118 protein-coding genes, 2 tRNA genes and 1 other RNA gene (2 of these 121 running past the window's edge) are annotated in these 109,029 nt (G+C 69.6%); 56 read left to right on the top strand and 65 right to left on the bottom strand.

Features of this window, described 5'->3' with window-relative positions:
• A protein-coding gene (locus ASC61_RS04995; RefSeq protein WP_056210091.1) for an acyltransferase family protein crosses the window boundary here: on the top strand, window positions 1–653 show its 3' end. It extends 1,444 nt beyond the left edge of the window; only the last 653 of its 2,097 coding nucleotides appear in the window; its start codon lies beyond the left edge, outside the window; the stop codon is at window positions 651–653.
• 4 nt (window positions 654–657) lie between these two features.
• Here ASC61_RS04995 and ASC61_RS05000 read toward each other — a convergent pair whose 3' ends face one another.
• Window positions 658–1,476, bottom strand: a complete 819-nt coding sequence (locus ASC61_RS05000; RefSeq protein WP_162243646.1) for a class I SAM-dependent methyltransferase — start codon at window positions 1,474–1,476, stop codon at window positions 658–660.
• A gap of 93 nt (window positions 1,477–1,569) precedes the next feature.
• Here ASC61_RS05000 and ASC61_RS05005 point away from each other — a divergent pair, with 93 nt between their 5' ends.
• From ASC61_RS05005 to ASC61_RS05020, 4 genes are read left to right on the top strand one after another with little or no spacing between them, the layout of a single operon-like run.
• Window positions 1,570–2,394 carry an SGNH/GDSL hydrolase family protein gene (locus tag ASC61_RS05005; RefSeq protein WP_162243647.1) on the top strand — a complete coding sequence of 275 codons (825 nt, stop codon included), beginning with the start codon at window positions 1,570–1,572 and terminating at the stop codon, window positions 2,392–2,394.
• Window positions 2,391–3,563, top strand: coding sequence for a glycosyltransferase family 4 protein (locus ASC61_RS05010; RefSeq protein WP_056210095.1), 1,173 nt, complete (start codon window positions 2,391–2,393; stop codon window positions 3,561–3,563). The genes ASC61_RS05005 and ASC61_RS05010 overlap by 4 nt, the downstream gene beginning before the upstream one ends.
• Window positions 3,560–4,381 (top strand): class I SAM-dependent methyltransferase, encoded by an 822-nt coding sequence (locus tag ASC61_RS05015; protein WP_056210097.1) that lies wholly within the window; start codon window positions 3,560–3,562, stop codon window positions 4,379–4,381. Before ASC61_RS05010 ends, ASC61_RS05015 begins: the two co-directional genes overlap by 4 nt.
• Window positions 4,378–5,655, top strand: coding sequence for a hypothetical protein (locus ASC61_RS05020; protein ID WP_056210099.1), 1,278 nt, complete (start codon window positions 4,378–4,380; stop codon window positions 5,653–5,655). The genes ASC61_RS05015 and ASC61_RS05020 overlap by 4 nt, the downstream gene beginning before the upstream one ends.
• On the opposite strand, the gene ASC61_RS05025 is transcribed toward ASC61_RS05020, so the two are convergent.
• Together ASC61_RS05025 and ASC61_RS05030 are read right to left on the bottom strand one after the other, a co-directional pair.
• Entirely contained in the window at window positions 5,634–6,365 is a 732-nt protein-coding gene (locus tag ASC61_RS05025; protein ID WP_056210101.1) for a class I SAM-dependent methyltransferase, read from the bottom strand. The two genes, ASC61_RS05020 and ASC61_RS05025, sit on opposite strands and share 22 nt — an antisense overlap.
• Window positions 6,362–7,129, bottom strand: a complete 768-nt coding sequence (locus ASC61_RS05030; RefSeq protein WP_056210102.1) for a TylF/MycF/NovP-related O-methyltransferase — start codon at window positions 7,127–7,129, stop codon at window positions 6,362–6,364. Before ASC61_RS05030 ends, ASC61_RS05025 begins: the two co-directional genes overlap by 4 nt.
• A gap of 147 nt (window positions 7,130–7,276) precedes the next feature.
• On the opposite strand from ASC61_RS05030, the gene ASC61_RS05035 reads away from it, so the two are divergent.
• The gene (locus ASC61_RS05035) at window positions 7,277–8,146 is read left to right on the top strand and encodes an SGNH/GDSL hydrolase family protein (RefSeq protein ID WP_082530471.1); all 870 of its coding nucleotides are present in this window, start codon (window positions 7,277–7,279) and stop codon (window positions 8,144–8,146) included.
• Here the strand turns inward: ASC61_RS05035 and ASC61_RS05040 are convergent.
• Complete coding sequence (locus ASC61_RS05040; RefSeq protein WP_056210107.1) at window positions 8,129–8,845, bottom strand: hypothetical protein; 717 nt, start codon at window positions 8,843–8,845, stop codon at window positions 8,129–8,131. The genes ASC61_RS05035 and ASC61_RS05040 overlap by 18 nt on opposite strands.
• Before the next feature lie 49 nt (window positions 8,846–8,894).
• Here ASC61_RS05040 and ASC61_RS05045 point away from each other — a divergent pair, with 49 nt between their 5' ends.
• From ASC61_RS05045 to ASC61_RS05050, 3 genes are all read left to right on the top strand, one after another.
• Window positions 8,895–9,575: a class I SAM-dependent methyltransferase gene (locus ASC61_RS05045; protein WP_056210109.1), complete on the top strand. Its 681-nt coding sequence runs from the start codon at window positions 8,895–8,897 to the stop codon at window positions 9,573–9,575.
• A gap of 71 nt (window positions 9,576–9,646) precedes the next feature.
• Entirely contained in the window at window positions 9,647–9,811 is a 165-nt protein-coding gene (locus ASC61_RS19650; protein WP_157439385.1) for a hypothetical protein, read from the top strand.
• A 34-nt stretch (window positions 9,812–9,845) separates the two neighbouring features.
• Window positions 9,846–11,303 (top strand): GuaB1 family IMP dehydrogenase-related protein, encoded by a 1,458-nt coding sequence (locus ASC61_RS05050; RefSeq protein ID WP_056210111.1) that lies wholly within the window; start codon window positions 9,846–9,848, stop codon window positions 11,301–11,303.
• Between the two features lie 102 nt (window positions 11,304–11,405).
• On the opposite strand, the gene ASC61_RS05055 is transcribed toward ASC61_RS05050, so the two are convergent.
• Window positions 11,406–11,984, bottom strand: a complete 579-nt coding sequence (locus tag ASC61_RS05055) for a TetR/AcrR family transcriptional regulator C-terminal domain-containing protein (RefSeq protein ID WP_056210113.1) — start codon at window positions 11,982–11,984, stop codon at window positions 11,406–11,408.
• A 95-nt stretch (window positions 11,985–12,079) separates the two neighbouring features.
• On the opposite strand from ASC61_RS05055, the gene ASC61_RS05060 reads away from it, so the two are divergent.
• Genes ASC61_RS05060 through ASC61_RS05070 form a run of 3 tightly spaced genes read left to right on the top strand, consistent with a single transcriptional unit; the run spans window position 12,080 to window position 13,989 of the window.
• Window positions 12,080–12,670, top strand: coding sequence for a biotin transporter BioY (locus ASC61_RS05060; RefSeq protein WP_056210115.1), 591 nt, complete (start codon window positions 12,080–12,082; stop codon window positions 12,668–12,670).
• Window positions 12,671–12,679: 9 nt separating this feature from the next.
• Window positions 12,680–13,378 (top strand): energy-coupling factor ABC transporter ATP-binding protein, encoded by a 699-nt coding sequence (locus tag ASC61_RS05065; protein ID WP_056210118.1) that lies wholly within the window; start codon window positions 12,680–12,682, stop codon window positions 13,376–13,378.
• Window positions 13,375–13,989, top strand: coding sequence for an energy-coupling factor transporter transmembrane component T family protein (locus ASC61_RS05070; RefSeq protein WP_056210121.1), 615 nt, complete (start codon window positions 13,375–13,377; stop codon window positions 13,987–13,989). Before ASC61_RS05065 ends, ASC61_RS05070 begins: the two co-directional genes overlap by 4 nt.
• Here ASC61_RS05070 and bsaP read toward each other — a convergent pair.
• Window positions 13,986–14,165 (bottom strand): biotin synthase auxiliary protein BsaP, encoded by a 180-nt coding sequence (gene bsaP, locus ASC61_RS20445; protein WP_056210123.1) that lies wholly within the window; start codon window positions 14,163–14,165, stop codon window positions 13,986–13,988. The genes ASC61_RS05070 and bsaP overlap by 4 nt on opposite strands.
• Complete coding sequence (bioB, locus tag ASC61_RS05080) at window positions 14,165–15,160, bottom strand: biotin synthase BioB (RefSeq protein ID WP_056210125.1); 996 nt, start codon at window positions 15,158–15,160, stop codon at window positions 14,165–14,167. The genes bsaP and bioB overlap by 1 nt, the downstream gene beginning before the upstream one ends.
• A gap of 67 nt (window positions 15,161–15,227) precedes the next feature.
• On the opposite strand from bioB, the gene ASC61_RS05085 reads away from it, so the two are divergent.
• The 12 genes from ASC61_RS05085 to ASC61_RS05135 all read left to right on the top strand — a co-directional run bounded on the left by ASC61_RS05085 (window position 15,228) and on the right by ASC61_RS05135 (window position 27,037).
• Window positions 15,228–16,502 carry an adenosylmethionine--8-amino-7-oxononanoate transaminase gene (locus tag ASC61_RS05085; protein WP_056210127.1) on the top strand — a complete coding sequence of 425 codons (1,275 nt, stop codon included), beginning with the start codon at window positions 15,228–15,230 and terminating at the stop codon, window positions 16,500–16,502.
• Complete coding sequence (locus ASC61_RS05090) at window positions 16,499–17,614, top strand: 8-amino-7-oxononanoate synthase (RefSeq protein WP_056210129.1); 1,116 nt, start codon at window positions 16,499–16,501, stop codon at window positions 17,612–17,614. Before ASC61_RS05085 ends, ASC61_RS05090 begins: the two co-directional genes overlap by 4 nt.
• Window positions 17,611–18,285 carry a dethiobiotin synthase gene (bioD, locus tag ASC61_RS05095; RefSeq protein ID WP_056210131.1) on the top strand — a complete coding sequence of 225 codons (675 nt, stop codon included), beginning with the start codon at window positions 17,611–17,613 and terminating at the stop codon, window positions 18,283–18,285. Before ASC61_RS05090 ends, bioD begins: the two co-directional genes overlap by 4 nt.
• A 17-nt stretch (window positions 18,286–18,302) precedes the next feature.
• Window positions 18,303–19,427, top strand: a complete 1,125-nt coding sequence (locus ASC61_RS05100) for a sensor histidine kinase (protein ID WP_056210133.1) — start codon at window positions 18,303–18,305, stop codon at window positions 19,425–19,427.
• A gap of 46 nt (window positions 19,428–19,473) precedes the next feature.
• Entirely contained in the window at window positions 19,474–20,208 is a 735-nt protein-coding gene (locus ASC61_RS05105; RefSeq protein ID WP_056210135.1) for a LytR/AlgR family response regulator transcription factor, read from the top strand.
• Window positions 20,205–20,597 (top strand): hypothetical protein, encoded by a 393-nt coding sequence (locus tag ASC61_RS05110; protein ID WP_056210137.1) that lies wholly within the window; start codon window positions 20,205–20,207, stop codon window positions 20,595–20,597. The genes ASC61_RS05105 and ASC61_RS05110 overlap by 4 nt, the downstream gene beginning before the upstream one ends.
• Complete coding sequence (locus ASC61_RS05115; protein ID WP_056210139.1) at window positions 20,594–22,084, top strand: sodium/solute symporter; 1,491 nt, start codon at window positions 20,594–20,596, stop codon at window positions 22,082–22,084. Before ASC61_RS05110 ends, ASC61_RS05115 begins: the two co-directional genes overlap by 4 nt.
• A 179-nt stretch (window positions 22,085–22,263) precedes the next feature.
• Window positions 22,264–22,602 carry a DUF485 domain-containing protein gene (locus tag ASC61_RS05120; RefSeq protein ID WP_082530473.1) on the top strand — a complete coding sequence of 113 codons (339 nt, stop codon included), beginning with the start codon at window positions 22,264–22,266 and terminating at the stop codon, window positions 22,600–22,602.
• Complete coding sequence (locus ASC61_RS05125) at window positions 22,599–24,257, top strand: solute symporter family protein (RefSeq protein WP_056210143.1); 1,659 nt, start codon at window positions 22,599–22,601, stop codon at window positions 24,255–24,257. Before ASC61_RS05120 ends, ASC61_RS05125 begins: the two co-directional genes overlap by 4 nt.
• A gap of 144 nt (window positions 24,258–24,401) precedes the next feature.
• Window positions 24,402–26,360 (top strand): acetate--CoA ligase, encoded by a 1,959-nt coding sequence (gene acs, locus ASC61_RS05130; RefSeq protein WP_056210145.1) that lies wholly within the window; start codon window positions 24,402–24,404, stop codon window positions 26,358–26,360.
• Window positions 26,361–26,450: 90 nt separating this feature from the next.
• Complete coding sequence (locus tag ASC61_RS19655) at window positions 26,451–26,609, top strand: hypothetical protein (protein ID WP_157439386.1); 159 nt, start codon at window positions 26,451–26,453, stop codon at window positions 26,607–26,609.
• Window positions 26,610–26,647: 38 nt separating this feature from the next.
• Window positions 26,648–27,037 carry a phage holin family protein gene (locus tag ASC61_RS05135; RefSeq protein WP_056210146.1) on the top strand — a complete coding sequence of 130 codons (390 nt, stop codon included), beginning with the start codon at window positions 26,648–26,650 and terminating at the stop codon, window positions 27,035–27,037.
• Here ASC61_RS05135 and ASC61_RS05140 read toward each other — a convergent pair.
• Genes ASC61_RS05140 through nth form a run of 5 tightly spaced genes read right to left on the bottom strand, consistent with a single transcriptional unit; the run spans window position 27,034 to window position 31,002 of the window.
• Complete coding sequence (locus ASC61_RS05140; RefSeq protein WP_056210148.1) at window positions 27,034–27,858, bottom strand: hypothetical protein; 825 nt, start codon at window positions 27,856–27,858, stop codon at window positions 27,034–27,036. The two genes, ASC61_RS05135 and ASC61_RS05140, sit on opposite strands and share 4 nt — an antisense overlap.
• A complete protein-coding gene (locus tag ASC61_RS05145; protein ID WP_056210150.1) occupies window positions 27,858–29,030 on the bottom strand; it encodes a MarP family serine protease in 1,173 nt (390 codons plus the stop codon). Before ASC61_RS05145 ends, ASC61_RS05140 begins: the two co-directional genes overlap by 1 nt.
• A 3-nt stretch (window positions 29,031–29,033) precedes the next feature.
• Window positions 29,034–29,675 (bottom strand): NUDIX hydrolase, encoded by a 642-nt coding sequence (locus ASC61_RS05150; protein WP_056210152.1) that lies wholly within the window; start codon window positions 29,673–29,675, stop codon window positions 29,034–29,036.
• Window positions 29,672–30,286 carry a TlpA family protein disulfide reductase gene (locus ASC61_RS05155; protein WP_162243648.1) on the bottom strand — a complete coding sequence of 205 codons (615 nt, stop codon included), beginning with the start codon at window positions 30,284–30,286 and terminating at the stop codon, window positions 29,672–29,674. Before ASC61_RS05155 ends, ASC61_RS05150 begins: the two co-directional genes overlap by 4 nt.
• A complete protein-coding gene (nth, locus tag ASC61_RS05160) occupies window positions 30,283–31,002 on the bottom strand; it encodes an endonuclease III (RefSeq protein WP_235503489.1) in 720 nt (239 codons plus the stop codon). Before nth ends, ASC61_RS05155 begins: the two co-directional genes overlap by 4 nt.
• Window positions 31,003–31,182: 180 nt before the next feature.
• On the opposite strand from nth, the gene ASC61_RS05165 reads away from it, so the two are divergent.
• On the top strand, window positions 31,183–31,860 hold the full coding sequence (locus ASC61_RS05165) for a Crp/Fnr family transcriptional regulator (RefSeq protein WP_056210156.1): 678 nt from the start codon (window positions 31,183–31,185) through the stop codon (window positions 31,858–31,860).
• A gap of 73 nt (window positions 31,861–31,933) precedes the next feature.
• On the opposite strand, the gene ASC61_RS05170 is transcribed toward ASC61_RS05165, so the two are convergent.
• The 5 genes from ASC61_RS05170 to ASC61_RS19660 form a co-directional block, all read right to left on the bottom strand.
• Window positions 31,934–32,800 carry a DUF559 domain-containing protein gene (locus tag ASC61_RS05170; RefSeq protein WP_157439388.1) on the bottom strand — a complete coding sequence of 289 codons (867 nt, stop codon included), beginning with the start codon at window positions 32,798–32,800 and terminating at the stop codon, window positions 31,934–31,936.
• A gap of 182 nt (window positions 32,801–32,982) precedes the next feature.
• Entirely contained in the window at window positions 32,983–33,744 is a 762-nt protein-coding gene (locus ASC61_RS05175) for an MBL fold metallo-hydrolase (RefSeq protein ID WP_056210161.1), read from the bottom strand.
• A complete protein-coding gene (locus ASC61_RS05180) occupies window positions 33,744–34,559 on the bottom strand; it encodes an NUDIX hydrolase (RefSeq protein WP_157439389.1) in 816 nt (271 codons plus the stop codon). Before ASC61_RS05180 ends, ASC61_RS05175 begins: the two co-directional genes overlap by 1 nt.
• Window positions 34,560–34,563: 4 nt before the next feature.
• Entirely contained in the window at window positions 34,564–35,022 is a 459-nt protein-coding gene (locus ASC61_RS05185; protein WP_056210162.1) for a RidA family protein, read from the bottom strand.
• Window positions 35,019–35,174, bottom strand: a complete 156-nt coding sequence (locus tag ASC61_RS19660; protein WP_157412925.1) for a DUF4177 domain-containing protein — start codon at window positions 35,172–35,174, stop codon at window positions 35,019–35,021. Before ASC61_RS19660 ends, ASC61_RS05185 begins: the two co-directional genes overlap by 4 nt.
• 55 nt (window positions 35,175–35,229) lie before the next feature.
• Between ASC61_RS19660 and ASC61_RS05190 the strand changes: the two genes are divergently transcribed.
• Together ASC61_RS05190 and ASC61_RS05195 are read left to right on the top strand one after the other, a co-directional pair.
• On the top strand, window positions 35,230–36,189 hold the full coding sequence (locus ASC61_RS05190; protein ID WP_056210164.1) for an ArsA-related P-loop ATPase: 960 nt from the start codon (window positions 35,230–35,232) through the stop codon (window positions 36,187–36,189).
• Window positions 36,186–37,406: an ArsA family ATPase gene (locus tag ASC61_RS05195; RefSeq protein ID WP_082530476.1), complete on the top strand. Its 1,221-nt coding sequence runs from the start codon at window positions 36,186–36,188 to the stop codon at window positions 37,404–37,406. Before ASC61_RS05190 ends, ASC61_RS05195 begins: the two co-directional genes overlap by 4 nt.
• On the opposite strand, the gene ASC61_RS05200 is transcribed toward ASC61_RS05195, so the two are convergent.
• A complete protein-coding gene (locus tag ASC61_RS05200) occupies window positions 37,403–37,660 on the bottom strand; it encodes a WhiB family transcriptional regulator (protein WP_056210166.1) in 258 nt (85 codons plus the stop codon). The two genes, ASC61_RS05195 and ASC61_RS05200, sit on opposite strands and share 4 nt — an antisense overlap.
• 178 nt (window positions 37,661–37,838) lie before the next feature.
• On the opposite strand from ASC61_RS05200, the gene ASC61_RS05205 reads away from it, so the two are divergent.
• Window positions 37,839–40,061: a transglycosylase domain-containing protein gene (locus ASC61_RS05205; protein WP_056210168.1), complete on the top strand. Its 2,223-nt coding sequence runs from the start codon at window positions 37,839–37,841 to the stop codon at window positions 40,059–40,061.
• Window positions 40,062–40,064: 3 nt separating this feature from the next.
• On the opposite strand, the gene ASC61_RS05210 is transcribed toward ASC61_RS05205, so the two are convergent.
• Complete coding sequence (locus ASC61_RS05210) at window positions 40,065–40,526, bottom strand: GatB/YqeY domain-containing protein (protein WP_056210170.1); 462 nt, start codon at window positions 40,524–40,526, stop codon at window positions 40,065–40,067.
• Window positions 40,527–40,565: 39 nt separating this feature from the next.
• On the opposite strand from ASC61_RS05210, the gene ASC61_RS05215 reads away from it, so the two are divergent.
• The 4 genes from ASC61_RS05215 (at window position 40,566) to ASC61_RS05230 (ending at window position 44,567) form a co-directional block, all read left to right on the top strand.
• Window positions 40,566–41,471: a metallophosphoesterase gene (locus ASC61_RS05215; protein WP_056210172.1), complete on the top strand. Its 906-nt coding sequence runs from the start codon at window positions 40,566–40,568 to the stop codon at window positions 41,469–41,471.
• An 8-nt stretch (window positions 41,472–41,479) separates the two neighbouring features.
• A tRNA-Pro gene (locus ASC61_RS05220) sits at window positions 41,480–41,556 on the top strand.
• A 339-nt stretch (window positions 41,557–41,895) separates the two neighbouring features.
• Window positions 41,896–42,630: a hypothetical protein gene (locus ASC61_RS05225; RefSeq protein ID WP_056210173.1), complete on the top strand. Its 735-nt coding sequence runs from the start codon at window positions 41,896–41,898 to the stop codon at window positions 42,628–42,630.
• Window positions 42,627–44,567, top strand: a complete 1,941-nt coding sequence (locus ASC61_RS05230) for an acetoacetate--CoA ligase (RefSeq protein ID WP_056210175.1) — start codon at window positions 42,627–42,629, stop codon at window positions 44,565–44,567. The genes ASC61_RS05225 and ASC61_RS05230 overlap by 4 nt, the downstream gene beginning before the upstream one ends.
• Here ASC61_RS05230 and ASC61_RS05235 read toward each other — a convergent pair.
• From ASC61_RS05235 to ASC61_RS05260, 6 genes are all read right to left on the bottom strand, one after another.
• A complete protein-coding gene (locus tag ASC61_RS05235; RefSeq protein ID WP_056210177.1) occupies window positions 44,564–45,586 on the bottom strand; it encodes an aspartate-semialdehyde dehydrogenase in 1,023 nt (340 codons plus the stop codon). The genes ASC61_RS05230 and ASC61_RS05235 overlap by 4 nt on opposite strands.
• The gene (locus ASC61_RS05240; RefSeq protein ID WP_056210179.1) at window positions 45,583–46,863 is read right to left on the bottom strand and encodes an aspartate kinase; all 1,281 of its coding nucleotides are present in this window, start codon (window positions 46,861–46,863) and stop codon (window positions 45,583–45,585) included. The genes ASC61_RS05235 and ASC61_RS05240 overlap by 4 nt, the downstream gene beginning before the upstream one ends.
• A gap of 114 nt (window positions 46,864–46,977) precedes the next feature.
• Window positions 46,978–47,592 carry a recombination mediator RecR gene (gene recR, locus ASC61_RS05245; RefSeq protein ID WP_056210181.1) on the bottom strand — a complete coding sequence of 205 codons (615 nt, stop codon included), beginning with the start codon at window positions 47,590–47,592 and terminating at the stop codon, window positions 46,978–46,980.
• Between the two features lie 7 nt (window positions 47,593–47,599).
• Window positions 47,600–50,263 carry an aminodeoxychorismate synthase component I gene (locus ASC61_RS05250; RefSeq protein ID WP_082530477.1) on the bottom strand — a complete coding sequence of 888 codons (2,664 nt, stop codon included), beginning with the start codon at window positions 50,261–50,263 and terminating at the stop codon, window positions 47,600–47,602.
• Window positions 50,241–52,229, bottom strand: coding sequence for a DNA polymerase III subunit gamma and tau (locus ASC61_RS05255; RefSeq protein WP_235503490.1), 1,989 nt, complete (start codon window positions 52,227–52,229; stop codon window positions 50,241–50,243). Before ASC61_RS05255 ends, ASC61_RS05250 begins: the two co-directional genes overlap by 23 nt.
• A gap of 63 nt (window positions 52,230–52,292) precedes the next feature.
• Window positions 52,293–53,063, bottom strand: coding sequence for an ArsR/SmtB family transcription factor (locus ASC61_RS05260; protein WP_056210184.1), 771 nt, complete (start codon window positions 53,061–53,063; stop codon window positions 52,293–52,295).
• A 65-nt stretch (window positions 53,064–53,128) separates the two neighbouring features.
• Between ASC61_RS05260 and ASC61_RS05265 the strand changes: the two genes are divergently transcribed.
• Window positions 53,129–54,493, top strand: coding sequence for an MFS transporter (locus ASC61_RS05265; protein ID WP_056210187.1), 1,365 nt, complete (start codon window positions 53,129–53,131; stop codon window positions 54,491–54,493).
• Here ASC61_RS05265 and ASC61_RS05270 read toward each other — a convergent pair.
• Both ASC61_RS05270 and ASC61_RS05275 read right to left on the bottom strand, forming a co-directional pair.
• Complete coding sequence (locus ASC61_RS05270; protein ID WP_056210189.1) at window positions 54,474–54,860, bottom strand: VOC family protein; 387 nt, start codon at window positions 54,858–54,860, stop codon at window positions 54,474–54,476. The genes ASC61_RS05265 and ASC61_RS05270 overlap by 20 nt on opposite strands.
• Window positions 54,857–55,843 (bottom strand): alpha/beta hydrolase, encoded by a 987-nt coding sequence (locus ASC61_RS05275; RefSeq protein WP_056210191.1) that lies wholly within the window; start codon window positions 55,841–55,843, stop codon window positions 54,857–54,859. Before ASC61_RS05275 ends, ASC61_RS05270 begins: the two co-directional genes overlap by 4 nt.
• 41 nt (window positions 55,844–55,884) lie before the next feature.
• Here ASC61_RS05275 and ASC61_RS05280 point away from each other — a divergent pair, with 41 nt between their 5' ends.
• From ASC61_RS05280 to ASC61_RS05290, 3 genes are all read left to right on the top strand, one after another.
• Entirely contained in the window at window positions 55,885–57,228 is a 1,344-nt protein-coding gene (locus ASC61_RS05280) for a threonine/serine ThrE exporter family protein (RefSeq protein WP_056210194.1), read from the top strand.
• Window positions 57,229–57,292: 64 nt separating this feature from the next.
• The gene (locus ASC61_RS05285; RefSeq protein ID WP_056210196.1) at window positions 57,293–58,471 is read left to right on the top strand and encodes an acyl-CoA dehydrogenase family protein; all 1,179 of its coding nucleotides are present in this window, start codon (window positions 57,293–57,295) and stop codon (window positions 58,469–58,471) included.
• A gap of 1 nt (window position 58,472) precedes the next feature.
• Window positions 58,473–59,609, top strand: a complete 1,137-nt coding sequence (locus ASC61_RS05290; RefSeq protein WP_056210199.1) for an acyl-CoA dehydrogenase family protein — start codon at window positions 58,473–58,475, stop codon at window positions 59,607–59,609.
• A 136-nt stretch (window positions 59,610–59,745) separates the two neighbouring features.
• Here ASC61_RS05290 and ASC61_RS05295 read toward each other — a convergent pair whose 3' ends face one another.
• The gene (locus ASC61_RS05295; RefSeq protein ID WP_056210201.1) at window positions 59,746–60,411 is read right to left on the bottom strand and encodes a TetR/AcrR family transcriptional regulator; all 666 of its coding nucleotides are present in this window, start codon (window positions 60,409–60,411) and stop codon (window positions 59,746–59,748) included.
• A 65-nt stretch (window positions 60,412–60,476) separates the two neighbouring features.
• Between ASC61_RS05295 and ASC61_RS05300 the strand changes: the two genes are divergently transcribed.
• On the top strand, window positions 60,477–61,898 hold the full coding sequence (locus ASC61_RS05300) for an MFS transporter (protein WP_056210203.1): 1,422 nt from the start codon (window positions 60,477–60,479) through the stop codon (window positions 61,896–61,898).
• 60 nt (window positions 61,899–61,958) lie between these two features.
• Here the strand turns inward: ASC61_RS05300 and ffs are convergent.
• Window positions 61,959–62,055, bottom strand: an RNA gene (gene ffs / locus ASC61_RS19315) — signal recognition particle sRNA small type.
• 92 nt (window positions 62,056–62,147) lie between these two features.
• Here ffs and ASC61_RS05305 point away from each other — a divergent pair.
• From ASC61_RS05305 to ASC61_RS05325, 5 genes are all read left to right on the top strand, one after another.
• A tRNA-Ser gene (locus ASC61_RS05305) sits at window positions 62,148–62,232 on the top strand.
• A gap of 153 nt (window positions 62,233–62,385) precedes the next feature.
• Window positions 62,386–62,733 (top strand): YciI family protein, encoded by a 348-nt coding sequence (locus ASC61_RS05310; protein WP_056210205.1) that lies wholly within the window; start codon window positions 62,386–62,388, stop codon window positions 62,731–62,733.
• Between the two features lie 91 nt (window positions 62,734–62,824).
• Window positions 62,825–63,172 (top strand): YciI family protein, encoded by a 348-nt coding sequence (locus ASC61_RS05315; RefSeq protein WP_056210207.1) that lies wholly within the window; start codon window positions 62,825–62,827, stop codon window positions 63,170–63,172.
• Window positions 63,169–64,416, top strand: coding sequence for an RNA polymerase sigma factor (locus tag ASC61_RS05320; RefSeq protein WP_056210210.1), 1,248 nt, complete (start codon window positions 63,169–63,171; stop codon window positions 64,414–64,416). The genes ASC61_RS05315 and ASC61_RS05320 overlap by 4 nt, the downstream gene beginning before the upstream one ends.
• Before the next feature lie 100 nt (window positions 64,417–64,516).
• Window positions 64,517–64,945 (top strand): DUF6069 family protein, encoded by a 429-nt coding sequence (locus ASC61_RS05325; RefSeq protein WP_056210212.1) that lies wholly within the window; start codon window positions 64,517–64,519, stop codon window positions 64,943–64,945.
• A gap of 53 nt (window positions 64,946–64,998) precedes the next feature.
• Here ASC61_RS05325 and ASC61_RS05330 read toward each other — a convergent pair whose 3' ends face one another.
• Genes ASC61_RS05330 through ASC61_RS05340 form a run of 3 tightly spaced genes read right to left on the bottom strand, consistent with a single transcriptional unit; the run spans window position 64,999 to window position 67,543 of the window.
• Window positions 64,999–66,324: an FtsX-like permease family protein gene (locus ASC61_RS05330; RefSeq protein ID WP_056210214.1), complete on the bottom strand. Its 1,326-nt coding sequence runs from the start codon at window positions 66,322–66,324 to the stop codon at window positions 64,999–65,001.
• On the bottom strand, window positions 66,324–67,022 hold the full coding sequence (locus ASC61_RS05335; protein ID WP_056210216.1) for an ABC transporter ATP-binding protein: 699 nt from the start codon (window positions 67,020–67,022) through the stop codon (window positions 66,324–66,326). Before ASC61_RS05335 ends, ASC61_RS05330 begins: the two co-directional genes overlap by 1 nt.
• Complete coding sequence (locus ASC61_RS05340) at window positions 67,019–67,543, bottom strand: PadR family transcriptional regulator (RefSeq protein ID WP_056210218.1); 525 nt, start codon at window positions 67,541–67,543, stop codon at window positions 67,019–67,021. The genes ASC61_RS05335 and ASC61_RS05340 overlap by 4 nt, the downstream gene beginning before the upstream one ends.
• A gap of 93 nt (window positions 67,544–67,636) precedes the next feature.
• Between ASC61_RS05340 and ASC61_RS05345 the strand changes: the two genes are divergently transcribed.
• The gene (locus ASC61_RS05345; protein ID WP_056210220.1) at window positions 67,637–67,972 is read left to right on the top strand and encodes a helix-turn-helix domain-containing protein; all 336 of its coding nucleotides are present in this window, start codon (window positions 67,637–67,639) and stop codon (window positions 67,970–67,972) included.
• Here the strand turns inward: ASC61_RS05345 and ASC61_RS05350 are convergent.
• Complete coding sequence (locus ASC61_RS05350; RefSeq protein WP_056210222.1) at window positions 67,969–68,400, bottom strand: MarR family winged helix-turn-helix transcriptional regulator; 432 nt, start codon at window positions 68,398–68,400, stop codon at window positions 67,969–67,971. The two genes, ASC61_RS05345 and ASC61_RS05350, sit on opposite strands and share 4 nt — an antisense overlap.
• Window positions 68,401–68,467: 67 nt before the next feature.
• On the opposite strand from ASC61_RS05350, the gene ASC61_RS05355 reads away from it, so the two are divergent.
• On the top strand, window positions 68,468–68,911 hold the full coding sequence (locus tag ASC61_RS05355; RefSeq protein WP_056210224.1) for a hypothetical protein: 444 nt from the start codon (window positions 68,468–68,470) through the stop codon (window positions 68,909–68,911).
• Here the strand turns inward: ASC61_RS05355 and ASC61_RS05360 are convergent.
• The 4 genes from ASC61_RS05360 to ASC61_RS05375 form a co-directional block, all read right to left on the bottom strand.
• Window positions 68,908–69,510 carry a ClpP family protease gene (locus ASC61_RS05360; protein WP_056210225.1) on the bottom strand — a complete coding sequence of 201 codons (603 nt, stop codon included), beginning with the start codon at window positions 69,508–69,510 and terminating at the stop codon, window positions 68,908–68,910. The two genes, ASC61_RS05355 and ASC61_RS05360, sit on opposite strands and share 4 nt — an antisense overlap.
• Window positions 69,507–70,118: a ClpP family protease gene (locus ASC61_RS05365; protein WP_056210227.1), complete on the bottom strand. Its 612-nt coding sequence runs from the start codon at window positions 70,116–70,118 to the stop codon at window positions 69,507–69,509. The genes ASC61_RS05360 and ASC61_RS05365 overlap by 4 nt, the downstream gene beginning before the upstream one ends.
• Window positions 70,119–70,189: 71 nt before the next feature.
• Window positions 70,190–70,948 (bottom strand): 2-phosphosulfolactate phosphatase, encoded by a 759-nt coding sequence (locus ASC61_RS05370; RefSeq protein WP_056210229.1) that lies wholly within the window; start codon window positions 70,946–70,948, stop codon window positions 70,190–70,192.
• 13 nt (window positions 70,949–70,961) lie between these two features.
• A complete protein-coding gene (locus ASC61_RS05375; RefSeq protein ID WP_082530479.1) occupies window positions 70,962–71,765 on the bottom strand; it encodes a phosphatase PAP2 family protein in 804 nt (267 codons plus the stop codon).
• Window positions 71,766–71,984: 219 nt separating this feature from the next.
• Between ASC61_RS05375 and ASC61_RS05380 the strand changes: the two genes are divergently transcribed.
• Window positions 71,985–72,287: a type II toxin-antitoxin system VapB family antitoxin gene (locus ASC61_RS05380; RefSeq protein WP_056210233.1), complete on the top strand. Its 303-nt coding sequence runs from the start codon at window positions 71,985–71,987 to the stop codon at window positions 72,285–72,287.
• Window positions 72,284–72,799: a LytR C-terminal domain-containing protein gene (locus tag ASC61_RS05385; protein ID WP_056210235.1), complete on the top strand. Its 516-nt coding sequence runs from the start codon at window positions 72,284–72,286 to the stop codon at window positions 72,797–72,799. The genes ASC61_RS05380 and ASC61_RS05385 overlap by 4 nt, the downstream gene beginning before the upstream one ends.
• Before the next feature lie 2 nt (window positions 72,800–72,801).
• Here ASC61_RS05385 and ASC61_RS05390 read toward each other — a convergent pair whose 3' ends face one another.
• A complete protein-coding gene (locus ASC61_RS05390) occupies window positions 72,802–74,289 on the bottom strand; it encodes a potassium/proton antiporter (RefSeq protein ID WP_056210238.1) in 1,488 nt (495 codons plus the stop codon).
• 98 nt (window positions 74,290–74,387) lie between these two features.
• On the opposite strand from ASC61_RS05390, the gene ASC61_RS05395 reads away from it, so the two are divergent.
• A complete protein-coding gene (locus tag ASC61_RS05395) occupies window positions 74,388–75,107 on the top strand; it encodes an alpha/beta hydrolase family protein (protein ID WP_235503491.1) in 720 nt (239 codons plus the stop codon).
• Window positions 75,108–75,256: 149 nt separating this feature from the next.
• Here ASC61_RS05395 and ASC61_RS19320 read toward each other — a convergent pair whose 3' ends face one another.
• From ASC61_RS19320 to ASC61_RS05405, 3 genes are read right to left on the bottom strand one after another with little or no spacing between them, the layout of a single operon-like run.
• Window positions 75,257–75,430 (bottom strand): CsbD family protein, encoded by a 174-nt coding sequence (locus ASC61_RS19320; RefSeq protein ID WP_082530480.1) that lies wholly within the window; start codon window positions 75,428–75,430, stop codon window positions 75,257–75,259.
• A gap of 59 nt (window positions 75,431–75,489) precedes the next feature.
• The gene (locus ASC61_RS05400) at window positions 75,490–75,921 is read right to left on the bottom strand and encodes a hypothetical protein (RefSeq protein WP_056210240.1); all 432 of its coding nucleotides are present in this window, start codon (window positions 75,919–75,921) and stop codon (window positions 75,490–75,492) included.
• Between the two features lie 53 nt (window positions 75,922–75,974).
• A complete protein-coding gene (locus ASC61_RS05405; RefSeq protein ID WP_056210243.1) occupies window positions 75,975–77,105 on the bottom strand; it encodes a MalY/PatB family protein in 1,131 nt (376 codons plus the stop codon).
• Between the two features lie 121 nt (window positions 77,106–77,226).
• Between ASC61_RS05405 and ASC61_RS05410 the strand changes: the two genes are divergently transcribed.
• From ASC61_RS05410 to ASC61_RS05420, 3 genes are read left to right on the top strand one after another with little or no spacing between them, the layout of a single operon-like run.
• Entirely contained in the window at window positions 77,227–78,315 is a 1,089-nt protein-coding gene (locus ASC61_RS05410; protein WP_056210244.1) for a ferredoxin reductase, read from the top strand.
• 28 nt (window positions 78,316–78,343) lie between these two features.
• Entirely contained in the window at window positions 78,344–79,531 is a 1,188-nt protein-coding gene (locus tag ASC61_RS05415) for a fatty acid desaturase family protein (RefSeq protein WP_056210246.1), read from the top strand.
• A complete protein-coding gene (locus tag ASC61_RS05420) occupies window positions 79,528–79,947 on the top strand; it encodes a hypothetical protein (RefSeq protein WP_056210248.1) in 420 nt (139 codons plus the stop codon). Before ASC61_RS05415 ends, ASC61_RS05420 begins: the two co-directional genes overlap by 4 nt.
• Window positions 79,948–79,955: 8 nt before the next feature.
• Here the strand turns inward: ASC61_RS05420 and ASC61_RS05425 are convergent, their stop codons facing one another.
• The 3 genes from ASC61_RS05425 to ASC61_RS05435 all read right to left on the bottom strand — a co-directional run bounded on the left by ASC61_RS05425 (window position 79,956) and on the right by ASC61_RS05435 (window position 83,116).
• Window positions 79,956–80,819, bottom strand: coding sequence for an aldo/keto reductase (locus ASC61_RS05425; protein ID WP_056210250.1), 864 nt, complete (start codon window positions 80,817–80,819; stop codon window positions 79,956–79,958).
• Between the two features lie 40 nt (window positions 80,820–80,859).
• Entirely contained in the window at window positions 80,860–82,551 is a 1,692-nt protein-coding gene (locus ASC61_RS05430) for an AbfB domain-containing protein (protein WP_082530481.1), read from the bottom strand.
• Between the two features lie 127 nt (window positions 82,552–82,678).
• Window positions 82,679–83,116: a nitroreductase family deazaflavin-dependent oxidoreductase gene (locus ASC61_RS05435; protein WP_056210251.1), complete on the bottom strand. Its 438-nt coding sequence runs from the start codon at window positions 83,114–83,116 to the stop codon at window positions 82,679–82,681.
• 57 nt (window positions 83,117–83,173) lie between these two features.
• Here ASC61_RS05435 and ASC61_RS05440 point away from each other — a divergent pair, with 57 nt between their 5' ends.
• Window positions 83,174–84,151 (top strand): aldo/keto reductase, encoded by a 978-nt coding sequence (locus tag ASC61_RS05440; RefSeq protein WP_056210254.1) that lies wholly within the window; start codon window positions 83,174–83,176, stop codon window positions 84,149–84,151.
• 3 nt (window positions 84,152–84,154) lie between these two features.
• Here ASC61_RS05440 and ASC61_RS05445 read toward each other — a convergent pair whose 3' ends face one another.
• Complete coding sequence (locus tag ASC61_RS05445) at window positions 84,155–85,036, bottom strand: glycoside hydrolase family 16 protein (RefSeq protein WP_162243649.1); 882 nt, start codon at window positions 85,034–85,036, stop codon at window positions 84,155–84,157.
• A gap of 395 nt (window positions 85,037–85,431) precedes the next feature.
• Between ASC61_RS05445 and ASC61_RS05450 the strand changes: the two genes are divergently transcribed.
• A complete protein-coding gene (locus ASC61_RS05450) occupies window positions 85,432–85,686 on the top strand; it encodes a hypothetical protein (protein WP_056210257.1) in 255 nt (84 codons plus the stop codon).
• 22 nt (window positions 85,687–85,708) lie between these two features.
• Window positions 85,709–86,365 (top strand): class I SAM-dependent methyltransferase, encoded by a 657-nt coding sequence (locus ASC61_RS05455; RefSeq protein ID WP_235503492.1) that lies wholly within the window; start codon window positions 85,709–85,711, stop codon window positions 86,363–86,365.
• Here ASC61_RS05455 and ASC61_RS05460 read toward each other — a convergent pair.
• From ASC61_RS05460 to ASC61_RS05555, 20 genes are all read right to left on the bottom strand, one after another.
• Window positions 86,324–87,403: a prenyltransferase gene (locus ASC61_RS05460; protein ID WP_056210260.1), complete on the bottom strand. Its 1,080-nt coding sequence runs from the start codon at window positions 87,401–87,403 to the stop codon at window positions 86,324–86,326. The genes ASC61_RS05455 and ASC61_RS05460 overlap by 42 nt on opposite strands.
• Window positions 87,403–88,128 (bottom strand): class I SAM-dependent methyltransferase, encoded by a 726-nt coding sequence (locus ASC61_RS05465; RefSeq protein ID WP_200935396.1) that lies wholly within the window; start codon window positions 88,126–88,128, stop codon window positions 87,403–87,405. Before ASC61_RS05465 ends, ASC61_RS05460 begins: the two co-directional genes overlap by 1 nt.
• A complete protein-coding gene (locus ASC61_RS05470; protein ID WP_056210261.1) occupies window positions 88,115–89,380 on the bottom strand; it encodes a glycosyltransferase family 4 protein in 1,266 nt (421 codons plus the stop codon). The genes ASC61_RS05465 and ASC61_RS05470 overlap by 14 nt, the downstream gene beginning before the upstream one ends.
• Before the next feature lie 88 nt (window positions 89,381–89,468).
• Window positions 89,469–90,248 (bottom strand): SDR family oxidoreductase, encoded by a 780-nt coding sequence (locus ASC61_RS05475; RefSeq protein ID WP_056210264.1) that lies wholly within the window; start codon window positions 90,246–90,248, stop codon window positions 89,469–89,471.
• A gap of 28 nt (window positions 90,249–90,276) precedes the next feature.
• Complete coding sequence (locus tag ASC61_RS05480; RefSeq protein ID WP_056210266.1) at window positions 90,277–91,170, bottom strand: 3-oxoacyl-ACP reductase; 894 nt, start codon at window positions 91,168–91,170, stop codon at window positions 90,277–90,279.
• Window positions 91,167–91,367: a ferredoxin gene (locus ASC61_RS05485; RefSeq protein WP_056210268.1), complete on the bottom strand. Its 201-nt coding sequence runs from the start codon at window positions 91,365–91,367 to the stop codon at window positions 91,167–91,169. Before ASC61_RS05485 ends, ASC61_RS05480 begins: the two co-directional genes overlap by 4 nt.
• A 49-nt stretch (window positions 91,368–91,416) precedes the next feature.
• Window positions 91,417–92,208 (bottom strand): hypothetical protein, encoded by a 792-nt coding sequence (locus ASC61_RS05490; RefSeq protein ID WP_056210270.1) that lies wholly within the window; start codon window positions 92,206–92,208, stop codon window positions 91,417–91,419.
• A gap of 4 nt (window positions 92,209–92,212) precedes the next feature.
• On the bottom strand, window positions 92,213–92,704 hold the full coding sequence (locus ASC61_RS05495; RefSeq protein ID WP_157439391.1) for a hypothetical protein: 492 nt from the start codon (window positions 92,702–92,704) through the stop codon (window positions 92,213–92,215).
• 11 nt (window positions 92,705–92,715) lie between these two features.
• Window positions 92,716–93,849, bottom strand: coding sequence for an MCE family protein (locus ASC61_RS05500; protein ID WP_056210274.1), 1,134 nt, complete (start codon window positions 93,847–93,849; stop codon window positions 92,716–92,718).
• On the bottom strand, window positions 93,846–95,174 hold the full coding sequence (locus ASC61_RS05505) for an MCE family protein (RefSeq protein ID WP_082530483.1): 1,329 nt from the start codon (window positions 95,172–95,174) through the stop codon (window positions 93,846–93,848). The genes ASC61_RS05500 and ASC61_RS05505 overlap by 4 nt, the downstream gene beginning before the upstream one ends.
• Window positions 95,171–96,361 carry an MCE family protein gene (locus ASC61_RS05510; protein ID WP_162243650.1) on the bottom strand — a complete coding sequence of 397 codons (1,191 nt, stop codon included), beginning with the start codon at window positions 96,359–96,361 and terminating at the stop codon, window positions 95,171–95,173. The genes ASC61_RS05505 and ASC61_RS05510 overlap by 4 nt, the downstream gene beginning before the upstream one ends.
• 5 nt (window positions 96,362–96,366) lie before the next feature.
• Window positions 96,367–97,353, bottom strand: coding sequence for an MCE family protein (locus tag ASC61_RS05515; protein WP_056210280.1), 987 nt, complete (start codon window positions 97,351–97,353; stop codon window positions 96,367–96,369).
• Window positions 97,353–98,420, bottom strand: a complete 1,068-nt coding sequence (locus tag ASC61_RS05520; RefSeq protein ID WP_056210282.1) for an MCE family protein — start codon at window positions 98,418–98,420, stop codon at window positions 97,353–97,355. The genes ASC61_RS05515 and ASC61_RS05520 overlap by 1 nt, the downstream gene beginning before the upstream one ends.
• Window positions 98,417–99,559: an MCE family protein gene (locus ASC61_RS05525; RefSeq protein WP_056210284.1), complete on the bottom strand. Its 1,143-nt coding sequence runs from the start codon at window positions 99,557–99,559 to the stop codon at window positions 98,417–98,419. The genes ASC61_RS05520 and ASC61_RS05525 overlap by 4 nt, the downstream gene beginning before the upstream one ends.
• 3 nt (window positions 99,560–99,562) lie before the next feature.
• Entirely contained in the window at window positions 99,563–100,402 is an 840-nt protein-coding gene (locus ASC61_RS05530; protein ID WP_056210287.1) for an MlaE family ABC transporter permease, read from the bottom strand.
• Window positions 100,402–101,175 carry an MlaE family ABC transporter permease gene (locus tag ASC61_RS05535; protein WP_056210289.1) on the bottom strand — a complete coding sequence of 258 codons (774 nt, stop codon included), beginning with the start codon at window positions 101,173–101,175 and terminating at the stop codon, window positions 100,402–100,404. The genes ASC61_RS05530 and ASC61_RS05535 overlap by 1 nt, the downstream gene beginning before the upstream one ends.
• Window positions 101,166–102,770, bottom strand: a complete 1,605-nt coding sequence (locus ASC61_RS05540) for an FAD-binding protein (protein ID WP_082530485.1) — start codon at window positions 102,768–102,770, stop codon at window positions 101,166–101,168. The genes ASC61_RS05535 and ASC61_RS05540 overlap by 10 nt, the downstream gene beginning before the upstream one ends.
• Entirely contained in the window at window positions 102,767–103,837 is a 1,071-nt protein-coding gene (locus ASC61_RS05545; protein WP_056210291.1) for a ferredoxin--NADP reductase, read from the bottom strand. The genes ASC61_RS05540 and ASC61_RS05545 overlap by 4 nt, the downstream gene beginning before the upstream one ends.
• Window positions 103,830–104,165, bottom strand: a complete 336-nt coding sequence (locus tag ASC61_RS05550; RefSeq protein ID WP_056210293.1) for a hypothetical protein — start codon at window positions 104,163–104,165, stop codon at window positions 103,830–103,832. The genes ASC61_RS05545 and ASC61_RS05550 overlap by 8 nt, the downstream gene beginning before the upstream one ends.
• A complete protein-coding gene (locus ASC61_RS05555; RefSeq protein ID WP_056210295.1) occupies window positions 104,165–105,325 on the bottom strand; it encodes a Rieske 2Fe-2S domain-containing protein in 1,161 nt (386 codons plus the stop codon). The genes ASC61_RS05550 and ASC61_RS05555 overlap by 1 nt, the downstream gene beginning before the upstream one ends.
• Before the next feature lie 63 nt (window positions 105,326–105,388).
• On the opposite strand from ASC61_RS05555, the gene ASC61_RS05560 reads away from it, so the two are divergent.
• The 3 genes in view from ASC61_RS05560 to ASC61_RS05570 are tightly spaced (at most 8 nt apart) and all read left to right on the top strand, a layout consistent with a single transcriptional unit that may run on beyond the window.
• On the top strand, window positions 105,389–106,573 hold the full coding sequence (locus ASC61_RS05560) for an acyl-CoA dehydrogenase family protein (protein WP_056210297.1): 1,185 nt from the start codon (window positions 105,389–105,391) through the stop codon (window positions 106,571–106,573).
• 8 nt (window positions 106,574–106,581) lie between these two features.
• A complete protein-coding gene (locus tag ASC61_RS05565) occupies window positions 106,582–107,664 on the top strand; it encodes an acyl-CoA dehydrogenase family protein (RefSeq protein WP_056210299.1) in 1,083 nt (360 codons plus the stop codon).
• On the top strand, window positions 107,661–109,029 hold the 5' portion of the coding sequence (locus ASC61_RS05570) for an AMP-binding protein (protein WP_056210301.1). The gene runs 176 nt beyond the window's last position; the window shows 1,369 of its 1,545 coding nt (coding positions 1–1,369); its start codon is at window positions 107,661–107,663; the stop codon falls past the right edge of the window. Before ASC61_RS05565 ends, ASC61_RS05570 begins: the two co-directional genes overlap by 4 nt.

The following is a 109,029-nucleotide window of genomic DNA, read 5'->3' on the forward strand; positions in this document are numbered from 1 at the left end:
TGGGGCGGCCGCTGACGATCGCCACGGTGCAGGGTTGCCCGTTCACCGACATCCAGGGGGCCGAGGCCGGGTCGGAGATCGACAACTGCCACTCCCTCTACGAGTCCTCGCTCCGCTGGTTGCGCAAGCAGCCGCCCGCCACGGTCGTGATGGCGGCTGCCGGGGTGTGGGTCGACACCGACGGCATCAACGTGGCCACCCCGGACAAGTCCGTGGTGGGGACGTCGCCCAAGGTGAAGGGCGAGATCTGGCGCAAGGGCCTGATCCGCACGATCCGCGACGTCAAGGCCGCTGGGCACACCCCGGTCCAGGTCACGGCGATCCCCTTCTTCGCCACGGCGCTCGATCGTGCGTGGGGCCCGGAGACCTGCGACTTCTTCGGGACGTTGAAGGATCCCTCCAGCTGCGGCGAGTCCCGGTCGCGGGCGGCCTCCGATCGCATGCAGCGCTACGGCGTGGCGGCGCAGCACGACGCGGCAGTCGCCGAGGGAATCAACGAGATCGACGTACGGTCGGCCGTATGCGCACACGATGTGTGTGCCACGAACGACGGGGCCTTTCGGCTCTACCGGGACGGCCTGCACCTGACGATCGGCGAGAGCGTACGTCTGGCACCGCTGCTCGAACGAGGCGTGCTCGACGCCGGCAAGTGACGGTTCAGGGACGCTTCTGCACGAACACCATCAACGTCGCCGCCAACGGTGGCGGCGTGAGGTGGCCGAGCGTCGCCGCGGCACGCCACGCGGTGACGGAGTTGCCGAAGTAGGTCGGCTCGCTCGTGTGGCCGTACACCACGACGTTGTTGCGGGACGCCGGGAAGAGCCGGCGGAGCGCCCGCCGCGTGTTCATCGCGTACTGCGTCGGGAACACGTCCTCAGCGAGCCGTCCGGGCTGCAGGCGACGCAGGACTCGCGTGTGGAACGAGTTGGGCACCGCGCGGGCGCCCAGGCCGATGATGCCCCACTTGTTGGGCGTACGGGCGGCGAGCCAGCCCCCGGGCCGCAGCACGCGCATGATCTCGTCGGCCACGGCAGGTGCATCGGCCTTGGTGACGTGCTCGAACACGTAGTCGGCGATGACGACGTCGAACGACGCATCGGGGAAGGGCAGCTTCTCGCCCTGAGGGACGACGAGGGCCTCGTCCAGCGACGGGTTGTCGAGCACGGCCGGATCGATGTCGGTGCCGACGACGCGCGCCACCTTGCCCTTGAGGAGCCGCACCTCGCGGTGCGTGCGCGGCACCGGCTCGACCATCCAGTACGCCCGTCCGGCACCGAAGTCGAGCACCTGGCTGTCGTGATCGACCAAGGAGTTGACCCGCAGGTAGAACTCGATCCAGCCGTCATGCCGGGAGTAGCCTCCCGCCTGCGCCTCCGGGTAGAGCCGCTTCAACATCCCGCCCGGCTCGAAGGAATCGGCGGTGGCCTGGGTGTCGAGGTCCGAGATGCCTGGGTTCACGTCATTTTGGGCGTCCACGCGGCGATACTAGTGCCTTGCTGCCGACTGCGCGGCCGTTGCATACTGACTCGGGCCGATCCCAGGCCTCCGACTGCCAGGAGTACTTTGCTCGTGCCTTCCCCGCTCCCCCTGCCTGCTCGGGTCCTGGTCAAAGGCGCCTCCACGGTCAACTGGGTCTCCTGGATGGGTGGACCGCGTACCGACCTCGGATTCCCCCGCGCCATCGAGGCCGAGCTGCACGCCGCCGGACGCCCGGCGACCGTCCGCAACGGAGCGGTGCTGGGCCAGCCCACGCGGCATCTCGTCAAGGAGTGGCAGCCGGAGATCCTCCAGTGGTCCCCCGACGCCGTGGTGATCCTGGCCGGGCACTACGAGGCGATCCACCTGTTCATCCCGCACTGGTTCGAGCGCCACGCCAACCGGGTCGACCGGCCGACGACCGGCCTGCAGCACCTCTACTTCCGCAAGATCATCCGAGCGGTCTGGAAGCCCCTCGTCACGGTCCAGTCCAAGATCGACGGCCCCCTCGGAACGCGACTGCTCCGGCGCCGCATCCGCCGGATGAATCGCGACCTCGAGGGCTACATCGCCAAGGTCAGGACCGTCGCGAGCCCGCTGATCTTCGTCCTGGAGCTGTTGCCGCCCGCCGGCGCGCACAACAACTGGTTCCCCGGCATGAGCGATCGCATCGCGATGGTCAACCAGGTCAACCGCGAGCTGATCGAGCGCCTCGACGAGCCCGACATCCGGTTCTTCCCGGTGCGCGACATCGTCGAGGAGGTCGCCGGAGGTGATCCGCTCGCGGCGACGCCGGACGGGTTCCACTACACCCCGGCCCTGCACGGCGCGATCGGTCGCCGACTGGGGCAGGAGATCGAGTCCTGGGCCAAGAGCCAGCCGCACCTGTCCTCCGTCGACCTGATCGAGGAGAGGTGAGCTCGGCCACACTGCGGGTCGCGGTCGTCCACGCCTACTACTCCAGCCGGCAGCCCAGCGGCGAGAACATCGTCGTCGACATGCAGGTGGACGCGCTCAGGCGCGCCGGGCACGAGGTCGAGGTCTTCGCCCGGCGGACCGACGAGCTGGAGAGCGCACGCCTGTTCCCGGTCGCGTCCGGGATCCGTGCTGCCACCAATCGCGGCGCCAGCCCCCGCAAGGCGATCGAACAGTTCCAGGCCGACATCGTCCACGTGCACAACCTGTTTCCCACGTACGGTCGCACGTGGACGCAGCACTTCTCCTCGCGGCTCGTGACGACACTGCACAACTACCGGCCCATCTGCCCGGCGGCGACGCTGCACCGTGACGGGCGGTCGTGCACGCTGTGCCCGGACTCCGGCAGTGCCCTCTCGGCCGTACGTCACAGCTGTTTCAAGGGGAGCCGCACGCAGTCGATCCCGGTCGCGCTCGGAACGCGTTTCCAGAACGACCCGTTGCTGACCAACGCGGCTCGCGTCATCACCCTCAACGACGACATGCTGGAGCGCTACGCCGTGACCGGAGTGCCTCGTGAACGCCTCGTGACGGTGCCCAACTTCGTGGACGCACCGCAGGCCCCCGGCCGGCATGACGGCGGGTTCTGGCTCTACGTCGGCAGGCTCACGGAGGACAAGGGCGTCGCCGAGCTGGTCGACGCCTGGCCCGACGGTCCGGTGCTCAAGGTCGTGGGCAGCGGCCCCCTCGAGGAGCTGCTCGCGCGTACGGCCGGCCCCACGGTCGAGCTCGTGGGCCAGCTGTCGCACGACGAGGTGCGTGCCCTGCTCGGTGCCGCCCAGGGGCTGTTCTTCCCGAGCCTGTGGCCGGAGGGGCTCCCGACGGTCTACCTCGAGGCGCTGGCGGCAGGGCTGCCGGTCGTCGCGTGGCCGCAGTCGATCGTGGGCACCCTGGTGGCCGGCCAGGGCACCGGATTCGTGACCAGCGGCGTCGTCGCCGACGACATCGCCCGAGCCGGCACCGCGTTCCCCGCACTGTCCGATCACTGCCGCACGGTCTTCGACACGACCTACACGGAGGCAGCCTGGGTCGCCGCGATCGAGAGGGTCTACGCCGACGTATTGAGGGATCCGTCCCCCGGCGCAGCCGGTGCTCATAGGATGCCGCTATGAGTCAGCGAAATAGCCGCAACCACGCCGAGGCCGTCGTAGCGGCGCAGGAGATCAACTACACCGACGAGTTCGACTACGACAACAGCTCACCGCACCTGACTCACGACAACCTGCGGACCATGGTCGAGACGCGGATGGTCAAGCTGGTCGAGCAGACCTTGGCGCGCCAAGGCAGCTGCCGGGTCCTCGAGGTGGGTGCCGGCCACGGCACCTTCACGCGCAGCGTCCTCGACGCCGGCGCCCAGATCACGGTGACCGAGACGAGCACGGCCAGCGCCGACTACCTGCGCCGCACGTTCGGTGATGCCATCGAGGTCCGCTTCGACGAGACGGGGGAGGAGATCCTCAAGACCGAGGAGCGGTGGGACATCGCCGTCATGACCAGCGTCCTGCACCACATCCCCGACTACCTCGCCTTCCTCACGGGCCTCACCGGCCTGGTCGCACCCGGAGGCTCCATCTTCACCGTCCAGGACCCGCTGTACTACCCGCGCATGTCCAAGGTCGCGCACGCCGCCGACCGGGCGACCTACTTCGCCTGGCGCCTGGTGCAGGGCAACTACGGCCGCGGCCTGGCAACGCGCCTGCGGCGGCTCCGGGGCACCTACGACGACGCGGCTCCCTCCGACCTGGTCGAGTACCACGTCATGCGTGACGGGGTCGACGAGGTCGCGATCGAGAAGCAGCTGTCCGAGTCGTTCGAGAGCGTGGAGATCTTCCGATACTGGTCGACCCAGGCCAAGATCTGGCAGCGGCTCGGCGAGCGCACCCGGATGGTGACGACCTTCGGCGTGGAGGCCACTGGACGCCGGCGGTGACCCCCGCCTCCACGTCCCGCCGTGCTCGCACGACCGTCGCGTGGGGCATGCTCGACCAGGTCCTGGCGAGCGCCTCGAACTTCGTCGTCATCGTCATCGTGGCGCGCAGCCTCTCAGCTGGCGGCTTCGGGTCGTTCTCGGTCGCCTTCGAGGTCTACATCCTCACGGTCTTCATCATCCGCGGGCTCGCGAGTGATCCGCTGTCCACGGCACATGCGAGCGACGCCCCCGAACAGCTGCGGCAGGCCGTGAGCTCGGCGGCCGTCACCACGGTCGTGGCCACGTGCTGCCTCGGCCTGGTGGTGGCCGGGATCTCGTTCGTGGTCGGCGACCAGCTCGCGCCGGTGTTGCTGGCCCTGGCGATCGGCCTTCCCGGCTTGGCGCTGCAGGACTACTTCCGCTACGCCCTCATCGTCCAGGGCAACGCCAGAGCCGCGTTCTTCAACGACCTGACCTGGGGGCTGTTGCAGCTGCCGTTGCTGTGGCTCGCGATCAGCCAGGAGAGCGGCGCCACGGGCCTGCTGGCGGCCTGGGCCGTCGCCGGCAACGCCGCCGCAGTGCTCGGTCTGCTCCAGACGCGCTCTGGTCTCGGGCGGCTCTCTCAGGTGAGGCCGTGGTTGCGGCGGCACCGCAAGCTGTGGCCGTACTTCCTGCTGGACAACGTGATCTTCCAGGCCAGCAACCTCGTCCTCGTCGTCGTCATCTCCGTCGCGGCCGGACTGGCTCAGGTCGCCGGCTTCCGGGCGGCCATGACGGTCTATGCGCCCCTGGCGATCGTCGGGCGCGGCATCGTCGGCGTCTCCGTGCCGCTCCTGGCTCGCCGCAGCCACGATCCGCGGGCGGTGAAGCGCTCGGCCCTGGTCATTGCGTGGTTGCTCGGCCCGATGGCGCTGGCGTGGGCCACCGTGACCCTGTTCATCCCCGACCACGTCGGGCGCGCGTTCCTGGGCGACTCGTGGGAGATCGCCGAGCCGCTGGTGTTCCTGGCGGGCATCACGAGCGCCGTCGGCATGTTCACCGTCGGCACCTCGGTGGGGTTGCGGGCCCTGGGGGCGGGACGCGAAGGCCTCAACGCACGCATCGTGGTCTCGACCCTCGGGCTCGGGTGCGCAGCCGTGGGCGGCCTGATCGACGGGGCCTACGGCGTCTTCATGGCCCTGGCGCTGTCCGCCCCGTTCCAGGTCGCGACGTGGTGGTGGCTGCTGAGCAAGGCGACCGACCAAGCGGTCCACCGCGCCGGAGCGAGCAACGGTCAGGCAGAGGCCTCGACGTAGAGCGATCCCGGCCGGTACTCGTTGCCGGCCTTGTCCTGGTCGAGAAGGTACGTCGGCCAGTCGGCGATGCGGCTCTCGTCGAACGCCACGACCTCGGCATCCCGGAAACCCACGGACTCGAGCTCGTGGGGCAGGCTCACGCGGTCCCACATCCACTGGTGGGTCTCGCCACGTTTGCGCGCGTCGCCCAGCAGAGCGTTCTCGAGGCGCCTCCGCAGGCCGGTGCGGGTCGACGTCCCGTAGGCCTCCCGGCGCACCAGCTGCTCGATCAGGTCGTGCACCGAGGCCTCGTGCTCGACCGGGCGGCGCTCCCCGTCGAGCGCGGCGTCGAGCGTCGACAGATAGGTGCGGGCCTGCGACTCCAGGTCCGGAACGACGATGCGATGAGTCCCGCCCGGCCGCAGCACCCGCCGCACCTCGGCCAGGAAGCCCGGGACCGCGTCACGGTCGATGTGCTCGAGCATGTGGGAGTGATACACCGCGTCGACGGAGCCGTCGGCGAACGGAATTCCCTTGCGCAGGTCGTGCCGCATGGTGTTGCCGTCCATGGCCTCATAGGCCTCGAGACGTTCCCCCTGCAGGACCAGGGGCGCTATGCGGCGGCCGATCCTGGAGGACCGCATGCGTACGGGAAGGGACCAGTCGATGTTGATGCAGCGCGCACTGGTCTGGTAGCCGCAACCGAGGTTGAGGACGACGGGCTCGCTCATGCGTTCACCTCGGTCGGCTTGATCGCGAGACGCCCCGCGGCATCGATGCGGTGCAGGAAGACCGGCGAAGGGTGGCCGGCGAGGAACTCGTCGACGGCCTTGCGCGATCCTTCGGTGAACCCGTAGTCGTCGACGATCAGCACGCCGCCCGGCGAGAGCCGCGGGAAGAGCACCTCCATCTCGACCTTGGTGGATTCGTACCAGTCGGTGTCGAGTCGCAGGAAGGCGATCTGCTCCGGCGCGGTGGCGGGGATCGTGTCCTGCACCATCCCGGGGATCAGATGGATGCGCTCGGCGTCATAGCCCGTGCGTGCCATGTTGGCGCGGACGACCTCGACCGGTGCTTCGAGGAACGCCGCGCCACCGGGCTTGGCGTTCTCCTCCTCCCACCACTCGCTGACCGAGCGGTCCCAGCCGATCAGGCGGTCGTGCTCGCCGGGCGCCGGGATGCCCTCGAACGTGTCGTAGAGGTAGAGGTCGCGATCGGTGACGCCGTTCTTGACGAGCGTCGTGGCGGCGGCCATCGAGCTGCCACCCATCCAGACGCCCGACTCGACGAACGCGCCGGGGATGTCGTACTTGAGGATGTACTCGGTCGCCGAGCAGACCGCTTCGATACGGGCGACCGTCGTCATCGTGTAGGGACGGACGGCCCTGATCGTGTCGATCGTGGCCTCGGACAGATCGGCGCCGAACTCGCGTTCCACTGACAAGCCACGTTTGCTCATCGCGTCGCGCAACCGGCGCTTGATCGAGTTGATCACGTGTGGGGGCCTCTCTCGTCTGGCTTCAGGACTCCTGCCTCGCCTCAACGGCCGAGTGCAGCGCACTCGCGGAGTCTAGTAGAGCAACGGACGTCATCTGACGAGGTCACGAGGAGCGAGAAGATTTCCCCGATCTAGACTCGCGTCGTGACCTCTCGGAGCGCTCTCAGCCCGCTGCGGTTGGCGTCAGGACTCACGGTGATCCTCCTCCTCGTCGCCGGTTGCTCGGGGAGCTCGACAGACGAGCCACCCGGTCTCACGTACGCCGCACTCGGCGACTCGTACGTGTCCGGGACCGTGGGACAGGGCGCCGAGCTGTGCCAGCGGCTCTCCGGCCGCTACCCGGCCCTGGTCGCTCGGGCCGTCAAGGCGTCCAGGTTCGCCGACGCCAGCTGCGGCGGCGCGACGACCCAGGACATCGTGGAGCCGGCGAACCGTGCCGGTCGCTCCGTCGCCGCGCAGCTCGACGACGTCCCGACGTCCAGTGACGTCATCACCGTCGGGATCGGCGCGAACGACCGGGCGCTCTACCCGTCGATCTTCTACGGCTGCTTCATCGAGACCACGCGGACCGACAAGGCCTGCGACAGCGCACTGGCGAGTGCCACGTCGGGGATGACAGCCATCCGCCAGTCCGTCAGCGCGACGCTCAGCGCCGTCCGGGCGCATGCCCCCAAGGCCGAGGTCATCCTCGTCGGCTACCTGCGGATCGCACCAGCGACCGGAGCGTGCCCCGCGCTCGGCCCAGCGGCGCGGGTGCATCAGTTCGCGACCGTCGAGGACCTGATGGCCCGCGCCCAGGCAACCGCCGCGAAGGAGGCCGGTGTGCGGTTCGTCGACGTGCACGCCGCCTCGGCAGGACACGACTCGTGCTCCAAGGATCCCTGGACCAACCCTCTGACGGCCGTGGGTGGCGACGGGATCGTGCTGCACCCGCGGTCCGCCGGCATGAAGGCCGTGGCCGCGCTGGTCGAGCCGTATGTCGAGCGCGCGGCCCGGTCAGCGCGCCAGGGGTGACGCCTCGGCGCCACGGGTGAACGCCTGCGAGGCGTACATCAGCCACTGGTGCACGCCCGTCGGATCGCCGCCGGCGTACGCCGTCAGGGCCGACCGGTAGCCCTCGGGCTCGGCCGCATGCCCGGCCTCCGGCACCGTGACCGATGCCGGGTCGACGCCCTTGGCCACGAGCACGAGCCGCTCGGCGGCCCGCCCGACCACGGCATTGTGCGTGGCGAACGCGCCGGCCGCCGCGATCTCGGCGTGCACGAGCGCCGCGACGACCAGGCCGGGCGCCTCGGTCGGCTCGCCCAGCATCGCGGCGAGGGCCGTCAGCCTGGCCACACCCTCCGGGTGCACCGGCCGGCCGAGGTCCGCGTCGTCGACCGATCCGGCCGCGGCGAGGGCGTGCATGCGGGCGAGCGCCTGGACCGGCGAGTGGTTCCACACCGGCAACAGGCCGAGCAGCTCCGTCGACAGGCGGACGGCGCCGCGGGCGATCCCGTCCCCACCTCCTGACGCGAGCACCTCGACGTCGTACGTACTGCCCTCGAGCGCGGCGGTCGCAGCGGCACCCAGCAGGAGCGAGCGAGCCGTGTCGTCGGGGGTGCTGCGGCGCAGTCCGCGGTCGCGCAGGATGCCGTCGATGCCGTCGCGGGTGCCGGCGTACGTCGAGGGGATGCCCTCGAGCAGGGCGGCCGAGAGGAACGGATCGGACACGCCCGAAGCGTACCGGCCGCCTCTCGCGCCGACCGGTAGCCTGAGGAAGATGAACGACTCCCCCGAAGATCGCACCGCCAAGTGGCTGGTCGGGGACCGTCTGGCGTGCGTCCTGCACCTCGGTGACACGTCACTCGCCTACCAGCTGGCCGAGCAGGGCCACGAGGTCGTCGTCGCGGGGGACGACGTCACCGCGAGCCGCCACGAGGACATCCAGTACGTCCGCAGCCGGGGCGAGCGCCTGCCGTTCCTCGCCGACGCGTTCGACGTCGTGATCGCCCCAGAGCTGCGCGAGGCACCGACCGCGCTCGCCGAGTACGCCCGTGTCCTGCGGCCCGACGGGCTGCTGTCGACGATCTCCCAGCGCTACGACGACGCGATCCCGTGGATGCGCAAGCTGCGCGAGATCACCGGCGACCGCGGCGCGGCAGCCACCCCGGTCGACACGTTCAGCGCATCGGGGTTGTTCCACGAGCCGGAGACGCACGAGTTCGGCACGTGGGAGAAGCTCGACCTGCCCGGCCTCATGCGCTTCGCCGAGTCCACGCGGCATCCGTCGGTTCCCGAGTCCGCGCTGGCCCAGGTGCGCGACCTGTTCATGAGCTACGGCGCCCAGACCGGCTTCCTGCGCCTGCGCCACGAGACGTTCTGCGTACGCGCCAAGGTCGACAAGAACGGCATGGAGCACGACATCGAGCCGCCGGACACGCTGCTGCTCGACTTCCGGTGACGAAACGCCCTCCGGTCGCCGAAATCGTCCGACCCGGTTCCTATCGTGGGGAATGACGGAAGGAGAGCGACATGAGGCGTTCCTTGGCACTCATCGGTCTCGCCATGGTGTGCGAGGCGTGCGAGGGCGAGATCGACCTGCCCGAAGACCTCGAAGCGGGCACCGGCATGTGCCGTCAGTGCGGCATCGCGTTCCTGGTCGATGCGCCCTACGAGGCGGGCCGCCGCAGCGCGTGAGCGCCGATGCCCACGTGGCACCTAGAATTGTGCGGTGAAGTTCCTCAACGACCTGCTGCCCTCGTACGACCTGACCTACAACGACGTGTTCATGGTCCCCGGTCGCTCCGACGTGACGAGCCGGTTCGACGTCGACCTGTCGACGGCTGACGGCGTCGGCACGACGCTGCCGCTCGTCGTCGCCAACATGACCGCGATCTCCGGCAAGCGGATGGCCGAGACGATCGCCCGCCGCGGCGGCATCGCGATCATCCCCCAGGACATCCCGCTCGACATCGTCGCGGCCACCGTGCAGCGAGTGAAGGCCGCGCACACGGTCTACGACACCCCGGTGACGGTCAACCCGTCGACCACGGTCGGCGAGGCCATGAGCCTGATCCCCAAGCGCGCGCACGGCGCGGTCGTCGTCGTCGAGGACGGCAAGGTGCTCGGCATCGTCACCGAGCGCGACGGCGCCGAGATCGACCGCTTCGCCCAGGTCCGCGAGGTCATGACGACCGACGTCCTCACGTTCGACGCCGGCACGGATCCGCAGACGTCCTTCAACGAGATGTCGGCCCGGCACATCGACTTCGCCCCCGTGCTCGACGGCGGGCAGCTCGTGGGCGTCCTGACCCGCAAGGGTGCCTTGCGCTCCACGATCTACCAGCCGGCCGTCGACGCGTCAGGTGCGCTCGTGATCGGGGCTGCGGTCGGCATCAACGGCGACGTGTCCGGCAAGGCCGCGGATCTGCTGGCGATGGGCATCGACGTGCTCGTGGTCGACACCGCCCACGGCCACCAGGACAAGATGCTCGAGGCGCTGCCGCTCGTCGTCGCCGCCCGCGATGCATACGAGTCGACGTCGGGCCACCGGGTGCCGATCGCTGCGGGCAACGTGGTGTCCGCCGACGGCGTGCGCGACCTCGTCGCTGCAGGCGCCGACATCGTCAAGGTCGGCGTCGGACCCGGCGCGATGTGCACCACCCGGATGATGACCGGCGTCGGCCGGCCCCAGTTCTCCGCCGTCCTGGAGTGCGCCGCCGCGGCTCGCGAGCTCGGCGCGCACGTGTGGGCCGACGGCGGCGTCCGTTATCCCCGCGACGTCGCCCTGGCCCTCGCGGCCGGTGCGGCCAGCGTCATGATCGGCTCGTGGTTCGCCGGCACGCTCGAGAGCCCCGGCGACCTCAAGGTGGGCCCCGACGGCCGGCCCTACAAGGAGTCGTTCGGCATGGCCTCGGCCCGCGCGGTGTCCAACCGCACGCGCGACGCCGCCGGCTTCGAGCGCGCCCGCATGGCACTGTTCGAGGAGGGCATCTCGTCGTCGCGCATGTTCCTCGACCCCGACCGCCCGGGCGTCGAGGACCTCGTCGACGCGATCACGGCCGGCGTACGGTCGAGCGCCACGTACGCCGGGGCCCGTTCGCTGGCGGAGTTCCACGAGCGCGCGATCGTCGGCCTGCAGAGCTCGGCCGGCTACGACGAAGGCCGCCCGCTGCACGCCTCCTGGTGAGCGGTGACCTGGTCGCCCGTCTCGCGCCGGAACGGTGACGTGGTCGCCCATCCCGGGCAGGGACAGACGACCTGCCCACCGCCGAGCTCAGGCGAGGGGCGACTAGCTCACCGCTCCTGCAGGGAGGCGGAGGCGGATGCCGTCGAGGATCAGGGTGAGACCGAGCTCGAAGGAGTCGGCGCCGGCGCGGTCGAGCGGCTCGTCGTCGATCGCCCCGACGCTGTTGGCCTGCAGGTGCGTCTGCTCGTCCGACACGTGGCCGAACACGAAGTAGAGGATCGTCGTCGCGGCCGAGCGGGCGAACGCGTCGTCGAAACCACCGGCGGAGATCGCGCCGGCCAGCCGGCTGTTGAGCGACACCGCCCCGAGTCCGAACGCGTGCACCGTGGCGATCAGCTCGGCACCGTCACGATAGGCGAGCATCGCGTTGCGCAGCTCGCGGCTGACCGCGACGACCTGTGCGTCCCACGGCTCGTCGACGGGCACCGGACGCGCACCGCGAGCCAGCAGCTCGTCGGCGACCGCCGCCAGCAGCACCTGCTTGTTGGCGAAGTGGTGGTAGAGCGCACTCGGCTGCAGCCCCAGCTCGGAGGCGATCCGCCGCATCGACATGTCGGGCAGGCCGTACATGTCGAGGATCCCGACTGCACGTTCGACGATGTCGGAACGGTGATAGCGCACGTGGCCTCCGGGTCGAATGGGCGGTCCGATCAGCCTATACGCTAGCCTGAACGCCGTTCACCTGAGCATCGTTCAGGTACGTCCTCAGGAGTTCCATGACCAGCACTGCCTCGTCGCGCGGCACGACCGTGTCGACCACCGATCTCGCCCTCATCGCGACGTTCGCCGCCCTGATCGCGGTGTGCGCGGTGTCGACAGCCCTTCCGTTCGGCGTCAACGGCGTGCCGGTGACCCTGCAGCTGTTCGCGATCTTCCTCGCCGGCGCGGTGCTCGGCGCCAAGCGCGGCTTCTTCGCCGTGGTGCTCTATCTCGTCGTGGGCGCGTCGGGCCTGCCGATCTTCGCCGGCGGCAGCTCCGGCATCGCGCAGTTCAGCGGCGTCACCGGCGGCTACCTCTTCGCGTTCCCATTCGCCGCGCTGATCGTCGGGCTCGCGGTCGAGCGCGCGCATCGCCGCAACGTCGCGGTCACGGCGGGCGTCGTGATCGCCGGCGGGATCGTGGCCGAGACGCTCGTCTGGCTCGTCGGCGCGACCGGCATCTCCCTGTACGCCGACACGCCGTTGTGGGCCACGATCAAGAGCTCGTTCGCGTACGTCCCGGCCGACCTTGCCAAGCTCGCTGCGGCCGCGGTCGTGGCAGCGGCCGTGCACCGCGCGTTCCCCGCGCTCCTGACCCGGGGTCGGTAGCCTTCGGCCGTGGCCGGCATCTCGTTCGACGACGTCACCGTCACCGCCGAGGCGATCGGCGGCGACGTGGTCATCCTGCGCCACGTGTCGGCCGAGATCACCGAGCGCCGTGTCGCGCTGATCGGCGGCAACGGGTCTGGCAAGTCGACACTCGCGCGGCTGGTCAACGGCCTCGTCACGGCGTCCTCGGGCGTCGTCAGGGTCGACGGCCTCGATGTCGCCAAGGATGGCCCGGCAGTCCGGCGCCGGGTCGGGTTCGTGTTCACCCAACCGGCAGCCCAGCTCGTGATGCCGACCGTCGCCGAGGACGTCGCCCTCTCGCTGCGCCGCCTCGTTCCCGACAAGCACGAGCGCGAGCAGCGAGTCCTGGCGATCCTCGAGTCGTACGGGTTGGCCCATCTGGCCACCACCAGCGTCCACGCCCTGTCCGGGGGGCAGCAGCAGCTGCTCGCCCTGGCCGGCGTCCTGGCGACCGAGCCCTCGATCGTCGTGGCCGACGAGCCGACCACGCTTCTCGACCTGCGCAACAGCGTGATCGTCGCCGACCGCTTGTTCGCGCTCGAGCAGCAGCTCGTGCTGGTCACGCACGACCTGGACCTGGCGCTGCGCTGCGAACGCGTGCTGGTCATCGAGGACGGCGGCATCGCGTTCGACGGTGACCCCGCCGCCGCGGTCGACCACTACCGGCGAAGCGTGTCGACGCCGTGAGGCGGTCGTTGCCGCTCGGGATCTACCGGCCGGGCTCGACGATCTGGCACCGGATCCCCGCCGGACCCAAGCTCGGCCTCGTGGTGCTGGCCAGCATCGTGACCGTGGCGCTGCGCGGGCCGTGGCCATGCGTGGCGGCGCTGGGGGTGGCGCTGGGCATCTCGCTGTGGGCACGGGTACCGCCCCGCGTCGTGTGGCGTGGACTTCGGCCGTTCCTCGTGGTCGTGACGATCCTCGGTGCGTTCCAGTGGTGGCAGCGCGGCTGGCCGGTCGCGGTCGAGGTCGTGGCGACGACCGTCGCACTCGTCGTGGTCGCCACGACGTTCACGGCGACGACCCCGACGGACCGCCTGCTCGACGCGATCGTGCGTGGTCTCGGACCGTTCAGGCGGGTCGGCGTACGACCGGAGAAGGTCGCTCTCGCGTTCTCCCTCATGATCACCGCGATCCCGGCGATCTTCGAGATCGCGCACGAGACGCGCGAAGCGGCCAAGGCACGAGGTCTCGAGCGCAGCGTCCGGGCGAACCTCTCGCCCATGGCGATCCGCACCGTCGCGCACGCGTACGAGACCGGCGCCGCGCTGCATGCCCGCGGCATCGGCGACGACTAGCCCCTGACCTCCCCGTGCTCGACACATCGCGCCGACCAGCCCCGCGGCACGACCTGCACGACCATGCGCCGGCGGCACGCCCCACAAAATCGCGGCGGCTCCATGCGCAAGAGCTCTGCGCATCGCGTGTGGTCGCGCGCGTCGGCCGCCTCGCCGCAGTGACCGCAGTACGCCATCAGAGCGTCTTCTGGAGTTCCTTGATCGGCATGCCGAGCTCGGCCAGCAGGTCGATGTCCTCGTTGGCGTCGCGGCCCAGCGTCGTGAGGTAGTTGCCGACGATGACGGCGTTGACGCCACCGAGCAGGCCCTCTCGGGTGCCCAGGTCGCCGAGGGTGAGCTCGCGCCCACCGGCGTAGCGCAGGATCGTGTGCGGCATCGCGAGGCGGAACGCGGCGATCGTCCGCAGGGCGTCCTGCGAGCTCATGAGCTCCTGGTCGCCGAATGGCGTGCCGGGACGCGGGTTGAGGAAGTTGAGCGGCACCTCGTGCGGTCGCAGCTCGGCGAGCTGGGCCGCGAGCTCGGCCCGCTGCTCGATCGACTCGCCCATGCCGACGAGCCCGCCGCAGCACAGCTCCATGCCGGCTTCGCGGACCATGAGGCAGGTGTCCCAGCGTTCCTCGTACGAGTGCGTCGACACGACCTGCGGGAAGTACGACCTGGCCGCCTCGAGGTTGTGGTTGTAGCGGTGCACGCCCATCTCGACGAACTCGTCGACCTGCGCCTGCGTCAGCATCCCGAGCGAGCAGGCGATGTTGATGTCGACCTCGGCCTGGATCGCCTTGATCCCCTCACGGACCTGGTCCATCAGGCGCTGGTCGGGACCGCGTACGGCCGCGACGATGCAGAACTCAGAGGCGCCGGTCTTGGCGGTCTCCTTGGCAGCCTCGACGAGCTCGGGGATGTTGAGCCAGACCGCCCGGACCGGGGACTGGAACTGCCCCGACTGGCTGCAGAAGTGGCAGTCCTCGGGGCAGCCGCCGGTCTTGAGCGACACGATCCCCTCGACCTCGACCTCGGGGCCGCACCACGTCATGCGCACCTCGTGCGCCAGCTCCAAGAGCTCGGGGATGCGCTCGTCCGGGAGCCGGAGCACCTCGACGAGCAGCTCCTCGGAGAGGCCGAGGCCTTGCTCGAGGACGTGGGCGCGGGCGACCTGCAGGACATCAGTCATGAGGAGGAATGTATCCTGAACACCGTTCAGGTCAAACCTCGACCGCTCGAGATCCTGATCACCCACCATGGATGACCTCATCGAGTTCGACCGCGCCCACGTCTGGCACCCGTATGCCCCGATGGACTCTCCGGCCACGCCGCTGCTGGTCACGAGCGCTGCGGGCAACCGCCTGACGCTGGCGGACGGGCGCGAGCCGATCGACGCGATGTCGTCGTGGTGGGCCGCGATCCACGGCTATCGCCACCCTCGTCTCGACGCGGCGCTGCACCGCCAGGCCGAGTCGATGTCGCACGTCATGTTCGGCGGCCTGACACACGAGCCGGCGATCGAGCTGGCCCGCCGGCTGCTCGACCTGGCGCCGACGGGGCTCGACAAGGTGTTCTTCGCCGACTCCGGCTCGGTCTCGGTCGAGGTCGCCATCAAGATGGCGCTGCAGCTCCAGCGCGGCACGGGCCACCCGGGTCGTACGCAGCTCCTGACCCTCCGCGGGGGTTACCACGGCGACACGTTCGGGGCGATGAGCGTGTGCGACCCCGTCGGCGGCATGCACCAGATGTTCACCGACGTGCTCGCCGACCAGGTGTTCCTGCCGCGACCGCCGGCCGGCCTCGACGCCGACCTCGAGCCGTGGCTCGCCGAAGCCCAGGACGTCGTCGACGCCCTCGACGACACCGTCGCCGCGGTCATCGTCGAGCCCGTGCTGCAGGGCGCGGGTGGGATGCGGGTCTACCCGCCGGCCGTGCTGCGCTGGTTGCGCGACGTCTGCGACGCCCGCGGCTGGCTGCTGATCCTCGACGAGATCGCGACCGGCTTCGGGCGTACGGGCGAGATGTTCGGGGCCGACCACGCCGGGGTCAGCCCCGACATCATGTGCGTGGGCAAGGCGCTGACCGGGGGCTACCTGACCCTCGCCGCCGTCCTCTGCACTACCGACGTCGCGGCCGGCATCGATGCGTCGGAGTCGGGCGCCCTGATGCACGGTCCGACGTACATGGCGAACCCGCTCGCCTGCGCCGTCGCGGCGGCCTCGCTCGACGTGCTGACCGAGTCCGACTGGCGGCGGGACATCGCGCGGATCAACACGGCCCTCGACCTCGGCCTGGCACCGGCGCGCGACCTCGACGGGGTCGCCGACGTACGTACGCTCGGCGCCGTCGGCGTGATCCAGCTCGACCATCTTGTCGACGTCGCGGCAGCCAGCGCCGTGGCACTCGAGCACGGCGTCTGGATCCGGCCGTTCCGCGACCTGATCTACACGATGCCGCCCTACATCAGCACCGACGAGGACCTGTCCACGATCACCGGCGCCCTCGTCGCCGCGGCGGGGAGCCCACGATGACGTTGCACACCTGGCTCGACGAGCAGGCCCGGCAGCGAGAGCGCGACGGGCTCGTCCGGGCGCTGACGACGCGCACGGGCGACGACCTCCTGATCGATCTGGCCGGCAACGACTATCTCGGACTCTGCCGCGACGACCGGGTGACATCAGCGGCGGCCGAGGCCGCGTTGCGGTGGGGCGCCGGCGCCAGCGCGTCGCGTCTGGTCACCGGCACCTTGCCGGTGCACACCGCCCTCGAGTCGGCGCTCGCCGCCCGGCTCGACCAGGAAGCCGCCCTGGTGCACTCCACGGGCTATCACGCCAACCTCTCGGTCGTGACGGCTCTCTCTGACCGCGACACCCTGCTCGTCTCGGACGCGCATGTCCACGCCTCGCTCGTCGACGCCTGCCGGCTCTCGCGGGGCACCCTCGCGGTCGTCGGCCACAACGACCTCGCCGCGGTCGAGGCGCGCCTGGCCGAACGTACGCAGGCCCGTGCCCTCGTGCTCGTCGAGTCGATCTACTCCGTGCTCGGCGACGCCGCGCCCCTGGCCGAGCTCGTCGAGCTGTGCGAACGGCACGACGCGACGTTGGTCGTCGACGAGGCGCATGGCATCGGCGTCGCCGGGGACGGCGGCGGCCTCGTACGCGAGCTGGGCCTGGCCGGCCGACCCTCGGTGATCGTGACGATGACGTTGTCCAAGGCACTCGGCAGCCAAGGCGGTGCCGTGCTGGGCAGCCAGGCGGTCGTCGACCACCTGGTCAACCGCTCGCGACCGTTCATCTACGACACGGGGCTGGCCCCGGCAGCCGCCGCAGCGGCTCTCGAGGCTTTGCGGATCGTCGACGCCGAGCCTGAGCGCGTCGCCCGACTTCGTCACGTCGCCGCCACGCTTGCGGACGCGGCCGGGGTCGCCCGTGTGGCCGGAGCCGTCCTGTCGGTCGAGATGCCGGGTCCGGCCGAGGCTCTTTCGGCGCAGGCCGCGTGCGCCGCCGATGGCGTACGCATCGGTTGCTTCCGCCCGCCCTCGACGCCCGACGGAATCAGCCGGCTGCGCCTCACCGCGTCGGCCGGCGTCGACGACGATCAGCTCGCGCACGCCACCAAGCTGATCGCCACGGTGGTGCCATGACCCGCTACGTCGTGGTCACCGGCACGGACACCGGAGTCGGCAAGACCGTCGTGACGGCCGCGCTTGCGGTCGCCCTCGGCGCACGCGGCCTCGACGTCGTCGTGGTCAAGCCGGTGCAGACCGGCGTGGGACCCGACGAACCCGGCGACGCCGACGAGGTCGTATGCCTCACCGGGTCGACTGCCGTGCACGAGCTCGTCCGGCTGCGCGACCCGCTGGCGCCCGAGACGGCCGCCCGGCTCGAAGGCGCGCCGCTCCCGTCGATCGCCACGGTGGCCGAGCAGATCCGGCGCCTCGACGCCGACGTCGTGCTGGTCGAGGGTGCCGGTGGGCTGCTGGTCCGGCTCGACCTCGACGGCGGCACCGCGATCGACCTCGCGCGGGCTCTCGACGCCGAGGTCGTCGTCGTCGCACGAGAAGGGCTCGGCACGCTCAACCACGCCGGGCTGACCATCGACCGGCTGCGGGCCGAAGGTCTCACGCCGCGCCTCGTGCTCGGCTCGTGCAGCGCCGAGCCCGGCCTCGCCGAGCTCCAGAACCGCATCGACCTGCCGCGGCTGACCGGACTGGCGCTCGACGGAGTCGTCCCCGCCGGCGCGGGATCCCTCGACCGTACGGAGTTCTGCCGGCAGGCTCCGGGCTGGTTCCCCGCGCTCCCTGGAGTCGACTAGACCGATAGCGTCCCGGGATGGACAACATCAGGACGGCGGCGATCGTGATCGCCGCGCTCGTCGCAGCCGCGGTGTTCGTCCGGTGGCGGCTGCTGACGCGTCGACGGGTGCTGGGCTCGCCGGCCGACCGGGCGACGTACGAGACCTTGCACACCGCCTCGCAGGCGGCGCCCGCGCTGCGCCGGGGCCTGGACGCCGAGAGCGCTGCCCTCGCCCTCCCCCACGTACGGACGCTGCTCGGCGGGCCCGTCGTGGCGATCACGGACCTCCACGACCGCCTCGCGGGCGACGCCCCTGACGTCGCGGACCTCACCACGGATGCCCTCGCCAGCGGCCGGACGCAGGCCTCGGACCGGGCGATCGTCGCGCCCCTGTCGGTCGAGGGCCGCGTGGTCGGCAGCATCGCGGTCGTCACCGAGGAGGCGTCGGCCGGCCTGGCACGCGCGACCACGGAGGTCGCCCTGTGGATGTCGAGCCAGCTCGAGCTGGCCGAGCTGTCGGAGTCCCGCACGGCACTCATGGAGGCCGAGCTGCGCGCGCTGCGGGCGCAGATCTCGCCACACTTCATCTACAACTCCCTCGGCGCGATCGCCTCGTTCGTACGCACGGATCCCGAGCGGGCCCGCGAGCTGCTGCTGGAGTTCGCCGACTTCACCCGCTACTCGTTCCGCGAGCACGGCGAGTTCACGACGCTCGCGGAGGAGCTGCGGTCGATCGAGCGCTACCTCGTGCTGGAGAAGGCGCGCTTCGGTGATCGGCTGCGCGTCGTCACCCGGGTGGCGCCGGAGGTGCTCAGCGTGACGCTGCCGTTCCTCGCGATCCAGCCGCTCGTCGAGAACGCCGTGCGCCACGGGCTCGAGGCCAAGGATGGCGACGGGACCGTCACGGTCGTGGCGCTCGACGAGGGCGTCGAGTGCGTCATCACGATCGAGGACGACGGGGTCGGCGTCGAGCCGGAGACCGTACGCGATGCGCTCTCGGGTCACACCACGAGCGCGTCGGTCGGGCTCGGCAACGTCGACGAGCGGCTGCGCACGGTCTACGGCGACGAGTACGGCATCGTCGTCGAGACCGCGCCCGGGCACGGCACCAAGGTCACCGTGAGGCTGCCGAAGTTCCACCCCGGCGCCGAGTCGGCGTGACGTCGGCGCGGTTGTGGTGCCGGCCGGTCCTCGGCATGATCACCCCATGACTGCCGCCTTGCGGGCGCTCGTGGTGGACGACGAGCAGCCCGTGCTCGACGAGCTCGTGTGGCTGCTGGGCCGCGACGATCGCATCACGTCCGTACGCGCGGCTCGCTCCGGTGCCGAGGCACTGCGGGTGCTCGACGAGGGCGACATCGAGCTGGTGTTCCTCGACGTCGCGATGCCCGGCTTGAGCGGGCTGGAGATCGCCCGGTTGCTCGGCCGGTTCCGCACGCCGCCCCGCATCGTGTTCGTGACGGCACACGACGCGCATGCCGTCGAGGCGTTCGAGATGAATGCCGTCGACTATCTCCTGAAGCCCATCCGCGAGGAGCGGCTCAGCGAGAGCGTGCGTCGCGCCTGTGCCGACGCCGAGTCCGCACCGCCGGCGAGCGACGACCGGATCGCCGTGGAGCTCGGCGGGGTCACCCGGTTCGTGTCGCGGGCGTCGGTGTCGTACGTCGAGGCGCAGGGCGACTACGTACGCCTGCACGTCGTCGACGGCGGCAGCCACCTCATCCGGACGCCGCTGACGACACTGGCCGACGAGTGGGCGGAGGCCGGCTTCGCGCGGGTCCACCGCAGCCACGTCGTCAACCTCGCCCACCTCCGCGAGCTCCGCGTCCAGGCCGGCCGGTCCAGCGTGCTCGTCCCGGTCGGCGAGGCGCTCGTCGAGATCCAGGTCGCCCGCCGTCATGCTCGCGCGCTGCGGGAGCTGATCCACGAGCGAGCGTTGTGACCGAGAAGGAGTACACCGGGCGCGTCAGAGTCACGAGTCCCCTCACGACGGCGCCGGCGCACGTACGGCGCAGCGTCCGCCAGGAGATCGACGAGTCGACCGGCATCGGCGAGGTCTACATGCGCTCACTGATCCGGGCCCAGCTCCGCGCGGCGCTGACCGTCGCGGCGACGCTCATGCTGTCGATCGGCGCCCTGCCGCTGCTGTTCCTGGCGTTCGACAGCGTCACCCAGATGCACGTGCTCGGCGTCCCGGTCCCGTGGTGGATCCTCGGCGTCCTGGTCTATCCCGGCCTGTTCGCGCTGGGCTGGGTCTACATCCGCCAGGTCGAGCGCGCCGAGCGCGACTTCACCGAGCTCGTGGAGCCCGAGCGCCCGGGCACGCCATGAACTCCACGTACGGCGTCGTCGCCGTGGCACTGGTGGCGGTCGCGACGCTCGGCATCGGGGCGTTCGGCCTGCGCATGAGCCGCACGACCAGCGACTTCTATGTCGCGTCGCGCTCGGTCAGTCCGGTCTGGAACAGCTCCGCGATCGGCGGGGAGTACCTCTCGGCGGCCTCGTTCCTCGGCGTCGCCGGGCTCGTGCTCACGCACGGCGCCGACATGCTCTGGTACCCGATCGGCTGGACCACGGGCTACCTCCTGCTGCTGGTGTTCGTCGCGGCGCCGCTGCGGCGCTCCGGGGCGTACACGATCCCGGACTTCGCCCAGGTCCGGCTGCAGTCCCTGGGCGTACGCCGGGTCGCCAGCGCCCTGGTCGTCGCGGTCGGCTGGCTCTACCTCATGCCGCAGTTCCAGGGCGCGGGCCTCACGCTTCGTACGGTCACGGGTGCGCCCAACTGGGTCGGCACCGTCGTCGTCGCAGTGATCGTCGTGGTCAACGTGGTGTCCGGCGGCATGCGCAGCATCACGTTCGTGCAGGCGTTCCAGTACTGGCTCAAGCTCACCGCGCTGCTGATCCCCGTCTTCTTCCTGGTGCATGCGTGGACCGGTGACGGCCGACCTTCCCCGGTCGCCCCCGAGGAGTGGTTCCAGCCGTTCAGCCAGGCCGACGGGCCGGGGCTCTACCTGACGTACTCGGTCATGATCGCGACGTTCCTCGGCACGATGGGTCTGCCGCACGTGGTGGTGCGGTTCTACACCAACCCCGACGGGCACGCCGCGCGCCGGACGACCCTGATCGTGCTGGCGCTGCTCGGCACGTTCTACCTGCTGCCCACGATCTACGGCGTGCTGGGCCGCATCTATGCGCGCGACCTGCTGGGCGCCGGGCGTGCCGACACCGTCGTCCTCGAGCTGCCGTCCCGCGTCATCGGCGGCAGCACGGGCGAGCTGCTCGCCGCCCTGCTCACGGCCGGCGCGTTCGCCGCGTTCCTCTCCACCTCGTCCGGCCTCACGATGTCGGTCGCCGGCGTCGTCGGCCAGGGCCTGGCGCGCGGGCGGATCTCGACCATCACAGCCCTGCGCCTCGCAGCGGCCGGCTGCGTCGTGGTGCCTCTCCTGCTGGCGTTGTCGGCTGAACGCATTGCCGTCGCGAGCTCCGTGACGTTCGCCTTCGCGCTGGCCGCGTCGACGTTCTGCCCGCTGCTCGTGCTCGGCATCTGGTGGCGGGGGTTGACCGCGCGGGGCGCGATCACCGGGCTCATCGGCGGCGGTCTCGGTGCCGGGGTCGCGGCGGTCATCACGATCGCCGTACGTCCCGACGGCTGGTTCGGCGTCGTCATGAGCCAGCCGGCAGCGTGGTCCGTGCCGATCGGGTTCGCCCTGATGATCGGCGTCTCACTCGCCACTCGCTCGGACGTACCCGCGAACGTCTCCCGCACGATGGTGCGGCTGCACACTCCCGAGCGCCTCGACGTGGACCGCCGGTTCTGAGCTGCCGTTCGACCCCGCAGACCGACCGTTCGTCGTACGCCGAGGACCGCACGTCGCACGCCCGTCGGCCTCCAACGCATACCCCGTGGAGTGATCTGGCTCACAGGAAAAGGGGTACCTAGGTTCGGAGCGGCGACACGTACCCGTGCCGTCCTGCCTTCACGGAAGAGGTGATCCCGGTGGCCGAGAGAATCCCGCCCAAGGCCCACGCGGCCTATCAACGCATCCATGCGACGGACGAGTTCGCTGAGCTGAAGCGCTCCTACCTGCGGTTCGTCGTCCCGCTGACCGTCGCGTTCATGACCTGGTACCTGCTGTACGTCCTGATGTCGAACTACGCGGGCGACTTCATGGCGCACAAGGTCGCCGGCAACATCAACGTCGCGCTGATCTTCGGCCTGCTGCAGTTCGTCTCGACGTTCGCCATCGCGATCTGGTACGCCCGGTTCGCCGCGCGACGCATGGACCCGATCGCGGACCGACTCCGTGCCGAGTACGACGAGGAGATCACGCGATGAGCACCACGGCCACACTCCTGCGCGCCGCCGAGGACAACGACCACCAGGCGCTCACCGGCTCCCTGTTCGTCCTCGTCGTCCTGATCACGGTCGCCATCACGTTCTGGGCGAGCCGCAACACCAAGACCGCCGCCGACTACTACGCCGGGGGCCGCAGCTTCTCCGGCGCCCAGAACGGCTTCGCGGTCGCCGGCGACTACATGTCGGCAGCGTCGTTCCTCGGCATCTCGGGCGCGATCGCCCTGGCCGGCTACGACGGCTTCCTCTACTCGATCGGCTTCCTGGTCGCCTGGCTGGTGGCCCTGCTGCTGGTCGCCGAGCTGCTGCGCAACTCCGGGCGGTTCACGATGGCTGACCAGCTGGCGTTCCGCATGCGGCAGAGGCCTGTACGCACAGCGGCGGCGACGTCGACCGTCGTCGTGTCGATCTTCTACCTCCTCGCGCAGATGGTCGGCGCCGGCGCGCTCGTGGCGCTGCTGCTGGGCGTCGAGAACGAGGGCCTGACCAAGAACCTGACGATCGTCGGCGTCGGAGCGCTGATGATCTTCTACGTCACGGTCGGCGGCATGAAGGGCACGACCTGGGTGCAGATCGTCAAGGCCGTCCTGCTGATGGCGGGCACGATCCTCATCACGGTGCTGGTGCTGGCCAAGTTCGACTTCAACATCAGCGACATGCTCGGCACCGCGGCGGACAACAGCGGCAAGGGCTCGGCGTTCCTCGAGCCCGGCCTCAAGTACGGCGTCACGACCACCAGCAAGATCGACTTCATCTCGCTGGGCCTGGCCCTCGTGCTCGGCACTGCCGGACTGCCGCACATCCTGATCCGCTTCTACACCGTCCCGACGGCGCGCCAGGCCCGTAAGTCGGTGCTCTGGGCGATCGGCCTGATCGGCTCGTTCTACCTCATGACGCTGGTCCTCGGCTTCGGTGCCGCGGCTCTGGTCAAGGGCGACGAGAAGGAACAGATCGCGAGCTCCGGCGGCAACCTGGCCTCGCCACTGCTCGCGGAAGCCGTCGGCGGGGGTTCCGGATCCACCGGAGGCGCGGTGCTGCTGGCGATCATCTCGGCGGTCGCGTTCGCGACGATCCTCGCCGTGGTCGCGGGGTTGACGCTGACCTCGGCGTCGTCGGTCGCGCACGACCTCTACGCGCAGGTGTGGAAGCGCGGCGAGGTCACCGAGAAGCAGGAGGTGGCGACCGCCAAGATCGCGGCGTTCGTGATCGGTGGCATCGCGATCCTGTTGGCGATCCCGGCGCAGAAGCTCAACATCGCCTTCTTGGTGGCGTTGGCGTTCGCCGTCGCAGCCTCGGCCAACCTGCCGGCGCTGCTCTACAACCTGTTCTGGAAGCGGTTCAACACCAGCGGAGCGGTGTGGAGCATCTATGGCGGCCTGATCTCGTCGGTGGGGCTCGTGATCTTCTCGCCGGTCGTCTCCGGCAAGGGTGAGGACCCGGCGGGCAAGAACCTCTCGCTGCTGCCGACCAGCATCGACATCAGCTGGTTCCCGCTGGAGAACCCCGGCATCGTCTCGATCCCGATCGGGTTCCTGTGCGGGTTCATCGGCACGATGCTGGCGAAGGATCGCGATGCGGAGGAGCACTACACCGAGCTCGACGTACGTGCGATGACCGGCGCCGGCGCCATCCAGTAAGCCGCGCGGCAGGCCGGGCCCGTCGGAACCCTCGGGGGGTCTCGACGGGCCCGGCCGCTTCGCTCGCAACCACGGCGCAACCCACTGCACGCGATCTTGTGGGCTGCGACACAATCGAGGAAGAACCCCGGACGAGGAGCAACCGTGACCGAGCAGAACATCAGCAACCTGTCCCACGAAGACCGTGTGTTCGAGCCGCCGGCGGACCTGGCGGCGAATGCCAACGTCAAGGCCGAGGTCTACGAGCAGGCGGCCGCCGACCGGGTGGCGTTCTGGGGCGAGCAGGCCGACCGGCTGACCTGGGGTACGCCGTTCAGCGAGGTGCTCGACTGGTCCAACCCCCCGTTCGCCAAGTGGTACGTCGGCGGCACGCTCAACGCGGCCTACAACTGCGTCGACCGGCACGTCGAGGCGGGCAACGGCGACAAGGTCGCGCTGCACTTCGTCGGCGAGCCCGACGACGACACGCGCGACATCACGTACGCCGAGCTCAAGGACCTGGTGTCCCAGGCAGCCAACGCGCTGATCGACCTCGGCGTGCAGACCGGCGACCGGGTCGCGATCTACATGCCGATGATCCCCGAGGCGGTCATCGCGATGCTCGCCTGCGCACGACTCGGCGCCCCGCACACCGTCGTGTTCGGCGGGTTCTCCGCCGACGCCCTCTCGTCGCGCATCCTTGACTGCCAGGCCAAGGTCGTCATCACCGCCGACGGCGGCTACCGCCGTGGCGCCCCGTCGGCGCTGAAGCCGGCCGTCGACGAGGCTTTGCAGAAGTGCCCCGACGTGACCGGTGTGCTGGTCGTACGCCGCACGGGCCAGGACGTGGAGTGGACCGAGGGCCGTGACGTGTGGTGGCACGAGACCGTCGACAGCGCGTCCAAGGACCACACGCCGGAGATGTTCGACGCCGAGCACCCGCTCTACGTCATGTACACGTCCGGCACGACCGGCAAGCCCAAGGGCATCCTGCACACCACGGGCGGCTACCTGGTGCAGTCGACCTACACGTTCTGGGGCGTCTTCGACTACAAGCCCGAGGACGTCTACTGGTGCACCGCCGACGTCGGCTGGGTCACCGGGCACTCCTACATCGTCTACGGGCCGCTGGCCAACGGTGCAACGCAGGTGCTCTACGAAGGCACCCCCGACACCCCGCACAAGGGCCGCTGGTGGGAGATCGTCGAGAAGTACAAGGTCACGCTGTTCTACACCGCCCCGACCGCGATCCGTACGTTCATGAAGTGGGGCGAGCAGATCCCCGCCGAGCACGACCTCTCGTCGTTGCGCATCCTCGGCTCGGTCGGTGAGTCCATCAACCCCGAGGCGTACGTCTGGTACCGCGAGAACATCGGCAGCGGGCGCACCCCGATCGTCGACACGTGGTGGCAGACCGAGACCGGCGCGCACATGATCAGCCCGCTGCCCGGCGTCACCAAGGGCAAGCCGGGATCGGCGATGACCGCGATCCCCGGCATCGCCGCCGAGGTCGTCGACGACGCCGGCAAGCCGGTCGAGCACGGCGAGGGCGGCTACCTCGTGATCACCGAGCCGTGGCCGTCGATGCTGCGCACGATCTGGGGCGACGACGACCGCTACAAGGAGACCTACTGGTCACGCTGGCCGGGCTTCTACTTCGCCGGTGACGGCGCCCGCAAGGACGACGACGGTGCCATCTGGCTGCTCGGCCGCGTCGACGACGTCATGAACGTCTCAGGCCACCGCCTCTCCACCACCGAGATCGAGTCCGCGCTCGTGTCGCACCCCAAGGTCGCCGAGGCCGCTGTCGTCGGTGCCACCGACGAGACGACCGGTCAGGCCGTCGTCGCGTTCGTCATCCTGCGCGAGTCCGCCGGCGACGGTGGCGAGGAGATCGTCCAGGAGCTGCGCAACCACGTCGGCAAGGAGATCGGCGCGATCGCCAAGCCCCGCCAGATCATGATCGTCCCCGAGCTGCCCAAGACGCGCTCGGGCAAGATCATGCGGCGACTGCTCCGTGACGTCGCCGAGAACCGCGAGGTCGGCGACGCCACGACACTGGCTGACACGGGGATCATGGACAAGATCACCGCCGGCATGAAGACCGCCAAGGACGAGGACTGACGTCCGTACGGCGCGATCTTCGCCACACTGACAGGCTCAGGACGGGTCCCGTTCAGTTTCGTCTCATCTCCACGGGGAAATCTCGTGGGCATGACGACGATGAGGAACGACGAGAAGGCGACTCCCGCGACTCGACGCATCAGCACCGACCTGGCCCTCGGGCTCGTGCTCCTCGGCGGCGTGGTCATCGGCCGACTGCTCTGGGCCGTCAGCGACGGCAGCATCCTGTCGGCGATCGGCGCACGCTGACCTGCGCGACCCGGTGAGTCACTTGTAGGCTCGCCGGTATGAACCGAGCTGATGATCCGACCATTGGTCGGCTGGTTGCCGACGCCAGCCGCGACATCTCCGCGTTGGTGCAGTCGGAGATCAAGCTCGCCAAGAGCGAGCTGAAGTTCAGCGTCAAGGCCGGCGGCATCGGCGCAGGCCTGCTCGCGGTCGCGGCGTTCTTCGGCCTGCTGATCGTCGTCATGCTATCGATCTCCGGCGCCTACTTCCTGACGATGACCGGGCTCGACCCCGCGTGGGCGTTCCTCATCGTCGCCGGCGTCTACGTCGTGCTGACGATCCTCGCGATCATCCTGGGCATCGTGCTGCTCAAGAAGGTTCGCGCGCCTGAGCGCACGATCGCCACCGCCAAGGAGATCCCGGCAGCCCTCAAGGGCCGCCCGAGCTAGGTCGTACGGCCAACCGCGGCGCGGCCGACGAGGCCCGCGACCGCGACGATGCCGCCGCCGACCGCCAAGACCACGAGCCAGGCGTCGAGCGAGCTGGCGGCGCGATCGACGATGAGCTTCTGCAACGTACGGGCGAACTCCGACGGCGCCTCGGTGTGATCGAGGATGTTCTGCGTGACGGGACCGCTCGTCAGCCAGAGCAGACCGGCGACCGCCACGGTGCCGCCACCGAGCCACGCAACTGCCGTCGACGTACGCCTTGCCGCCGCGAGGCACACGACGGCGCCGATCGCGGCGACGATCCCGGCCAGGCGACCGAGGTCGGTCGACTCCTTCACGCGGTCGACCATCTTGCGGTCACTCTCGTCGGTCACGACGGGCACCACGAGACCCTTGGGCACGGTGATCGTGATGGGCAGGTTGCCACTGACCTGCTTCGCGACGAACGCGGCCATGGGACCCACGTCGACGCCCAGGATCGTGGGCATCGGGTCGGCGAACGCCTCGCGGTGGGAGCTGCGCTGCGTCTCCTCCCACGCCTCGACGAACCCCGCCTGGTTGCTCGAGCGCTCGACGGCATTCGCGAGCGCGGCCGCCGCCGGCGCCTTGAGCGCCTCGGGGACGACGCCGCGCGCCGACAGCTCGTCGGTGAGGTAGGCCGAGAACGCGCTCTGCAGCTCGGTGTCCTGGGCCAGCGTGCTGCTGAACGCGACGTAGCCGTCCTCGTCGACGATGTGGGTCGACAACCACAGCAGCGGGACGGCCGCCATCAGCGCGATCAACGCCACCGCGCCGGAGACGAACGAGACGACGGTGCGCATCAAGCACACCCACCGGTCGAGACCGTGGAGGTCGCGGCGACGCCGGCGCGCGCATCGTCGGCCACCTGCGACGCGGTGAGGGCGTAACCTGTCGACTTGTCGGTGATCGACGCGGCGAAGATGACGCCGAGCACGTCACCGTCCTTGGAGACCAGGGGACCTCCGGAGTTGCCGGAGCGTACGAGCCCGCGCACCGAGAACGTCTGGCGAACGACCTGCCCCTTGTCGTAGATGTCGGGGCTGCGCAGCCGGATCTCGCTGCGGATGCGGGCCGCGCGCGCGTCGAAGGGGCCGTTCTCGGGGAAGCCGAGGATCGCCGCGTCGTCGCCCGCCTCACCGCTGGTGTCGAACGTCAGGGTCGGCACGCTCGCACCGTCGACCGCAAGCACCGCGACGTCGAGCTTGCGGTCGAACAGCACGACGCGGGCGTTCGTACGCTTGCCGTCGATCACGACCGACGGGTTCTCGACCCCGGCGACCACGTGCGCGTTTGTCATGATGCGGCCGTCGGCGTACGCGAAGCCGGATCCCTCGATGCCCCGCTGGCAGCTCGCCTGGCCGAGGATCTTGACGACGCTGCGCGACGCCTTCTGCACCCCGGGGCTGTTGAGTGTCGCGGTGTCGGGCGGACCGACTGGCTTGATGTTCTCGCTCTCGAACGGATCGAGGTAGCGCGGGAACAGGTTGGCGTCGAGCACCTCGTTGAACGACCGGAGCACCGACGTCGCTCGCGCCGGCATGACCGAGTCGACCCGGTCGAGGATCACCGAGTCGCGAGACGCGGTCGAGAGGTAGGGGATCGTCGTCCCGCTGACGGAGTAGCCCAGCGCCCAGCCGGCACACAGCACGGCGATCATGCTCAGCAGGCTGCCGCCGACGGCGTCGACCCAGCGCAGCGGCTTCCACTTCAGGCCGTTGCGCAGGTCCGTGCCGACGTACGTGCCGATGCCCTGGCCGATCGCGGCCGCGCCCACGACGAGCCCGAGCGCGAGCAACGACGAGCTCAGGGTCGCAGTGTTGCCCGACAGGAACTTGGGCACGATCGCCAGCGCCAGCAGGCCGCCGATCAGCAGGCCGATCGTCGCGATGAGGTTGACCACGAAGCCCTGGACGTAGCCCGACACGGCGTACGCCAGCAGGATGAGGATGAGGATCAGGTCGAGGGAGTTCATGCGTCAGAAGTCCGGGAGGGGTCGGGTGACGCTGTCGTCCCAGGGTTGCTCCCACCCGAGCCGTTCGAAGAGTCGCGACACGACGCCCGCGGTGAAGCCCCACAGCGGCACGCCCGAGCCGACCTCGAACGCCGGACCGCGCCAGCCGGACGGGTGCTCGACGCTGAACCGGTTGGCCGGGTCGAGCAGACGGCGGATCGGCTGGTGGATGATCGCCCCGACCTCCTCGGCGCTGACCGGCATGAGCGGCACGGGATCGCGCCAGTATCCGAGCACAGGGGTCACCGCGAAGTTGCTGGGCGGCAGCCACAGGGTCGGCAGGGTGCCGAAGACGTCGACCGTCTCGGGGTCTAGACCGACCTCCTCCCGCGCCTCGCGCAGCGCGGTGGCGACCGCGTCCGCGTCGCCGGGATCCGTGGCGCCGCCCGGGAACGAGATCTGGCCGGCGTGGTTGCGCATCTTCGCCGCGCGCTCGGTGAGCAGCAGCTCGGGGCCGTTGTCGCCGTCGGCGAACAGCATCAGGACCGCTGCGGGGCGAGCATCGGCCGGGGCGTGCGGGAACCGGGGCGCCAGCTGCTCGGCCTCGACGGACCCGGCCAGCTCAGCGAGGGGCCGCAGCCACTCGGGGAGGTGCTCCCACGTCATGGCGACACCCCCAAGTGCTTCTCGATCGCGGCCGTCAGGTCGGCGTACGAACGGAACGCGACGCGCTCCGTGGCGACCATTGTTCCTTGTGCGTCCACGAACACGGTCTGCGGCAGACCGATGACCTTGAGCGGAGCCTTGGTGGTCGAGTCCGGATCCGCCAGCAACGGGTAGGTCACGCCGGACCGTCGCGCGAGCTCGACCGCCGCATCGGGTGCCGCGTCGGCGAAGTCGACGCCGATGACGCGGACCTTGTCGCCGTACTTTTGGTGGACCTCGGCCAGGAGAGGCAGCTCGTCGCGGCACGGGGCGCACCAGCTGGCCCAGAAGTTGATGATCGTCGGGGTGCCGGACAGACCCGAAAGGCGTACGGGCGACCCACCGCCGAGGCAGTCCAGCGTCAGCTCGGGCAGGCCGCCGTCGGCGGGGGCGGTGCCGTCGGCGGCGGGGCACTCCTCGATCCCGGCCTGCTTCTTCGCCGCCGCGAGCTGTCCCGCATCGGTCGTCGGCGCGGTGCCGCCGCCGAACGTCGGGTGGTCGTCGTCCGACCCGGGTCCGCCACACGCCGTGAGGAGGAGCGCGAGTGCGGCCAGGATCACCCGCGCCCTCACGCAGGGCCCTGCGTCGTGATCAACGCGGCAGCCTCGGCGGGGTCGATCGGGCCGGTGCCGTACGACGGGCACCAGTGCGCGACCGGGCACGCGCCGCACGCAGGCTTCTTGGCGTGGCAGCAGCGCCGGCCGTGCCAGATCAGGCGATGGCTCAGCATCGTCCAGTCCTTGGGCGGGAAGATCGCGCCGACCGCGTGCTCGGTCTTGACCGGGTCCTTGACGATCTCGTCGGGCACCCACTGGAACCGGCGCACGAGGCGGGCGAAGTGCGTGTCGACGGTGATGCCTGGCACGTCGAACGCGTTGCCCAGCACGACGTTGGCGGTCTTGCGGCCGACGCCGTGCAGGGTGACCAGGTCCTTGAGCCGTCCCGGGACCTCGCCGTCGTAGCGCTCGACGAGGTCGGCCGACAACCGCAGCAGGCTCTCGGTCTTGGCGCGGAAGAACCCCGTCGGGCGGATGAGCTCCTCGAGGGTGGCCCGCTCGGCGGCGGCCATGGCCCGCGCATCGGGATAGGCGGCGAACAGCGCCGGGGTGATGGCGTTGACCCGGCGATCGGTGGTCTGAGCCGAGAGGACCGTGGCGATCAGGAGCTCGAACGGCGTACGGAAGTCGAGCTCGCAGCCCGCGTCGGGGTAGGTCTCGGCGAGCACGCGATTGATCTTGCGGGCCCGGCGAACCAGTGTCGTGTCAGGTCGGATCGCGTCGCTCGGCACGGGGTCCAGCGTACGTGTTGGAGCGCAGATGACCCCTCCGAAGGTCGTCCCTGCAGGCACGGGCGCCGGGCGAGCGGCGTACCGGCATCGGCGCGTATTCGGCATCGGCCGTCCCGATGTGGGAAACTGCGATCGGTGCACACACTGTGACCAGTGCAACATGAGTGATAGGGAAGACCCGTGACCGACGACGTTCTCCGCCAGGCTCCGCTGTTCTCCGGCCTCGACGACGAAGTAGCTGCCTCGCTCGAGTCGTCGATGTCCTCGGCCTCGCTGCGCCGCGGAGAGATCCTCTTCAACGAGGGCGATGACGGCAATCAGCTCTATGTGGTCACCGAGGGCAAGATCAAGCTCGGTCGCACCTCCCCCGACGGCCGCGAGAACCTGCTGGCGATCCTCGGGCCCGGTCAGATGTTCGGCGAGCTCTCGTTCTTCGATCCCGGACCCCGCTCCGCGACCGCGACCGCCGTCACCGATGTCGAGCTCAAGAGCCTCGGCCACGAAGCGCTGAGCCCCGTGCTCAACTCGCACCCCGACGTCGCGCACGCGCTGCTCAACCAGCTGGCCGGCCGTCTGCGCCGCACCAACGAGGTCGTCGGTGACCTGGTGTTCTCCGACGTTCCCGGCCGCGTCGCCAAGGCGCTGCTCGACCTCGCCTCACGCTTCGGTCGCCGCGCCGACGACGGTGTGCACGTCAACCACGACCTCACGCAGGAAGAGCTGGCCCAGCTCGTCGGCGCGTCCCGCGAGACCGTCAACAAGGCCCTCGCCGACTTCGCCTCGCGCGGCTGGCTCCGCCTCGAGCCCCGCAGCGTCGTGATCCTCGACCTCGAACGCCTCCAGCGCCGCGCCCGCTAACCCCCGCGATTTGGCCGCTAGACCACCACGTCGACGCGCCATCTTGGTGTACTGTCCGCCAAATCGCGGCGCTTCAGGGGCGGTAGCCGCGCTGCATGAGGGCTTGGCGCACGCGAGCGGCGATCGCTGACGGTTCACGCATGTCCGCGACGGTCACGACGATGACCCGCCAGCCGGCGGCTTCCAGCGCCTCTCGCCGCAGGTGATCGCGCTGTCGTTGCAGAGCATCTCGTTCGTGCTGCCAGCCGTCGTACTCGACCAACACCTTCCACTCCCGATAGACGAGGTCGCCGCGCGCCAGGAAGCGGCCGAGCTCGTCGAGGATGTCGGTGTTGAGCTCCGGCTCAGGCAGCCCTCGTCGGATGAGGTCCCAGCGCAGGGCCGATTCGCGAACGGACTCGGCGCCCTCGCGCACCATCGACGCGGCATCACGCGCACGGACGACCCCGTCGATGTGGGACTGCATGACGTACGCCCTCAGGTCGAGGAGATCGGTCTGCTTCTGTGCGACGAGCCAGTCACCCACCTGAACGAGCTCACGGGTCGACAGTATTGTCGCGCAGTCCACGAATGTCCGGTCGGGACCGAGCACCGGGACGCCACGGAGAAGCGTTGAACGCAGCAGTCCGCGGCGCCGGTGGACTACGAGGCCTTCGCGCTCGATGTGCACACGGCTGTTGGTGGAGAAGTGGATCGGGAGCTCGGCACGCATCGCCAAGCCTCGCCATCTCAGGGAGGAAGTGTGGCTCAACGCTGCGTCAGGTGGCAGCACGTGCAGGGCTGCGGCGACCGCCAGCTCGTACGTCAGCGGCGTCGATCGATAGCGGTAGACGCCGGGATGGATCGACACGATCCGCTTCCCTTCGAGCATCCGTGCCGTGAGTCCTAGGCCGAGCGCCTCTGCCCGGGTGAAGACCCGGCCGTCGAGCTCAGGAGGCAAGGGATGAGGGGCCGGCACTGCACCACCATCGGCGAGCAACTCACCGGACCACACCACTCGAGCCGAAAGCTGTGGACAGAGCAAGGCGTGGCCGCACCCTGTGCGCCGCGATTTGGCGGGTCGACCACCAAGATGGTCGCGCGACGTGGTGGTCTACCCGCCAAATCGCGGTGCCTGCGGGGTCAGTCCTTGAGGTAGTCGAGCTGGGCGGCGACGCTGAGCTCGGCGGCGCCCCACAGCACAGGGTCGACGTCCTTGTAGACCGCCTCGACGACCTCGCGGGCGGTCGTGGCGCCGGCGTCGACGGCGGCGCGTACCTGGTCGAGGCGCTCCGCACGGTGCTCGAGGTAGTAGTCGACGACGGCACGCGGGTCGTCGATCACCGGACCGTGACCGGGCAGGATGCGGGTCACGAGGCCCTCCTCGACGAGCTCACGGATGTGCGCCATCGAGTCGAGATAGGGCCCGAGCACGCCGTCGGGATGCGCGATCACCGTCGTGCCACGGCCCAGGATCGTGTCGCCGCTGAGCAGCGACCCGTCGCCGACGAGCCGGAAGCAGGTCGAGTCGGTGGTGTGCCCCGGCGTCGCGATGACCTCGATCTCGAGCCCGTCGACGAGGATCGTCTCGCCGTCGACGAGCGGCTCGGCGTCGCGGGTGAACTCGGGATCGGTCGACCGCGTCGGGGCACCCGTCAGCTCGACGAACCGCCCGAGGGCCTCGGTGTGGTCGAAGTGACGATGCGTGAACAGCACGAGCCCCACGGACCCGGCGGCGTCGAGGACCGCGCGGAGATGCGCCTCGTCCACCGGACCCGGGTCGACCACCACCGAGTGCGAGGCGCCGGGCTCACGCAGGATCCAGGTGTTGGTGCCGTCGAGCGTCATGATGCCCGGGTTGGCGGCCAGGACGTACGACGCACGGTCGGTGACGGTCGTGCTCATCAGAGGTCTCCCAGGTCGGTCTCGAGGAACAGGTCGCCGTCGATCTCGACGAGCTGGGGCACGATCGTGCGGATCGTACGTTCGGCAGCCGCGGCCACGATGGTGCTGGCGGTGTGCTCGGCGACCTCGCGGCAGGCGACCACGGTCGGCGGCATCATCGCGGCTTCCCCCGCCTCGACGCGGGCGAGCACGTCACGCAAGGGGGCCCAGGCGGCATGGTCCGCCTCGCGGCTCATCTCGCCGACCCGCTGCCCCGCGGGCATGGCCGCGACGAAGAACCGGGTGTCATAACGCCGTGGCTCGAACGTCGGCGTGATCCAGTGCGCCCACGCGCCGATCAGGTCAGAACGCAGCACCAGCCCATGGCCGAGCAGGAACTCGGCGAAGGTCACCTCGCCGGCCTCCAGCGTCGCGCGGGCGGCCTGCATCTCGAGGCCGCTCGTGTCGGAGAGCACGGTGTCGGGGCCGGGACCGGCGAGCAGCACGCCAGTCTCCTCGAACGTCTCGCGCACGGCAGCGACGACGAGCCCGCGCGCCAGCGACTCGTCGCAGTCGAGGCGCCTCGCCCACTCCGCCGTGGACGGCCCTGCCCATGGCACCTCGCCCGTGACGTCACTGGGGTGCATGCCGCCGCCCGGGAAGACGTACATGCCCGCAGCGAACGCCATGCTGGTCTGGCGCCGCATCAGATAGGCCTCGATGCCCTCGGCCCCGTCGCGCACGACGATGATCGTCGACGCGTGGCGCGGCTCGACCACGGTGCCGTTGTAGCCCTGCGCATGCTCGCGCAGTCTCTCGGGCAGGGGCACGCGCATCGGGTCAGCCGACCTCGACGATGAGCTCGACCTCGACGGGCGCGTCGAGCGGGAGGACGGGTACGCCGACCGCGCTGCGGGCGTGGGTGCCGGCGTCGCCGAAGGCCGCGCCGAAGAGCTCACTCGCACCGTTGGCGACGCCCGGCTGCCCGGTGAAGTCCGGCGTGCTCGCGACGAACACGGTCGCCTTGACGACCCGGACGACCGCGTCCAGGTCGACCTGCGACTTGACCGCAGCGATCGCATTGAGCGCGCACTGACGGGCGCAGTCGTACGCCTCCTCGGCCGACACCTCGCCACCGACCTTGCCGGTCAGGATGAGCTGGCCGTCCTTGAGCGGCAGCTGGCCTGACGTGTAGACGTACGAGCCGGTGCGCACCGCAGGCACGTAGACCGCGACCGGCGCGGGCACCGGCGGGACGGCGAGCCCGATCTCCGCAAGCCGGTCGTCGACCGCGCTCATGCGATCGGCCGCTTGAAGTAGGCGACGAGGTTCTCCGGGTTCATGCCGGGCACGATCTGCACGAGCTCCCAGCCGTCCTGGCCGAAGTTGTCGAGGATCTGCTTGGTGGCGTGCACCAGGACAGGGGCGGTGAGGTACTCCCATTTCGTCATGGCACGACTGTAACGGTCGGCCTGCGGTTCCGGCCCGGCGAAGTAGGCTCGTCGCGTGGCCCTCTCGACCCAGCTCCATGTCGTCACCGGCAAGGGCGGCACCGGCAAGACGACGGTCGCCGCGGCGCTCGCGATGTCACTCGCCGACAAGGGCAAGCGCGTCCTGCTCTGCGAGGTCGAGGGCCGGCAGGGCATCGCCCAGCTGTTCGACGTACCACCGCTGCCTTACGAGGAGCGCAAGATCGCCGTCGGCCTCGGCGGCGGCGAGGTGTACGCCCTGGCGATCGACCCCGAGTCGGCGCTGCTGGAGTACCTCGCGATGTACTACCGGCTCGGCCGCGCCGGCAAGGCGCTCGACCGGTTCGGCATCATCGACTTCGCCACGACGATCGCGCCGGGCGTCCGCGACGTGCTGCTGACCGGCAAGGTCTACGAGGCCGCGCGGCGGCGCAACGGCAAGGGCTTCGCCTACGACGCCGTCATCATGGACGCCCCGCCGACGGGACGCATCACGCGGTTCCTCAACGTCAACGCCGAGGTGGCGGGGCTGGCGAAGGTCGGTCCCATCCGGCGCCAGGCCGACTCGATCATGCAGATGATGCGCTCGACCGACACCCACGTGCACCTCGTCACGGTGCTCGAGGAGATGCCGGTGCAGGAGACGATCGACGGCATCGCCGAGCTGCAGTCCGAGCGCCTTCCGGTCGGCCGCGTCATCCTCAACCTCGTACGCCCTCCGCTGTTGGGGGCCGGCACGCGCGAGGCGCTGGAGGCCGGCAAGCTGACCACGAGCAAGGTCGTGCAGTCACTCGCCAAGGCGTCGCTCGAGCCCGCCGCGGCGCCCGCCCTGATCGCCGGCGGCGAGGCGCACCTCGAGCGGCAGCGGCTCCAGGACGGACAGCGCGAGATCCTCGAGCACTGCGGCCAGCCGCTGGTCGAGCTGCCCGCACTCAGCGACGGCATCGACCTCGGCGCGCTGTTCGAGCTCGCCGAGAAGCTGAAGGACCCCGCATGACCGGCCGCGCCCGTACGTCGCCGTCGCCGCGCAAGGACCGCACCTCGCCCCGTGGCGCCCCGGGCGGCCCGCCGGCCGGATCGCTCGACGTCGACGCGCTGCTGGCCGACCGGACGACCGAGATCATCGTGTGCTGCGGCTCCGGTGGCGTCGGCAAGACCACGACCGCCGCAGCCCTGGCCCTCCGTGCCGCCGAGCAGGGCCGCAACGTCTGCGTGCTCACGATCGACCCGGCTCGCCGGCTGGCCCAGGCGATGGGACTCACGGAGCTCGACAACACCCCGCGGCCGGTCAAGGACGTCGGCGCCGACGGCGGCACGCTCGACGCGATGATGCTCGACATGAAGCGGACGTTCGACGAGGTCGTCGAGGCCCACGCGACGCCTGAGAAGGCGCAGCAGATCCTGGCCAACCCGTTCTACGTCGCGCTCTCGAGCTCGTTCGCGGGCACGCAGGAATACATGGCCATGGAAAAGTTGGGTCAGCTCCACGCCGAGGCCGTCGACGAGGAGCGCCGGTGGGACCTCATCGTCGTCGACACCCCACCGTCGCGGTCGGCACTCGACTTCCTCGACGCGCCGGACCGGCTCTCGTCGATGCTCGACGGTCGCTTCATCAAGCTCCTGCTCGCCCCGGCGAAGGGACCGGCCCGGTTGCTGAGCGCCGGCTTCGGCATCGTCACGAGTGCGCTCAACAAGGTGCTCGGCGCACAGGTGCTGACCGACATGCAGACGTTCGTCGCGGCGTTCGACACGCTGTTCGGCGGCTTCCGGCAGCGGGCCGAGAGCACGTACGCCTTGCTGCAGGCGCGCGAGACCGCGTTCGTCGTGGTCGCCGCGCCGGAGCCGGCCGCGATGCGCGAGGCGTCCTACTTCGTCGAACGACTCGCCGGCGAGCAGATGCCGCTGGCCGGGCTGGTCGTCAACCGGGTGCACGAGAACGGCGCGGACGGCATCTCCAGCGCCGACGCGGAGTCAGCGGGACGCAAGCTCGAGCAGGGCACCGCCACCGACCGGATGACCGCCGACCTCCTGGCGATACACGCCGAGCGCATGCGGGTCGCGGCGCGCGAGTCCCGGCTCAAGCGCAGCTTCGGCGCGGCGCACCCGGGCGTGCCGACCGCATCGGTCGCCGCGCTCGCCGGAGACGTGCACGACCTCGACGGGTTGCGCGAGATCGGTGAGCTGCTGGCGGCACAGGGCCGCGCGGGCAGCTAGACCGCGACGGAGAGGATGCTGCGCCACGCCGTGACGTTGGGCCGGCGGCGCAGCAGGGCACGGCGCTCACGCTCGGTCATACCGCCCCAGACACCCCACTCGATGCGGTTGTCCAGCGCTTCGGCCAGGCACTCGGCCCGTACGTGGCAGGTGCCGCAGACCTGCTTGGCGCGATTCTGCTCAGCGCCCTTGACGAACAGTGCGTCGGACTTGCCACGACACGCGGCTTCGGCCGCCCAGTTTTCGTTCCACATGATTCAAGAACCTCCCCGAGACCGGTCCCCTGATGGACCGAAGTTGGTTGATGAGATCAATCTAAGAATTTCCCCCGTGGACCGTCAGAGCGATTGTGACCATCTTTCTCTAGTCCTGATGAACTAGACACGTTGTCGCCACTGAGGCGTTCTCGGCATCGTCACGTAACCTGACTCCATGTCTTGGGAAGAGCTCCGCGCGTCGCTGCGCCAGACCGCACAGCGCGAGAAGCGTCACGACGGACCGCTGTCGATCATCGGCACCATGGCCCTGCTGTCGGCGGTCGCCGGCATCCTCGTGGCGGCGATCTTCATCCCGGGCACGGCCCTGTTCGCCTCGACGGCCAACAACGTCAGCAACGACATCGTCAACCTCCCGCTGGAGCTCGACGACCAGCCGAGCGCCCAGACCACCCGCCTCCTGGCCAGCAACGGCGACCTGATCGCCTACTTCTACGAGGAGAACCGGCAGGACATCCCGCTGGCCAAGATCTCTCCCGTGATGCAGAACGCGATCCTGTCGATCGAGGACGCCCGGTTCTACGAGCACGGCGCGCTCGACCTCAAGGGCACGCTGCGCGCACTCGTCAACAACGCGTCGGAGGGGCAGACCCAGGGCGGCTCCTCGATCACGCAGCAGCTCGTCAAGCTGACCCTCGTGTCGCAGGCCACGACCAAGAAGCAGCGCATGGCCGCGATCAAGAAGTCCACGGCCCGCAAGATCCGTGAGCTCAAGCTCGCGATCAAGTACGAGGAGACGCACACCAAGAAGGAGATCCTCGAGCGCTACCTCAACCTCGCCTACTTCGGCGACAGCGCGTACGGCATCAGCGCCGCGTCCTATCACTACTTCTCCGTCAGCCCGGCCAAGCTCAACGTGCGCCAGGCCGCGACGCTGGCGGGCCTGGTCAAGAACCCGGTCCAGTTCGACCCCCGCATCTATCCCGAGAAGGCGCTGGCACGGCGCAACACCGTCCTGGCCGTGATGGCGCGGCTCGGCAAGATCTCCGAGGCCGACGCCAAGCGCTACCAGGCGGCCCCGCTGGGCCTCAAGGTCACCAAGTTCCCCAACGGCTGCGTCTCGACGGTCGCAGAGTTCTCCTGCGACTACGTACGCCGCTACCTGCTCCGCACGTCGGCGCTCGGCGCCACGGTCGCCGACCGGCAGCGTGCGCTCGAGCGCGGCGGCCTGACGATCAAGTCCAACATCGACGTCCGCATGCAGAAGGCCGTCAACAAGGCCGTGTCCGAGACCGTTGCGCCCAAGGACGGGGCGATCGGCGCGATGGCGCTGCTCGAGCCGGGCACCGGCAAGGTCAAGGGCCTGGCCCAGTCCAAGCCGATGGGCAACAACAAGAAGAAGGGCCAGTCCTTCATCAACTTCACGGTGCCCAAGACCTACGGCGACTCCGGCGGGTTCCCGGCCGGCTCGACGTTCAAGATGTTCACCGACGCCGCGGCGCTCAAGCAGGGCATCGACGTCGGCCAGACGTTCAAGTCTCCCGGCAAGATCACCATGCGCCCGGGCAGCTACTTCGCCTGCAACGGCGGTGGCACCAGCATCTGGGAGCCGGAGAACTCCACCGGCAACGGCACGTTCAACATGTACACCGGCACGCGGAAGTCGGTGAACACCTACTTCGCCCAGCTCGAGAAGAAGGCCGGGCTCTGCAACGTCGTGCGTGCCGCGGAGTCGATGGGCATCAAGGTTCCCGACCGTGACCAGGTGGGTCCGTTCACCTTGGGCGTGACGAACGTCAGTCCGTTGGACATGGCGGCGGCCTACGCCGTGCCGGCCTCCGGCGGCATGTACTGCAAGCCGCTGCCGATCGACTCGATCGTCGACTCCAACGGCAAGACCATCCGCAAGTTCCGGCCCAACTGCGAGCGCGTCATGAGCAAGGACGACGCCGCGCAGATCAACGACATCCTGCGCGGTGTCCAGGAGCCCGGCGGCTTCGGCTACGACCTCGGCGGCACTGGCCTGAGCATCCCGTCTGCCGCCAAGACCGGAACCGCCCAGGACAACCAGTCGGTCTGGTACGCCGGCTACACACCCAAGCTCGCGGCGATGGCCATGATCGCCGGCGTCAAGAAGAACGGCAGCCCGAAGTCGCTCGCGGGCGTCACGATCAACGGCCGGTTCCTCGACTTCCACACCGTCGGCGGCAGCTCGTTGGCCGGACCCATGTGGGCCAAGGCGATGCACGTCATCGAGGACTTCCTGCCGTCCGTCCAGTTCGACGCGCCGCCCGAGCGGCAGCCCACGGCGCCCAAGAAGGTGAAGAAGCCGGCGAACGACGACAACACCGACACGGGCAACGCCACCGACGGTCCCGGCAACGGCACCGACGGCCCGGGCAACGGCACCAACGGCCCCGGCAACGGGACCGACGGCTGAGCGTCAGGCGCCCAGTTGTCGCTTGACCTCGGCGGCGACGACGCCGCCGTCGGCCTTGCCCTTGACCTGCGGTGACACGATCCCCATGACCTTGCCCATCGCCTTCATGCCCTCGCCCGCAGCACCGGCCGACTCGACGGCAGCGGAGACGATCACCGCGATCTCCTCAGCGGTGAGCTGAGCCGGGAGGTACTCGGCGAGGATCTCCGCCTCCGCCCGCTCCTTGTCGGCGAGCTCGGGGCGGTTGCCCTCCGCGAACGCCTCGGCGGCCTCGCGGCGCTTCTTGGCCTCCGAGCCCAGCACCGTGATGATGTCCTCGTCACTGAGCTCGCGGACCTCCTTGCCGGCGACCTCGGCGTTGGTGATCGCCGTGAGCACCATCCGCAGGGTCGACGTGCGCAACGCGTCGCGCGCCTTCATCGAGGTGGTGAGGTCGTCGTGCAGCTGGTCCTTGAGTCCTGACATGCCTCCAGTGTCCCACCACGCCTGTGACACGCTGGAGTCGTGCGCCCCTTGCTCTGGCCCCTCGCGGCCGCCGCGGCCGGGCTGGCGTACGCCTCGGTGTACGAGGTCCGGGCGTTCACGCTCCGCAAGGTCACGGTGCCGGTGCTGGCAGCCGGCTCCGAGCCGTTGCGCGTGCTGCACCTGTCCGACACCCACATGACTCCGGGGCAGCACAAGAAGCAGGAGTGGCTGCGAGGCCTCGCCGACCTCCAGCCCGACCTCGTGATCAACACCGGCGACAACCTGGCCCACCTCGATGCCGTGCCGTCGGTCCTGCGGGCGTACGGGGACCTGCTCGACCTGCCGGGCGCATTCGTCTTCGGGTCCAACGACTACTTCTCGCCCGTCGCCAAGAACCCGGTCAACTACCTCCGCGGCGGCACGGGCGGCGACTGGCAGCGGACCCGCGACCTGCCGTTCGACCAGCTGCGTCACGCCTTCGAGCAGCGGGGCTGGGCCGACCTGAGCAACCGGCACGCCTCGTTCGTCGCCGGTGGCCGACGGCTCGCGTTCGTCGGGGTCGACGACCCGCACCTCAACTACGACGTCCTCGACGAGGTCCCGGCCGACGCCACCGCCGACCTCGCCATCGGCGTGGCGCACGCTCCCTACCTGCGCGTGCTTGACCGCTGGAACGCCCTCGGCTACCCGCTGATCATGGCCGGGCACACGCACGGCGGCCAGCTCCGAATCCCGTTCTACGGCGCGCTCGTCACCAACTGCGACCTCGATCGGGCCCGAGCTCGGGGGCTGCACCAGCACCGCGTCGAGGGTCACGACCCCTCGTGGCTGCACGTCTCCGCCGGGCTCGGCACGTCGCCCTACACGCCCGTACGTTTCGCGTGCCGCCCCGAGGCGACGCTGCTCACCCTGACTGGGATAGACTCTTCCGGTTCCCTCATCTAGGGAGCATTCGGGCTGTGGCGCAGCTTGGTAGCGCGCGTCGTTCGGGACGACGAGGCCGCAGGTTCAAATCCTGTCAGCCCGACCATGTGGATGGCCGGACCCCCAGGGGTCCGGCCATTCCTCGTCTCAGAACCGCGGGCTGAACGTCATGACCGGGACTGAACCGCCCTGGTGTCGAGGCTCGGGCGTCACCGGGCCCCAAGCCGTCGCGCGGAGGACCCGCTTCGCCAGGTTTGTCAGGAATGCGTACATCGGAGCGCCTCTCGTCGTGTGCCGCGTGTCGGAGCGGCGTCTACACGTACGACGAACGGGCACCCACGGAATCCGACATCACAGATGCGGAGCTCGTGCTGAGCGGGAAACTCAACCTGATCGCAACGTTCGGCCGCCGGTGACACGACACCCCCTGTGAAAGACTCAGCGCATGGTTGACGAGCAGCAGCCCGCCAAGAAGGTGGTCAAGCGCGTCGTCAAGAAGACCGTCGTACGACCCGCGGCACCGCCGCCGGCCGAGACCGTCCGCTACGGCCGACCTGTCTCCACGACCCGCAGCAAGCCCCAGGCCAAGGTCGCCAGCCGCGCCGGCGCCAAGCCGGCCGGGACGACGAAGACCCGCCCCCGGGTCAAGGTCGGGGCTGCGGGCAAGGCCCTGACGTCACGCGGGGCGGGCGTCGCCTCGGGTGTTGCCGGGGCCACGGGCTCGGCCGCACGAGCCACCGGCGACTTCGTCGCCGACCGCTACCACGCCCTCAAGGACTGGCGCGTCCCGCACATCGATCCCCGGCTGGCCGCCCCCATCACCGGCCTCGTCGTAGGGCTGGTGTCGGTGGGCCTCGGCCTGGTCGCCCTCGAGATCTTCAACGACGTACGAGGTGTCGCCTCCGGCGGCAAGCAATGGGGATCGCTGACGTTCGTCGTCGTCACGTTCATCGCGATGCTGCTCGGTGACGTGCTGCTCAGGGCGTTCGGCACCACGCGGGCGGGGTTGATCAGCTTCCTCGCCGTGGTGCTCGCGATCGTCGCGATCCTGGGCTTGTTCCTCGAGATGGCCGATGACCAGCGGGCGTTCGTGCTGGTCCCGGCGCTGGCCGCAGTGACCTATTTCGTGTCCCACTGGCTCATCACGGTGGCCGAGAGCAGTCCTACACTTCCCGAGTGACCGACATCCTCTGGAGCCCGCCCCTCGACGGCGCCTCGAGGCTCGAACGGTTCATGCAGGAGCTCGACCAGCCGTTCGCCGACTACGACGCGCTGTGGGCATGGTCCGTCGAGCAGCCCAACGACTTCTGGCGCGCCGCATGGCGACACTTCGACGTCCCGTCCGACGGCGACCCGACCAGCGCCCTCGCCGACGCGTCGATGCCCGGCGCGGTGTGGTTCCCCGACGTACGACTCAACTACGCCGAGGCGATGCTGCGGCTGCCCGGCCGGGGCGATGACGACGTCGTCGTGGTGGCCGCCTCGCAGAGCCGCGACGACGTACGCCTGACCGCCCGCGAGCTGCGGGACCAGGTCGGGCGGGCGCGGGCCGGCCTCCAGCGTGCCGGGGTGCGGACGGGCGACCGGGTCGCGGCGTACGCGCCCAACATCCCCGAGACTCTCGTGCTACTGCTCGCGGCCGCGAGCCTCGGTGCGGTGTTCTCCTCGTGCGCCCCCGAGTTCGGCACGCAGAGCGTCGTCGACCGGTGGCAGCAGATCGAGCCGACCATCCTGCTGGCCGTCGACGGCTATCGCTATGGCGCCAAGGGGGTCGATCGCCGGGCCGAGGTCGAGGCGATCACCGGCAGCCTGCCGAGCCTGCGCACGGTCGTGTGGCTGCCCTACCTCGATGCCGAAGCTCCGGCTCCCGGCGGCGCCGTCACCTGGGCCGAGCTCACCGCCGAGACTGGACCGCTGGAGTTCGTACGCCTGCCGTTCGCGGCGCCCCTCTATGTGCTGTTCTCGTCGGGTACCACGGGTCTGCCGAAGCCGATCGTGCACGGCCACGGCGGCATCACGCTCGAGCACCTCAAGTCGTTGGCGTTCCACCACGACCTCGGCCCGGCCGATCGGTTCTTCTGGTTCTCGACGACCGGTTGGATGATGTGGAACCTGCTGATCTCGGGCCTCGCGGTCGGCTCGACGATCGTGATGTTCGACGGCAACCCGGCGCACCCCGACCTCGGCATGCTGTGGCAGCTCGCCGAGCGGCTCGAGATGACCTACTTCGGCACCAGCGCACCCTTCCTGCTGCAGTGCCGCAAAGAAGGGCTCGTGCCCCGCGAGACGGCGGACCTGTCGCGGCTGCGAGGCGTGGGCTCGACCGGAGCCCCGCTGCCGGCAGAAGGATTCCGCTGGGTCTACGACGCGGTGAGCGCCACGGCGCAGCTCGGATCGATCTCCGGCGGCACGGACGTCTGCTCGGGCTTCGTCGGCGCTGCGCCGATCGTCCCGGTCTATGCCGGGGAGATCTCGTGCCGCATGCTCGGCTGCGCTGTCGAGGCGTACGACGACGAGCGTCGACCCGTGACCGGATCGCTCGGCGAGCTCGTCATCACGCAGCCGATGCCGTCGATGCCGGTCGGCTTCTGGGGGGACACGGACGGGTCGCGCTACCGGGCCGCGTACTTCGAGGACATCCCCGGCGTCTGGCGCCACGGCGACTGGATCACGATCTCCGAGCGCGGCACCTGCGTCATCACGGGGCGCAGCGATGCGACCCTCAACCGTGGTGGCGTACGCCTCGGCACTGCCGAGTTCTACACCGTCGTCGAGGCGCTGCCCGAGGTCGTCGACAGCCTGGTGGTGCACCTCGAGGACGACGAGGGCGGTGCTGGTCAGCTGCTGCTGTTCGTCGTGCTGGCAGAACGGCTCGACCTCGACGAGGCGCTCCACCAGCGCATCGCGATCGCCCTCCGCACCCAGCTCTCGCCGCGACACGTTCCTGACGCGATCCGTCAGGTCGCCGCGCTCCCCCGCACCCTGTCCGGCAAGAAGCTCGAGGTGCCGGTCAAGAAGATCCTGCAGGGCGCATCGATCGAGGACGCGGCCGCCAAGGGCGCGCTGACCGACCCGACGTCCCTCGACGCGTTCGTGACGATCCGCGAGACGCTCTAGACCAGCAGCTCGGCGATCTGGATCGTGTTGAGGGCGGCACCCTTGCGGAGGTTGTCGCCGCTGACGAACAGCACGAGACCGCGCTGGTCGTCGACGCTCTGGTCCTGGCGGATGCGGCCGACCAGGCTCGGGTCGGTGCCGGCCGCCTGCAACGGCGTCGGCACGTCGACGAGCTTGACGCCCGCGGCGCCGGCGAGCAGCTCCTTGGCACGCTCCGGCGTGATCGACCGGGCGAACTCGGCGTTGATCGAGAGGGAGTGACCCGTGAACACCGGAACGCGTACGCACGTGCCGGCGACCTTGAGGTCGGGGATGTGCAGGATCTTGCGGCTCTCGTTGCGGAGCTTCTGCTCCTCGTCGGTCTCGTACGAGCCGTCGTCGACGACCGAGCCGGCCATCGGCAGCACGTTGAACGCGATGGGGGCGACATATTTGACCGGCGCCGGGAACGTGACGGCGCGGCCGTCGTACGCGAGCTCGTTGGCCTTGTCGACCACGGCGAGCGCCTGACTGTGCAGCTCCTGGACGCCGGCGATGCCGGAGCCCGAGACCGCCTGATAGCTGCTGACCACGAGGCGTACGAGCTGGGCCTCGTCGTGCAACGGCTTGAGGACCGGCATCGCGGCCATCGTGGTGCAGTTGGGGTTGGCGATGATGTTCTGGGTCGCCTTGGCGACGTCCTCGGGGTTGACCTCGCTGACGATCAGCGGGATGTCGGGGTCCTTGCGGAACGCCGAGGAGTTGTCGATGACCATCGCGCCGGCGGCGGCGAAGCGGGGCGCCTGCGCCTTGGAGGTCGTGGCTCCGGCGGAGAACAGCGCGATGTCGAGCCCGGACGGGTCGGCGGTCGCGGCGTCCTCGATGACGATCTCGCCGCCCTTCCACGGCAGGGTCTTGCCGGCCGAGCGCGACGAGGCGAAGAAGCGCACCTCGTCGGCGGGGAAGTCGCGCTCCTCGAGGATGCTGCGCATGGCGACGCCGACCTGCCCGGTGGCGCCGACGATTCCGATGCTGGTCATCGTCCGGTACCTCCGTAGACCACGGCCTCGACCTCGTCGGTGCCGAGGTCGAAGGCGGCGTGCGCGGCGTTGACGGCCGCGTCGATCTGGTTCTCGGTCACGACGACGGAGATGCGGATCTCCGAGGTCGAGATCATCTCGATGTTGACGCCCGCGTCGGCGAGCGCGCGGAAGAAGCGGGCCGTGATGCCCGGTGACGAGCGCATGCCGGCGCCGACGATCGACACCTTGCCGACGCTGTCGTCGTACTGCAGTTGCTCGAAGCCGACCTGGTCCTTGAGCCGCGCGAGCGCGGTCATCGCGGTCTGGCCATCGGCGCGGGGCAGGGTGAACGAGATGTCGGTCAGCGACGTCGTGGCAGCCGAGACGTTCTGCACGATCATGTCGATGTTGATCTGCGCGTCCGCGAGGGCCTGCAGGATCGTCGCGGCCTCGCCGACCTTGTCGGGCACGCCGACGACGGTGATCTTGGCCTCGCTGCGGTCGTGCGCGACGCCGGAAATGATGGCTTGTTCCATGGAGTGCCCCTCTTGGATGACGTCCTCGGTCTTGACGACCCAGGTGCCGGTCTTGTCGGAGAACGACGAACGTACGTGGATCGGCATGTCGTTGCGGCGGGCGTACTCGACGCACCGCAGGTGCAGGATCTTGGCGCCGTTGGCCGCCATCTCGAGCATCTCCTCGTAGGAGATGCGGGGGATCTGGCGGGCGTTGGGCACGATGCGCGGATCGGCGGTGAAGATGCCGTCGACGTCGGTGTAGATCTCGCAGACGTCCGCGTGGAGCGCCGCGGCGAGCGCGACGGCCGTGGTGTCGGAGCCGCCGCGGCCCAGCGTCGTGATGTCCTTGGTGGTCTGTGAGACGCCCTGGAAGCCCGCGACGATCGCGATCGCGCCCTCGGCGAGTGCCGCCTCGATGCGGCCCGGAGTGACGTCGATGATCTTGGCCCGGCCGTGCTCGGAGTCGGTGATGACGCCGGCCTGCGAGCCGGTGAACGAGCGCGCCTCCTGGCCGAGCGTGCCGATCGCCATCGCGAGGACCGCCATGCTGATGCGCTCGCCGGCGGTCAGGAGCATGTCGAGCTCGCGGCCAGGGGGCAGCGGCGCGACCTGGCTGGCGAGGTCGATCAGCTCATCGGTCGTGTCGCCCATCGCGGAGACGACGACAACGACGTCGTGACCGGCCTTCTTGGTCGCGACGATGCGCTGGGCGACCCTCTTGATGCTGGTTGCGTCGGCAACCGAGGAGCCGCCGTACTTCTGGACGACAATGCCCACGGGATTTCCTAGGTGCTGGGAAACGTACGGATTGCGCGACGCTGCGCGCGACAAGTCTACCGGTTCGCCCGGAGTGGCAGAGTCGCGATCCTGCCGATGGACAGTGAGAAGCCGTCAGCTTCTGACGGCGGCGTTGCCGATGGTCGTTCGGCCCTCGAACGCACGACCGAGCGTGAGCTCATCGGCGTACTCGAGGTCGCCGCCGACGGGCAGTCCGCTCGCGAGCTTGCTGACCCGCAGGCCGAGCGGCGTCAGCATGCGGATGAGGTAGGTCGCGGTCGCCTCGCCCTCGAGGTTGGGGTCGGTCGCGATGATGACCTCGGTGACGACGCCGTCCTGCAGGCGCTGGAGCAGCTCCTTGATGCGCAGCTGGTCGGGTCCGATGCCGGCGATCGGCGAGATCGCGCCGCCGAGCACGTGATAGCGGCCGCGAAACTCCCGTGTGCGCTCGATCGCGACGACGTCCTTGGACTCCTCGACGACGCAGATCACGCTGAGGTCGCGGCGCGGATCAGCGCACACGCGGCACTCGGTGTCGACCGTGACGTTGCCGCAGATCGAGCAGAAGTGGACCTTGGCCTTGACCTCGACGAGTGTCGCGGCGAACCGGCGTACGTCCTCGGGGTCGGCGTCGAGCAGGTGGAAGGCGATGCGTTGCGCGCTCTTGGGACCGATGCCGGGAAGTTGCCCGAGCTCATCGATCAGATCCTGGATCACGCCGTCATACATAAGGGGATCAGTCTACGGAACCGAGGAAGGACTGGAGCATCTCGTGGCCGCGCGCCGTGAGGATGGATTCGGGATGCATCTGCACGCCCTCGACCGGATGGCTGCGGTGACGGACCCCCATGACGATGCCGGACGCCGTGTGGGCGGTCGCCTCGAGCTCGTGGGGCAACGTCGCGGGATCGATCACGAGCGAGTGGTAGCGGGCACAGACGAGCGGCGTCGGCAGCCCGGCGTAGACGCCTCTGCCGTCGTGGTGCACCAGGGACGGCTTGCCGTGGACGACCTCCGGTGCGCGGACGACCGTCGCCCCATAGGCCTCGCCGATCGCCTGGTGGCCGAGGCACACCCCGAGGATCGGCGTCGTCGGGCCGAGCCGGCGGACCGCCTCGATGCTGATGCCGGCGTCGGACGGCGTGCCGGGGCCCGGCGAGACGACGAGGTGGGTGAAGTCGCCGCGTGCCCGCGCCGCGACGAGCTCGTCGACCGTGACGGCGTCGTTGCGGATGACCTCGGCCTGCGCGCCGAGCTCGCCGGCGTACTGGACGAGGTTGTAGACGAACGAGTCGTAATTGTCGATGAACAGCACCGTGGCCCGCGTCGGCGGTGAGGACCTGGCTTGTCGCGGGGTTGCGCCTCGCTCATGGTCACTGCCCCAGAAGCCGCGGAGCTCGTCACGGAGCCACGTCGTCGTACGCCCGACGGGCCACGACGCGATCCCTTCGCACGAGAGGACGGGCACGACGCCCCGGAGCGAGTTGCTGACGAACACCTCGGTGGCCGCCGTCAGGTCGTCGACCGTGAGCCGGCGTTGGAACACCGGCACGGAGGCCTCGCGCAGGATCTCGATGAGGCGAGCACGGGCGGTGCCGGGCAGGATGCGTCCGTCGGTCGGCGGTGTGTGGACCCCGTCGTCGTGCACGACGAACACGTTGGCGCGGGCCGTCTCGAGGATCGCCCCGTCCTCGGCGAGCAGCAGCAGGTCGCGATCGGGCGCGCCGTCCCAGGCCAGGGCGCTTCGGTCGGCCCACTTGTGCTGCCCGAAGCCGCCTTCGAGGGTGCGTGGCGTCAACCTCCACGCGTCGGCGTCGTCGTCGATGACCCGGCTGCTCATCGTCACCACGACGCCGCCGTCTCTCGGCACGGCTTCGACCCGCACCCGCTGGCGACCCGTGAGCCGCGCGGTCCGGCGCAGCACCGCGTCGTCGAGGCCGGCGCGGATCGTCGTGCCGTAGACCGCGCGAACGCTGGCGTCGAGACGCGCGAGGTGGGCCTCGAGGTCGGCGACGCGACCGTGCTCGACCAGCAACGTGTCATAGATGCCGAGCGACACGTCGACCGTCGCGGCGGGCTCCGAGCTGCCAGGCGTCGGCGGCTCGTCGAGGCCCGGAGCCTCGGCGGTGAGCTCGAGGACTCCCCCGATGGCGTCGATCAGCGGACGCGCCTTGACGAGGCACTCGGCGTACTCACCCTCGGGCGTCGAGTCCGCCACGACACCGCCGCCGACGCCGAGCCACACCCGGTCACCGGAGAACTCGAACGTGCGGATGACGACGTTGAGCTCGAGACCCGCGGCAGGGCTGACGTGCCCGATCGCGCCGGTGTAGGCCTCACGCCCGGTGGCCTCGAGGTCGTTGATGAGCTCCATGGCGCGCACCTTGGGCGCCCCCGTGACCGAGCCCGGCGGGAACGTCGCGCGCAGCAGCTCGGAGTCACGTACATCGTGGGCGACATGGCCCACGACGTCGGACACGAGGTGCCAGACCGCGTGCCGCTCCGCCCGGGTGATGGCCGGGACACGGACCGAGCCGGGCACACTGACGCGGCCGAGGTCGTTGCGCATCAGGTCGACGATCATGATGTTCTCCGCGCGGTTCTTGGCCGAGGCCACGAGCTCGTCCGGATCGGTGTCCAGCGACGCGGTGCCCTTGATCGGCGAGCTCAACACCTCGTCGCCGGTGCGGCGGAGGAACAGCTCCGGCGAGAAGCTCACCAGCGCCCCCTCGGGGCTCGACACGTAGGCGGCGTACGCCGGGTGCAGCGCGGCGACGCCGGTGCAGAACACGTCGAGCGGGTCGCCGCTGAACGGCGCCTCGAGCCGGGTGCACAGGTTGGCCTGGAAGATGTCGCCCGCGGCGATGTGCTCCAGCACGGTGGCGAGCGCCGCCCGGTGCGCGTCGGGCGTCGGGGACATCTCGAACCTGCCCACCTCGTACGACTGTGCGTCCGCTGCGCTGCCTCGTAGCGTCTCGACGATCCGGGCGTCACGCTCGGCGTCGGGCGTCAGCGACTCCAGCCACCACGTGCCGTCGGTGCGCCGGAGGACGTGGTCGTAGAACGCGATGCGGTGATCGGGCTGCTCGATCGGGCGGTGCGGTGCCGGCGGCAGGTCCTCGACGAGCCGGCCGAGCTGATAGCCCCAAGCACCGATCCAGCCGCCGCCGAAACCCCCGACGCCGGATGCCAATGGCTCGAGGTCGATGCCGGTGAACGGGTCACCCTCGAGCACCGCGACGGGGTCGAACGCGATGAGCGCCTCGCCGTGGTGCCAGGCACCGAGCAGTGCGACGAGCCGGTCGCGGCCGCGGAACAACCGCAGGACGTCGAGCGGGTCGAGGTCGAGGTCGAGCCGGGTGCGGCCGAGGCCGTGGTCAGTCGTGGCGGGACTCGTCAATGACGTGCGCCCCCAGCTCCCGGCTCAGGAGGTCCTCGGGATCGATCTCCTCGTGGTCCACGACGGGGTCGTCGCGGGTGGCCGAGGCATCGGGGTCCTCGCGCGTCTCGGGGGTGACCGGGTCACGGAGCGCCTCGCGTACGGACTCGGGCGCCGAGACCCCCTTGCGGGGCGCTGCGGGCGCCGGGTCCGGGGACTCCGGCTCGTCGGAGCTGCCGGCACCGGGTCGGGCACTCGGGTCGACGATCGCCTCGATCTTCCAAGTGACGCCGAGGACCGCGTGCAACGCCTGCTGGACGTACTCCTCGGACCGGCTGTTGATGAACGAGTCGCGGGCGCCGGCGTTGACCAGCGCGATCGTCAGCGTCGACCCGTCGAGACCGGTGACCTGGGCGTTCTGGCTGAGCATGACCCAGGCGAAGCGCCGCAGGTCGCGGATCTTGTCGAGGATCTCGGGCCACAGGCGGCGTACGTCGGCAATCGTGAGGGTGCCGTTGGCGGGCATCGGATCCGCTGGCTGAGGTGCCGGCTCCTCGGTCCTTGAGCTTGTCGAAAGGACCTGTGCGTCTGGGTCTGGCGTCCTTTCGCTCCCCCTACTCGAAGAGCTCGTGGGGCTGCCCCCAGGCTCAAGGACAGGCGGTTCCGGAGCAGGTATCTCGGCTACCGGCGCTGCGACGGGAGCCGGCTTCTCGGCGACGGGCTCAGCCACGGGAGCTGGTGTCGCTTCGACAGGCTCGACGACCGGTGGACGGGATGCCTGCGGGACAGCCGCCTGCGCCGGGGCGGGCGCGCCGCCGTCGATCGAGAGCCGGCGCTCGAGCCGGTCGAGCCGGGCCTGGAACCCCTGGGCGGAGTTGTCGGAGCCGGGCACGAGGATCCGTGCGCACATCAGCTCGAGGAGCAACCGTGGCGCCGTGGCGCCGCGGAACTCGATCAGTGCGGCGTTGACGATGTCGGCGGCACGGGTGAGCTCCGAGGGACCGAAGTTGCTGGCCTGGCTCAGCAGGCGTTCCGCACGATCACCCGGTACGTCGAGCAGACCCTTGGACAGCGCGTCGGGCACCGCCGCGACGATCACGAGGTCGCGCAGGCGCTGCAGCAGGTCCTCGGCGAACCGGCGCGGGTCCTGGCCCGACTCGATGACCTTGTCGACGACGCCGAACACGGTCGAGCCGTCGCTCGCGGCGAACGCATCGACGACCTCGTCGAGCAGCGAGTCCGGGGTGTAGCCGAGAAGCTGCACCGCGAGGTCGTAGGTCACCCCCTCCGGACCGGCGCCACCGAGGAGCTGGTCGAGCACGCTGAGGGTGTCACGCACCGAGCCCTGACCCGCGCGGACGACCAGGGGCAGCGCGTTGGGCTGGAGCGCGACGTGCTCGGCCTCGCACAGCTGCAGGAGGTAGTCGCCCAGAGTCTTGGGCGGCACCAGCCGGAACGGGTAGTGGTGCGTGCGCGAGCGGATCGTGCCGATGACCTTGTCGGGCTCGGTCGTGGCGAAGATGAAGCGCAGGTGCGGCGGCGGCTCCTCGACGAGCTTGAGCAGCGCGTTGAAGCCCTGCGGCGACACCATGTGCGCCTCGTCGATGATGTAGACCTTGTAGCGGCTGTTGACCGGGGCGAAGAACGCCCGCTCGCGCAGATCCCGCGCATCGTCGACACCGCCGTGGCTGGCCGCGTCGATCTCGATGACGTCGATGCTGCCGGGCCCGCCGCGCGCCAGGTCGCGGCAGCTCTGGCACTCGCCGCACGGGTCGGCGATCGGCGCCTTCTCGCAGTTGAGCGCGCGGGCCAGGATGCGGGCACTGGTCGTCTTGCCGCAGCCTCGCGGACCGGAGAAGAGGTAGGCGTGATTGACCCGGTTGGCGGCGAGCGCGTGGCGCAGCGGCTCGGTCACGTGATCCTGCCCGATCACCTCGGCGAACGTCTCCGGCCGGTAGCGGCGGTAAAGGGCAAGAGGGGCATCCACGGAGTAGAGCCTAACCACCCCGGACGACATCGCCTACGGCCCGATCGTACCCTGCGTGCGACCTCAGGCGATCTCGACGCCGATCAGGGACTTCAGGCGATCCGCGCCGAGCTCGGTGAGGTCGACAGCCCGGTGTCGCGGCCGGCGAGCGACCCATCCAGCGGCGAGGAACCGGGTCAGGAGATCGGCCCCCAGCCGCCCACCGAGGTGGTGCCGCTGCTCGCTCCAGTCGACGCAGAACCTGAGCAGAGGTCGCGCACCTGCAGGGCTCGCGGCATCGTGCGGCAGGCCCAGCGCGGCCAGCACATCGGTCGCGGCCGGCCCCAGCTCGTACGGCGCGTCCGCGACGCGCGAGGACAGGTGGTCGCGGGGTCGGCGCTCGGTCGTCGTACCTTCATCCGTACGCACCAGCGCCTCGCGCTCGAGCAGTGCGGTCGTCACGGCGCAGCCGAGCCGGCCGGCCAGGTGGTCGTAGCAGGTGCGCGCGCGGCGGAGTGCTGCTGCTCGGGTGCCCTCTCGCAGCGAGCGCACCGGCTCGGTCGGTGCGATCACGGCGAGCGCCTCGAGGATCGTCGCGACCTGGTCGGACGCGAGCCGGTAGTAGCGGTGCCGGCCCGACTGCTCGACGTCGATCAGCCCGCCCTCGCGCAGACGCGCGAGCTGGGCGCTGGCGGCTTGGGCCGAGACGCCGGCCTCGGTGGCGAGGACGCCGGCCGGCAGCGACCGGCCGTCGGCGAGGGCGACCAGCACTCGGGCGCGCGTGCGATCGGCGAACAACGCAGCGACGTGCGCGACATCCGCGTCACCGCGGTGGATGGCGGTCGTGGTCTCCATCTGTCCATCGTGCCCCCGCGATGCTTCCACGGCGACGGAAGCGTCGGCGGGCAACCATGGAAGGCATGACGGAACGATCCCCTCGCCTCGTCCTGGTCGTGATGTGCGCCGGCTACTTCCTCGTGCTGCTCGATGTCACGATCGTCAACGTCGCCCTGCCGCGTCTCGGCGACGACCTCGGCACGAGCGTCGCCGGGCTGCAGTGGGTCGTCGACGGGTACGCCGTGCCGTTCGCCGCCCTCCTGCTGGCGAGCGGAGTCGTCGGCGACCGGCTGGGCCACCGTCGGATCGTGCTCGCCGGGCTGTCGGTGTTCGGCATCGCGTCGGTCGCCTGCGCGGTGGCGCCTGCGCCCGGCTTCCTCATCGGCTCACGCGTCGCGCAAGGTGTCGGGGCGGCGCTCCTGCTGCCGGGGACCCTCGCCGTGATCGCCGAGGCGTACCCAGCACGCCAGCCTCAGGCCCGCGCCATCGGCGTGTGGGCGGGCATCGGCAGCCTCGCCCTGCCCGCCGGACCGCTGCTGGGCGGTGTGCTCGTGCAGGCGGTGGGCTGGCGAGCGATCTTCGCGGTCAACCTCCCGATCATCCTGGTCGCGTGGATCGTGGCCCACCGTGTCGTGCCGGCGAGCGTCACCCGGTCCACCGCCCGCCTCGACCGCGCAGGCACGGTGTTGGGCGCCGTCACGCTCGCCGGGATGACGCTGGCCGTGATCGAGGCGGGACACGTCGGGGCACGGCCACTCACCCTGCTCGCCGCTGTCGTTGCTGGAGCGGCCCTCGTCGGGTTCGTGGGGGTCGAGCGCCGCAGCGCGCACCCGATGCTGCCGCCTGCGCTGTGGCGGCGTCCCGCGTTCGTCGCCGCCAACGGCGCGGCCGGGGTCATGAACCTCGGCACGCTCGGGATGCTGTTCCTGCTGACCGCATACCTCCAGACCATTCAGGATCGCAGCGCGCTGGAGGCGGGCGTCGCCCTGCTGCCGCTGTTCGTCCCCTTGGTCGTCCTGGCCCCATTGAGCGGCCGGCTCACCGGGCGCCTCGGCCCTGGCGTTCCGATGGTCGCCGGGCTCCTCACGGCTGCTGTCGGCTTCGCCCTGATCGGCGGCTGGTCGAGCACCACGACGTACGCCATGGTGTTCCCCTCGCTGCTGGCCTGGGGCGTCGGGCTGGGGATCCTCACGCCGGCGGTCGTCGCCGCAGCCGTGGCGGCTGTCGACGAGAGCAGGGCCGGCCTCGCCTCCGGTGTCAACAACACCGCGCGCCAGGCCGGCGGTGCGATCGGCATCGCGGTCTACGGTGCCGTGGCTGGTCCGGCCAACAGACCCTCCGCGTTCGTCAGCGGCATGCATGCGCTCGGGCTCGGCACCGCAGCGATGTTCGTCGCCACAGCGGCGGCCTCGGCGCTGTTCGTACGCCCTACGTGGCGTGGGCCATGACCTCGACCCGGTTGCCGTTGCCGTCTGCGGTGTGGAACCGCTCGAACCCGTCGAAGGTCGTACGTTCGGACCAGTCGACGTCGAACCCGGCCGCAAGCAACCCTGCGGCTCGCTGCTCGAGCTCGGTGACCGAGCCGAGCACGACCGCGGGATGTGCTTTGCGGGCCGGCACGAACTCCGCCTCGACGCCGACGTGGATCTCGGCCGTCACCGCGCCGCGGGTGCCCGACCGGAACCAGCAGCCACCGCGACCGGCCAGGTTGGCCGGCTTGTCGACCTCGGTCATGCCGAGCCCGTCGACGTAGAACCGGCGCGCCGCATCCTCGCCACCCGGCGGGCAGGCGACCTGGACGTGATGGATCCTCACGAGCCGACGAGCTGCTTGACCCGCAGCCAGTCGTCCACCGCGGCGTAGGCAGCCTTGCGCGGTTCCTCCCGCGAGATGAAGACGTCGTGCTTGGCCCCGTCGATCGGGACGACCGTGACCTGGTCGCCGAGGCAGCCCGACCACCGGGCGATCTGCTTGACGTCGAGGACGGCATCGGCCGTCGCGACATCCTCGTTGTAGGTCCGCGCGAACCGCGTCCGCGTCGAGCGCAGCACCAGCGACGGGACACCGACGTCGAGCCCCTTGTGCAGCTTCGCGTGCGCACGACGGATCGCGGTCAGCCAGCCGAACGACACGGGGAACCCCTCGAGCGGCTTGAACGCCGTGTTGAAGTCCCACTCGCCGTGGGCACTGACGTGCAGGCTGCTGCCGTACGCGTCCGTGTGCGGCAGCTTGATGATCGACTTGGGCTTGACCCGGGCCACCGCCGCGATCGCCTTGGTGCCGACCGTGCGCATCCACGGCGCGCCCTGGAGGTCGAACCACGGGCTGTTGAGCACCAGCCCGGCGATGCCGGCGCCCTTGCTGCCACCCGGCTGCTTGTTGAGTCGATCGAGCCACAGCGCCAGGACCAGGCCGCCCGTCGAATGGGCCGACAGCACGACCGGCTTGTCTCCGGTCTCCTCGCGGATGATCGCCAGCGACTGGTCGAGCTCCGCGTCGTAGAGCGCGAGGTCGGAGACGTAGTGCCCCATCTGCCCCTCACGCCGGGAGCGGCCGCACTTGCGCAGGTCGAGGGCGTAGAACGCAAAACCCCGCTCGGCGAAGAACTCGGCGAGCTCGCGCTGGAAGAAGTAGTCGCTGAACCCGTGCACGTAGAGCACTGCCGACTCGTACGACTCGGAGGGCACGCGCCGCACCAGCGTGGCCTCGACCTGGCCCTCGCCGTCGGGATCGGCCCCGAGCGGGATCGTGTGCTGCTCGTAGCCCTCGCCCAGCTCGTCGGGGATCCACTCGGTCATTCATCGCTCCTCGTTTGGACACGGACGTCGGGTCCAACAGTATGGGACGGGTGACCGAGACACGTGAGATCCAGCGCACGCTCGACGTCGCCCTGCGCGTGGGCGACATGCTCCTGGCGAACGGCGCCGGTGCAGCCGACGTCACCGCCACGATGTCGTCGATCGCGCACCACCTCGGCATGCGGCAGGCGCTCGTCGACGTCACGTTCACGACGGTGCACATGAGCTATCAGTCGGCGCCCGACGAGCCGGCCGTCACGGCGACCCGGCACGTCAAGCAGCGTGAGACCGACTTCGACGACCTGACGCGGGTCGACCACCTCGTGCGCGACCTGCTGTCGGACGAGATCGACCTCGACGAGGCACGGATCCGGCTGGCCCAGATCGCCTCCACGGGTCACCGGACGCCGAGGTGGGCCGTGACGCTCAGCTGGGGCGCCATCGGCGCCGGCGTCGCGATGCTGATCGGCGGCGACTGGATCGTCGTCCTGATCGCCGCGATCGCCGCGATCTGCCTCGAGGTGCTGCAGCGCTGGCTCTCGCGCCTCCGGCTGCCGTTCTTCTACGCCCAGGTCGCCGGCGGGCTGTTCGCCTCCTTGCTCGCCGTGGGCGCCTCCGCTGCCGACATCTCCACCGATCCGTCGCTCGTCATCACCGCGAGCATCGTCATGCTGCTCGCCGGGCTCGGCTTCATCGGTGCGATCCAGGACGCGCTGACGGACTTCTACGTCACCGCCGTCGCCCGCATCCTCGAGGTCATGATCTCGACCGTGGGCGTCATCGTCGGGGTCAGCGGCGGTCTCACGGTCGGTCGACTCCTCGGCGTCGACATCAACCTCGACCCAGGCGCCGCAGGGCTCTCTCACTTCCCGCTCGTCGTCGCCGGCGGCGCCCTCAGCGCGGGCGCGTTCGCCTTCGCCGCGTACGCGCCGAGCCGGGTCCTGCTGCCGATCGCGGCGATCGCCGGCATCGCCTCGGGCATCTACCTCGTGCTCTCGGAGAACGACCTCGGTCGCGCGTGGCCGGCCGGGATCGCGGCGATCTTCATCGGACTCGTCTCCTACACGGTGGCCGGCCGCGCGGACGTGCCCCCGCTCGTCATCGTCGTGTCGGGCATCGTGCCGCTGCTGCCCGGCCTCTCGATCTATCGGGGCCTGTCCCTCCTCGGTGCCGACGACTACACCGGCATCCTGCAGATGATCACGGCTGCCGCGATCGCGATCTCGCTGGCAGCGGGCGTCATCCTCGGTGAGTACGTCGCGCAGCCCCTACGCCGCGAGGCCCGCCGCCTCGAGCAGCGCCTCGCCGGGCCCCGCCTGGTCGGTCCGCTGCGGGCCCGGGCGGTCCGCAAGGCGGTCAAGCGAGGAAACATGCACTCGATGTGAATAAAGTTCTCGACAGCACTAGACTCGCGGTGCGCCGCGTGGCGCGATCGCCGAGGAGTCGTACATGAAACTTCAGCTGTCAGACGAGGACGCAGCCTTCCGCGAGGAGATGCACACCTTCTTCACGACGCAGATCCCGCAGGACGTCCGCGACACGGTCGCCGCGCGCCGCGAGCTCAGCAAGGAGCAGATCGTCGCGTCCGTGCAGGCCATGAACGCCGCCGGCATCGCCGTGCCCAACTGGCCCGTCGAGTGGGGCGGCAAGGACTGGACCCCGCTCCAGCGCCACATCTGGCACGAGGAGATGCAGCTCGCGAACGTACCTCCACCGCTGCCGTTCAACGCCTCGATGGTCGGCCCGGTCATCGCCGCGTTCGGCTCGCAGGAGATCAAGGAACGCTTCCTGCCCAAGACCGCCAACCTTGACATCTGGTGGTCGCAGGGGTTCTCCGAGCCCGATGCCGGCTCCGACCTCGCATCGCTGCGGACCACCGCGGTGCGTGACGGCGACGACTACCTCGTCAACGGCCAGAAGACCTGGACCACGCTCGGCCAGTACGGCGACTGGATCTTCACGCTGGTCCGCACCGACCCCTCGGTCAAGAAGCAGGCCGGCATCTCGTTCCTGCTGATCGACATGTCCTCCCCCGGCGTCACGGTCCGACCGATCGAGCTCATCGACGGCGGCCACGAGGTCAACGAGGTGTGGTTCGAGAACGTCCGCGTGCCCGCCGAGAACCTCGTCGGCGAGGAGAACAAGGGCTGGGACTACGCCAAGTTCCTGCTCGGCAACGAACGCGTCGGCGTCGCACCGGTCGGCTCGACCAAGCGCACGCTGTCGCAGGCCAAGGAGTTCGCCAGGACCGCCGGCCCGGGTGGCACGTCGCTGCTCGAGGACCCGCTGGTCGCCGCCCAGATCGCCGACCTCGAGAACGAGATCCTGGCGCTGGAGCTGACCGCCCTGCGGGTCGTCGCCAACTCCGCCGACGGCAAGCCGCACCCCGCCTCGTCCGTGCTCAAGCTGCGCGGCACCGAGCTGCAGCAGGCCGTCACCGAGCTGTTCGTCGACCTCGCCGGCCCCCTGGCGCTGGCGTCGGGCGCCGGCGACGGATCGGACGTCCCCGACCTGGCGCGCGTCGCGACACCCAATTACCTCAACTTCCGCAAGGCGTCGATCTACGGCGGATCCAACGAGGTGCAACGACAGATCATCGCCGGCACGATCCTGGGACTGAGGGGCTGACATGGACTTCCAGTTGGACTCCGAGCAAGAGGCCCTGCGCGACGCCGTACGCGGCCTGCTGTCCAAGGCGTACGACACGTCCGAGACCCGCCGTGAGGTGACGAAGCAGGACCCGGGCTGGGGTGACAAGACCTGGCAGCAGCTCGCCGAGATGGGCGTCCTGGGCCTGCCCTTCGCCGAGGAGGACGGCGGCATGGGCGCCGGTCCGGCCGAGGTGTCGATCGTCGCCGAGGAGATCGGGCGGGTCATCGCACCCGAGCCGTTCGTCGAGGCCGTCGTGCTGGCCGGCGGTCTCGTTGCCGCTGCGGGTACGCCCGAGCAGCGCGCCGAGATCCTGGGCTCGCTGGCCGAGGGCGGCCTGGTGCCGGCGTTCGCGCACACCGAGCCCGCGTCGCGCTACGAGCTCACGGCCACCGGCGTCACGGCATCGGGCAGCGGCGACTCCTGGACGCTCAACGGCGTCAAGGAGCCCGTGCTCGGCGGCGCACGAGCCGACCTGCTGATCGTCAGCGCCGCTGTCGACGGCGGCACCGGACTCTTCCTGGTGAAGCCCGACGCCGAGGGCCTCACGCGTACGGGCTACACCACGTTCGACGGTGGCCGCGCGGCCCACGTCGGCTTCGCCAACACCCCGGCGACGCCTCTGGGCGAGCCGGGCGCCGACCAGTCGGCCGTCATCGCAGCGACCGTGGCGCGGGCCCAGATCGCGTACGGGCACGAGTCGCTCGGGGCGATGGAGACCGCGCTGCGTACGACGACCGAGTACCTCAAGACGCGCAAGCAGTTCGGCGTCCCGCTCATGACGTTCCAGGCGCTCACGTTCCGGGCGGCCGACATGTACGTCTCACTGGAGCTCGCACGCAGCACCGTCACGTGGGCGACGCTGGTCCTGCTCGACGGCGGCGACGCAACGGAGGCCGCCTCACGCGCCAAGCTGCAGGTCAGCAAGGCGGGCCGGCACATTGGCCAAGAGGCGATCCAGCTGCACGGTGGCATCGGCATGACCGCGGAGTACAGCGTCGGGCACTACACGAGCCGCCTCACCGCGATCGACCACGCCCTCGGCGACGGCCGGCACCACCTCAACCGGCTCGTGTCGACCCTCGGCGACCACGGCGTCGTCGAGCCCCTGCCCTGAGCCTTGGGCGGTGACCTAGGTCGAACCCTTCCCCCGAGGCGGTGGCCCAGGTCGAACCGTCGATCTGACGCGGTGGCCCTGGTCGAACGCGGAGGTCGCGGGTTCGACCTAGGTCACCGCCCAAGGCAGCGCGACCTCAGGCCCGGGCGAGCGCCTTTGCGTCGGCCATGACGCCGGCGACGAAGATGGCGATGCCGTCGGAGTAGTACTCGTCGGTGTTGGCGCACTCGATCATCGCGTCGGCGGCTGCGCGGAGGCGCGGGTAGCGGTCCTCGGGCAGCGACGTGAGCATCGCCCGTTTGCGGTCGAGCTCCTCCTGTCGCCGCTCGGGCTTGAACGCGAGCTCCGCGCCCGGCTCCCGGCTGACGAGCGTCATCGCGATCTGCAACGTGTAGTGCGCCACCGCCGCTGAACGCTCGACGTCGAACCCCGCAATGGAGAGCTTGTCGAGGAACCGCTCGGTCAGGTCACGGCCCACCTCGGCCTGCATGATCTGCTGAGCCACGAGCGGAGACGCGCTGGGGTGGGCGCGCATGACATCCACGAGCGACGTCATGGCCTCGCGGAGGTAGTCCTCCAGCGGCAGGTCCTCGTCGGGGATCCGGAGGGACGACACCACGGCGTCGCCGACGGCGGCGAGCAACGCCTCCTTGTTGGCGAAGTGCCAGTAGAGCGCCATCGGCGTCACGCCGAACGCGTCAGCGACCTTGCGGACAGTCAGCGCGTCGAGTCCTTCGGCATCGACGATCGCGAGGGCGCGTTCGACGACGAGGGCCGGATTGAGCGAGTTCTTGGGCTTCACAGTTGACAACTATACGGCATACATGATTCCTTTACGTCGTACATTTACAACGTAAAGGAGTGGTCATGAACGACCGCAGGAACATCTGGGCTCTCGTGGCCGTCGCGCTTGCGACGTTCATGACATACCTCGACAACAACATCATCAACGTGGCGATCCCGGTCATCGAGCGGGACCTGCACCTGACGACCTCCGGCATGGAATGGATCGTCAGCTCGTACATCCTCACGTTCGCCGGCCTCATGCTCGTCGGCGGACGACTCGCGGACCTGTTCGGTCGCCGTCGCCTGTTCCTCGTCGGCCTCGGCGTGTTCACGCTCGCCTCTCTCGCTGCCGGCCTCTCCGGCGACGTCGGCACGCTGATCGCCAGTCGCGCGGTGCAGGGCGTCGGCGCAGCGCTGCTCACCCCGACGACGCTGGCCATCATCTCTGCCACGTTCACCGACAAGCGCGAACGCAACGTCGCGGTCGGCATCTGGGGCGCCGTCGGCGCCCTGGCCCTCGCCGCGGGGCCGCTGCTCGGCGGCCTGCTGAGCGAGCACGTCGCCTGGGAATGGATCTTCTTCATCAATGTCCCGCTCGGCCTGATCACCGCGGGCATCGCCACGTGGGCGATCGACGAGTCCCGCGATCCGGTGACCCGCAAGCTCGACCTGTCGGGACTCCTGGCCTCCACGATCGCGCTCTCGGCCCTGACGTACGCCCTGATCGAGGGCATCTCCCGCGGGTGGACGTCGACGCCGATCATGGCGGCGTTCGTCGTCGCCGCGGCAGCAGGAGCGGCGTTCGTGTCGATCGAGCGTACGGCGACCGATCCCATGGTCGATCTGGCGCTGTTCCGCGACCGGGTGTTCACCGGCGCGATCGTGTCGCTGATGCTGTGGGCGTTCGGGCTGTTCGGGATCTACTTCTTCACGTCGCTCTACCTCCAGGGCGTGCTGGGCTTCTCCCCCACGCGCGCCGGCATGACCTTCGTGCCGATGGCGTTGTTCATGGCGGTCGCTGCAGCAACGTCCGAAGGTGTCGCCCGCCGCTTCGGCGCCCACCGATCGGTGACGTTCGGCATGGCGCTGATGGGCACCGCGATCGCCTCGCTGGCGCTCCTTGGAGCCGATGCCGGAGCGATGGACCTGATGCCGAGCTTCATCGCGATCGGCATCGGTGGCGGTCTGACCATCCCGTTGACGGCGACGGTCCTCGGCGTCATGCCTGCGGACCAGGCCGGTGTCGCCTCGGGCGTGTTCAACACGTCGAGAGAGCTCGCGGGCCTGCTGGGCATCACGGTCATCGGCGTCATCCTGAGCAGCCGCGAGGACTCGCTCATCGCCTCGGGGCACACGCCGGTCGACGCGTACCTGGGCGGCTACCGCTTCGGTCTGGTCATCGCCGGGCTCCTCGTCGTCGCCGGCGCGGTCGCAGCATGGGCGGCACTCCGCAAGGCCGAGGACGAGCCGGTGCTCAACGAGGACGTGCTCGTCGGCGTCTGACCCACGGACCGCGACGCCCCGCCACCATCCCTCCGGTGGCGGGGCGTCGCGCTCGGAGCATGAAAGGACCCCTCGCGCACCCGACAGAGCTCACTGACCCTTGCTGCCTTCCGGCCCTGGGGGAGTTGGGTGATGTGTCGCCGCGCGAGGGGCTGTCGTCCATCATACGGAGCGCCCGCGTACGCCCTCAAGTCGGGCGCGGCCGTACCGATTCGTCGGCAACCATGCCGGACCGGTAACCTCGTCCGCGGAGGATTCGCATAGTGGCCTAGTGCGCTCGCTTGGAAAGCGGGTTGAGTGAAAGCTCTCAGGGGTTCGAATCCCCTATCCTCCGCCGAAACGCGAGGAGCCCGGCTGACGCCGGGCCCTCGCGTTCTTTGCTGGTCGCCTTACGAGCTGACCCGGCGGAGGCTTGCCTCCGTCCCTGAGCTGCCGCCGCACCCCCGGGCCTCTGGCATCTCGCGCCGATATCCGACAGGCTGACGACATGACCCAGTACCTGCTTGCCGTGCACTCCAGCGCCGACGACTACGACCGCTCCTTCGAGGAGATGCAGCCCGTCTTCGAGACCGTCGACCGGTTCAACCAGAAGCTCGTCGCCGACGGCATCTGGGTCTTCGGTGGCGGCCTCGAACGCATCGAGGCGGCGACGACGGTCGACGGCACCAACGGCCAGACGCTCGTCATCGACGGGCCGTACCTCGAGACCAAGGAGTACCTCGGCGGTTTCTGGGTCATCGAGGCGCCCGATCTCGAGACCGCCCATCGCATCGCCCTCGAGGCTTCCGAGGCGTGCGGCGGCAAGGTCGAGGTGCGCCCGTTCCAGGCGGAGTGAACTTGTCCGTGCACGGTGTCGTATCCGAGCTGCCCCGTTCGTGGAGAGGGTAGAGGCGGTCGACCGGCCACCATCGACGAAGGGAAAGACCATGACTCAGTACCTGCTTTCGGTGCACGGACCCTCCGAGGTCTGGGACACACCGCTCGAGGAAGCCCAGCCGATGTACGAGGCGACCGACCGGTTCAACGACAAGCTCCGCAAGAGCGATGCGTGGGTCTTCGTCGGCGGCCTGGAACGACCCGAGACCGCCACGACGGTCGACGGCACCGGCAACGACGTCATCGTCACCGATGGCCCGTACGCCGAGACCAAGGAGTACCTCGGTGGCTTCTGGGTCATCGAGGCGCCCGACCTCGACGCCGCGCTCAAGATCGCCTCCGAGGCGTCCAAGGCCTGCGGCGGCAAGGTCGAGGTCCGACCGTTCGCAGGCGAGTGACCCAGAGCTCGGACCTGCGCGCGGAGATCGACCGGATCTACCGCGAGGAGTACGGCCGGGTGGTCGCTTCGCTCGCCCGTCGATTCGGCGATCTCGACATCGCCGAGGACGCGGCGGCCGAGGCGTTGGTCAAGGCGGTCGAACGCTGGCCAGATGACGGCATCCCACCCAACCCGGGCGGCTGGCTGACCACGACTGCAGCCAACGGCGCCATCGACCGTATCCGCCGCGAGTCCCTGCGTGACACCAAGCACCAGGCGGCCATGATGATCACCGACGACACCCCCCACGAACCGACCGGACCGGTCGAGGACGACCGGCTCCGGCTGGTCTTCACCTGCTGCCACCCGGCCCTCGCTCCCGAGGCCCGCGTGGCGCTGACCCTGCGCCTGCTCGGCGGCCTCACGGTCGAGGAGATCGCCCGCGCGTTCCTCGTGGCCGAGACGACGATGGCGCAGCGCATCACCCGCGCCAAGGCCAAGATCAAGGCCGCGCACATCCCCTATCGCGTGCCGGAGCGCGACGACGTGACCGATCGCCTCGGCGCTGTGCTCGCAGTCATCTACCTCGTGTTCAACGAGGGCTACCTGTCGAGCGCCGGCGACGATCCCGTGCGCACCGAGCTGACGGCCGAAGCGATTCGCCTGGGCCGCATCCTCCGGCAGCTCCTGCCCGAGGAGGGCGAGGTGGCCGGCCTGCTCGCCCTGATGCTGCTCAGCGAGGCGCGGCGCACCGCCCGGTTCGCCGGTGGGGAGCTCGTGACGCTCGACGAGCAGGACCGCAGCGGCTGGGACCGCACCCTCATCGCCGAGGGCCATGCGCTCGTGCGCGAGTGCCTCGCTCGCGTCGCGTCGGGCTCGGCGGCTCCTGGCGCGTACCAGATCATGGCCGCGATCAACGCGGTCCACACCGACACCCAGGATCACCGCGACACCGACTGGTCGCAGATCGTGGCGCTGTACGACCAGCTGTACGCCGTCAGCCCCACGCCGATCATCGCGCTCAACCGTGCCGTCGCCGTCGCCGAGCTCGACGGGCCCGACGTCGCCCTGGCGATCGTCGACTCGCTCGACCTCAGCGGCTATCACGCCTGGCACGCCGCCCGCGCCGACCTGCTGCGAAGGCTGGGGCGCAGTGCCGAGGCGCGAACGGAGTACGACGCCGCGATCGCCGCGACGCAGAACCCGGCCGAGACGGCCTACCTGTCCCGCCGCCGCGCGCACCTGGTCGATCCGAACGCCTGAGGACGAAGAAAGTTCTCTCCGACCTGTCGTATCGGCCGAGCACCGTTCGTGGAACTGGTGAGAGGCAGCAACGGGCTGCTTCACCAGCCAGGAGCTCGACATGACCATCACCACCGCTTCCACCGTCCGCACCACCGCCTCGACCACCACACCCATCTGGCGTCCCGCCGCCGCAGCCGGCGTCACGGCAGCCGCCGTCACGGCAGCGGTCGCGGCCGTCGCCCACGCCGCCGGCGTGTCGCTGACCCTCGACGGCGAACCGATCCCGCCGTCGGGGTTCGCAGTCATGACGCTGGTGTGCACCGCCATCGGCTTCGGGATCGCGGTCGCGCTGCGCCGCTGGGCCCGGCGCCCGCAGCGTACGTTCGTCCGGACGTCAATCGCGCTGACCGCGCTGTCGTTCCTCCCCGACCTGCTGGTCCCCGCGGCTTCGGCCGACACCCGGGTCACTCTGATGGCAACGCATGTCGTGGCCGCGGCGATCGTCATCCCCGTGATCGCCGCGCGACTCGGCCAGTCGCATCGCTGACTGCGTACGAGGCCCGGAACCCGATCACGGGTTCCGGGTTCTCGTCGTTACGGCTACTCGGTACGCAGGTTGAGCGGCGAAGCAGCCCGGCGGCTCCATGGCCGGACCGCCCGAACCGAGAGCACGGCTGCCAACCAGACCAGCCCGACCGTGACACTGGGGCCGAGGACAAGGGCGAGCAGCAGCTCTGCCAGCGGGTCGCCGGTGAGCAGCGGCATCGGCACAGCCCCGAGTATCGAGCCCCCTGCTGCCAACGGAAGGGCGACCAACGTGATCTCGCGCCTCGAAGCCGCCTCGAGCTCGGAGTCGAGCATTCCGGTCGCGGCAAGGAACGCCACCTCGCGCCGGCGGTCGAGCAGGGACTCGACGGAGTGCACGGCCATGGACCCTGCGGCGACGAGCAGTCCGACCAGCAGGGCGATCGCCACGAGGGTGGCGCCCGCGAGGTAGGAGGAGTCCTCGTTGCCCCACACGTCGAGCACGAAGCTGACAACACCCCCGCTGACGAGCGAGATTCCTCCGATCGCGGCGGCCGCCCGGCCGGCGGCCCGGGGATCGGCCATGATGCGCTGGGCGGCGATCAAGGCAGTGGGGCTCGCCGTGCGGCGCTGCAGGCGCCGCGCCATCCTGTACGCCACCCACGGCGCCAGCAGCACGAGGGCGACGATCACGAGCGCGATCACGACGAACGCCACGAAGTCGGTGCCGTGGTCGGTGCTGAGGGCCGTGGGGATCAGGAGAACGGCCAGTGCCAGGAGGGCCAGCCCCCAGGGCCGCGGAGCCGGTTGCCGCTGACGGCGGGTGACTCCGAAGGGCGACTCGACCACCGCGCGGGAGGCATGCCACCCGACGTACGTCCCGACGACCGCGACGGCAACCACGACCACGACGGTCTGCCACGCGTTCGGCCCGGACACCGTGGGGACGATCGCGTAGTTGGATCCGCCGGGCCAGCTGCTGTCGTCCTGCCGGCCGCCGAGCAACTCACGCAGCAGCGCGAAGACACCCGTGCCGAGTGCCGCGCCCACCGTCACCGGGATGCCCACCTCGATGGCGCCGAGGCGGCGCACCTCGGACGTCGTCGCGCCAGCCACCCGCAACGCAGCGAGCCGCCGATCACGGTTGGCCGTGCCCAGGCGCACGGCCTGGTCCAGCAGCAGGAGCGGCGGGAGGGTCAGCAGCACCACCGCGAAGATCACGCCGCCCCGCGTGCTCCCATCGCGCACGAACGAGGCAAGCTGCTCGTCGAAGTCATCGCTGAGCACCAGCAGGGCCACGGCGACGAGCAACAGCCCTGAGACGACCGCCGTGCACCCGGCGAGCAGCAGGGACCGGGCCCAACCGCCGGCGCGAGCGAGAGTCCATGCGAGGGAGAACATCAGACGTCCACGCGCTGCTCGTTGCAGCCGTCGCGCAGCACGATCTCACGGTCGGCCGAGGCGGCGACCCGATTGTCGTGCGTCACCAGGACCAGACTCGCCGCCGTCTCCCGAGCGACGTCCAGCAGGACCTGGAGCACCCGTTCACCGTTCACGGTGTCGAGCGCGCCGGTCGGCTCGTCGGCGAAGATGACCCTCGGTCCGGAGACCAACGCTCGCGCGATCGCGACGCGTTGGGACTCGCCGCCCGACATCTCACCGGGGCGGGCATCCGCCAGCTCGTCCGCGTCGAGGCGTTCGAGCCAGCTGCGGGCGGCGGCGAACGATGCCGCCTTGTCATGACGGTCGAGGAGCAGCGGCAGGGCGACGTTCTGGGCCGCAGTGAGCTCGGGAACGAGCTGCCCGAACTGCAGCACGAGACCGAAGTCGCGACGTCTCAGTCGGGAACGCTCAGCCTCGCCGAGGTCGTCGAGGAGCTGCCCGTCGTACGTCACGCGACCGGACTCGGGCCTCAGCACTCCCGCGGCACACAGCAGCAGCGTCGACTTCCCACTGCCCGAGGGCCCGGTGATCGCCACGATCTCACCAGCCGCCACCGACATTGACGCTCCCTGCAGGGCGTCGGTGCGGCCGAAGGACTTCCGGATGGCCTGGGCATCCAGCAGCGCCGCACTCCCTGATCGCTCGCTGAGGCTCATGCGCTTCGTGTCCTGTCTGCTGCGGCACGCTCAGCCGCTGTCTCAAGCCAGCGGAGGTCGGCGTCCAGGTGGGAGATGGTGTGGTCGATCGCGATGCTGACCGCGGCGCTGGGGGCCTCAGCCCGAGCCGCGACGAGGTCGCGCATCACCGCGAGATGGGTGATCCGCTGCCGCTGCAGGAACGCCGTGGCATCGGAACCCCTCAGCAAGGAGGTGACGGTCTTGCGCACCAGCTCGTCCGCCGCGTAGGGCCCTGCGGACTCCGTGGCCCCGAGCCAGGCACGAAGGGACTCGACCCCGGCTGGCGTGATGGCGTAGGTGGTGCGCTCGGGGCCGCCCTCCTGGTGGGTCTCGGCAACCTCGACAAGACCGTCCTTGGCGAGCTTGGCGAGAGCGGCGTAGACCTGGCCGTACGCCAGAGGCTTGGCGCTCGGGAACCGCTCGTCGTGGATCCGCTTCACGTCATATCCGTGGGCCGGCCTCCGCTCGAGGATGCCCAGCAACACGTGTCCGATAGCCATGCGGCCGACTATACACAACATGAATACTCGCGGTGCGAATCTGCTCAGAGCAGAATTTCGCCGGGTTCTCGACGTTTGTGCCTAGGCTGAAGCATGACCGAGATCGTCCGCCTGCACGCCGTCCCGAACCACCGCGTCATGGATCCGGAGCCGCTCTGGCGAGAGGTCCTGGGCCAGCGGCTCCGCGCCCTGCGAGCCCGCAGGGGCGAGACGCTCACCGAGACGGCCGAACGTGCCGGCATCTCGCCGCAGTACCTCTCCGAGATCGAGCGCGGGCTCAAGGATCCGTCCAGCGAGGTCCTCGCCGCCGTCGCCGGTGCGCTCGGTGCAACCTTGATCGACCTGACGTCCCAGGTCACCGGCGACCTGCGCTCGTACGCGTTCGGGGTCCCGCAGGTCTCCAACCAGGCGCTCCTGCTCGCTGCCTAGTCCTCGAGGATGGCGCGCAGGTCGGCGTGCAGCGCCGCCCTACGACGCTCGCTGAGCGGTGAAAGCAGGTCGTCGGAGATCCTGGCGGCGACGTCCTGCAGACGACCGAACTCCGTCGTGCCGCGGCTCGTGACCGCGATCAGCTTGCGCCGCCGGTCGGACGGGTCGACGCTGCGCTTCACGAGCTTCAGGTCCTCGAGATCGTCGATCGTCGAGGTCACGTCGCTGGGATCCAGCCCGAGGTTGGTGGCGAGCGACAGCTGACTCGTCGAGCCGTTGTCGGTGAGCCACGCGAGCACGAGCATGTGCCGCAGCCGCATGCCGCGCTCCTGGAGCTGCGCGTCGAGCTGTCGCTTGGCGACCTTGGCGGTCTGGGACAGCAGGTATGTCGTCAGTGTCATCAGCGACGACGGATGGGACGCAGGCATGCCCTCATGCTAGACCCGGACCAATGTTAGGCTCTACCTATTATTGGCATTGACCAAGGAATACGACATGACAATCATCAACGAGATGTCCTTCCTCGTCGGGACGGCGAGCGGCCCGGAGACCGTCGCGGCTTCCACGTGGAGCCCCGCCAAGCGCGGCCGCAGCACGGTCACCGCGACTGCCGAGCTCGATGACGGCGTGCTCGTGCAGCGCGTCGACGACGAGTTCGACGACGGATCGCACTTCGCCGGACTCAACGTGTTCACGCTGGACCCTGAGACCGCGGAGATCCTCTGCTACGGCTTCGACACGTACGGCTTTCCCCCGGACCCACCTGGCCGTGGCTCTTGGCAGGACGGCGAGCTCGTGCTGGAACGCACCACCCCGCGGGGTTCCGCACGCATCGTCTTCGCCCCGACAGCGACCGGCTACACGTGGCGCAAGGACTTCCGGCCCGGCGACGCGCACGAGTGGCAGCCCGTGGCGACCGCGGACCTCCAGCGCACCTAGGCGGCCACAGGCGTACGACGCTGCAGCACCTCGTCCGCCAACCCGTACGCGATCGCGGCGTCGGCGGCGAACACCCGGTCCCGGTCGGTGTCGGCCCGCAGCGCGTCGACGGTCTGCCCCGTATGCGTCGACAGGATCGACTCGATCGCGGCACGGATGCGTACGACCTCGTCGGCCTGCAGGATCAGGTCGGGGATCGCGCCGCGGCCCTGGACCGCCGGCTGGTGCAGCACGACCCGGCTGTGCGGCAGCACCGAGCGCCGGCCCGGCTCGCCGGCGGCAAGCAGCACTGCACCCGCTGCGATCGCCTGGCCCACGCACGTCGTGGCGACCGGCGCCTGGATGAACTGCATCGTGTCGTAGATCGCCAGCATCGCCGTCTCGTCGCCACCCTCGCAGTTGATGTAGAGGTTGATCTCCTGCCCGGGACCGTCGGCCTCGAGGTGCAGGAGCTGGGCGATCAACGCGTTGGCGACCCCGGAGTCGATCCCGGTGCCGAGATAGATGATGCGCTCGGCCAGCAGGTGCGAGTAGACGTCCATGATCCGCTCCCCTCGCGGGTGCTGGGCGATGACATTGGGGATCGTGTACGAGCTCATGCGTTCACTCCCATCGCGAGGTGCTTCTTGGTCGGCATGACCTGCTCGAAGTTGTCGACGATCGCGTCGACGAAGCCGTAGTCGACGGCCTCCTGGGCGGTGTACCACCGATCCCGGAGCGAGTCCTCGAAGATCCGCTCGACGGGCTGCCCGGTGTCGTCGGCGATGATCCCGAGCACCGTGTCGCGGGTGTAGCGCAGGTCCTCGGCCTGCAGCTCGACGTCGACCGCGGATCCGCCGATGCCGGCCGACCCCTGGTGCATGAGGATCCGGGAGTGCGGCAGGGCGTACCGCTTGCCCTTGGTGCCCGACGACAGCAGGAACTGTCCGGCGCTGCAGGCGAGACCCAGCGCGAGGGTCGCGACGTCGCACGGGACGAGCCGCATCACGTCGCGGATCGCCAGCATCGACGGCACCGAGCCGCCCGGCGAGTGGATCCAGAGCACCGCGTCGGCGACCGGATCCTCTGCCGCCAGCGTCAGCAACTGGGTCGCCAGCAGCGTGCCGTTGTCGTCGTCGAGGGGTCCGTCGAGCACGAGGACGCGCCGGTGCAGAAGCTGCTGGCGCATCTGCCCGGAGAACAGGGTGGTCTTGTCGTTGTCAGCCATACCTCCATCGTGCGTACGTCTGACGCTGCGCAGAAGGCCTTGCTGCTGCAGGCGGATCAGCCCAGAGCAGATCAGGGCGCGGCGATGAACCCGCGGTCGCTGAGCAGCGGCACCGTCGTGCTCGTGCCGACCTCGGCGGCCACGGCCACGTCCTCGGCGAAGCCGGCGTCGACGAGCTCCCGGCCGCTGGCGCACGCCATGAGGTGCGACTCCTCGCGGCCGGCGATCAGCCGGTAGGCGTCTGCGGCCATCGCGGCTTCTGGCGACAACCCCGGCCAGTCGTGGTCCTCGAGGGCGGCGAGCACCGCACCGGCGCCCCAGAGGTCTTCGATGGCCGGGCGCAGCGAGCCGTCGGGCCATCGCTCGCCGGCGGCCACGACCGCGATCGAGGCGCTCTCGGCGTCGTGCTCGCGCGCGATCCAGTCGGCAACAGCGCGGGCGTTGCGCAACGACGCGCCCACCACGGTCGTGACGGCCGACGCGAGCTGCACCGAGATCGCCGAACCGTTGGGCGACGGGAGGACGAGCCTCTCCATCGGAGCAGCAGCGCGTACGCTCACCGGCGACAGGCTCACCTCTCCGGGGCCGGCGGCACCCCGCCCGAGGGCCAGGACCGCTCGATGCTGGGCGGCGTAGGTCGGCGCATCCTCGGCCTCCCACGGATAGGGCAGCACGACGATGCCGAGGTCGGCGGCGACGCTGAGCGAGGTCGAGAACGACAGCACGTCGACCACGACAGCCACGTCCGCGCCCTCGGCGATCGCTGCGCCGCCGACGGCGCCCCAGTCGAACCTGACCCCGTGTGCGGCCTGGTGCAGGACAGAGTTCACAGGTCTGACTGTGTCAGAGCGTGAGCGCGGCGTCCTCGTGGGTGACGACTGGACTGCGTCTCTCCCACGCGATGACGCCGCCGAACGCGGCGAGGACCACGAGCCAGCCGACGACCGCGTCGAGCACCCAGTGGTTGCCGGTGCCGACGATCACGATCGTCATGATGCCGGCGTAGGCGAGACCGAGCGCCTGGACGATCTTGGGGACGCCGGCGCGGATCAACACGATCGCGACCCAGAGAGCCCAGCCTGCGTGCAGCGACGGGAAGGCCGCGAGCTCGTTGGTCATGCCGCCGAGTCCCTTGGGGGCCGAGGCGTCCGCGCCCCACCAGCCCGCAGCCGAGTGCAGGCTGAGCACGTCGACGTACATGCCGCTGATCATGCGCGGCGGTGCCGTCGGCATGACGAGGTAGAACGAGAGCCCCATGATCGTCGCGAACACCAGCGCACGGCGGGCGGTGACGTATTCGGAGACGCTGCGGCGGTAGATCCAGATCAGGACTGCTGCCGTCGCGATGTAGTGCGTCGTGGCGTACCAGTAGCTGCCGAACAGGCCGAGCCAGTCGTACTGGACGAACTTGTCGTTGAGCCACGACTCGGCATCGATGCGCCAGGACTTCTCGAACGCCAGCACGTCGAGCGCACGCCCGCGAGCCGGTGCGAAGTCGTTGGACGCGAGCAGCCGTGAGGCGCTGTAGCCCACGTAGAGGATCGCGAGGAACGTCAGCTCGATCGCACCGCGCTTGAGGCCCAAGGGCACACCAGATCTGCGTACGACTTCGGTACGCCCTGTCTGCTGCTGTGACGACTGTGTCATCACGCCTCCTGCGCCTTGATACCGGGCCGGAGCCCGGCCGAAGGCGCCCAGGTGCGCCTTCCTGTTGCCACCCTGTATGCCGGCTGTTGCCTTCGGCAACCAGAGACAACCCTGATTTGTTCCCTGAGACTACCGTCCCGCACCGACGTTTTCGGAACAAGTTCCTGATCTGGCCACGCACCACCGCCGGGCCTCAGGCAGGCTGTCTACACTGACCGGGTGATCTTCAGGAGGGTGAGCGAGGGACGCCCCTACCCGGACCACGGGCTGACTCCGAGCACGTGGGCCCAGATCTCCCCGTCCCAGGTGCGCCTTGACGACCTCACGACCACCAAGACCCAGCTGGACCTCGAGCACCTGCTCGACGACGACTCGACCTACTTCGGCGACCTGTTCGCCCACGTCGTGAGCTGGGACGGTGAGCTGTTCCTCGAGGACGGCCTGCACCGCGCGCTGCGCGCCGCCCTGCAGCAGCGCAACATGCTGCACGCCCGCGTCCACTCGATCGAGAAGTCGGCATGACGAGGGCTTATCAGGCGCTGACCCTCGTGGTCGCGGCCGCGATCTTCGCGTTCGGTGGCATCACCGGATTCCGGCTGCTGACGTCGAACGCCGACACCGCGGACCAGGCGGCCACCTGCACCCCCAAGACCGTGCAGAAGGGACAGCGGCTCGACAGCAACCTCGTGACGGTCAACGTCTTCAACGCGTCGAACCGGGCCGGTCTGGCCAACCGCGTCACGATCAACCTGCAGACCAACGGCTTCCTCGGCGGCACGATCAGCAACAGCCAGAGCGCCACCAAGCCGAGCAAGGTTGCGATCCTGACCGACGACCCCCGCGATCCACGCGTACGCCTGGTGGCGCGCCAGTTCAAGGACAAGGTCGCCTATCGCAAGCCCGACATCACGGTCGACACCGGTGTGATCGTGATCGTGGGCGACGACTACTCCGGACTGCGCAAGAAGGCGCCGACACGGATCACGTCGGACCGCGACATCACCGCCTGCGTCGCCACCGTCCCGCTGCCGTAGGACTAGGTCGGGCGTCCCCAGCCGGCGAGGCGGCCGTGGCGGCCGACGGCACGCAAGCGGTCCTCCGCCCGCTCCCGCACGGCCCGGTCGGCGACGATCAGCAGGTCGTCGTGGATCGCGATGCGATCGGTGCGGTGGGGCACGAACGTCGTACCGTCGCGGACGACCAGCGACACGGACGCACCGATCGGCAGCCGCAGCTCGCCGACCTCGACGCCCGCGAGCCGGGATCCCTTGGGCACGTGGATCTGCAGCAGGTCGGCAGACACCCGTTCGAGCGGCGCGGCCTCGACCTCGACGTCACGCACCTCGTCGCTCAGCACGCCGCACCAGGCCGCGAGGCGGGACAGCGGCGCCGCCTGGACCAGGGTGTAGATGACGACGGCCACGAAGACGACGTTGAAGAGATCGCGCGAGCCCGGCACGTCAGCGGCCAGCGGGATCGTGGCGAGCACGATCGGCACCGCCCCGCGGAGTCCGGCCCACCCGACGAACAGCTGTTCGCGCAGGCCGCGCTTGAACCAGACGGCGCAGACGACGACCGACAATGGACGGGCCACGAAGGTGAGGATCGCACCGGCGGCGAGACCGTGCCAGACGTGCCACCAGCGCAGCTCGTCGGGGCTGGCGAGCAGGCCGAGCATCACGAACAGGCCGATCTGGGCGAGCCAGCCGATGCCCTCGACGAACGACCGGGTCGCCACGCGGTGCGGCAGCTCGGTGTTGCCGAGCACGAGCGCCGCGACGTAGACGGCCGCGAACCCACTGGCGTGGACGTACGCCGCGGAGCCGTACGCGAACACCGCGATCGCGAACACGACGAGGGGGTAGAGGCCTGAGGCCGGCAGGGCGACACGGCGCAGGCCGTACGCACCGATCCACCCGATGGCGAAGCCGATGGCACCGCCGGCGACGAGCTCGAACACGATCAGGCCGATGAGTGCCCAGATGCCGTGGTCGAGCGCGTCCCCGGCGCTGATCGCCACGACGAGCACGACGATCGGGGCGTCGTTGAGGCCGGACTCGGCCTCGAGGGTTCCGGTCACGGAGTGGCGCAGCGGCACCGCGCGCAGCACCGAGAAGACCGCTGCCGCGTCGGTCGGCGTCAGGACGGCGGCGAGCAGGATCGCGAGCTCCCAGGGCAGGTCGAGCAGGTAGTGCCCGCCGGTCGCGACCACCGTGACGCTGACGACCGAACCGAGGGTCGCCAGCAGCAGTCCGTAGCCGAGGTTGGGCCTGACGTGCTCCCACTTGGTCGTCAGACCACCCTCGGCGAGGATCAGGACGAGGCCACCGAACCCGAGCGCGTGGGCGAGGTCGGCGTCGGCGAACTCGATGCCGAGCCCGGAGCTGCCGAGGATCAGGCCGAGGAAGAGGTAGACGAGCAGCGAGGGGAGGCCCGCCGTGACCGAGATGCGTACGGCGAGAACTGCCAGCACGAGGACGCCGGAGCCGATCAGGAGGAACTGGTCGAGCTGGTCGGCATCCACGAAGGCTCCTCCCACGGTGTCGACGGACCCTGATTCTATCGGTCGTCGAGCGTGCGCCTGACCGTATGCGTACGATGCCGACGGCACAGGAGGCTGGCGTGGACGTGATCCGCTACGGGGACGACCCGGCGCAGTTCGGCGAGCTCAGCCGACCCGACGGGCCTTCCAAAGGCGTGGTCGTCGTGGTGCACGGCGGGTTCTGGCGAGCGAGGTACGACCTCTCACTCGGCCGGCCGCTCGCGGCATCGCTGGTCGAGCACGGCTGGACGGCGTACAACCTGGAGTACCGCCGCGTCGGCAATGGCGGCGGCTACCCGCAGACGCTCGACGACGTCGCCGCGGGCATCGACGCACTCGCCGCCGTCGACGGACTCGACACGTCTCGGGTCATGACGCTGGGACACTCGGCGGGTGGCCACCTCGCGGTGTGGGCAGCCGGCCGCAGTGGCCTTGCCGGTACGCCCTGGGCAACCGTCGCCGTGCCGGTGACCGCCACGATCTCGCAGGCCGGCGTGCTCAACCTGCACACGGCGGTGCACCTCGGCAGCGGCGCGGCGCGAGCGTTCATGGGCGAGCAGACCGATCTCGCCTATGCCGACCCGAGCGCCCAGATCCCGCTGCGCGTACCGGTGCGCTGCGTGCACGCCACCGACGACGACACCGTGCCGATCAGCCAGTCGATCGAGTACGTCGACCGGACGAATGCGGCGGGCGGAGATGCCGAGCTCATCGAGGTCGACGGCGACCATTTCGTCGTGATCGACCCCCAGTCACCTGCGTGGGCACGGACGCTGGAGGTCCTCGAAGCGCTCCGGTGAGGCGGTGACCTGCTCGCCCATCAGAGCGTGAGGCGGTGACCTGCTCGCCCATCAGAGCGTCTGATGGGCGACTGACCCACCGCCCCACGGGTCGCGGGCACACAGAAGCGCCCCGACCAAGTGATCGGGGCGCTTCCATGAATTGACGCTCAGTGCTTGAAGGCGTCCTTGACGTTCTCGGCCGCGTCCTTGAGGTCGGACTTGGCCTGATCGCCCTTGCCCTGGCGCTCGAGCTCGTCGTCGCCCGTCGCTCCGCCAACGGCTTCCTTGGCCTTGCCCTTGGCATCCTCAGCGGCATTGCTCAACTTGTCATCCAGTCCCATGATGGGGCTCCTTTCGTTGGCTTCGTCCGACGTACCCGGATCGCGGCGTCGTAACCGCCTCAATCGGGAGTGGCCTCATGGTGCCGGCGGCCGTGCGTACGGCGGTCCTCCTTCATCTCGGCCTCGAACAGGTGCGTACGCCCCTCGGCAAGCGCCTCGCGTGCCGACCTCTCGTGCTCCTTGAACGCGGCGTAGTAGCCCGCGTCGTACTCCTCGACGACCTGGAACGTCCAGCGCCCCTCCAGCACGTTGCGGCCGATCAGCTCGGTCGAGAGACGGTCGGCGATCTCGTCATGGCCGGCCTGGCGAAAGAGGTCCACGGCCTCGTCGAGCGCGAGGTCGGCCTCGCCGGTGCGGCGGTGGAACGTGTAGAGCAGCCCGCGGGCCTCCTCGATGACCTCGAGGGCCTCGCTCAGCTTGCCCAGCGCCTCGACCGTGACGTCGTCGACACCGTCGGGCCGTGTGTGCTCAGATCTCGGTGACTCACCCATGCGTCCACGCTAGGTCGCCGACAGCACCTCGGCACGTCGAGCCGTACGCAGGCTCAGACGACGCGGCCCATCCGCTCGAGCGCCTCGGTGAGGATCTCCGGGGTCGTGCCGAAGTTGAGGCGTACGTGCCCCGCGCCGCTGCGGAACGGGAGGCCCGAGTTGACGGCGACCCGGCCACGCTCGAGGAACGCCGCCGCGGGGTCGTCGCCGAGTCCCAGCTCGCGGCAGTCGATCCAGGCCAGGAACGTGCCCGGCCCCTCAGCCCACCGCGCCCCGGGCAGGTGCGTCGCGAGGAGCTGGGCAAGCAACTTCCGGTTGTCGGCCAGGTCGGCGTGCAGGGCATCGAGCCAGTCGCCGCCTTCGCGGAACGCCGTCGTGTGCGCCAGGTCGCCGAAGTGGCTGGGTCCGTGGCCCACGACCTCAGGCAGCCGCGCCAGGTCAGCCGCAGCGTCCTCCCCCGCGACGAGCAGCGCCGCCTTCATGCCGGCGAGGTTCCACGCCTTGGTCGCCGACACCAGGCTGAACGCATTCGCCGTGTCCGGGACGCTGAGGTAGGGCACGAACCCCTCGGCGACCAGCGGAGCGTGGATCTCGTCGACCACGACCCGCACGCCGTACGTCTGCGCGAGGGCTGCGACACCGGCCAGCTCCGCCGCGGTGTGCACGACGGCGGTGGGGTTCTGCGGGTTGCACAGCAGGTAGGTCACCGGGCGACCATCGGCACCGGCGTGGATGAACGCCGCCTCTAGCGCGTCGAGGTCGAGGCGGCCCTCCTCGCTGAGCGGCGCCTCGACGACGGCCCGGCCGGCGTGCTCGACGTACCCGAAGAACGGTGGATAGACCGGCGGATTGACCACGACCGGGTCACCCGGTGTCGAGACCAGGCCGAGTGCCTCGACGATGCCCGTCATGACGTCGGCGACCAGCGCCGTGCGGCTTGGATCGACACTCCACGACCACCGCTCGTCGGCAAACGCGGCGAACGCCTCGGCATAGCCGGCTCCGTGCGGATAGCCCGTGTCGCCCTCGGCCACCGCACGGCTCACCACACGCGCGATGGGTTCGGCCAGGCGTACGTCCATCTCGGCCACCCAGAGCGGAAGGACGTCCGGCTCGTACTCACGCCACTTCACGCTCGTGCGGCGGCGCAGGTCCTCGAGGGTCAGGTCGCGGAGCGGATGCATGCCCCCATCATGATCGGCGTCACGCAATGCGCATCACAGCGACCTTGACCTTGCGGGTTCAGTGAACACGTGTAACCCTGAATTGTAACCCCGAGTTACACCTTCGAGCCGGAGAGTCCACATGCCCAAGCCGCTCACCGCACGCACCCCGGCGTTGCAACGTCTCCGCAAGGCCGCGCACGCCCTCACCACCCCCCTCGCGCCCGACGACTACCTCAAGCTGATCAACCCGTTGTGGTCCCAGCGCGAGCTGCGCGGCCGGATCGAGAAGGTCGTCCCGGAGACCGAGAACGCCGCGACCCTGGTGATCAAGCCGGGATGGGGCTGGTCGTGGGACCACCAGCCCGGCCAGTACATCGGCATCGGCGTCGAGCTCGACGGCCGCTTCCACTGGCGCTCGTACTCGCTGTCGTCGCCGCCCCTGGTCGAGGGCAAGACCGTCAGCATCACCGTCAAGGCGATGCCCGAGGGCTTCCTCTCCGAGCACCTGGTCAACGGCCTCGAGCCGGGCACCATCGTGCGGCTCGCCTCGCCGCAGGGCGACTTCGTGCTCCCCGACCCGCCACCGGACAAGGCGTTGTTCCTGGTCGGCGGCAGCGGCATCACGCCCGTCATGTCGATCCTGCGCACGCTCGACCGGCGCGACACCCTCCCCGACGTCACGCTCGTCTACTCCGCCCGCACCGAGGACGACATGATGTTCGTCCACGAGCTGCGCGTCATGGCGATGCGCTATGAGAACTTCACGTTCCACGAGCGGTTCACCGACGCCGACGGCATGTTCACTCCCGAGCAGCTCGACGACGTCTGCCACGACTGGATGGACCGCGAGACGTGGGCCTGCGGGCCCGGCCCGATGCTCGACGCGTTCACCGAGCACTATCAGCGCCTCGGCCGCGAGGAGCACATCCACGTCGAGCGCTTCACCCTCAACACCGCCGGAGGCGAGGCGGCCGGCGGCATGGTCACGTTCGGCGTCGGCGGCCCGACCGTCCAGGTCGACGGCGCCACCACGTTGCTCGAGGCCGGCGAGAAGGCCGGCGTCAACATGCTGTTCGGCTGCCGCATGGGCATCTGCCACACCTGCGACGTCCCTCTCGCGTCAGGCCGCATCCGCGACCTGCGCAGCGGCGAGGAGCACGACAACCCCAACGAGTACATCCAGACCTGCATCTCGGTCGCCGCCGGCGACTGCACCCTGACCCTCTAGCCCAACCTCCCCACAGAAGGAGACACCCATGGCATTCGCAGACGTACGCGAGTACACCCACCTGACCGACGAGGAGGTCGAGGCCATCGGCCGCGAGCTCGACGAGATCCGCGCCGAGGTCGAGGCCGATCGAGGCCAGGCCGACCGTGACTACGTCACCCGCGTCATCACGCTCCAGCGGCGCTTGGCCGCCGCCGGTCGGATCACGCTGTTCGCAAGCTTCTTCCCGCCGGCGTGGCTCCTCGGCACCGCCCTGCTGGGCTCGGCCAAGATCCTGGAGAACATGGAGATCGGTCACAACACGATGCACGGCCAGTGGGACTGGATGAACGACCCCGAGATCCACTCCAGCAACTGGGAGTGGGACACCACCCAGCCCGCCGAGCAGTGGAAGCACTCGCACAACTACATCCACCACCAGTTCACCAACGTGCTCGGCCACGACAACGACATCGGCTACGGCATCCTGCGGATGTCGCGCGACCAGAAGTGGACGCCCTACAACCTGGGCCAGCCGATCTACAACTTCTTCCTCGCTGCGTTCTTCGAGTGGGGCGTCGCCCTGCACGACCTCGACATCGAGGCGATCCGCAAGGGCAAGAAGGACCCGGCGCTGCTCAAGAAGCAGCTCAAGCAGATCGGCCAGAAGGTCGGCAAGCAGGGGTTCAAGGACTACCTCATGTATCCGCTGCTGACCGGTCCTGCGTTCTTCAGCACGCTGAGCGCCAACTTCACGGCCAACATCATCCGCAACTTCTGGTCCTACATGATCATCTTCTGCGGTCACTTCCCCGACGGTGCCGTGCACTTCACGGAGGAGGAGCTGGAGGACGAGACCCGCGCGGAGTGGTACCTCCGACAGATGCTCGGCTCGGCCAACTTCGAGGGCGGCAAGCTCCTGCACGTCATGAGCGGTCAGCTCGGCTTCCAGATCGAGCACCACCTGTTCCCCGACCTGCCCAGCAACCGCTACGCGCAGATCGCGGTCAAGGTGAAGGACCTCTGCAAGCGCTACGACATCCCGTACACCACAGGCCCGCTCCACAAGCAGTACGGCCAGACGCTGCGGACGATCATGAAGCTCTCGCTGCCCAACCGGCGCACGAGCGACAACCCGGCGCCACTGTCGCCCCGCAAGCGCCGCCGTCTCGACGACGCCGAGCGGCCGGTACGCCGCACGGAGCTCGGCAAGTGGTCCGGCACGGCCTCGGTATGAGCACGGCGCTCGACGGCCGGCCCAGGGCCGGCGGGCTGCCGGTGCCGTTCGCGTGCGAGGACGACGACGGGGCGCTCGACCACTCGCACGTGGTCAAGCGCCGCGCCATCCGCTGTGCGCTGAGCCGCATCTGCGGCATCTGCGGCGAGACGTTGACCCGGCCCATCGCCTTCCTCGGGCCTGAGGACGAGGCGGCCGACGGGCAGTTCGTCTTCCCGCCGACCCACCTCGAGTGCGCCGAGGCGGCGCTCACCTTGTTCGCCCCGATCGGGGGACGGCATCTGGGTCAGGCCGAGCCGCCCCTGCGCTGGTCACTCGTGACGACCGGTGGCTTCGACCTCGTCCGGCCCGGCCGCAGGGGCGGCGCCGTGTCGTTCCGTCCCAACTCGGTGATCGAGACCACGACGTACGACTGAGGCCGCCGTCAGACGGCGTCGGACAGCGCCTGGAACTGTTCGTCGGTCAGCTCGATGGCCGCACCGCCGAGGTTGTCCTCGAGGTGCGACACGGACGACGTGCCGGGGATCGGCAGGATGACCGGCGAACGCCGGAGCAGCCACGCGAGCGCGAGCTGGGACGGCGTCGCGCCCTGCTCCTTGGCGATCTCGACGAGCGGGCCGCCGTCCTTGACCAGTCCGCCCGTCGCGAGCGGGAACCACGGGATGAACGCGATGCCCTCGTCCGTCACGTGGTCGAGGAGTGCCTCAGCGCGCCGGTCGGCGAGGTTGTAGAGGTTCTGGACCGACACGATCTCGGCAGTCTTCTGCGCCTCCTTGAGCTCGTCGACGGTCACCTCGCTGAGGCCGATGTGGCGCACCTTGCCCTGGTCCTGCAGGTCCTTGAACGCGCCGACCTGGTCGGCGACCGGGACCTCGGGGTCGATGCGGTGCAGCTGGATCAGGTCGATACGGTCGACGCCGAGGCGGCGCAGGCTGAGCTCGACCTGCTGCTTGAGGTAGGCGGGACGGCCGACGGGGATCCACTCGCCGGGACCCGTGCGGGTGAGGCCGGCCTTGGTGGCGACCACGACGTCGTCGGCGTACGGGTGCAGTGCCTCGCGGATGATCTCCTCGGACACGTTGGGGCCGTAGGAGTCCGCGGTGTCGATGAACGTCACGCCGAGCTCGACCGCGCGCCGCAGCACCCGGACGGCTTCGTCACGATCACGGGGCTCGCCCCAGACACCGTCGCCGGTGATCTGCATCGCGCCATATCCGAGGCGGACGACCGGGAGGTCGCCGCCGAGCTGGAACGTGCCGGACGTGGTTGCGGAGAGTGTGGAAGTCATGCCGTGGTCAAGGACCCGTGGCGCCGAGTTATTCCGGTGCCTAGTCGACCATGCGGAACGTCGCATCGGCGCGGGCGGTCGCGCTCCGGATCACGTCGAGCCGCACGCCCAGGCCGTGGTGCCGAAGGTGGCGGTCGGGGTAGTTGTGCGCCCTCAGGGACGTCAGCCGTGCGTCTGCCAAGCCGGCGACCGGGATGAACGTGGCATGCGCGGCGAACCCCTTGGAGTGGTCGTTCCGCACGAGCCGCAGCTCGAAGCCGCGGTGGCGCAGGAAGTACCCGGGCGCGTCAACGGCTTCGAACGACACGCGCCCGCGAGTCCGGCCGGCGAGGCCGGGGACGACTCGGAACTCCGAGGAGGTGAGCGGCATCGACGTGGGCTGGAGCCGGATTGCCGACCCCGCATGACGTACGTACCGCTGCGGTTGGTTGAAGCTCTGCAGCCGCGTCATCCGGCGACCGGTCCCGGCGACGTACTGCGTGAGGGTGCCGAACCCCAGCTGGTCGTACCCACCGGAGTTCGGGCCGTAGTCGCCGCCTCCGCCGTCGGGTCGCAGGCTGGCAGCGATCTCGGCGACCCACGGCGTGGCCAGCCCTCGACGGCCGGAGTAGTGCCCGAGCACCTGGTCCCACACGGGGCGCGCCTGCCCGCGGCCGCCCGCGCCCGGCACGGTCTGCGTGTGCCACCCCGCGTGTGACGCCGTCGTGGCGCGAGGGCCGGACTGCCACGTGTAGGGCGTGAAAGGCACGTCATGACCGAGGTTGTACTTCGCCACGTACTCGGCGGCCTTCAGGAACCGGTTGTCGTCCGCGCCATAGCAGTCGATGCCCTGGTTCCACGCCATCTCGCAGAACGCCCCCATGAGGCCGATGCCCATGATCGTGTGCCCCTGGTCGCGGCCGCTCTCCTGCCACTGGGCCAGCCCGTCGCCGTGGAGGTACGGCACCGCGTGCGCGAGGGAGCCGTTGCCGGCGCCGGTGTGGAAGTAGTCGACGGCGCGGTCCACGAGGTCGTCGCGGTCGGCGAAGATGCCGATCGCGAGGGTCGATGCCATGTTGCAGAGGTCCCAGTTGGCCCAGTAGTTCGTGATCACCGCGCCGTTGTGGTCGGTGAGGAACTGCTCGTTCATCGGGTGGAAGATCGTCAGCAGCATGTCGCGGAACCGACCGAGCTCGAAGTCGGGACGGTCGCGCACGAGCTCGGCCGCGTTAGCGAACTGATAGCCGTAGATGCCCGCGGCGAGAAAGCGGTCGGCATTGCCGGTCACCGTCTTCAACGTGCCGGACCAGGCGTTGAGGATCCGCACTGCGGCGGCGCCGTGTGCCTCCTCGCCGGAGATGCGCCACCGCAAGGCGTTCTGGTACGCCGCGTGGATGTCGGTGAACAGCGGGCCGTAGTTCTGACCGGTGCCGCCCCGGATGACGGTCTCGACCGGGCGGGGAGACCAGGTCGCGCGCGACCGGCCGTTCGCGGTGAGCCGCCCCCAGCCGCCAGTCCACGGCTCGGCGCCGAGGTGACGGGTCATGCGGTCGAGGTCCGCGAGCGTGTGGAGGAGTCCCGGATGCGCGTACGTCGAGGCAGCCACCGAGGCAGCGGCGGCGGGTTCGCCGAGCCACAGCGGTGCGCCGGATGCCGCGAACGCCGTCAGCGGCACTGCCAGGGATGCCGCCCTGACGAACGACCGGCGCGAGATTCCTGGGGCTGATGGCAGCGCATCGCGATTCGTCGACATCGTCGTCCATTCGTGTGGAGGGGTACGCCGGATCGCGAAATCCGTTGTCCGGAATCCTCACACACGGGCGGGCTCACCTGGTCGCACCCACGCGCAGCGTCCCGCGGGGTGAGACCAGGTGATCGCGTCACTCGACAGGCGTCAGCAGGAAGACCGGAATGATCCGGTCGGTCTTCTTCTGATAGTTCTCGTAGTCCGGCCAGACCTCCACCGCCCGGGCCCACCAGATCTCCCGCTCCTCACCGCTGAGCTCACGCGGCACGTAGTCCTTGCGGACCGGACCGTCCTGCAGCTCGACCAACGGCGCATTGACGACGTTGTAGTACCAGCTCGGGTGCTTCGGTGCTCCACCCCGCGAGGCCACGACGGCGTACTCGCCGTCGTGCTCGACCCGCATCAGTGCGGTCTTGCGCAGCTTGCCCGAGGTCGCGCCGAGCGTTGTCAGCAAGATGATCGGGCGCCCTTGCAACGTGTTGCCCTCGGCGCCGTTGGTGCTCTCGAACAGCTCGGCCTGCTCGCGGGCCCAATCGGACGTGCTCGGTGCGTACTCTCCGGTCAATGGCATGACTCCAGACTGCCAGACCTGCCAACACCGCGCCGCGGGGCACGGCATGATCGACCCATGGAGCGCGTGACGCTGGGAACCAGCGACCTCGAGGTGTCAGCCGTCATCCTCGGCTGCATGAGCTACGGCGACCCGGCTCGCGGCACGCATCCGTGGTCGCTGCCCGAGGAGCAGAGCCGCCCGTTCATCCAGCAGGCGCTCGACGCCGGCATCACGACGTTCGACACCGCCAACATGTACTCCGACGGCAGCAGCGAGGAGATCGTCGGCCGGGCGCTCGCGGACTTCGCCCGCCGCGAGGACGTCGTCATCGCGACCAAGCTGTTCTACCCGATGGGTGGCGACCCCTCGAGCGGCGGACTGTCCCGGCCCGCCGTGCTGACCCAGATCGACGGGAGCCTCCGGCGGCTCGGCACGGACTACGTCGACCTCTACCAGATCCATCGCTGGGACCCCGAGGTCCCGATCGAGGAGACCATGGAGGCCCTTGACGAGGTGGTCAGGGCCGGCAAGGCGCGCTTCATCGGGGCGTCCTCGATGTATGCCTGGCAGCTCGCCCAGGCCCAGCACGCCGCCGACCTCAACGGCTGGGCCCCGTTCGTCTCGATGCAGGACCAGTACAACCTCGTGCAGCGCGAAGAGGAGCGGGAGATGCACCCGTTCTGCCTCGACGAGGGCATCGGCGTGATCCCGTGGAGTCCACTCGCGCGCGGCCGGCTCACCCGCGACTGGGACGACCTGAGCACGACCCGCAGCGCGGGTGACGCGGTCGCCAAGGGCTACTACCGGCAGGCCGAGGAGTCGGACCGGGCGATCGCCGCGGCCGTCGGCGCGATCGCCGCCGAGCGTGGGGTCTCCCGCGCCCAGGTCGCGCTGGCATGGGTGCGTCAGCACGACGTCGTCACGGCGCCGATCGTCGGTGCGACCAAGCCGCTGCACCTGGCCGACGCGGTGGCCTCGCTCGAGCTCACGCTCAGCGCCGACGAGATCGCCCGACTCGAGCAGCCGTACGTCCCCCGGCTGCCCGAGTTCTGACGATCAGGACCAGACGCGCACCCAGTCGACGTCGGTCGTCGCCGGCAACGGCGTCGACGTGGCGTTGAAGGTGTTCGTTCCCGTGCCGAGCACCTGGGTGAGCAGCACGGCGTAGGGCTGGTCGAACGGTTGCGGTGACGTCAACGGAGCCGCGGGGTTGAACGTGTGCGTCAAGCATGCCGTGTCGTTGTGGCTGATCGTGATCCCGGTCGTGGTCCACTCCGCGACGTACGTGTTGAACACCGACGGGTCGAGCTTGCAGGACCAGTTGGTGACGGGCGAGCTGTCGTCCGCCGTGTTGTAGTGGATGTAGGGGATCGAGCGATCCGGGTACTGGCTGTAGAACTCGGTCACGTCGATCTCGCCGGAAGCGGGCCACGCACCGTACTTGAGGGTGGCCGGGTACATCCAGAGCGCGGTCTGGACGCCGGGCACCTTGACTGCCGGGAACTTCGCCCGGAACTCGAACCGACCGTAGGTCTGCGCGAACTTGCCGGTCGTCGTCACGCCGCCGCTGGTGTACTGCGTGGTGTAGGCGCCGTACGGGCTCCTGCAGGTGAACGCCGCGGCCTCCTTGCGCGTCGTCAGGTGGAGGCTGCCGCCCGACACGGAGACGTTACGGCTGCTGTTGACCAGGCACTCCGGCCCGGCATGCATGCCGGTCGCAGCGGTCTGCTGGACGGCCCACTTCTTGCCGTCCAGCGTGCCGGTGTTGAAGTCGTCGGCGAACGTGCACTTCCATGCCGTGCCATCGGGCTTGTAGATCGTGGTCCCGCACGTGGGAGCCGGCTGCGGGGTCGGCCACCACCAGACGGCACTCGCGGGCGCGGTGGTCGCCACGACCATGGTGACTGCCCCTGCCAGTGCCAGGGCTGCACGTCTCATCTGGGTTGCTCGGATCATTGCGGTACTCCCTCTCGGTGTCGTCGCCAAGAGGCCCGCTCACGCCCCCGTCCATGCACGCCCGTCGTCCAGTGCTGAGCGTTCGACTCGCGACATCGATCCGACGAATCCGGCCGGAGCCGGTTCTCCCTTCGGCGGACCGCGGTCACGGGTGACATGACCTGCCAAGCTCCCTCTTGACTTGCTCACGGTAGCCCTCTGATCAGCGGGTTCGCCGGGAAATGCGGATACTTTCGGCCGCCGGGACTTCGGTGTGATTCTCGTCAAATATGAACAGACTGACTCCAAAGCGCCTCGGGATGCAGAACAATGGAGCCACGGGAGATGAAGGGGCGAGGCATGCTTGCGATCGCGCGGACACGTGATGAGGCACTGGCATGCGCTACTACGTCCTGAGCACCCCCGCCGGCGACGAGGTCGTCCGCCTCAGCGGCGGCTCCGCGGCATACTTCGAGACGTCGACCGGGCGCTGGGTTCCCGACCCGCTCCTCGCCGCCGAGGTGCGCTTCGGTGGCGAATGGCGGCAGGTCGAGTCGCACGAGCTTCCTCCCGGCGTGGCGCCGGTCAACGAGGAGCAGCCGCGGCTCCGGAAGTCCCGATCGCTGCGACGCGGCCGGCACACCCGCAAGTGACCGCAGCGGGCAGACTGTCCTCGTGAACTCCGAGATGCCCGCAGACCTGTTCGCCCATGCCGTCGCGGCCAAGGGCTTCATGCCGGAGGACGAAGGTGCCTTCCTGCACCGCGTCGCCCGCGAGCGGCTCCCCCACGGCCCGGCACTCGAGATCGGTACGTACTGCGGCAAGTCCGCGATCTATCTCGGCGCCGCAGCGCGCGAGGTCGGTGGCGTCGTGCTCACGATCGACCACCATCGCGGTTCCGAGGAGAACCAGTCGGGCTGGGAGCACCACGACGCCTCCCTCGTCGACGCGGAGTTCGGCCTCATGGACACCCTCCCGGTGTTCCGCCGGACCATCGCCCGCGCCGGCCTCGAGGACCAGGTCACGGCGGTCATCGGCCGTTCGACCAGCGTGGCGACCTGGTGGCGTACGCCCGTCAGCCTGCTCTTCATCGACGGCGGTCACGCCGAGGAGCACGCCCAGAACGACTACTCGGGCTTTGCCCACTGGCTCGTGCCGGGCGGCGCCCTGGTGATCCACGACGTGTTCGAGCGGCCGGAGGACGGTGGCCAGGCGCCGTTCCACGTCTGGCAGCGCGCCGTCGCCTCGGGATCGTTCGAGCCGCGCGAGACAGTCGGCTCGATGCGGGTGCTAGCGCGTACCCGGGGAGACGCCGGCGAACCGGTCGGATGACGGGCAGTCGCACTCGAACGCGATGCCCTCGAAATCGACCCCGATGTGGTGACCGGTCATCACGCCGGCCCCCGGAGTCGTGCCGGTGAGCACGTCCCACGCGAGGATCACCGCCGCCGCGGTGTAGGTCGTCTGCTCGGCCGGCCAGTTGACGTTCTCGGGGAAGACGAAGCCGGTCCAGTAGTCGCCGCTGTCGGTGCGCAGGTGCTGCATGTCCGCGAACAGCTGCTCGGCCCGCGGGTCGCCGGCGGCCTTGAGCGCCATCGCCAGCTCGCACGTCTCGGCGCCGGTCACCCATGGGTTGGTGCTGACGCAGCGGATCCCGAGGCCGTCGACCACGAACGTGTCCCACTCCGAGGCCAGCAAGGCATCGGCGGCCGGGCCACGCACGGCGCCACCGAGCACCGGGTAGTACCAGTCCATCGAGAATGTCGACTTGTCGAGGAATCTGTCGCGGTGCTGGCGGAGGGCATGCCCGAGCCGGCCACCCGCGAGCTCCCACTCCGGCTGCGGCTCCCCCATCAGCTCGGCGAGGGCGACACCGCAGCGGAGCGACTGGTAGATGCTCGAGCTGCCCGCCAGCAGGGCCTCGCGGTTGACCGTGGCAGGGCCGTCGGCGTCCCACTCCCGCGACCACGCCATGCCGCCGAACGGCAGCTGCAGGTCGACGACGAGGTCCAGCGCGCGGCGTACGACGGGCCACATGCGCTCGACGAACGCGCGGTCCTGCCGGATCTTCCAGTGGTGCAGGACGCCGACGGCGATGTAGGCCGCCATGTTGGACTCGCTGCTGGCGTCCTCGACCCGGCCGCCGACGATCTTCATGGGCCAGGAGCCGTCGGCGCGCTGCGTGCGGGCACACCAGTCGTACGCGGCAGCGGCGGCCTCGACCTGACCGCCGACCACGAGGGCCATGGCCCCTTCGACGTGGTTCCAGGCATCGGTGTGCTCGCCGGTGGTCCAGGGGATCGCCCCGTCCGGCTCCTGCATCGCGGCGATGCCGGCAGCCGTCTGGGCGATCTGGTCAGCCGTCAGCATCACGCGTCCGGCTTGCGCAGGTAGAGCACCATGCTCTTGCCGATCAGCGGGTTGAGCGCCTTCTCGGCGAGGCGCGTCGCGGTGCTGTAGCCCCGCGTCTTCATGATGTCCCAGACCAGCACCTGGTGGTACGCCTTGACGAGCGGGTGGTTGTCGTTCTTCACGCCGACGGCGCACTTGAGCCACCAGTAAGGCGAGTGCAGGCCGTGGGCGTAGTCGATGCCGTCGAAGGTCATGCCCGCGTTCTGGAGCTTGCCGATCAGCTCCTTGTCGGAGTAGATCCTGATGTGGCCGCCGGGCGTGTTGTGGTAGTCCTCGGACAGCTTCCAGCACACCACCTCGGGCAGCCAGCGGGGCACCGTCACGGCCATGGTCCCGCCGGGCCGCAGGACGCGTACGAGCTCACCGATCGCCTGGATGTCGGCGGGGATGTGCTCCAGCACCTCGGACGCCACGACCCGGTCGAACTCGCCGTCGGCGAACGGCAGCGACAGTGCGTCGCCCTCCTTGATGTCGGCCGAGGCGCCCTCGGGAACCTCGCCGGCCTCCTTCATGGCGCCGAACAGCTCGAGCACCCCGGCCAGCTCGTCGGCGTCCTGGTCGAACGCGATGACGTCGGCGCCGCGGCGATACATCTCGAACGCGTGGCGCCCGGCGCCGCAGCCCATGTCGATCACCCGGTCGCCCGGGCGCAGCCCCAGACGGTCGAAATCAATCGTCAGCACGGTTGTCTCCCTTGTGTTCTGATGCCGCGCTCGCGGCGATGACCTCTTCGTACGCTGCTGCGGTCGCGCTCGCGACGGCGCGCCAGCTGAACAGCTCCAGCACGCGCTCACGACCGGCGCGGCCCATCGCCTCGCGGCGGGCCGGGTCGTCGAGGAGCTCCTCGATCGCGGCTTCCAGCTCGCCGACGTCACCCGGAGGCACGAGCGTGGCGCACGCGCCGTCCTCGCCGACGACCTCGGGGATCGCACCTGCCCGGCTGACGACGAGCGGTGTCGCGCAGGCCATCAGCTCGGCGGTCGGCAGCGAGAATCCCTCGTAGAGCGATGGCACGCAGGCGACCTCGGCCGATCCCATGACGTCGACCAGCTCGGCATCGCTGATGCCGTTGACGAACGACACGTGCTCGGCGATGCCCAGCTCGTCGATGAGCCGTTCGGTGCGGCCGCCCGGCTTGAGCGTCGTGACCAGCAGGAGCTCGACGTCACGCTCGGTGCGCAGCTTGGCGAACGCCTCGAGCAGCGTCGCGATGCCCTTCATCGGTGCGTCGGCACTGGCCATCGCCACGATGCGGCCCGGCACCCGCGGCGCGGTCGGCGGCACGAACACGTCGTCGACGCCGAGGGTGATGACCTCGAGTCGCGACGGGTCGACGCCGAAGTCCGTCACGATGTCACGCCGGCTGGACTCCGAGACCGTCAGGATCTTGGGCAGCTGTCGGGCGACCTTCTTCTGCATGCCGAGGAACCCGTACCAGCGGCGGAGGCTGAGCTTCTTGCGCAGGGTCGGCGCGTTGGCGATGTCGATGCGCCGGTCGAACGTGATCGGGTGGTGGATCGTCGTGATCAACGGGAAGCCCTGCTCGGCGATGTCGAGCATGCCGGAGCCGAGCGTCTGGTTGTCGTGGACGATGTCGAAGTCACCCTGGCGGCCCTTGAGCAACCGGGCCACGCGCTTGCTGAACGTCCTGGGCTCGGGGAATCCCGCGGTCCACATCGTCAGGACCTCCTCGACGTCGATGAGGTCGCGGTACTCCTTGGGCCGGGGCGTGCGGAACGGGTCGGGCTCGCGATAGAGGTCGAGCGACGGGACCTTGGTCAGCGTGACGCCCTCGTCGAGCTCCGGATAGGGCTGGCCCGAGAACACCTCGACGGTGTGCCCGAGCGCCACGAGCTCGCGACTGAGGTGGCGTACGTAGACGCCCTGACCGCCGCAGTGTGGCTTGCTGCGGTAGGACATGAGTGCGATGCGCAAGGGCCGCCTCCGATTGACTGTCTGGAACTGATTTGTATCACTCGTTGACACATCGTCAACGACTCGCCTCGGGGATGAGGCGGTCATCTCACGACGCGCCGCCCTGTCCGCTGTTGCCGGGATAGAACGAATGCGTGGCCGTGACGCCGCCATCGACCGCGAACTCGCCGCCGGTCGTGTAGCCGCTCTCGTCGCCGGCGAGGTACACGTACAACGGCGCGACGTCGTCGGGCGTCCCCACTCGTTCGAGCGGTACGCGCGTCGCGCCCCACTGCATCGCGGCCTCGCCGCCGACCTCGCGGGTCATGCCCGTGTCGATCATGCCGGGGTGCACCGAGTTGACCCGGACGCCGTACGCACCGAGCTCGACCGCGGCCGCCTTGGTCATGCCGCGGATCGCGAACTTGGTGCCGGTGTACGCCGTGAGGGAGGCCATGCCGGCGAGGCCCTCGACCGACGAGCAGTTGATGATCGAGCCCTGGCGCTGGCGCTTCATCGCCGGTGCCACGGCCCGCATGCCGAGGAAGCAACCGCGCATGTTGACGCTGATCAGCAGGTCGAGGTCGTCCAACGGCATCGTGTCGACCTCACCGAAGCGCAGCACGCCGGCGTTGTTGACCAGCACGTTGGCCGGGGCGCCGAGGAGGCCCTCGGCGTCGACGATCAGCTGGTCCCACGACGCAGGGTCGCTGACGTCGTGGCGGCAGTAGGCCGCCGCGTCGCCGAGCTCCTCGGCCAGGGCCTCGCCGTCGGCGACGTCGGCGATGATGACGCGCGCGCCCTCACCGACGAACGCGCGCGCGATGGCGGCACCCTGTCCTTGAGCGGCGCCGGTGATGATCGCGTGCTTGTCCTTGAGACGGGACATGGTTCTCCTCGGTGAAGGGTGGTGTGGGTCAGAGCGAGAGGACGGAGTCGGCGGCGAACGAGACCTCGGGATCGCGTTCGGCGAAGAAGCCGCCGAGCGTACGGTCGAGCTCCTCGGTGGACCAGAGCTCGCCTTCGGTGTCGAACCTGCGCTCGACGACCGGGGCGGCCAGCAGCGCGACCATTCCTCCGTAGACGACGAACACCTGGCCGCTGATGCGGCTGGCCGCAGGCGAGGCGAGATAGGCGACGAGGGGTGCCACGTGGTCCGCGCTGTAGGGGTCGACGGCGCTGCCGGACTCGTCGGGGCCGAACACGTCGGCCGTCATCGCGGTGCGTGCTCGAGGACAGATGGCGTTCGCGCGTACGCCGATGCGGGAGAGACCGCGTGCGGTCGTCAAGGTGAGCGCGGCGATGCCCCCCTTGGCGGCGGCATAGTTGGCCTGGCCCGGCGAACCCGTGAGGAACGCCTCTGAGGCGGTGTTGATGACGCTCGCGTCGACCGTCGCGCCGGTCTCCTTGGCGACCTGGCGCCAGTGGGCCGCGGCGTTGCGGGAGAGCAGGAAGTGACCGCGCAGGTGGATGCGGAGCACGAGGTCGAACTCCTCGTCGGACATGTTGAACAGCATCCGGTCGCGGGTCACGCCGGCGTTGTTGACCACGATGTCGAGCGCGCCGAAGCTCTCGAGAGCGGTCTGCATGATCAGGTCCGCGGTCGACCGCTCGCCCACGTCGCCTGCGGCGATCGCCACCTCACCACCCAGAGCCTTGATCTCCGACGCGGTGTCGTCGGCGGCGCCGGGCAGGTCGTTGAGCACGACGCGCGCGCCGGCAGTCGCCAGCGCGATCGCCTCGGCACGGCCCAGGCCCGCACCAGAGCCCGTGACGACGGCGACCTTGCCGTCGAGTGACGTCCCCGTCATGCGTCGTTCGCGATGCGCAGCGCCGACTTGGGACACGAGGCGACGGCGCGCTCGACGCGAGACCGGTTCTCGTCGGTCACCGTCGGATCCTCGACCTGCAGCATGTCGTCGTCATCGACGAAGAACATGTCAGGTGCCATGGCCTCGCACAGGGCGTTCGACTCACACGCGTCGAAATCGACCTCAACCCTTGCCATCAGCGATTCGCCTCCTCGCTTCACACACAGAACTAGAACGTGTTCTAGTCTAGCCCAGCATCTTCAGTTTGGATATGGCCCAGTCACCGCCACCGCGGGTCAGGGTGATCACGAGGCTGTTCTGCAGTGCCTGCTGGTTGGCGTTCTTGCCGGTGCCGGCGGTCGTCGTCTGGTTGACGAACACCAGGACCCTGGCCTTGTGCTCGGTCGCGCTGATGATCGCCGACGACACCGCGACGGTCTGGAGCACGATCTTGTTCTTGGTCGTGTTGGCGCGGACCTCGGCCATCGTGCTGTCGTACTGCTTGCGGAACGCCGGAGTCATCCGCGCGCGGGCGACCTCCATGTCGTTGGCCAGGGTCTTGTAGTCGTACGAGAGGGTGCGCTGCGCGAGGTCGGCGCCGGCGACCAGCACCTCGGTGCGCGCATCGTCGCCGACGAGCGCTCCGCCGGGGGCGACCGTGGCCGAGCCCTGCTCGGCCTGCCACCACAACGTGCCGACGCCGGCCGCGGCGAGCACGACCAGCACCGAGAGCACCAGGGTCAGCCGCTGGTGCAGAGAGAGTCCCTCGAACCGCGCGCGAGGCGCGGCCTTGGCAACCTCGACCTCGTCGGCGTCGCCCGTCTCCTCGGCGACCTCAACGACCTCGGATGCGGCTTCGGGAGCAGCCTCGGCTCGTGGCCGGAACCTGGTCCGGGTCTGCTCGGTCGTGGGTGCCCCGGACTCGGCGTCGATCAGCGGAGTCACGTCCGAGTGGCAGAACCGGCACCGGATCGCGGACGCCTTGATCGTCTCCGCGCAGAACGGGCAGACTCGTTGGTCACGCTTCAGCTTCGCCATCGCGTTATCCCACGAACTCGAGCTGGGAGACGAGCCACCGGTCGTCCTTCTTGACCATCGAGAGCTTGATCCGCCAGGACCGGTCCTCGACCTTGCCGTTGGTGCCCTTGTTCTGCACCTTGCTGCCGGCGGCCACGAACACCGTCGCGGCATCGGGGTCGACCTCGCCCAGTCCGATCTCGCCCACGCTGCCCTTGGAGATCGACTCCTGGGCGACCGCGGTCTCCTTGAGGGACTTCACGGATGACTGGTACTGCTTCTTGAACGTCCCGGTCGCGCCGTCGAGCACGCGAGCGGTCAGCTCGTCCATCTTCTTGTGGTCGACCGTGAGGAACGCCATCGTCTCGGCACGCGCCGCCCGGGTGATGTCGGAGTACTCCGAGGACTGCGCCTCCGACTTCGTGCTGCCCGGCGCCGCCGCGTCGCCACGTACGGCGAACATCACGAGCCAGGCGCAGAGAGCCAGCAGCAGCACGCCGAGCACTCCGTTGATCACGGTCGTACGGTTCACTCGTCGCCCCCGGCCAGTTCCTTCTTCCAGTCGATCGGGTCAGGCGCGTACTTCATGCCACGCATGTTCACCGGTGGGCCGGACGCGCACTCGGCTGGGTAGTACGGCACGAAGCTCTCCTTGGACGTTGGCTGCCATTGTCCGGGTGGGAGGTATCCCTCCGTGCACGCGGGCGGGTTCTGGTTGAGGTTGAGGTGGACCCGGCCGAACTTCTGGTCGCCCGGTGTGAGCGCCGAAGGGCCCGCCGCGACGAGTCGCGGGAAGGTGACGAGCAGCTGCTCGAGCGCCGGGAGCCGGGCATCGAGCACCTCGGTGACGCTCGTCAGGTGCTTGAGCGCCGGCGGCAGCTCGGTCCGCAGCGTCTTCATCAGGCTCCTGAGCTCGTCGGCCGCAGGGCCGCCCTTGGCGAGGATGCGCCGGACGTCGGCGTCCGAGGCGGCCAGCGTACCGGTGAGCGCCGCGAGATCACGCGCGAAGGACCGGATCTCCTCGGCATGGTCCTGCTGCGTCTGGAGGACCGTCTGGGCGTTGTCGAGGAGGTCGATCGTCGCCGACTCGTTGTCGGCCGCCGACTCGATGAACTCCTGCGTGCTGTCGACCATCGACCGGATGGGGTTGGCGTTGTCACGGAACATCGTGCCCAGCTCGCTGACGACGGTGTTGAGCTCGCTGCCGTTGAGGCTCGAGACGAAGTGGCTGAGGTCCTGCAGCAGCACGTCCTCGCCCAGCGGCAGGCTCTCCTTGGTGCCGTGCACCGTGTCACCGTCCTTGAGCACGGGCCCCTTCTTGGAGGCCGGCTCGAACGAGACGTACTGCTCCCCCACGACGCTGAGGTTGTGCACGAAGACCGGCGAGCTGGCCGGCACCTTGGTGTCGTGCTCGAGGGCGAGATCGACCCTGAGACCGTCGTTGTCGACCTCCATCTTGGCGACCTTGCCGATCCTGACGCCGCGATAGGTGACCTCGCTGCCCTCGTAGAGACCGCCGGAGTCCGGCAGCACCACGTGCACGGTGTAGCCCCGTCCGAGCGCCTGGTCGACGAAGCCGAGGTAGGAGGCGCCGATGTAGAGGGTGCCGAGCGCGCTGAGGAGCACGAACGCGATGAGCCTGACCTTGATGCCACGCCTCATGACGATCCGCCTCCCAGGAGTCCTTCGAGCAGCTTCGCCAGCGCACCGCCGGAACCGCCGCCGGTGGCGCCCGGGTCCGGAGTGGTCGTGCCGGGAGTGTCCGTCGAGCCCGAGGAGGCCGGCGGCTTGGCGGCGCCGCTCTCCTTCTCGGCCTTGGCCAGCGCAGCGGCCACGTCGTCCACCGTGGTGTCCTTGCACAGCGGCAAGGTGGCGAGCACCGAGCAGAGCTGATCGACGGCGTCGCCCGCCGGTGAGCAGATCGGGGCCGCCGGGGTGGCCCGGCACAACGTGACGACGTCCTGGAGCGTCGTGGGCAGCAGGCCACCCTCGCTGATCGGCGTCAGCTTGATCTGCATCTTGAACACGACGTTGGCGAAGTCACCCTTGATCGCCGCGGCGGCGTCGACGGGGAACGGATAGCTCGCAGCTGCCACGAGGCCCGGCACGAGCGAGTCGCCCGTGTCGGAGAGCCTGCGCAGGACCGGCTCGAGGTGGGCGAGCTCGGCGATCAGGTCGTCCTTGGTCTCGTTGACGACACGGGTGCCGACGTCACCGAGGCGATCGAGCTCGGACAGCATGCGGACCAGCTGCGTGTGCTGGTCACGGAGGACGTCGATCGCCGGCCCGGCGGCGTCGAGCGCGTCGCCGATGGTCTGCTTCTCAGCGACGAGCGTGCTGCTGAGGCCGTTGATCGACTCCATGGCCTGGACGATGTCGCCCTTCTGCGAATTCAACGTCCTGACCAGCGTGCCGACCTCGCCCAGGACGTCGCGGATCTTGCCGGTGCGGCCGTCCATCATCTCGTTGAGCTCGTGCGTGATGCTCTGGATCTGGCCCACGCCGCCACCCGTCAGCACGAGGGACAACGCACCGAGGACTTCCTCGACCTCGGGATTGCGGCCCGTGCGACCGATGGGAATGACGTCGTTGGGGCCGAGGCGACCCGTGCTGGCCGCCTTGCCATCCGGATCGGCCGGCGGCGCTGACAGGGCGACGAACTTCTCGCCGAGCAGGCTGGTCTGGCGGATCTGCGCCTCGGCGTCAGCGGGCAGCACGACGTCCTTGCGGACCAGCATCGTGACGCGCGCGTGCCAGCCGACGCGGGTGACCGACTCGACCTGTCCCACGGGGACGTCTCCGACCATGACCGAGGACCGCGGGACGAGGTTGAGGGCGTCGGCGAAGTCGGCCTTGATCGTGAAGCCGTTGTCGTGGTTGACCTTGTTGCCCGGCAACGGGACGTCGTAGATGCCACTGAATCCGCAGCCGCTCAGCAGGAGCGCAAGCACCGTGCCCATGGCCACGCGAAGACGAAGGCTCGTCATGAGCCACCTCCCAGCAGCTCGAGCAGCGCCGGCAGGCCGGTCTTGGGGCCGGACGACGGCTGCTGGGGCGTGACGGGCGCCGAGGCGGTCGGCTGCTTGGCCGGCTTCTGCGTCGTGGTGGACTGGCCCGACGTCGTCGGCAGGATCGGCTGGAGCAGGTTGGTGAGGGTCGCGCAGATCGACTCCGGCGTGCCGATGTTGACCAAGGTCTGGCACAGGAACTGGTCGGGCCGGAACTGCAGGCCCGGCGCGACCTGGACACGAGAGCCGTAGGTGCCCGTGCTGGGCTCGAACGCCAGGGCGAGGTTGCTCATCGCCAGCGAACCCTTCTGGACGACCAGGCCGAGGGCGTCCTTCTGCCGGTCCACGCGCTCGAGCAGGCTGCTCAGCAGGTTGATGTCCTTGCCGAGCGTCGCCCGGTTCTCGTGCACGAAGCCCTGCACCGAGCCGAGCACCCTCGCGAGCGAGGCCAGGACGTCCTTGAGCTCGTCGCGCTCACCGGCGAGCTGCCCCGAGACGGACGACAGGTCCTTGACGAATGTCTGGACGGTCGAGTCGTTCTGGGCCAGCGTGTCGGTGATCTGCGCCAGTGCACGGACGTTGTCGAACAGCGGTCCACGGTTGTCCGCGAACACCTCGGCGGCGTTCGACAGGTTGCGGATCGTCTTGGACCCGAGCGCGCCGTTGCCGTCGAGCGCTTTGGCGCCGGCCGAGAGCAGGTTGTCGAGCGCGCCCTTGGTCGAGCCGGACTTGGGTCCCAGCGTCACGGCCAGGTCGTCGAGCGACTTGAACATGCGGTCGAGCTCGATCGGGGTCTGGGTCCGCGAGAGCGGGATGTCGCCGTGGTCGGGCATCGCCGGGCCCTTGGAGTAGGCCGGGAAGACCTGGACGTAGCGGTCTGCCACCAGGGTCGGCGTCACGACGGCGGCCTTCGCGTCGGCCGGCAGCTTGTATTCCGAGTCGTACTTCAGCTGGACCCGGACGCTGTTGCCCTCCGGGACGACCGAGGTGACCTCACCGACACGCACACCCATGATCCGGACGTGCGTCCCCTTGTAGACCCCGACCGCGCGATCGAAGTGCACCGTGACGGTCCGCGACGGCTCGCCCGGCACGACGACCCACGCGACGAGCATCAGCATCGCGGCGATCAGGGCCACGCCGATGACCTGCATGCGCCTGCTCAAGCCCCTCATTTGGCACCTCCGGGCTTTGTCGGCAGGAACTCGCCGGTGAAGACGCCCGTGATGTTGGGGACGTACGCGTCGAACCAGGGGCCGCTGCCGACGATGTTGCCGAGGATGTTGACGTACGGCCCGTAGTTGTGGATCAGCGTCTCGATCTGGTTCTCCCGCGCGTGCAGGAACGACAGCACGTTCTCGAGCTTGTCGAGCGTCGGCTTGAGCTGCTTGCGGTTGTCCTGGACGAGGCCCTGGAGCTCGGCGGCCAGGTTGTTGGCGTTGACGAGCAGCTCGTGGATCGTCTGCTTGCGCGTCTGCAGCTCCTGGAAGACCAGGTTGGCTTCCTTCATCAGCGTCACGAGGTCGCCCTTGCGCTCGTCGAGCAGCTGCGTGACGTTGCTCGAGCGGCGCAGCAGCTTCTCGATCTCCTCGTCGCGTGAGGCGATCGTCTTGGAGAGACGGGACAGCCCGCTGAAGCTCGTGTGCACCTCGGGCGCCGCTGAGTTGATGACCTCCGCGAGCGAGTCCAGCGCCGTCGTGAGGTTTTTCTTGTTGGTCTGCTCGGTCTGTGTCGTGAGCTCGCCGAGCGTGCTGACGATGTCGAACGTGACGTCGGTGCGCGACAACGGAATGGTGGCGCCGGCCGCCATCGTGCCGCTGCCCTCGGGCTTGATGTTGAGGAACTTCTCGCCCAGCAGGCTCTTGACCTCGACGCTGGCCCGCGTCGAGCGGCCCAGGGTCGCACCCGAGACGTCGAAGTCGACGACGACCTTCTGGGTGCCGATGCTCAGCTTGTTGACGCGGCCCACCCGGATGCCGGCGACCTGGACCTCGCTGCCGGTGCGCAGGCCCGACGCGTCGGTGAGCTCGGCGTGATAGGTCGTGCCCCGCAGCCAGGGCAACTTCTGCAGGTTGAACGACGCGACCATCACGAGCAGCAGCATCGCCAAGGAGATGATGCCGATCTGCAGGATGCGGGAGTCATTGCGGCGTGCCATCACTGACACCTCTTCGCGCGGCTGTAGAGCGTGAAGTCCGACATCTGCTTCTGCGCCGAGGCCGGCAGCGCGTCCATGATCGCGCTGGGCAGGACGACGCCGCCGTGGAACTCACAGAGGTAGTAGTTGTACCAAGAGCCGTAGACGCCGATGCGGGTCTGCTTCGCAAGCATCGACGGCAGCGCGTCCAGCGTCTGGTCGAGGTACTGCTTGTTCTGGGGCTTCGCGAGCACCGTGAACAGGCGGCGGAGCTGCGCGACGTCCTGCTTGAGCAGCGGCCGGCCGTCGGTCAGCAGGTCCGCGACCGACTTGCTGACGGCCGAGATGTTGGTCAAGGACGAGCCGATGACCTTGCGGTCCTTGGCCAGGTCGCCGAACCACGAGCGCATGCTCGTCAGCAGCTCGTCGAGCTGCTGGTGGTGGTCGTCGACCGTCGTCATCAACGTGCTCAGGTTGGTGATCACGTCGCCGATGAGCTGATCGCGATCGGCCAGCGTGTTGGTCAGGGACGCGGTGTTGGCGAGCAGCTGTTGCACCGTGCCGCCCTCACCCTGGAGCACCTGGATGAGGTTGAGCGACAGCTCGTTGACGTCCTCGGGGCGCAGCGCCGCGAAGAGCGGCTGGAAGCCCTGGAAGAGCTCGGTCAGGTTGAGCGCGGGCGTCGTGCGGTCGACCGGCAGGGTCGCCGACGGCCGCAGGCGGGTCGAACCCTCCTTGCCCTCCGACAGCGACATGTAACGGTCGCCGATCAGGTTGAGGAACCGGATGCTGGCCCGCGAGTCCTCGGTGACCGGGACGTCGTCCTGGACCTCGAACGTCACGAGCGCCTGGTCGCGGTGGTAGATCTTGACGTCCTTGACCTTGCCCACGACGACGCCGGCGATGCGTACGTCATCACCCGACGTCAGCTCCGAGGCGCTCGTGAACACGGCCTTGTACTGCACCAACGAGCCCATGCCGAAGTTGCCCATGATCACGACGAGTCCCGCGGTCACCAGGACCGAGACCAGGGTGAAGATGCCGAGCTTGATCGCCGCGATGGCGAACGTCGTGTCGCGGCTGGTCATCCGATGCCCCCGTCCGGATCGTCCTTGTCGGAGCCGTCCTTGAGGGGCTCGAAGGGGGCCGGTACCAGGTAGTTGTCCGGCAGCCCGAGGCACCACGGGCCGTGCCCGACCTCGCCGTACTCGGGCGCGTCTGCGGCGGTGTAGGCACTTCGCTGGGGGGCGCCCAGCTCGAGCGTCTGGTGGATGATGCCGCCCTGGAAGACGTTGCTGGCGTTGGGCCGCTGACGGTCGAGCCCGGTCAGCAGGCACTTGAGCTCGGGCGAGTAGGTGTCGAGCAACGCCAGCAGCGGCCGGCCCGACCGGGTCTGGTCGATCAGCGCCTGCTCGTTCTCGGACAGCGTCACGCGGGTCGTGCTGGCGAGTCCGGTGATGCTGCCGAGGGCCCGGTCGAGCTCGCCCTGCTTGTCGGTCAGCGTCTTGGCGGTCACGGTCGCGTTGCGCAGCAGCCGGATCAGGTCGGGCGCGGCCAGGTCGTACGTGTGGGAGACCTGCGACAGCAGCGACAGGTCCTTGCGCAGCGTGGGCAGCTTGACGTTGACCCGGTTGAGGTAGTCGTCCAGCACCTCGAACGTGTCGCCGAGCTGGTCGCCCTTGCCCTGCAGCCCGTGCGCGATGGCGTACAACGTCGCGTTGAGGTCGGCCGGCCGCACCGAGCGCAGGAGCGGGAACAGGTTGGCGAGGATGCTCTGGAGCGCGACGTTGGTCGTGACCCGCTCGTGCGGGACGACGGAGCCGTCGCGCAGGGTCTGGCCGGTCGCCGTGCCGGTCTTGGGCGGGATCAGCTGGATGTAGTTGCGGCCGAACAGCGTCGTCGGCAGGATCTGCACCTCGACGTTGCTGGGGATCGTGCGCGCCGAGTCGGGGTTGAGCGCCATCGTGATCCGGGCCCGCTTGCCGTCGCTCGCGATGCTCTTGACGTGCCCCACGAGGGCACCGTGCAGGCGTACGTCGCTGAACCTGGCGAGCTGCAGGCCGGCCCGATCAGTGACCACGGTGACGTTGGTGCTGTTGGTGAACGCCTTGTTGTAGATCGCGATCGACAGGCCGACCAGCAACGCGATCGAGACGAGGTAGGCCACACCGGCGACCCAGAGCCGTCGATGCTCCCGCGGGGTGTCGTGGACGAGGTTGACGAGCATCGGCTACCCCGTGATCCGCACGGTCGTCGTCGATCCCCAGATCGCGAAGCTCAGGAAGAAGTTGGCGACCACGACGGTGACGATCGATGAGCGGATCGCCTTGCCGACGGCGAGGCCGACGCCGGCCGGTCCACCCGACGCGGTGTAGCCGTAGTAGCAGTGGATCAAGATGATGGCGATGGCCAGGACGAGCATCTTGCCGAACGACCACAGGATGTCGACGGGTGGCAGGAACTGCCGGAAGTAGTGGTCGTACGTGCCGGCCGACTCGCCGTAGATCATGACCGTGATCAGCCGTGGTGACAGGTAGGACGCCAGCAGCGCGACGGTGTAGAGCGGGATCACCGCGATGAACCCGGCGATCATGCGGGTGGTCACGAGGAACGGCAGGGACGGCACGCCCATGACCTCGAGCGCGTCGATCTCCTCCGAGATCCGCATCGCGCCGAGCCGGGCGGTGTAGCCGCACCCGACCGTGGCGGCCAGGGCGATCGAGGACACCAGGGGTGCGACCTCGCGGGTGTTGAAGTAGGCCGAGATGAACGCCGTGAACTTCGCGACACCGATCTGGCTCAGCGACGCATAGCCCTGCAGGCCGACCTCGGTGCCGGCGAAGAACGCGAGGAAGGCGATGACGCCCACCGTGCCGGCGATGACCGAGAGCGCGCCGACGCCGAACACGACCTCGGCCAGCGTCTTGGCGACCTCCTTGCGGTAGCTCGTCAGCACCTTGGGGACCCAGCTCAGCGCCCGGGCGTAGAACAGCAGCTGGTCGCCCATCGTCTCCAGGCGCGTGCGCCCGGACTTGACGGCGGAGGTACGGATCTCGGTGAGAACGCTCATCACAGTCCTGCCTGGGGGACGAACTGGAAGTAGAGCGCCGTGATGATCGAGTTCAACAGGAACAGCAGCATGAACGAGAGGATCACCGACTCGTTGACGGCCCGGCCCACGCCCGCAGGACCACCGCCGGCGCTGAGGCCCTTGTAGGACCCGACGATCGCCGCGAGGAAGCCGAACATCGCCGCCTTGATCATGGAGACGTAGATGTCCGGCAGCGTGGCGAGTGCCGTGAACGAGGCGAGGAACGCGCCGGCGGAGCCGCCCTGGACGATGACGGTGAAGTAGTAGCCGCCGGCGATGCCGGCGGTGATGACGATGCCGTTCATGAGCACTGCGACGGTCACGGTCGCGAGAGCACGCGGCACGACGAGGCGGGCGATCGGGTCGATGCCGAGGGTCTCCATCGCGTCGATCTCCTCGCGCATCTTGCGCGCCCCGAGGTCCGAGCAGATCGCCGAGCCGGCGGCGCCCGCGATGATCAGTGCGGCGGCGATCGGTGCGGCCTCGCGGACGGTGGCGAGCACCGCGGTGGCGCCGGCGAACGACTGGGCGCCGAGCTGCCCCGTGAGGTTGCCGACCTGCAGGGCGATCACCGCGCCGAACGGGATCGAGACGAGGATCGTCGGCATCAGGGTGACGCTCGCGACGAACCATGCCTGCTCGACGAACTCGCGGAGCTGGAACCGCGTGGTGAACGTCAGCTTGATGACGTCCCACGCCATGGCGGCGATGTGTCCGGGTCCACGGACCACGGATGCGACGCTCAGGCCCATGACTCCTCCTGTGGTCCGTCGGCTCCGGGGTGACGGGACCCGCTGGGAAGAGCGCCTGTCGATGGTGCCGTGGCGACTTCAGTAGAGTAACGACCCGGTGTGACCTGCGTTACGTTTTTGCGGGTTCTGCTCGCGGCATGGCGCCCGGCACGACGGCCGAAGAACGAGGCCTCGCCGAGCTGCGTGCCCGAGGCATAGCCCTTGCCGTCGACCGCGATGTTGGAGGCGCAGGCGCCTGCGGCGTAGAGACCGTCGACGACGCTGCGGTCGTCACGGAGCACGCGACCGTCGGGGTCCACGCGCAGCCCGCCGCACGTGAAGCCGCTGTAGAAGGCCTGGCCGGGCGTGAGGTCGTATGCCCCGTAGGGCGGCTGGTCGAGCGGTGCGACGTAGTCCGCCGCCTTGTGGAACGCGGGGTCACGGCCGTCGCGCGCGGCCGCGTTGTAGTCGTCGAGCGTGCGGGCGAGCGAGCCCTCGGGGACGCCGAGGCCGACCTCCATCTCGGCGACGGTCTCCCAGCCGTCGACGAGCGGTTGCAGCCCGTACGCCGGCTCGGCCATGTGCACCGAGTCGAGGATCAGCCAGGCCTTCTGCCCGGGCTGGTCGAACACGAACGCCGAGGTCCTGGAGTGATAGGAGTCCTCGGCGACGAATCGCTCACCCTGGCTGTTGACGCAGATGCCCTTGACCAGGTCGCCGGGTGGATAGAACGGGGCGGTCAGGAACGCGCCGTCCATGTGCTCGGTGGCGCCGCCGACCGACTCGCCGAGCCGGATGCCGAGACCGTCGTCGTACGTGTTGCCGAGCGCCATGCCCCGAGCGAGCAGTGCTTCGAGGGGCGGTGCGAACGCGTGCACCATGTCGGGGTTCATGACGAAGCCGCCGGCTGCGACGACGACAGTGTCGGCGCTGATGGCGCCGGTCTCGGTGAACCGCTTCCAGGTCACGCCGACCACACGGTCACCCTCGGTCACCAGGGCCGTGGCCCCGGTCTCGAAGCGCACCTCCACGCCGAGCTCGTCGAGCCGCTTGAGCGCAAGGTCGAGCACCAGCGCACCGCCACCGGAGTCGCCGACGACCGGCGGCTGGTGCCCCCGCGGCGCCGGCTTGGCGAGGTCGTGGAACGGCCACACCTTCTCGTTGCCGGTGAACATGACGCCTTGGGTGCCCGGCGCCATGACGCTCTTGTCGGGGTAGAACGAGCGCTCGAACTCAAAGCCCAGCGACTCGAGCCAGCCGAAGTGCTCGACGCTGCCCTCGCTGTAGAGCCGGATCTTCTCCGGGTCGCAGTCGGGCGAGACGGCCTGGAGATACTTCGCCATCTCCTCGGGGGTGTCGTCGTAGCCGGAGACCTGTTGCACCGCGGTGCCGCCGCCGAGGTAGAAGTGACCACCCGCCATCGCACTGGTGCACGACAGGCGGCCGCCCCGGTCGATGACCAGGACCCGCGCTCCTGCGTCGGCCGCTTCGATCGCCGCCGCCGTGCCGGCCATGCCGGCGCCGATGACGAGCACATCGACCTCGTCGGACCACGACGCGACGGTGTCGGCCGGCAGGGCAGCCGGGATCTCGGTGTTCTGCGGCTTGTCGCTCACGAGTAGGTCACCCGGACCTTCTCGGACGCGGGCTCGCTCTGGCAGCCGAGGCGGATGCCGTCGGCGAGATCCTCGTCCTCGAGGATGTCGTTGGCGCGCATCGTGACCTCGCCCTCCAGCAGCCGGATCGCGCACGCGGAGCACTCGCCCTCGCGGCACGAGTAGGGCGCCTTGATGCCCTTGCTCTCGAGATGCTCCAGCAGCGTCGTGCCGGGCCGCCAGTCGTCGAACTCGTAGTCGACGCCGTCGAGGTCGACCTGCAGGTGCACCTGGCCGATGGCGGGCTGGGCCGGGGCCGCGGCGTCGTCCTCGGCATCGTCCGCGCCGGGCTCTCGCTCGGCGGTGGTCTCGAACGGGTTGCCGCCCAGCGAGACGAACTTCTCCTGGTGGCGGCGCTCACGGGGGAACTCGAGCTCCTTGAGCGCGGACACCGTCGCCGCCATGAACGGCCCCGGACCGCAGACGAACGCATCCCGGTCGACGTACTGTGCCGCGAATGCCCGCAGCTGGTCCTGCGACGGCAGGCCCTGCACCGACTCGAGCCAATGCACGACGAGCAGGCGGTCGGGGTGCTCGGCGGCGAGCTCCTTGAGGGCGGCCCCGAAGATCACGGAGCGCTCGTCGCGGTTGGCGTAGAACAGCACGATCCGACCGGACCCGCGGGCCAGGCACGTGCGGATGATCGACATGACCGGCGTGATGCCGCTGCCGCCGGCGAACAGCAGCAGGTCGGCGTCGAGGTTCTTGGGCGTGAAGATCCCGCTCGGCGGCAGCACCCGGAGCCGGTCGCCGGGACGCAGCTCGGAGCAGATCCACCCCGAGGCATAGCCGTCGGGCGTGCGCTTGACCGTGATGGTCAGCGGCCCGTCCTCGGCCGGTGTCGACGAGAGGGAGTAGCTGCGCGCGACGAGCCCCGTGCGGTCGCTCGGCACGGCGACCGTGAGGAACTGGCCCGGCGTGTAGGCGAAGTGCTCGCGGTGCTCGCCGGGATCAAGGACGACCGAGCGGGCCTCGCCGGTCTCCTCGATGACGTCGAGCACTTCCAGCTCGAACGAGTCGTCAGTCATCGGCCCTGCGGTCCCGGTCGAGCCCGGCCGGGTCGACCCCGGCGCCCACCGTGACCATGCCCTCGCTCACGGCGTACTCGATCGACGCCACCAGCTGGGGGCAGGCCGAGTGGACGGGGCGGCCGTCCTCTCGCTGGTCGAGGTCGGAGAACACCGCACACGTCTCGACGGCCTCGCGGGTCCACTGGATCGAGGTGTGGTGCTCGCTGTTCTTGCGCACCATGACCTGCGCCTGGCACTGCCGGCACGTCACGTCCGAGAGGCTGCTGCGGGTGTAGAGCTCCCGGTCCTCCAGGGTCTCCCGGAGGGACGGGACGATGTACGCCATCAGGCGTCAGCCGTCTCGACGGCGTTCTCCGCGGCGGCACGGTCCTCGGCCTCCTTGCGCGCGAGGTTCTCGGCCACCTCGGCCCGCCAGTTCTCGTTGGCCTTGGTCGTGTCGACCTCGAACTCGAACCGTTCGACCATCTCGGGCTCGATGTCGGCGCGGTCGACGTAGAACTGCTCGTACCAGCGGCGCAGCTGGTAGACCGGGCCGTCCTCCTCGCAGAGGAGGGGGTTCTGGACGGGTGCCTTGTTCTGCCAGATCGCGACATCCTGCAGGAAGCCCTGTTCGAACGTCTCGGCGTACTTGTCGCCGATGTACTTCGCCGTGGCCTCGTCGACACCCTCGGGCTTCTCGACGCACAGGCCGTACTGCAGGTTGAACGAGTTGGGGCCCGTCGGGATGTGGCAGTTGATCAAGATGACCTTGGTCAGGAAGCCCTTGTAGTCGGTGTCGAGCCAGTTGATCATGTAGGACGGCCCGAAGTAGGTCGCCTCGGACTTGAGCACCAGGTCCTCGTCGCCGTAGCCCTCGGCCTTCATGTCGGGCCGGCCGGTCGACTCCATGAACTGCGTGGCCTTGTCGCCCTCGAAGACGTTGCGGAAGTTGGTCGGGAACGCGAAGTGGATGTAGAAGAAGTGCGCCATGTCGACGACGTTGTCGATGATCTCGCGGCAGTGGGCGTTGTCGACCTCGATGACGTTCCAGGTCCACTCGGTGTACTTGTCCGTGCCGACGCCTTCGAGGACCGGCGGGAGGCTCTCGTGGTCGGCGGCGCTGCCCTCGGGGTCGTGCCAGATCATCAGCATCCCGTTGCGGACGACACTCTCGTAGCGCTGCGTACGTGCGCGTAGCGGGACGCGCTTGGCGTAGGGGATGGCCTTGCACTTGCCGTCGCCGCCCCAGCGCCAGTCGTGGAACGGGCACGCGATCTCGTCGCCCTTGACGGTGCCCTGCGTCAGGTCACCGCCCATGTGCCGGCAGTAGCCGTCCAGCACGTGCAGCTCACCCTGCGAGTCGCTCCACACGACGAGCTTGCCGCCGAAGGCCTCGACGGAGTGCGGCTTGCCGTCGGTGAAGTCGCGTTCGAGGCCGAGGCAGTGCCAGCCACGAGCGAAGCGCTCCGGTACGGAGCCGGCGTCGAGTACGCGGGTCTCAGTCACGATTTGCCTCCGAAATCACGGGCCGCAGTGGACCAAAACGAGAACACGTTATAGTTTTACCACATGTACGTCGCCCTGACAGCCGACCAGCTTCGCCTTCGTGACGAGCTGAAGGGCTACTTCTCCGAGCTGGTCACCCCTGAGCGAAGGGCTGCGCTTGCAGCGTCCTCCGGCGAGTTCGGGGACGTCACGGTCTACAAGGACGTCATCCGCCAGCTCGGCGCCGACGGCTGGCTCGGCATGGGCTGGCCCGAGGAGTGGGGCGGGCAGAACCGCTCGATGGTCGACGAGCTGATCTTCACCAACGTCGCCGCGGTCGCGGGCGTGCCGATCCCCTACCTGACGCTCAACACCGTGGGCCCCACGATCATGCGCTACGGCACGCAGGAGCAGAAGGAGTACTTCCTTCCCCGGATCGTCCAGGGCGAGCTGCACTTCTCGATCGGCTACTCCGAGCCCGGCTCCGGCACCGACCTGGCGTCGCTGCGCACGCGCGCCGAGCTCGACGAGTCGACCGGCGAGTGGGTCATCAACGGCCAGAAGATGTGGACCTCGCTGATCCAGTACGCCGACTGGATCTGGATGGCCTGCCGCACCGACCCCGACCTGCCCCGTCACAAGGGCCTGTCGATGATCCTCGTTCCGGCGGACGCCAAGGGCTTCTCCTACACGCCGGTCCACACGCTCGCCGGGGTCGGCACGAGCGCGACGTACTACGACGACGTACGCGTGCCGGCCGACAACCTCATCGGCGGCCGCGGCGGCGGCTGGGCGCTCATCACCAACCAGCTCAACCGGGAGCGCGTCGCGCTCACCTCGTCGGCGCCCCTGGTGCACTCGATCGAGCTCGTCACCGACTGGGCGCAGCAGACCAAGGACGCCTACGGCGTACGCATCATCGACCACGAGTGGGTGCAGATCCTGCTCGGCCGAGCCCAGGCGCGCACGGATGCCCTGACCCTGATGGGCTGGAAGCTCGCGACCGAGATCGACACGCTCTCGCCGGCCGACGCCTCGGCGATCAAGGTCTACGGCTCGGAGCTCGCGATCGAGGTCTACCGCGCGCTCAAGGAGGTCGTCGGCCCTGCCGCCGGCATCGCCGCCGACTCCCCCGGTGCCGTGCTCGCCGGCCGGCTCGAGCGCTACTTCCGCTCGTCGCTCGTGATGACGTTCGGTGGCGGCACCAACGAGATCCAGCGCGACATCATCGGCTACGTCGGACTCGGCCTCCCGGCCGCACAGCGCTAGGACATCGCATGGACTTCACGTTCTCTCCCGAGGCCGACGACGCCGCCGCGCTGGCCGCGACGATCCTGGCCGACCACACCAAGCCCGAGCGGCTGGCCGAGGTCGAAGCTGCCGGCGACCGCTTCGACGCCGTGCTGTGGCGCGCGCTCGGGGACGCCGGTCTGCGCAGCCTCACGACCCCCGAGGCGCACGACGGGGCGGGGCTCGGCCTCGTCGAGCTGTGCCGCGTGCTGGTCGAGGTCGGCCGGACCGTCGCCCCGGTACCGCTCGCCACCGACGCCGCCGCACGCTTCTTCCTCAGGGAGCGCGGCAGCGCCGAGCAGCAGCGTCTCGGGTTCGCCGCCGACGTCCTGAGCTGCGCGATCACCGAGGAGCACGACCACGCCCCGACGGCACCGACCACCACGGCGATCGTCGACGGTGAGGCGTACGTGCTGACCGGCACCAAGTACCTCGTCCCGGCCGCCACCGTCGCGACCTCGTTCCTCGTGAGCGCCTCGACTGCCGACGGCGCCGCGGTCTTCCTCGTCGACGCCGGCACCAGCGGCCTCGGCGTCCGGGAGCAGCACCTCAGCGACGGCGACGTGGCGGGACTCCTGGAGCTCGACGACGTACGCGTGCCGGCCGACCGCCGGATCGACGATGCCGCGCACCTGGCCGACCTCCTCACGGTCGCCTCCTGCGCTGTTCAGCTCGGCGTCACCGAGGGTGCGGTCGCCCTGACGGCGGAGTACGCCAAGACGCGCCAGCAGTTCGACCGGCCGATCGCGACGTTCCAAGCGGTCTCGCAGCGGCTCGCCGACGGCTACATCGACACCCGGTTCCAGGCGCTCACGGTGTGGCAGGCGGCCTGGCGGCTCGCCGAGGGCCTGCCTGCCGAGGAAGCCATCGCCACGGCCAAGCTCTGGGCCGCCGACGCCGGGCACCGCATCGCGCACACGACGGTGCACGTCCATGGCGGCGTCGGGGTCGACCTCGACGGCGTCGCGCACCGCTACTTCACCGCCGCGACACGCTACGAGCAGCAGTACGGCGGGGCGACGGAGCAGGCGCTGCGCCTCGGCCGGCTCCTGGCCGCCGGACCCGCGTGACCATCCGGGACCTCCTCCTGGCGCGTGCCGAGCAGGACACCCCGGCACTGCTGACCCACGAACGTACGTGGACGTGGCGGGAGCTCGTCGCCGACGCCTCGGCGCGGGCTGCGGCTCTGCGTCGCGCCCTCGATCCGGAGCGGCCGCCGCACGTCGGGCTGTTGATGGACAACACGGCGGAGATGCTGCTCGGCCTCGCCGCCGCGGGGCTCGGCGGGCACGTTGCCGTGGGCATCAACAGCACCCGCCGCGGCGACGCGATCGTGGCGGACCTCGAGCGGGCGGACGTGCAGGTGCTGCTCACGGACGCTACGCAGCGGCACCTCCTGGACGGGCTCGACCTGTCCGGCATCCGGGTGATCGACACGGACGCGCCCGACTGGGCGGGTGCAGAAAAGGTCCTTGAGCCTGTCGAAAGGACACCAACGAAAGCCTCCCTCTTCATGCTGATCTTCACGTCGGGCACCAGCGGCCGGCCCAAGGCTGTACGCATCACGCACGAGAAGGTGACCTATCCGGGGGCGTACCTCAGCGAGCGGTTCGGGCTCACCGCCCACGACGTGCACTACGTCGCGATGCCCCTGTTCCACTCCAACGCCGTGATGGCGGGCTGGGCACCGGCGCTCGTCACGGGCGCCGCGGTGGCCCTGCGGGAGAAGTTCTCGGCGTCGGAGTTCCTGTCGGACATACGCCGCTTCGGCGCGACGTACGCGTCGTACGTCGGCAAGCCCCTGACGTACGTGCTCGCGACGCCGGAGCGCCCCGACGACGCGGACAACCCGCTGCGGCTGGTGTTCGGCAACGAGGCCGGCGACCGGGACATCCGTGCGTTCGGGGAGCGGTTCGGGTGCGTGGTCGTCGACGGGTTCGGCTCGACCGAGAACGCCGTCATCGTCAGCCGGATCGAGGGCACCCCCGCCGGCGCGCTGGGCTGGCCGGGCGAGGGGGTGGCCGTGCTCGACCCCGAGACCGGCGTCGAGTGCCCGAGGGCCGAGCTCGACGAGGACGGCCAGGTGCTCAACCTGGACGAGTGCGTCGGCGAGCTCGTCAACACCACCGGCGCCGGGCAGTTCGCCGGCTACTACAACGACGACGAGGCGACGGCCGAGCGGATGCGCGGCGGCATGTACTGGTCGGGCGACCTCGCCTACCGCGACGCCGAGGGGTGGGTCTGGTTCGCCGGGCGTACGGCCGCGTGGCTACGGGTCGACGGCGAGAACCTCGCGTGTGCTCCGATCGAGCGGATCCTCCTGCGGCATCCAGCGATCGACCAGGCCGCCGTCTACGCCGTGCCGGACGAGCGCTCCGGCGACCAGGTGGCGGCGGCGCTGGTGCTGCGCGGCGAGCTGGGGCCGGACGACTTCG

Origin of the sequence: Aeromicrobium sp. Root344 (assembly GCF_001425755.1) — a bacterium.
Taxonomy (GTDB): Bacteria; Actinomycetota; Actinomycetes; order Propionibacteriales; family Nocardioidaceae; genus Aeromicrobium.

What these genes read in the sequence shown, in the direction of transcription:
- ASC61_RS05045 (WP_056210109.1), top strand. Translation starts at nt 8,895, where the DNA reads ATGAACGACTCCCCCGAAGATCGCACCGCCAAGTGGCTGGTCGGGGAC.
- ASC61_RS05300 (WP_056210203.1), top strand. Translation starts at nt 60,477, where the DNA reads ATGAACGACCGCAGGAACATCTGGGCTCTCGTGGCCGTCGCGCTTGCG.
- ASC61_RS05285 (WP_056210196.1), top strand. Translation starts at nt 57,293, where the DNA reads ATGAAACTTCAGCTGTCAGACGAGGACGCAGCCTTCCGCGAGGAGATG.
- ASC61_RS19660 (WP_157412925.1), bottom strand. Translation starts at nt 35,174, where the DNA reads ATGACGAAATGGGAGTACCTCACCGCCCCTGTCCTGGTGCACGCCACC.
- ASC61_RS05310 (WP_056210205.1), top strand. Translation starts at nt 62,386, where the DNA reads ATGACCCAGTACCTGCTTGCCGTGCACTCCAGCGCCGACGACTACGAC.
- ASC61_RS05340 (WP_056210218.1), bottom strand. Translation starts at nt 67,543, where the DNA reads ATGGCTATCGGACACGTGTTGCTGGGCATCCTCGAGCGGAGGCCGGCC.
- recR (WP_056210181.1), bottom strand. Translation starts at nt 47,592, where the DNA reads ATGTATGACGGCGTGATCCAGGATCTGATCGATGAGCTCGGGCAACTT.
- ASC61_RS05205 (WP_056210168.1), top strand. Translation starts at nt 37,839, where the DNA reads ATGTCTTGGGAAGAGCTCCGCGCGTCGCTGCGCCAGACCGCACAGCGC.
- ASC61_RS19650 (WP_157439385.1), top strand. Translation starts at nt 9,647, where the DNA reads ATGAGGCGTTCCTTGGCACTCATCGGTCTCGCCATGGTGTGCGAGGCG.
- ASC61_RS05260 (WP_056210184.1), bottom strand. Translation starts at nt 53,063, where the DNA reads ATGGAGACCACGACCGCCATCCACCGCGGTGACGCGGATGTCGCGCAC.
- ASC61_RS05385 (WP_056210235.1), top strand. Translation starts at nt 72,284, where the DNA reads ATGACGAGGGCTTATCAGGCGCTGACCCTCGTGGTCGCGGCCGCGATC.
- ASC61_RS05460 (WP_056210260.1), bottom strand. Translation starts at nt 87,403, where the DNA reads ATGCTGACGGCTGACCAGATCGCCCAGACGGCTGCCGGCATCGCCGCG.
- ASC61_RS05175 (WP_056210161.1), bottom strand. Translation starts at nt 33,744, where the DNA reads ATGAGCACGACCGTCACCGACCGTGCGTCGTACGTCCTGGCCGCCAAC.
- ASC61_RS05265 (WP_056210187.1), top strand. Translation starts at nt 53,129, where the DNA reads ATGACGGAACGATCCCCTCGCCTCGTCCTGGTCGTGATGTGCGCCGGC.
- ASC61_RS05350 (WP_056210222.1), bottom strand. Translation starts at nt 68,400, where the DNA reads ATGCCTGCGTCCCATCCGTCGTCGCTGATGACACTGACGACATACCTG.
- ASC61_RS05530 (WP_056210287.1), bottom strand. Translation starts at nt 100,402, where the DNA reads ATGAGCGTTCTCACCGAGATCCGTACCTCCGCCGTCAAGTCCGGGCGC.
- ASC61_RS05525 (WP_056210284.1), bottom strand. Translation starts at nt 99,559, where the DNA reads ATGCTCGTCAACCTCGTCCACGACACCCCGCGGGAGCATCGACGGCTC.
- bioB (WP_056210125.1), bottom strand. Translation starts at nt 15,160, where the DNA reads ATGACTGATGTCCTGCAGGTCGCCCGCGCCCACGTCCTCGAGCAAGGC.
- ASC61_RS05185 (WP_056210162.1), bottom strand. Translation starts at nt 35,022, where the DNA reads ATGAGCGCGGTCGACGACCGGCTTGCGGAGATCGGGCTCGCCGTCCCG.
- bioD (WP_056210131.1), top strand. Translation starts at nt 17,611, where the DNA reads ATGACCCGCTACGTCGTGGTCACCGGCACGGACACCGGAGTCGGCAAG.
- ASC61_RS05195 (WP_082530476.1), top strand. Translation starts at nt 36,186, where the DNA reads ATGACCGGCCGCGCCCGTACGTCGCCGTCGCCGCGCAAGGACCGCACC.
- ASC61_RS05415 (WP_056210246.1), top strand. Translation starts at nt 78,344, where the DNA reads ATGGCATTCGCAGACGTACGCGAGTACACCCACCTGACCGACGAGGAG.
- ASC61_RS05480 (WP_056210266.1), bottom strand. Translation starts at nt 91,170, where the DNA reads ATGACGGGGACGTCACTCGACGGCAAGGTCGCCGTCGTCACGGGCTCT.
- ASC61_RS05335 (WP_056210216.1), bottom strand. Translation starts at nt 67,022, where the DNA reads ATGAGCCTCAGCGAGCGATCAGGGAGTGCGGCGCTGCTGGATGCCCAG.
- ASC61_RS05060 (WP_056210115.1), top strand. Translation starts at nt 12,080, where the DNA reads ATGACCAGCACTGCCTCGTCGCGCGGCACGACCGTGTCGACCACCGAT.
- ASC61_RS05315 (WP_056210207.1), top strand. Translation starts at nt 62,825, where the DNA reads ATGACTCAGTACCTGCTTTCGGTGCACGGACCCTCCGAGGTCTGGGAC.
- ASC61_RS05235 (WP_056210177.1), bottom strand. Translation starts at nt 45,586, where the DNA reads ATGACCAGCATCGGAATCGTCGGCGCCACCGGGCAGGTCGGCGTCGCC.
- ASC61_RS05450 (WP_056210257.1), top strand. Translation starts at nt 85,432, where the DNA reads ATGCGCTACTACGTCCTGAGCACCCCCGCCGGCGACGAGGTCGTCCGC.
- ASC61_RS05505 (WP_082530483.1), bottom strand. Translation starts at nt 95,174, where the DNA reads ATGACGAGCCTTCGTCTTCGCGTGGCCATGGGCACGGTGCTTGCGCTC.
- ASC61_RS19655 (WP_157439386.1), top strand. Translation starts at nt 26,451, where the DNA reads ATGACGACGATGAGGAACGACGAGAAGGCGACTCCCGCGACTCGACGC.
- ASC61_RS05210 (WP_056210170.1), bottom strand. Translation starts at nt 40,526, where the DNA reads ATGTCAGGACTCAAGGACCAGCTGCACGACGACCTCACCACCTCGATG.
- ASC61_RS05140 (WP_056210148.1), bottom strand. Translation starts at nt 27,858, where the DNA reads ATGCGCACCGTCGTCTCGTTCGTCTCCGGCGCGGTGGCGTTGATCGCG.
- ASC61_RS05115 (WP_056210139.1), top strand. Translation starts at nt 20,594, where the DNA reads ATGAACTCCACGTACGGCGTCGTCGCCGTGGCACTGGTGGCGGTCGCG.
- ASC61_RS05200 (WP_056210166.1), bottom strand. Translation starts at nt 37,660, where the DNA reads ATGTGGAACGAAAACTGGGCGGCCGAAGCCGCGTGTCGTGGCAAGTCC.
- ASC61_RS05290 (WP_056210199.1), top strand. Translation starts at nt 58,473, where the DNA reads ATGGACTTCCAGTTGGACTCCGAGCAAGAGGCCCTGCGCGACGCCGTA.
- ASC61_RS05485 (WP_056210268.1), bottom strand. Translation starts at nt 91,367, where the DNA reads ATGGCAAGGGTTGAGGTCGATTTCGACGCGTGTGAGTCGAACGCCCTG.
- ASC61_RS05025 (WP_056210101.1), bottom strand. Translation starts at nt 6,365, where the DNA reads ATGAGCGAGCCCGTCGTCCTCAACCTCGGTTGCGGCTACCAGACCAGT.
- ASC61_RS05425 (WP_056210250.1), bottom strand. Translation starts at nt 80,819, where the DNA reads ATGACTTCCACACTCTCCGCAACCACGTCCGGCACGTTCCAGCTCGGC.
- ASC61_RS05520 (WP_056210282.1), bottom strand. Translation starts at nt 98,420, where the DNA reads ATGACCAGCCGCGACACGACGTTCGCCATCGCGGCGATCAAGCTCGGC.
- ASC61_RS05180 (WP_157439389.1), bottom strand. Translation starts at nt 34,559, where the DNA reads ATGCGCGTGCCCCTGCCCGAGAGACTGCGCGAGCATGCGCAGGGCTAC.
- ASC61_RS05090 (WP_056210129.1), top strand. Translation starts at nt 16,499, where the DNA reads ATGACGTTGCACACCTGGCTCGACGAGCAGGCCCGGCAGCGAGAGCGC.
- ASC61_RS05225 (WP_056210173.1), top strand. Translation starts at nt 41,896, where the DNA reads ATGGTTGACGAGCAGCAGCCCGCCAAGAAGGTGGTCAAGCGCGTCGTC.
- ASC61_RS05125 (WP_056210143.1), top strand. Translation starts at nt 22,599, where the DNA reads ATGAGCACCACGGCCACACTCCTGCGCGCCGCCGAGGACAACGACCAC.
- ASC61_RS05100 (WP_056210133.1), top strand. Translation starts at nt 18,303, where the DNA reads ATGGACAACATCAGGACGGCGGCGATCGTGATCGCCGCGCTCGTCGCA.
- ASC61_RS05410 (WP_056210244.1), top strand. Translation starts at nt 77,227, where the DNA reads ATGCCCAAGCCGCTCACCGCACGCACCCCGGCGTTGCAACGTCTCCGC.
- ASC61_RS05330 (WP_056210214.1), bottom strand. Translation starts at nt 66,324, where the DNA reads ATGTTCTCCCTCGCATGGACTCTCGCTCGCGCCGGCGGTTGGGCCCGG.
- ASC61_RS19320 (WP_082530480.1), bottom strand. Translation starts at nt 75,430, where the DNA reads ATGGGACTGGATGACAAGTTGAGCAATGCCGCTGAGGATGCCAAGGGC.
- ASC61_RS05105 (WP_056210135.1), top strand. Translation starts at nt 19,474, where the DNA reads ATGACTGCCGCCTTGCGGGCGCTCGTGGTGGACGACGAGCAGCCCGTG.
- ASC61_RS05085 (WP_056210127.1), top strand. Translation starts at nt 15,228, where the DNA reads ATGGATGACCTCATCGAGTTCGACCGCGCCCACGTCTGGCACCCGTAT.
- ASC61_RS05015 (WP_056210097.1), top strand. Translation starts at nt 3,560, where the DNA reads ATGAGTCAGCGAAATAGCCGCAACCACGCCGAGGCCGTCGTAGCGGCG.
- ASC61_RS05515 (WP_056210280.1), bottom strand. Translation starts at nt 97,353, where the DNA reads ATGGCACGCCGCAATGACTCCCGCATCCTGCAGATCGGCATCATCTCC.
- ASC61_RS05550 (WP_056210293.1), bottom strand. Translation starts at nt 104,165, where the DNA reads ATGGCGTACATCGTCCCGTCCCTCCGGGAGACCCTGGAGGACCGGGAG.
- bsaP (WP_056210123.1), bottom strand. Translation starts at nt 14,165, where the DNA reads ATGGCGTACTGCGGTCACTGCGGCGAGGCGGCCGACGCGCGCGACCAC.
- ASC61_RS05435 (WP_056210251.1), bottom strand. Translation starts at nt 83,116, where the DNA reads ATGCCATTGACCGGAGAGTACGCACCGAGCACGTCCGATTGGGCCCGC.
- ASC61_RS05280 (WP_056210194.1), top strand. Translation starts at nt 55,885, where the DNA reads ATGGGACGGGTGACCGAGACACGTGAGATCCAGCGCACGCTCGACGTC.
- ASC61_RS05490 (WP_056210270.1), bottom strand. Translation starts at nt 92,208, where the DNA reads ATGGCGAAGCTGAAGCGTGACCAACGAGTCTGCCCGTTCTGCGCGGAG.
- ASC61_RS05150 (WP_056210152.1), bottom strand. Translation starts at nt 29,675, where the DNA reads ATGACGTGGGAGCACCTCCCCGAGTGGCTGCGGCCCCTCGCTGAGCTG.
- ASC61_RS05345 (WP_056210220.1), top strand. Translation starts at nt 67,637, where the DNA reads ATGACCGAGATCGTCCGCCTGCACGCCGTCCCGAACCACCGCGTCATG.
- ASC61_RS05365 (WP_056210227.1), bottom strand. Translation starts at nt 70,118, where the DNA reads ATGGCTGACAACGACAAGACCACCCTGTTCTCCGGGCAGATGCGCCAG.
- ASC61_RS05545 (WP_056210291.1), bottom strand. Translation starts at nt 103,837, where the DNA reads ATGACTGACGACTCGTTCGAGCTGGAAGTGCTCGACGTCATCGAGGAG.
- ASC61_RS05375 (WP_082530479.1), bottom strand. Translation starts at nt 71,765, where the DNA reads ATGACACAGTCGTCACAGCAGCAGACAGGGCGTACCGAAGTCGTACGC.
- ASC61_RS05560 (WP_056210297.1), top strand. Translation starts at nt 105,389, where the DNA reads ATGTACGTCGCCCTGACAGCCGACCAGCTTCGCCTTCGTGACGAGCTG.
- ASC61_RS05405 (WP_056210243.1), bottom strand. Translation starts at nt 77,105, where the DNA reads ATGCATCCGCTCCGCGACCTGACCCTCGAGGACCTGCGCCGCCGCACG.
- ASC61_RS05355 (WP_056210224.1), top strand. Translation starts at nt 68,468, where the DNA reads ATGACAATCATCAACGAGATGTCCTTCCTCGTCGGGACGGCGAGCGGC.
- ASC61_RS05135 (WP_056210146.1), top strand. Translation starts at nt 26,648, where the DNA reads ATGAACCGAGCTGATGATCCGACCATTGGTCGGCTGGTTGCCGACGCC.
- ASC61_RS05145 (WP_056210150.1), bottom strand. Translation starts at nt 29,030, where the DNA reads ATGAACTCCCTCGACCTGATCCTCATCCTCATCCTGCTGGCGTACGCC.
- ASC61_RS05500 (WP_056210274.1), bottom strand. Translation starts at nt 93,849, where the DNA reads ATGAGGCGTGGCATCAAGGTCAGGCTCATCGCGTTCGTGCTCCTCAGC.
- ASC61_RS05440 (WP_056210254.1), top strand. Translation starts at nt 83,174, where the DNA reads ATGGAGCGCGTGACGCTGGGAACCAGCGACCTCGAGGTGTCAGCCGTC.
- ASC61_RS05565 (WP_056210299.1), top strand. Translation starts at nt 106,582, where the DNA reads ATGGACTTCACGTTCTCTCCCGAGGCCGACGACGCCGCCGCGCTGGCC.
- ASC61_RS05420 (WP_056210248.1), top strand. Translation starts at nt 79,528, where the DNA reads ATGAGCACGGCGCTCGACGGCCGGCCCAGGGCCGGCGGGCTGCCGGTG.
- ASC61_RS05475 (WP_056210264.1), bottom strand. Translation starts at nt 90,248, where the DNA reads ATGTCCCGTCTCAAGGACAAGCACGCGATCATCACCGGCGCCGCTCAA.
- ASC61_RS05360 (WP_056210225.1), bottom strand. Translation starts at nt 69,510, where the DNA reads ATGAGCTCGTACACGATCCCCAATGTCATCGCCCAGCACCCGCGAGGG.
- ASC61_RS05275 (WP_056210191.1), bottom strand. Translation starts at nt 55,843, where the DNA reads ATGACCGAGTGGATCCCCGACGAGCTGGGCGAGGGCTACGAGCAGCAC.
- ASC61_RS05400 (WP_056210240.1), bottom strand. Translation starts at nt 75,921, where the DNA reads ATGGGTGAGTCACCGAGATCTGAGCACACACGGCCCGACGGTGTCGAC.
- ASC61_RS05325 (WP_056210212.1), top strand. Translation starts at nt 64,517, where the DNA reads ATGACCATCACCACCGCTTCCACCGTCCGCACCACCGCCTCGACCACC.
- ASC61_RS05445 (WP_162243649.1), bottom strand. Translation starts at nt 85,036, where the DNA reads ATGAGACGTGCAGCCCTGGCACTGGCAGGGGCAGTCACCATGGTCGTG.
- ASC61_RS05430 (WP_082530481.1), bottom strand. Translation starts at nt 82,551, where the DNA reads ATGTCGACGAATCGCGATGCGCTGCCATCAGCCCCAGGAATCTCGCGC.
- ASC61_RS05535 (WP_056210289.1), bottom strand. Translation starts at nt 101,175, where the DNA reads ATGGGCCTGAGCGTCGCATCCGTGGTCCGTGGACCCGGACACATCGCC.